Source organism: Lacisediminihabitans changchengi, from assembly GCF_016634425.1.
Classification (GTDB): Bacteria; Actinomycetota; Actinomycetes; order Actinomycetales; family Microbacteriaceae; genus Lacisediminihabitans; species Lacisediminihabitans changchengi.
In genome coordinates, this window is sequence record NZ_JAEPES010000001.1 from 1,086,188 (window position 1) to 1,186,781 (window position 100,594).

At 65.0% G+C, this 100,594-nt stretch carries 99 protein-coding genes, 1 tRNA gene and 2 pseudogenes (1 of these 102 only partly in view); 69 read left to right on the forward strand and 33 right to left on the reverse strand.

The features are described 5' to 3' along the window. The 13 genes and pseudogenes from IV501_RS16540 to IV501_RS05140 form a co-directional block, all read left to right on the forward strand. Positions 1-161, forward strand: the final stretch of a protein-coding gene (locus IV501_RS16540; RefSeq protein ID WP_307812184.1) for a COG4705 family protein. The gene continues 607 nt to the left of window position 1, outside the view; 161 of the gene's 768 nt are visible here — the last part of the coding sequence; the start codon falls outside the window, past its left edge; the stop codon is at positions 159-161. Between the two features lie 332 nt (positions 162-493). Next, positions 494-904: a hypothetical protein gene (locus IV501_RS05085; RefSeq protein ID WP_185204220.1), complete on the forward strand. Its 411-nt coding sequence runs from the start codon at positions 494-496 to the stop codon at positions 902-904. Next, positions 790-1,404: pseudogene (locus tag IV501_RS16715) on the forward strand (ATP-binding cassette domain-containing protein); the annotation flags it as partial. The gene IV501_RS05085 and the pseudogene IV501_RS16715, both read left to right, overlap by 115 nt. Before the next feature lie 251 nt (positions 1,405-1,655). After that, positions 1,656-2,930, forward strand: a complete 1,275-nt coding sequence (locus tag IV501_RS05095; RefSeq protein WP_200555274.1) for a hypothetical protein — start codon at positions 1,656-1,658, stop codon at positions 2,928-2,930. After that, the gene (locus IV501_RS05100) at positions 2,930-3,529 is read left to right on the forward strand and encodes a hypothetical protein (RefSeq protein ID WP_200555275.1); all 600 of its coding nucleotides are present in this window, start codon (positions 2,930-2,932) and stop codon (positions 3,527-3,529) included. The genes IV501_RS05095 and IV501_RS05100 overlap by 1 nt, the downstream gene beginning before the upstream one ends. Positions 3,530-3,822: 293 nt before the next feature. Further along, the gene (locus tag IV501_RS05105; protein WP_200555276.1) at positions 3,823-5,496 is read left to right on the forward strand and encodes a TnsB C-terminal domain-containing protein; all 1,674 of its coding nucleotides are present in this window, start codon (positions 3,823-3,825) and stop codon (positions 5,494-5,496) included. A gap of 1 nt (position 5,497) precedes the next feature. Next, a complete protein-coding gene (locus tag IV501_RS05110) occupies positions 5,498-6,403 on the forward strand; it encodes a TniB family NTP-binding protein (RefSeq protein WP_200555277.1) in 906 nt (301 codons plus the stop codon). Further along, positions 6,400-7,623, forward strand: a complete 1,224-nt coding sequence (locus IV501_RS05115; RefSeq protein ID WP_200555278.1) for a TniQ family protein — start codon at positions 6,400-6,402, stop codon at positions 7,621-7,623. The genes IV501_RS05110 and IV501_RS05115 overlap by 4 nt, the downstream gene beginning before the upstream one ends. Before the next feature lie 90 nt (positions 7,624-7,713). Beyond that, positions 7,714-8,343, forward strand: coding sequence for a recombinase family protein (locus tag IV501_RS05120; RefSeq protein ID WP_200555279.1), 630 nt, complete (start codon positions 7,714-7,716; stop codon positions 8,341-8,343). Between the two features lie 164 nt (positions 8,344-8,507). Next, positions 8,508-9,596, forward strand: a complete 1,089-nt coding sequence (locus IV501_RS05125) for a hypothetical protein (RefSeq protein ID WP_200555280.1) — start codon at positions 8,508-8,510, stop codon at positions 9,594-9,596. Positions 9,597-9,631: 35 nt separating this feature from the next. Continuing rightward, positions 9,632-10,069 (forward strand): hypothetical protein, encoded by a 438-nt coding sequence (locus tag IV501_RS05130; RefSeq protein ID WP_200555281.1) that lies wholly within the window; start codon positions 9,632-9,634, stop codon positions 10,067-10,069. Between the two features lie 321 nt (positions 10,070-10,390). Next, positions 10,391-10,963 carry a recombinase family protein gene (locus IV501_RS05135; RefSeq protein ID WP_200555282.1) on the forward strand — a complete coding sequence of 191 codons (573 nt, stop codon included), beginning with the start codon at positions 10,391-10,393 and terminating at the stop codon, positions 10,961-10,963. A 14-nt stretch (positions 10,964-10,977) separates the two neighbouring features. Beyond that, positions 10,978-13,935, forward strand: a complete 2,958-nt coding sequence (locus IV501_RS05140; protein ID WP_200555283.1) for a Tn3 family transposase — start codon at positions 10,978-10,980, stop codon at positions 13,933-13,935. A 247-nt stretch (positions 13,936-14,182) separates the two neighbouring features. On the opposite strand, the gene IV501_RS05145 is transcribed toward IV501_RS05140, so the two are convergent. The 10 genes from IV501_RS05145 to IV501_RS05190 all read right to left on the reverse strand — a co-directional run bounded on the left by IV501_RS05145 (position 14,183) and on the right by IV501_RS05190 (position 24,920). Beyond that, positions 14,183-14,965, reverse strand: a complete 783-nt coding sequence (locus IV501_RS05145; protein ID WP_200555284.1) for a polyprenol monophosphomannose synthase — start codon at positions 14,963-14,965, stop codon at positions 14,183-14,185. A 53-nt stretch (positions 14,966-15,018) separates the two neighbouring features. Next, entirely contained in the window at positions 15,019-15,666 is a 648-nt protein-coding gene (locus IV501_RS05150; protein WP_200555285.1) for a class F sortase, read from the reverse strand. Continuing rightward, positions 15,639-16,793 carry a glycosyl hydrolase family 8 gene (locus IV501_RS05155; protein ID WP_200555286.1) on the reverse strand — a complete coding sequence of 385 codons (1,155 nt, stop codon included), beginning with the start codon at positions 16,791-16,793 and terminating at the stop codon, positions 15,639-15,641. Before IV501_RS05155 ends, IV501_RS05150 begins: the two co-directional genes overlap by 28 nt. Next, on the reverse strand, positions 16,790-17,626 hold the full coding sequence (locus IV501_RS05160; RefSeq protein ID WP_200555287.1) for a DUF4397 domain-containing protein: 837 nt from the start codon (positions 17,624-17,626) through the stop codon (positions 16,790-16,792). Before IV501_RS05160 ends, IV501_RS05155 begins: the two co-directional genes overlap by 4 nt. Before the next feature lie 49 nt (positions 17,627-17,675). Continuing rightward, positions 17,676-19,628, reverse strand: a complete 1,953-nt coding sequence (locus IV501_RS05165; RefSeq protein ID WP_200555288.1) for an ArnT family glycosyltransferase — start codon at positions 19,626-19,628, stop codon at positions 17,676-17,678. Next, positions 19,625-21,004, reverse strand: coding sequence for a glycosyltransferase family 2 protein (locus IV501_RS05170; protein WP_307812185.1), 1,380 nt, complete (start codon positions 21,002-21,004; stop codon positions 19,625-19,627). The genes IV501_RS05165 and IV501_RS05170 overlap by 4 nt, the downstream gene beginning before the upstream one ends. 61 nt (positions 21,005-21,065) lie before the next feature. Further along, on the reverse strand, positions 21,066-21,509 hold the full coding sequence (locus IV501_RS05175; protein ID WP_234698123.1) for a GtrA family protein: 444 nt from the start codon (positions 21,507-21,509) through the stop codon (positions 21,066-21,068). Between the two features lie 1,325 nt (positions 21,510-22,834). Further along, on the reverse strand, positions 22,835-24,115 hold the full coding sequence (locus tag IV501_RS05180; RefSeq protein WP_200555290.1) for an RNA polymerase sigma factor: 1,281 nt from the start codon (positions 24,113-24,115) through the stop codon (positions 22,835-22,837). Between the two features lie 32 nt (positions 24,116-24,147). Continuing rightward, complete coding sequence (locus IV501_RS05185) at positions 24,148-24,504, reverse strand: YciI family protein (protein ID WP_200555291.1); 357 nt, start codon at positions 24,502-24,504, stop codon at positions 24,148-24,150. A gap of 331 nt (positions 24,505-24,835) precedes the next feature. Further along, a tRNA-Leu gene (locus IV501_RS05190) sits at positions 24,836-24,920 on the reverse strand. Positions 24,921-25,043: 123 nt separating this feature from the next. Between IV501_RS05190 and IV501_RS05195 the strand changes: the two genes are divergently transcribed. From IV501_RS05195 to mshC, 7 genes are all read left to right on the forward strand, one after another. Beyond that, complete coding sequence (locus IV501_RS05195) at positions 25,044-26,009, forward strand: nucleoside hydrolase (protein ID WP_200555292.1); 966 nt, start codon at positions 25,044-25,046, stop codon at positions 26,007-26,009. A gap of 46 nt (positions 26,010-26,055) precedes the next feature. Next, positions 26,056-27,369, forward strand: a complete 1,314-nt coding sequence (locus IV501_RS05200) for a M20/M25/M40 family metallo-hydrolase (RefSeq protein WP_200555293.1) — start codon at positions 26,056-26,058, stop codon at positions 27,367-27,369. Positions 27,370-27,382: 13 nt separating this feature from the next. Next, the gene (locus tag IV501_RS05205) at positions 27,383-28,216 is read left to right on the forward strand and encodes an undecaprenyl-diphosphate phosphatase (RefSeq protein ID WP_200555294.1); all 834 of its coding nucleotides are present in this window, start codon (positions 27,383-27,385) and stop codon (positions 28,214-28,216) included. Positions 28,217-28,293: 77 nt separating this feature from the next. Then, a complete protein-coding gene (locus IV501_RS05210; RefSeq protein ID WP_200555295.1) occupies positions 28,294-29,016 on the forward strand; it encodes a GAF and ANTAR domain-containing protein in 723 nt (240 codons plus the stop codon). Positions 29,017-29,025: 9 nt separating this feature from the next. After that, positions 29,026-29,739 (forward strand): GAF and ANTAR domain-containing protein, encoded by a 714-nt coding sequence (locus tag IV501_RS05215; RefSeq protein WP_200555296.1) that lies wholly within the window; start codon positions 29,026-29,028, stop codon positions 29,737-29,739. 107 nt (positions 29,740-29,846) lie between these two features. Further along, positions 29,847-30,032: a hypothetical protein gene (locus IV501_RS05220; protein ID WP_200555297.1), complete on the forward strand. Its 186-nt coding sequence runs from the start codon at positions 29,847-29,849 to the stop codon at positions 30,030-30,032. Between the two features lie 58 nt (positions 30,033-30,090). Next, positions 30,091-31,317, forward strand: coding sequence for a cysteine--1-D-myo-inosityl 2-amino-2-deoxy-alpha-D-glucopyranoside ligase (gene mshC / locus IV501_RS05225; protein ID WP_200555298.1), 1,227 nt, complete (start codon positions 30,091-30,093; stop codon positions 31,315-31,317). 162 nt (positions 31,318-31,479) lie between these two features. Here mshC and IV501_RS05230 read toward each other — a convergent pair whose 3' ends face one another. Beyond that, on the reverse strand, positions 31,480-32,457 hold the full coding sequence (locus IV501_RS05230) for a PAC2 family protein (RefSeq protein ID WP_200555463.1): 978 nt from the start codon (positions 32,455-32,457) through the stop codon (positions 31,480-31,482). Positions 32,458-32,553: 96 nt separating this feature from the next. Between IV501_RS05230 and IV501_RS05235 the strand changes: the two genes are divergently transcribed. The 10 genes from IV501_RS05235 to lnt all read left to right on the forward strand — a co-directional run bounded on the left by IV501_RS05235 (position 32,554) and on the right by lnt (position 43,138). Next, entirely contained in the window at positions 32,554-33,288 is a 735-nt protein-coding gene (locus IV501_RS05235) for an HAD family hydrolase (RefSeq protein ID WP_307812186.1), read from the forward strand. Further along, a complete protein-coding gene (locus IV501_RS05240; protein ID WP_200555299.1) occupies positions 33,285-34,295 on the forward strand; it encodes a tRNA (adenine-N1)-methyltransferase in 1,011 nt (336 codons plus the stop codon). The genes IV501_RS05235 and IV501_RS05240 overlap by 4 nt, the downstream gene beginning before the upstream one ends. Before the next feature lie 60 nt (positions 34,296-34,355). Next, entirely contained in the window at positions 34,356-35,333 is a 978-nt protein-coding gene (locus IV501_RS05245) for an FKBP-type peptidyl-prolyl cis-trans isomerase (RefSeq protein ID WP_200555300.1), read from the forward strand. Between the two features lie 138 nt (positions 35,334-35,471). After that, positions 35,472-36,488, forward strand: coding sequence for a helix-turn-helix transcriptional regulator (locus IV501_RS05250; protein ID WP_200555301.1), 1,017 nt, complete (start codon positions 35,472-35,474; stop codon positions 36,486-36,488). After that, the gene (locus tag IV501_RS05255) at positions 36,481-37,467 is read left to right on the forward strand and encodes a helix-turn-helix transcriptional regulator (protein ID WP_200555302.1); all 987 of its coding nucleotides are present in this window, start codon (positions 36,481-36,483) and stop codon (positions 37,465-37,467) included. The genes IV501_RS05250 and IV501_RS05255 overlap by 8 nt, the downstream gene beginning before the upstream one ends. Beyond that, positions 37,464-37,865, forward strand: a complete 402-nt coding sequence (locus tag IV501_RS05260; protein ID WP_200555303.1) for a hypothetical protein — start codon at positions 37,464-37,466, stop codon at positions 37,863-37,865. Before IV501_RS05255 ends, IV501_RS05260 begins: the two co-directional genes overlap by 4 nt. 120 nt (positions 37,866-37,985) lie before the next feature. Next, complete coding sequence (gene tatA, locus IV501_RS05265) at positions 37,986-38,228, forward strand: twin-arginine translocase TatA/TatE family subunit (RefSeq protein WP_200555304.1); 243 nt, start codon at positions 37,986-37,988, stop codon at positions 38,226-38,228. A 100-nt stretch (positions 38,229-38,328) separates the two neighbouring features. Further along, on the forward strand, positions 38,329-39,090 hold the full coding sequence (gene tatC / locus IV501_RS05270) for a twin-arginine translocase subunit TatC (protein ID WP_200555465.1): 762 nt from the start codon (positions 38,329-38,331) through the stop codon (positions 39,088-39,090). Further along, positions 39,087-41,531 (forward strand): DEAD/DEAH box helicase, encoded by a 2,445-nt coding sequence (locus IV501_RS05275; protein WP_200555305.1) that lies wholly within the window; start codon positions 39,087-39,089, stop codon positions 41,529-41,531. The genes tatC and IV501_RS05275 overlap by 4 nt, the downstream gene beginning before the upstream one ends. Positions 41,532-41,566: 35 nt before the next feature. Then, a complete protein-coding gene (gene lnt / locus IV501_RS05280) occupies positions 41,567-43,138 on the forward strand; it encodes an apolipoprotein N-acyltransferase (RefSeq protein ID WP_307812188.1) in 1,572 nt (523 codons plus the stop codon). A 164-nt stretch (positions 43,139-43,302) separates the two neighbouring features. Here the strand turns inward: lnt and IV501_RS05285 are convergent, their stop codons facing one another. The 4 genes from IV501_RS05285 to IV501_RS05300 all read right to left on the reverse strand — a co-directional run bounded on the left by IV501_RS05285 (position 43,303) and on the right by IV501_RS05300 (position 46,050). Further along, the gene (locus tag IV501_RS05285) at positions 43,303-43,668 is read right to left on the reverse strand and encodes an RNA polymerase-binding protein RbpA (RefSeq protein WP_200555306.1); all 366 of its coding nucleotides are present in this window, start codon (positions 43,666-43,668) and stop codon (positions 43,303-43,305) included. Between the two features lie 183 nt (positions 43,669-43,851). Then, complete coding sequence (locus IV501_RS05290; protein WP_307812189.1) at positions 43,852-44,655, reverse strand: glycerophosphodiester phosphodiesterase family protein; 804 nt, start codon at positions 44,653-44,655, stop codon at positions 43,852-43,854. A gap of 4 nt (positions 44,656-44,659) precedes the next feature. Further along, on the reverse strand, positions 44,660-45,577 hold the full coding sequence (locus IV501_RS05295) for an SPFH domain-containing protein (protein WP_200555307.1): 918 nt from the start codon (positions 45,575-45,577) through the stop codon (positions 44,660-44,662). Next, on the reverse strand, positions 45,574-46,050 hold the full coding sequence (locus tag IV501_RS05300; RefSeq protein WP_200555308.1) for an NfeD family protein: 477 nt from the start codon (positions 46,048-46,050) through the stop codon (positions 45,574-45,576). Before IV501_RS05300 ends, IV501_RS05295 begins: the two co-directional genes overlap by 4 nt. A 174-nt stretch (positions 46,051-46,224) precedes the next feature. On the opposite strand from IV501_RS05300, the gene IV501_RS05305 reads away from it, so the two are divergent. Genes IV501_RS05305 through IV501_RS05320 form a run of 4 tightly spaced genes read left to right on the forward strand, consistent with a single transcriptional unit; the run spans position 46,225 to position 49,991 of the window. Next, on the forward strand, positions 46,225-47,004 hold the full coding sequence (locus IV501_RS05305; protein ID WP_200555309.1) for an SDR family oxidoreductase: 780 nt from the start codon (positions 46,225-46,227) through the stop codon (positions 47,002-47,004). Positions 47,005-47,019: 15 nt separating this feature from the next. Continuing rightward, entirely contained in the window at positions 47,020-49,053 is a 2,034-nt protein-coding gene (locus tag IV501_RS05310) for a S9 family peptidase (protein WP_200555310.1), read from the forward strand. Next, entirely contained in the window at positions 49,050-49,514 is a 465-nt protein-coding gene (locus tag IV501_RS05315; protein WP_200555311.1) for an NUDIX hydrolase, read from the forward strand. Before IV501_RS05310 ends, IV501_RS05315 begins: the two co-directional genes overlap by 4 nt. A 3-nt stretch (positions 49,515-49,517) precedes the next feature. Beyond that, on the forward strand, positions 49,518-49,991 hold the full coding sequence (locus tag IV501_RS05320) for a heme-binding protein (protein WP_234698124.1): 474 nt from the start codon (positions 49,518-49,520) through the stop codon (positions 49,989-49,991). Between the two features lie 14 nt (positions 49,992-50,005). Here the strand turns inward: IV501_RS05320 and IV501_RS05325 are convergent, their stop codons facing one another. Then, positions 50,006-50,143, reverse strand: a complete 138-nt coding sequence (locus IV501_RS05325; protein ID WP_200555312.1) for a hypothetical protein — start codon at positions 50,141-50,143, stop codon at positions 50,006-50,008. Between the two features lie 33 nt (positions 50,144-50,176). On the opposite strand from IV501_RS05325, the gene kynA reads away from it, so the two are divergent. Genes kynA through IV501_RS05340 form a run of 3 tightly spaced genes read left to right on the forward strand, consistent with a single transcriptional unit; the run spans position 50,177 to position 53,288 of the window. Further along, complete coding sequence (gene kynA, locus IV501_RS05330; protein WP_200555313.1) at positions 50,177-51,031, forward strand: tryptophan 2,3-dioxygenase; 855 nt, start codon at positions 50,177-50,179, stop codon at positions 51,029-51,031. After that, positions 51,028-52,044, forward strand: a complete 1,017-nt coding sequence (locus IV501_RS05335) for an amidohydrolase family protein (RefSeq protein WP_200555314.1) — start codon at positions 51,028-51,030, stop codon at positions 52,042-52,044. Before kynA ends, IV501_RS05335 begins: the two co-directional genes overlap by 4 nt. Next, a complete protein-coding gene (locus tag IV501_RS05340) occupies positions 52,041-53,288 on the forward strand; it encodes a kynureninase (protein WP_200555315.1) in 1,248 nt (415 codons plus the stop codon). The genes IV501_RS05335 and IV501_RS05340 overlap by 4 nt, the downstream gene beginning before the upstream one ends. Positions 53,289-53,357: 69 nt before the next feature. Here the strand turns inward: IV501_RS05340 and ald are convergent, their stop codons facing one another. Continuing rightward, positions 53,358-54,470 carry an alanine dehydrogenase gene (ald, locus tag IV501_RS05345; RefSeq protein WP_200555316.1) on the reverse strand — a complete coding sequence of 371 codons (1,113 nt, stop codon included), beginning with the start codon at positions 54,468-54,470 and terminating at the stop codon, positions 53,358-53,360. A 188-nt stretch (positions 54,471-54,658) separates the two neighbouring features. On the opposite strand from ald, the gene IV501_RS05350 reads away from it, so the two are divergent. From IV501_RS05350 to IV501_RS05395, 10 genes are all read left to right on the forward strand, one after another. Beyond that, positions 54,659-55,126 (forward strand): Lrp/AsnC family transcriptional regulator, encoded by a 468-nt coding sequence (locus IV501_RS05350; protein ID WP_200555317.1) that lies wholly within the window; start codon positions 54,659-54,661, stop codon positions 55,124-55,126. Positions 55,127-55,192: 66 nt separating this feature from the next. Continuing rightward, positions 55,193-55,720 carry a toxin-antitoxin system HicB family antitoxin gene (locus tag IV501_RS05355; protein WP_200555318.1) on the forward strand — a complete coding sequence of 176 codons (528 nt, stop codon included), beginning with the start codon at positions 55,193-55,195 and terminating at the stop codon, positions 55,718-55,720. Further along, a complete protein-coding gene (locus IV501_RS05360; RefSeq protein WP_200555319.1) occupies positions 55,717-56,592 on the forward strand; it encodes a DUF4097 family beta strand repeat-containing protein in 876 nt (291 codons plus the stop codon). The genes IV501_RS05355 and IV501_RS05360 overlap by 4 nt, the downstream gene beginning before the upstream one ends. A gap of 5 nt (positions 56,593-56,597) precedes the next feature. Then, positions 56,598-57,623 carry an ATP-binding cassette domain-containing protein gene (locus IV501_RS05365; RefSeq protein WP_307812190.1) on the forward strand — a complete coding sequence of 342 codons (1,026 nt, stop codon included), beginning with the start codon at positions 56,598-56,600 and terminating at the stop codon, positions 57,621-57,623. After that, a complete protein-coding gene (locus tag IV501_RS05370) occupies positions 57,620-58,462 on the forward strand; it encodes an ABC transporter permease (protein ID WP_200555320.1) in 843 nt (280 codons plus the stop codon). Before IV501_RS05365 ends, IV501_RS05370 begins: the two co-directional genes overlap by 4 nt. Before the next feature lie 47 nt (positions 58,463-58,509). Further along, positions 58,510-60,906: an ATP-binding cassette domain-containing protein gene (locus IV501_RS05375; RefSeq protein ID WP_200555321.1), complete on the forward strand. Its 2,397-nt coding sequence runs from the start codon at positions 58,510-58,512 to the stop codon at positions 60,904-60,906. 122 nt (positions 60,907-61,028) lie between these two features. After that, complete coding sequence (locus tag IV501_RS05380) at positions 61,029-61,742, forward strand: ABC transporter ATP-binding protein (protein WP_200555322.1); 714 nt, start codon at positions 61,029-61,031, stop codon at positions 61,740-61,742. Further along, on the forward strand, positions 61,739-63,028 hold the full coding sequence (locus IV501_RS05385) for an ABC transporter permease (protein WP_200555323.1): 1,290 nt from the start codon (positions 61,739-61,741) through the stop codon (positions 63,026-63,028). Before IV501_RS05380 ends, IV501_RS05385 begins: the two co-directional genes overlap by 4 nt. Positions 63,029-63,047: 19 nt before the next feature. Beyond that, positions 63,048-63,725 carry a TetR/AcrR family transcriptional regulator gene (locus tag IV501_RS05390; protein ID WP_200555324.1) on the forward strand — a complete coding sequence of 226 codons (678 nt, stop codon included), beginning with the start codon at positions 63,048-63,050 and terminating at the stop codon, positions 63,723-63,725. 94 nt (positions 63,726-63,819) lie between these two features. Then, the gene (locus IV501_RS05395) at positions 63,820-64,338 is read left to right on the forward strand and encodes a VOC family protein (protein ID WP_200555325.1); all 519 of its coding nucleotides are present in this window, start codon (positions 63,820-63,822) and stop codon (positions 64,336-64,338) included. A gap of 263 nt (positions 64,339-64,601) precedes the next feature. On the opposite strand, the gene IV501_RS05400 is transcribed toward IV501_RS05395, so the two are convergent. Together IV501_RS05400 and IV501_RS05405 are read right to left on the reverse strand one after the other, a co-directional pair. After that, complete coding sequence (locus tag IV501_RS05400) at positions 64,602-65,252, reverse strand: NAD(P)-dependent oxidoreductase (RefSeq protein ID WP_200555326.1); 651 nt, start codon at positions 65,250-65,252, stop codon at positions 64,602-64,604. Between the two features lie 48 nt (positions 65,253-65,300). Continuing rightward, complete coding sequence (locus IV501_RS05405; protein ID WP_200555327.1) at positions 65,301-66,350, reverse strand: zinc-binding alcohol dehydrogenase family protein; 1,050 nt, start codon at positions 66,348-66,350, stop codon at positions 65,301-65,303. Positions 66,351-66,423: 73 nt separating this feature from the next. Between IV501_RS05405 and IV501_RS05410 the strand changes: the two genes are divergently transcribed. From IV501_RS05410 to IV501_RS05435, 6 genes are all read left to right on the forward strand, one after another. Continuing rightward, positions 66,424-67,008, forward strand: coding sequence for a TetR/AcrR family transcriptional regulator (locus IV501_RS05410; RefSeq protein ID WP_200555328.1), 585 nt, complete (start codon positions 66,424-66,426; stop codon positions 67,006-67,008). A 288-nt stretch (positions 67,009-67,296) separates the two neighbouring features. Next, positions 67,297-67,629 (forward strand): ArsR/SmtB family transcription factor, encoded by a 333-nt coding sequence (locus tag IV501_RS05415; protein ID WP_200555329.1) that lies wholly within the window; start codon positions 67,297-67,299, stop codon positions 67,627-67,629. Next, positions 67,629-68,306 carry a cation diffusion facilitator family transporter gene (locus tag IV501_RS05420; RefSeq protein WP_200555330.1) on the forward strand — a complete coding sequence of 226 codons (678 nt, stop codon included), beginning with the start codon at positions 67,629-67,631 and terminating at the stop codon, positions 68,304-68,306. The genes IV501_RS05415 and IV501_RS05420 overlap by 1 nt, the downstream gene beginning before the upstream one ends. Positions 68,307-69,005: 699 nt before the next feature. After that, the gene (locus IV501_RS05425; protein ID WP_200555331.1) at positions 69,006-69,725 is read left to right on the forward strand and encodes a hypothetical protein; all 720 of its coding nucleotides are present in this window, start codon (positions 69,006-69,008) and stop codon (positions 69,723-69,725) included. A 141-nt stretch (positions 69,726-69,866) separates the two neighbouring features. Beyond that, entirely contained in the window at positions 69,867-70,355 is a 489-nt protein-coding gene (locus IV501_RS05430) for a DUF305 domain-containing protein (RefSeq protein WP_307812191.1), read from the forward strand. Between the two features lie 434 nt (positions 70,356-70,789). Further along, positions 70,790-71,269: a hypothetical protein gene (locus IV501_RS05435; RefSeq protein WP_200555332.1), complete on the forward strand. Its 480-nt coding sequence runs from the start codon at positions 70,790-70,792 to the stop codon at positions 71,267-71,269. A gap of 16 nt (positions 71,270-71,285) precedes the next feature. On the opposite strand, the gene IV501_RS05440 is transcribed toward IV501_RS05435, so the two are convergent. The 3 genes from IV501_RS05440 to IV501_RS05450 form a co-directional block, all read right to left on the reverse strand. Further along, positions 71,286-71,843 carry an SOUL family heme-binding protein gene (locus IV501_RS05440; protein WP_200555333.1) on the reverse strand — a complete coding sequence of 186 codons (558 nt, stop codon included), beginning with the start codon at positions 71,841-71,843 and terminating at the stop codon, positions 71,286-71,288. A 404-nt stretch (positions 71,844-72,247) separates the two neighbouring features. Further along, positions 72,248-72,562 (reverse strand): VOC family protein, encoded by a 315-nt coding sequence (locus IV501_RS05445; protein ID WP_200555334.1) that lies wholly within the window; start codon positions 72,560-72,562, stop codon positions 72,248-72,250. An 825-nt stretch (positions 72,563-73,387) separates the two neighbouring features. Then, positions 73,388-74,521, reverse strand: coding sequence for a glycosyltransferase (locus tag IV501_RS05450; protein WP_200555335.1), 1,134 nt, complete (start codon positions 74,519-74,521; stop codon positions 73,388-73,390). Positions 74,522-74,853: 332 nt separating this feature from the next. On the opposite strand from IV501_RS05450, the gene IV501_RS05455 reads away from it, so the two are divergent. After that, on the forward strand, positions 74,854-75,237 hold the full coding sequence (locus IV501_RS05455; protein WP_200555336.1) for a DUF805 domain-containing protein: 384 nt from the start codon (positions 74,854-74,856) through the stop codon (positions 75,235-75,237). Next, positions 75,237-76,454 (forward strand): Acg family FMN-binding oxidoreductase, encoded by a 1,218-nt coding sequence (locus tag IV501_RS05460; RefSeq protein WP_200555337.1) that lies wholly within the window; start codon positions 75,237-75,239, stop codon positions 76,452-76,454. Before IV501_RS05455 ends, IV501_RS05460 begins: the two co-directional genes overlap by 1 nt. Positions 76,455-76,467: 13 nt before the next feature. Here IV501_RS05460 and IV501_RS05465 read toward each other — a convergent pair whose 3' ends face one another. Continuing rightward, positions 76,468-76,956, reverse strand: a complete 489-nt coding sequence (locus IV501_RS05465; RefSeq protein WP_200555338.1) for a MarR family winged helix-turn-helix transcriptional regulator — start codon at positions 76,954-76,956, stop codon at positions 76,468-76,470. A 133-nt stretch (positions 76,957-77,089) separates the two neighbouring features. Between IV501_RS05465 and IV501_RS05470 the strand changes: the two genes are divergently transcribed. Next, positions 77,090-77,929 (forward strand): bacteriorhodopsin, encoded by an 840-nt coding sequence (locus IV501_RS05470; protein WP_200555339.1) that lies wholly within the window; start codon positions 77,090-77,092, stop codon positions 77,927-77,929. 108 nt (positions 77,930-78,037) lie between these two features. Here IV501_RS05470 and IV501_RS05475 read toward each other — a convergent pair whose 3' ends face one another. Next, positions 78,038-79,759 (reverse strand): hypothetical protein, encoded by a 1,722-nt coding sequence (locus tag IV501_RS05475; RefSeq protein WP_200555340.1) that lies wholly within the window; start codon positions 79,757-79,759, stop codon positions 78,038-78,040. Between the two features lie 334 nt (positions 79,760-80,093). Between IV501_RS05475 and IV501_RS05480 the strand changes: the two genes are divergently transcribed. After that, entirely contained in the window at positions 80,094-81,233 is a 1,140-nt protein-coding gene (locus IV501_RS05480; protein ID WP_200555471.1) for a glycerate kinase, read from the forward strand. Between the two features lie 46 nt (positions 81,234-81,279). On the opposite strand, the gene IV501_RS05485 is transcribed toward IV501_RS05480, so the two are convergent. Then, a complete protein-coding gene (locus IV501_RS05485; RefSeq protein WP_200555341.1) occupies positions 81,280-82,266 on the reverse strand; it encodes a helix-turn-helix transcriptional regulator in 987 nt (328 codons plus the stop codon). Between the two features lie 280 nt (positions 82,267-82,546). On the opposite strand from IV501_RS05485, the gene IV501_RS05490 reads away from it, so the two are divergent. The 4 genes from IV501_RS05490 to IV501_RS05505 all read left to right on the forward strand — a co-directional run bounded on the left by IV501_RS05490 (position 82,547) and on the right by IV501_RS05505 (position 87,461). Continuing rightward, on the forward strand, positions 82,547-85,123 hold the full coding sequence (locus tag IV501_RS05490; RefSeq protein WP_200555342.1) for a X2-like carbohydrate binding domain-containing protein: 2,577 nt from the start codon (positions 82,547-82,549) through the stop codon (positions 85,121-85,123). Positions 85,124-85,280: 157 nt separating this feature from the next. Further along, a complete protein-coding gene (locus IV501_RS05495) occupies positions 85,281-85,706 on the forward strand; it encodes a VOC family protein (protein WP_200555343.1) in 426 nt (141 codons plus the stop codon). Positions 85,707-85,731: 25 nt separating this feature from the next. Continuing rightward, positions 85,732-86,139, forward strand: coding sequence for a YchJ family protein (locus IV501_RS05500; protein WP_307812192.1), 408 nt, complete (start codon positions 85,732-85,734; stop codon positions 86,137-86,139). A gap of 56 nt (positions 86,140-86,195) precedes the next feature. Beyond that, positions 86,196-87,461 carry an alpha-hydroxy-acid oxidizing protein gene (locus IV501_RS05505; protein ID WP_200555345.1) on the forward strand — a complete coding sequence of 422 codons (1,266 nt, stop codon included), beginning with the start codon at positions 86,196-86,198 and terminating at the stop codon, positions 87,459-87,461. Here the strand turns inward: IV501_RS05505 and IV501_RS05510 are convergent. Further along, positions 87,458-87,817, reverse strand: coding sequence for a TraR/DksA family transcriptional regulator (locus tag IV501_RS05510; RefSeq protein WP_200555346.1), 360 nt, complete (start codon positions 87,815-87,817; stop codon positions 87,458-87,460). The two genes, IV501_RS05505 and IV501_RS05510, sit on opposite strands and share 4 nt — an antisense overlap. Before the next feature lie 30 nt (positions 87,818-87,847). Next, entirely contained in the window at positions 87,848-88,900 is a 1,053-nt protein-coding gene (gene trpD / locus IV501_RS05515) for an anthranilate phosphoribosyltransferase (RefSeq protein WP_200555347.1), read from the reverse strand. A 39-nt stretch (positions 88,901-88,939) separates the two neighbouring features. Between trpD and ctaE the strand changes: the two genes are divergently transcribed. The 6 genes from ctaE (at position 88,940) to istB (ending at position 96,144) form a co-directional block, all read left to right on the forward strand. Beyond that, positions 88,940-89,608, forward strand: a complete 669-nt coding sequence (gene ctaE / locus IV501_RS05520) for an aa3-type cytochrome oxidase subunit III (protein ID WP_200555348.1) — start codon at positions 88,940-88,942, stop codon at positions 89,606-89,608. 57 nt (positions 89,609-89,665) lie between these two features. Next, entirely contained in the window at positions 89,666-90,487 is an 822-nt protein-coding gene (qcrC, locus tag IV501_RS05525) for a cytochrome bc1 complex diheme cytochrome c subunit (protein WP_200555349.1), read from the forward strand. A 78-nt stretch (positions 90,488-90,565) separates the two neighbouring features. Beyond that, positions 90,566-91,633 (forward strand): cytochrome bc1 complex Rieske iron-sulfur subunit, encoded by a 1,068-nt coding sequence (qcrA, locus tag IV501_RS05530; protein WP_200555350.1) that lies wholly within the window; start codon positions 90,566-90,568, stop codon positions 91,631-91,633. Next, entirely contained in the window at positions 91,630-93,261 is a 1,632-nt protein-coding gene (gene qcrB, locus IV501_RS05535; RefSeq protein ID WP_200555351.1) for a cytochrome bc1 complex cytochrome b subunit, read from the forward strand. The genes qcrA and qcrB overlap by 4 nt, the downstream gene beginning before the upstream one ends. A 397-nt stretch (positions 93,262-93,658) precedes the next feature. Continuing rightward, the gene (gene istA / locus IV501_RS05540) at positions 93,659-95,335 is read left to right on the forward strand and encodes an IS21 family transposase (RefSeq protein ID WP_200555352.1); all 1,677 of its coding nucleotides are present in this window, start codon (positions 93,659-93,661) and stop codon (positions 95,333-95,335) included. Continuing rightward, positions 95,332-96,144, forward strand: coding sequence for an IS21-like element helper ATPase IstB (gene istB / locus IV501_RS05545; RefSeq protein WP_200555353.1), 813 nt, complete (start codon positions 95,332-95,334; stop codon positions 96,142-96,144). Before istA ends, istB begins: the two co-directional genes overlap by 4 nt. A gap of 19 nt (positions 96,145-96,163) precedes the next feature. Here istB and IV501_RS05550 read toward each other — a convergent pair whose 3' ends face one another. Further along, positions 96,164-96,556: a VOC family protein gene (locus tag IV501_RS05550; RefSeq protein WP_200555354.1), complete on the reverse strand. Its 393-nt coding sequence runs from the start codon at positions 96,554-96,556 to the stop codon at positions 96,164-96,166. 324 nt (positions 96,557-96,880) lie between these two features. Here IV501_RS05550 and IV501_RS05555 point away from each other — a divergent pair, with 324 nt between their 5' ends. Then, on the forward strand, positions 96,881-97,135 hold the full coding sequence (locus tag IV501_RS05555; protein ID WP_200555355.1) for a hypothetical protein: 255 nt from the start codon (positions 96,881-96,883) through the stop codon (positions 97,133-97,135). Positions 97,136-97,692: 557 nt separating this feature from the next. Continuing rightward, the gene (locus tag IV501_RS05560; protein WP_200555356.1) at positions 97,693-98,883 is read left to right on the forward strand and encodes a chymotrypsin family serine protease; all 1,191 of its coding nucleotides are present in this window, start codon (positions 97,693-97,695) and stop codon (positions 98,881-98,883) included. A 63-nt stretch (positions 98,884-98,946) separates the two neighbouring features. Here IV501_RS05560 and IV501_RS05565 read toward each other — a convergent pair whose 3' ends face one another. The 5 genes and pseudogenes from IV501_RS05565 to IV501_RS05580 all read right to left on the reverse strand — a co-directional run bounded on the left by IV501_RS05565 (position 98,947) and on the right by IV501_RS05580 (position 100,403). Then, on the reverse strand, positions 98,947-99,156 hold the full coding sequence (locus IV501_RS05565) for a hypothetical protein (protein ID WP_200555357.1): 210 nt from the start codon (positions 99,154-99,156) through the stop codon (positions 98,947-98,949). Positions 99,157-99,196: 40 nt separating this feature from the next. After that, positions 99,197-99,723: pseudogene (locus tag IV501_RS16105) on the reverse strand (transposase); the annotation flags it as partial. Further along, positions 99,651-99,821 (reverse strand): hypothetical protein, encoded by a 171-nt coding sequence (locus IV501_RS16660; protein ID WP_372430740.1) that lies wholly within the window; start codon positions 99,819-99,821, stop codon positions 99,651-99,653. The pseudogene IV501_RS16105 and the gene IV501_RS16660, both read right to left, overlap by 73 nt. A gap of 83 nt (positions 99,822-99,904) precedes the next feature. Further along, the gene (locus IV501_RS05575) at positions 99,905-100,042 is read right to left on the reverse strand and encodes a hypothetical protein (RefSeq protein WP_200555359.1); all 138 of its coding nucleotides are present in this window, start codon (positions 100,040-100,042) and stop codon (positions 99,905-99,907) included. An 88-nt stretch (positions 100,043-100,130) separates the two neighbouring features. Beyond that, on the reverse strand, positions 100,131-100,403 hold the full coding sequence (locus IV501_RS05580) for a hypothetical protein (RefSeq protein WP_200555360.1): 273 nt from the start codon (positions 100,401-100,403) through the stop codon (positions 100,131-100,133). Between the last annotated feature and the right edge of the window lie 191 nt (positions 100,404-100,594).

The window sequence follows — 100,594 nt, forward strand, 5'->3', positions numbered from 1 at the left end:
ACTGGGCAGGGGTGTCGCACGTACGGGGCGGACTGGCGCTCGGCACGGGTCCGGTCAGCGCGGTTCTGGCGGGGGTGATCGTGGTGCTCGTCACGGCCATGACGATCCGGCGGCGGTCATCCGTTTCGTCCGCTGGTCGGCTGACCGCGACAGGGGACTAGGGTCCGCTCCCGGCTGCGGTAGCGGTAGCTCGTGAATTCGGAGAAAATCCGACGCTAAGGATTTGTGGTGTCGAGTAACGATCGTTTGAGGACGGGTCGACAGGTTTATCGGAATTGCTGTTCACAAGATGCTTAAACTACTGTCCAATAGTTCGCCCGAAATCAGCTTTGCCCAAACCTTCTACTATCGACAGGGCTTTTAACACCGTTTTCGGCAGAGGCGCGCTGATCCAGGTTTTTCATAGGTCCCCACAAGAGCGGACTGCGATGATTCGTCATACCCGCAATGATGTGAGTGTGAGAATTTCTCTCACTAAGACAAGGGGTGTCAGATGTTGAAAAGGAAGTTAGCGACGGTGCTAATCACCGCCACACTTGCGCTTGGAGGCGTCGTCGGAGGCGCCAGCGCTGCGTTCGCCGGCCAGCCCGATGGCTGCGATGTGTATCCGGGTGTCCCGCACCTGTCGGGCGTGAACATCACCGGGTCCGGTTCGGGATCGTGCCTTACGGCGAAGACCTTCGCGTTCGTGTACGAGGTCCACAAGAGCTTCGGTGTCACGAACCCGACGGTTCTGCGTTCGCAGACCGCTTCGAAGACCGCCACGAGTTGGTCAACGTCCGCGACGGGATGCGACACGCAGCCGGGTTACGCGTCGCAGAAGTTCTTCGGCCAGGCGCAGTTCTACGGCCAGGAATACAAGACCACCGGCAACTCAGGCAACCTGAGCTCCTGCCACACTTGATCCAACACGTATCGGCGACAGATTTCTCGGTGGCCTATCGGGGAAAGAAGACCCCAGCCATCGACAACCTTTCCGTTGGGTTCGGCGACGGAGTGACCTCCGTTGTCGGGCCCAACGGGTCCGGCAAGTCCACTCTCTTCAGGTCGCTCGTGACCTTGCAACGTCGCTACGCCGGCCAACTGTCGGTGCTGGGTCACGACCTCCACGACACGTCCAGCCTCCTGGAAGTGCGACGCCGCATCGGGTACCTCCCGCAGGATTTTGACTTCACACCGTCGTTCACCGTTCACGAGTTCGTGTCGTACGTCGCCTGGCTCAAACGCGTCTCAAATCCGGCTAACGCGATCAACGAAGCCATCGCAGCCGTCGGCCTGACAGAACAACGCGACGTTCGCCTGGGTCGCCTATCTGGCGGAATGCGCCGCCGCGCTGGCATCGCACAAGCGATCGTCAACAGCCCCGAGCTGCTACTTCTCGATGAACCAACAGCCGGCCTAGACCCCGAGCAGCGGATCAACTTTCGCCAGCTCATTCGCGATCTGGGAACAGTTCGTGGCGTCATCACCAGCACTCATCTCATCGAAGATGTCCGCGCAGCTTCAAACCACGTCATCGTGCTCAGCCTTGGCCGACTGGCCTTCAATGGATCCGTCGATGACCTCGAGCTCCGGGCCCGCGAAGGAAGCGTCGGAGACACCCCCTTGGAGCGCGCTTACACCGAGGTCTTGAAAAACGGGTCCGGGGCCGACCTGTGATTTCGCTCCACCTACGCCGCTCTCTGTTTGTCATCGGCGCGCCGGTCCTGGCGATCCTCGGATCGCTGGTCGCGATTTATGGTTCCTTCCCTCGACTCGGCTACTGGCCCGATGCAGCAGGAGCATTGTTCGCCTCGGCGAGTATCCTTTCCCCCTTTGTCGCGGGCGCTTCAGCGTGGGACGGATTACGGGAGCGCCGGCATCGCGGTGCCCCACTGCTCATGACCGCCGCGAGACACTGGTCTGATGTCTTTCGACCTCAGATGATCGCCGATCTACTGTGGGCGGTCGCAATCTTCGTGGTTGTGCTCGTGGCGGAGTCCATTCGCACAGTCTTGGCTGGTGGCGCAGGAGCCCCGACGCCCGTCCTCTGGCTCGTTGCATTAGCCGTTGTTGCGGGCTTTTCCGCCCTTGGCTCAGTTCTTGCCGCCGTGATCCGTCACTGGGTGGCAGTGCCGATCGCTGCAACCCTCGGCGTGGTCGCCTACGCGCTGAGCGCCGTTCGCGTAGACCAATTCTTCTTGCCGGGCCTGAATCCTCTGGACGGCTACGTCTCGATCGACTACAACCTGCCGAACACCGCGATGTTTCTCGGTCAGGCTCTCGTGGCGATTGCTGCGCCAGCTCTTCTTGTCACAGGCATCACCCTCGCATCTCGTGCAAACCGTCTTTTTGCCACATGCGGAGCAGCGCTGAGTGTGGCCGTCTTAGCGCTCGGACTCGGCATCGTGGCCGGACAGGAAGCTCGCTACAGCGTGCAAGAGCCAATGAGCCAAGCCGGCGAAATCACAATAACCGGTGGAAAGCCTCTCCTTACCGTGAAGATACTTCCCCAGTACAAAACCATCAGCCAAGACCTGCTCAGGCGATGGAGCCGCCTGGCGGCGATCACCAGCAAAAGCCCCCTGGCGTTCGATCACCTCGAACAAGTTCCCGACAACCATGGTGACGCCGTGCCGAGATTCGGCCGCCTTTACCTCAACCCGTCCTCGACAGACCCCGCGGAAGATTCAATTCAAAGCGCGCTAACCGACATCGACATCTGTTCCACCAAAAGCGACGCCACCCAGCAAGGGATCAGCAACGATATCGCGGTCAACTTCTGGCTGCAGGACGTCCGTAGCCAACAAGGGACAACCATCGGCATCGCCCAAACTAGGGACAACATCAACTACCTCTTCAACTTGTCGCCCGCCGAGGGCCGTGAGTGGTTCGCAAAACACGCGCGCGAGTATACGAGCTGCACTCTCTCCAACACAGACTTCCAGTAGTGCTGAGCTATCTACGGAGCCGTACCTTCGGGTGGACAATCCTCGCCGTCGTGATCATCGACTTACTTCTTGGCGCATTTGCGACTCCGGCGATCGTGATCACCCACGGAAACGACGTCTCGGAAATTCCTTTACTGGTCATCTTCCAGTTCCTGCCCGTGGCCTTCTGCCTCTACGGCCTGGGCACAAGCGGAGCAGGCATCGAGGCCACATCTGCGCGCCGAATCTGGACACTGCGATGCATCACCGCATTGACGTTGAGCGCACTCATGATCGGCCTAAGCGCGCTCGAGTCACTCCGGATAGGCGCCCCGGGGTCACTGGGCATCTTCGCCCCGGTCCGTGCAGAGATTGGCCTCATCGGCGTAGGTCTTCTGTCAACGATGATCCTCGATCGACGGATCGCCGGCATCGTGCCAATCGTCTTCGTGCTTCTGCCGGTCGTCGTATTTCCGCGACCGGATCTTGGCGGACAATTTTGGGGCTTCGTAATGTTCGACACCAACTCAGCCGCATCCTGGACCGTGGCGATCGCACTCTGGTTCATGGGGATGGTGGGCTACACCGCTTTCTTCCGGGAGGCGCGGCTGGCGATATAGCGCTGACCTTCGGCTGGGCTATGACTCGCGCGGGGGGTCGGACTGAGGAGCACTTCAATCTGGACGTTCGTGCCGCTCTCGTCGTCCGTCTGCCACATGCGGATGCGCAGGTGGCCGGAAACGATCGTTCGCGAGACAGTTTCGGACTGCTTCGCTGTCGATGTCTGGGAATTCGAGCACGGGATCTTGCGTGGTCCCGGGGCTTGTGCGCGATTTGATGGACATCTAGATGTTCGTGATTGTGTGCACTATCTTCGACTTCGAACCAGGGTTTCTTCGCGGTGAGGTCGGAGATGGATGAGTCGGAGCAGTTCGAGGTCGAACGCGGAGTCCTGACGTCATCCGCCGCGTCGTGGAGTGTCGCGGTTCATCGGGCCGGGGTGATCAGCGAGCTGGCGTGTCATGAGAACGCTGGTGCTGACCGGGTGGACGAAGCGGCTGCTGCTCTGGGGCTGTCTCGCCGATACGTTTACGAGTTCCTGCGTCGATGGCGTGCAGGCGACGGCGTCGCCTCGGATTTGTTGCCTGGTCGTCGTGGTGCTCCCGCCGGCGGCCGGCACCTGCCGGCAGCCGTGGAGGACATCCTCAGTGAGGCAATTCGGACGCATTACCTGACCAGGCAGAGGCGCAGCGTGGCGGCGGTGTACCGGGAGGTTGCCCGGTTGTGCCGTCTCCGGGGTCTTCCGGTCCCGTCGCGCGGGAGCCTTGTGCGGCGGATCGGCCAGATCGATCCGGTGAAGCAGGTCGACCGACGGGACGGCGCCGATGCGGTGCGTGCCCGTCAGAGTGCGGGTGGGGTGGTGCCACCGGTCCGGCATGTACTGGATCAGGTGCAAATCGATCACACTCCGGTGGATGTCATCGTCGTCGACGAACGCCACCGCCTCCCGATCGGCCGCCCGTACGTCACGGTCGGGATCGACGTCTACAGCCGCAGCATTGTCGGGCTGGTGGTGACGTTGGAGGCCCCGTCAGCCCTGTCGGCCGGGTTGTGTCTGTCGAACATGGTTACGGACAAACGGGACTGGTTGGAGCGGCTCGGAGCTGACGTGTCGTGGCCGATGAGCGGGAAACCGGCGGAGCTGTACCTGGATAATGCGGCCGAGTTCCACAGTGAGGCCCTCCGTCGTGGGTGTGAGCAGCACGGCATCCGGCTGCGGTACCGGCCGCCGGGGCAGCCGCACTACGGCGGCATCGTGGAGCGGGTCATCGGCACGATGATGAAAACGGTCCACGAACTCCCCGGGACGACGTTCTCCAACCCGCAAGAGCGGGGCAGGTACGACTCCGAGAAGACGGCAGCGTTGACGCTCAAGGAATTGGAGCGGTGGCTGGTGCTCGCGATCGCGAGCTACCACGGCAGCGTGCACGGGGGAATCGGCCGGACACCCGTGGGCCGGTGGAACGCAGGGCTGGCCGAGATGGCCCCGGTCGTGGTGGTGAACCCGGCCGCGTTCCTGATCGACTTCCTCCCTGTCATCCGCCGGACCCTGACCCGGTCGGGATTCACCATCGACCACGTCCAGTACTTTTCCGATGCCTTGAAGCCGTGGATTGCGAGGCGGGAGAAGTTGGGCCGGTTCGTGATCCGGCGAGATCCCCGGGACATCAGCCGCGTGTGGGTCCTGGACCCGGAGGGAACCGAGTACATGCCGGTCCCGTATCGGCGGTTGTCGCACCCGCCGGTGACCGTTTGGGAGCAGAAGGCCGCTGTAGCTGCGCTCCGGGCGGAAGGGCGGGCGGACGTGGACGAAGAAGCACTTTTCCGTCAGATCGAGCTCATGCGCGACGTCGTGACAGCCGCTGCCCGGACGACGAAACGCGCGCGGCGTGATACCGAGCGGCGCACCACCACGCCTTCGGCGCCCCGCACTTCAACTGCGGCGCTTATCCCACCTATAGAAGTGAACGAGGACCCGAGCTCGCCGGAGGCGGCGGCGCCCTTTGCGGAGATCGAGGAGTGGTGACGTGGATGATGACCTGGTCGACCTGACCCACCTGACCGAGACCGCGCAACGTGTCGCCCGACTACCGGCGGAGGAACGCCTCGCCCATATCCGGTCTGACCGGTGGATCGGCTACACCCGCGCCGTCGACGCTCTGGCCCGCCTGGAAGGGTTGTTCGAGTGGCCGCGGAAACAGCGAATGCCGAACCTGCTGCTGGTGGGGCCGACGAATAACGGCAAGTCGATGATCGTCGAGAAGTTCTACCGAACCCACCTGCCGGTGTCGCTCCCTGACCGAGAGCAGATCCCTGTACTGGTGGTGCAGATGCCCTCCGACCCCACGGTCATTCGTTTCTACGTCTCCCTCCTGGGCACGATGGGTGCACCGCTTCGCCCCCGGCAGCGGCTCGCGGAACTCGAACAAGTCGCCCTGGGGCTTCTGCGAGACGTCGGTGTGAAGGTCCTCGTCATCGACGAACTCCACAACGTCCTTTCCGGGACCGGACCCGTCCGTCGGGAGTTTCTTAACCTGCTCCGGTTCCTGGGCAACGAACTGCGCATTCCCCTTGTTGGTGTGGGGACTCGAGATGCGTATCTCGCTATCCGGTCCGATGACCAACTCGAGAACCGGTTCGAACCCTTCACCCTTCCCCGATGGGAACCGGACACCGAAACCCGCGCCCTCTTGGCAAGCTTCGCGGCGTCTTTCCCGCTCCGGCGCGCGTCGAACATCGCCACGACGGAGATGGCGACATACCTTCTGACTCGCAGCGAGGGCACTATCGGGGAACTGACCAGGCTTCTCACCGACGCCGCGATCGCCGCCGTGGACTCCGGCGAGGAGAGCATCAACACCAAGACCCTGCTCATGGCGGACTACGCCGGCCCCACCGAACGACGGCGACTCTTCGAACGAGAACTCGGATGAAAGCCTTGACCCGGTGGCCGCGGCACCCGGAACCCGACGACGGGGAAGCGCTGTCGTCGTGGCTCACCCGCGTCGCGGCAGCGAACTGTTTGTCCCTGACTGAGCTGCTCGGCAACCTCAGCGACCCCACTTTCCAGACTCTCGGTCGGGAGTCCTCCGACCTGGATCGTGACCCGCCCCAAGAGTTCCTCGCCGAGATCTCGGGGCGCACTGGACGAACCGCCGAGCTGCTGCGTGCGATGACGCTCGCGGGACTTGTTCCGACGGTGATGGACACCCTGAACCCATCGGATGACCCGGAGGTGTTTTCCCGCTACGTCCACCAGCACCAGATCCTCCTCACGCCACGGTCCATCCGGTCCCGGGCGACACCCGGCTGGCAGGCGTGGCTCCCATCGACGCCGCTGCGGCGGGCCTGCCCGGCCTGCGTCGCCGACACCGCCCCCACACCACGGTTGCGACTCCTGGGCCAACTTCCGCTCACCCTGACCTGCCCGGACCATGGCTGCTACCTCGAATCGATCGACGGCGTGTACGAGTCCCGCGTCCTATGGACCGACAGTCAACACGACCCACGGGACGCCCCACCTGCCATGAAAGCCATGGACCGGCGAACGCACGACGCCCTGAGGACCGGCGTGGTGACTCTTCCCAGGCGCGAGGTCACTGCTGCGGTCTGGTTCCGGCTGGTGCGGACCCTCCTCGACGAACTCGCCACCTTCCCCACCCACGCAGGCAGGTACAAGGCCACACTCCACGCCATCTGGGACCGCATCGGCGAGCCGCCACGCGCCGGCCAAATGATGTGGTGCACCTACGAAGCCCTCCGTCGCCCGAGGCAGGAAAAATTCCTCGAAGCTGCCGCCGCCGCGATCGACATGATCGAATCGGGAACAATCAAACCCGCCGGCGCGGACGGGCAACTTTTCCTACCACCGCCCCCACCGCCGACCGCTCGTCTTTCAACGACCGGCGGGCGGTGGCGTCGCGGCTTGAGCGAGATGAGTTCTGAAGAGCTGTGGCAAGAGGTACGGAAGAACTTCGTTAGAGCCATCTCCCTGGCCCGAAAAGACCCCGCAGCAGCCGACGAGCTTTTCCGGTTTCTTGCTTGGGGACCAGGAGGCACCGACAAGGCCCGCACGATCCTCGCCGACCTCAACATCACCGTTCCCAGTCCGTCACACAATAACGATTCGGCCCCTTCACGGGTCATAGAATAAGTGAGTGGTTAGGTGACACGCGGACGTGGCTGGCTCCCAGCTGGCCGTCGTGTCACTTATTCGAACGTATAAGTGACTGGAGGCACGGCCATGCTCGTGGGGTACATGCGCGTGTCGAAAGCTGACGGATCACAGAGCACTGATCTGCAAAGGGACTCGCTGCTTGCTGCCGGCGTTCTGCCCGCCCAGCTCTACGAAGAGCATGCCTCCGGGAAGAAGGACGATCGGCCAGAGCTGCTGGCTTGCCTAAAAGGATTGCGTACCGGCGATACCCTGCTCGTATGGAAACTTGACCGCCTCGGCCGAGACCTTCGCCATCTCGTTAACACCGTCCATGACCTGACCGAGGCGGGCATCGGGTTGAGAGTGCTCACTGGCCAAGGCGCTTCGATCGACACCACCACCTCTTCAGGAAAACTGGTCTTCGGCATCTTCGCAGCCCTTGCCGAGTTCGAGCGGGAACTTATTTCCGAACGCACCCTGGCTGGGCTTGCTTCTGCCCGAGCCCGCGGACGCAACGGCGGACGACCATACAAGATGACGCCGGCGAAGCTCCGACTCGCCATCGCCTCGATGGGGAAGAAAGACACCAAAGTCGGCGAACTTTGCAGGGAGCTCGGTATTACCCGGCAAACGCTTTACCGGCACGTTTCCCCGACCGGAACGCTTCGACCAGACGGCGAGAAGCTGATCGAAAAAAATCGAAATACCCATCGCTGACATCAGCGCCCCGTTTGGGGGAGTTGAACCGCTGGCTCATCGCTGTCAAGCTGCAAATTCTTGAGGTGATTGTTTAGCAAGACTCAAATCAAAGCCACTCGTCCCACTGCGCGTGTTGTCATCGTGCCCAATCAGCCTGAACTGGCCAAAACGAAAGCTGCGCAATGTCCAAATTTGGATGGAATCGACGGTCGGCCACGTCGGCCACAGTCACGATCGTTGTAGCCGGCGCCTTGGTTCTCGGTGGAGTGGTACCAGCTCAAGCACTTGATTCTTCCGATATCTCGGACCCAACTGCAACGCTCGCGGTGATTGCGCCAGAACTCCTCGCCGAGACTTCAACCGAGGCGCCCGTCGACATCGAAAAGCCCCTGGGGGATGACGCCGCTATTGTCTCAGTTGGCACGGCAAAGGCGACTGACGAAAGTACTTCGGGAGCATTGGACGGTTCAGGCGGAGGAGTCCGATTCTCCATCGAGTACGCGACTGAAACCGTCTCGGTCGATTCCGGAATCACAGTGGTGGCAAGTCAGTCCGCCGATGTGAACGCATATGTACAGCCCACAGCGTCCGGTGTCCGCGTTCTCACCGCCATTAATAGTGCGACAGCGCCGACGCACTACGATTACCATTTCGACGTCCCTGCGGACACGAAGCTTGTCGAAGGCGCAGGTGTTTCCTATCTTGAAAGCGGCGACCACGTGCTTGGGACGATATCCGAACCGTGGGCAATCGACTCGGCTGGCCGAAAACTTCCGACGTCCTACTCGTGGAACGATGGTGTGTTAACGCAGAACGTAGACCTATCCGCTCCCGATCTCGAATTCCCAGTGCTCGCAGACCCCGCGTGGAGCTACGCCTATACCTATGCGGTGACGAAGACAGCAGCACAGGCAAAGTCATTGCTGAAGAGATGCTTCAACTGCTATTTTCCGGTTGATGGCGCTCCAAGGGGATTTCCAGTTGCTAACCAACTGCTTCCGTTGCACGTAGGTCCTGGCAATTTCGAATGCAGATTCAAGCGAGAGATCACTTCGACGAACTATTTCGGATTTCAGTTCGACGCAACAAAAAACCATGTCGATGGCTATGGTTCCAACGTAGTTTTCGAGTTCAAACTCGTCGGGGGAAACAAGCGCTTAGTGGTTAGTGCCTACATCGTCAACGACTCATGGTGGCTGCACAACGGTGCATACGAGCAGGGCGCGCTCACAAACTGGCGAAACTTTGCCTCCAACATCAGCGCTGGATGAATTGCTAAAACGACTCCAAGTGCGAGGATCGACACGTGGCGGAAAATTTGGATAAGACAGCTCGGCCGGGTTCGACCATCTTCCTCACATCTTTTTGCGCGATAGCCGCAGGTGCGTTGGTCGGTTTGATAGTGGGTGCCACCTTCGCCTATCCGAGTGGATTCGCGCTTTGGCTAGCTGCGATTGGAGCTGGAGTCGGCGCCTTCACAGGAGCGATCTCTTTTTTCGCCGGACTCGTAGCGTTTCAATTGGCCCGTCGTCGAGCGCTCGCTGATCCGGTGCGGCAGATGATCGTCGTTGCTGTTTCCGCCTTGGCTGCCACTCTCACCGTATTGGGCATATGTCTCACCACCCGAGCAATCGACTTCGCTGGTATTTTAGTAATCACGTTCGTCCTTTCGGCAGTGCTAGCACTCATCGGGTACCGATTACTGAAGAATCGTCTCACTGTCGATCAGCTCAAGATCAGATAAGGCGTGGCGGCCCCTTTGCATGATTCCCCCTGAATACGAACCGCGGCGAATCGTGGGGCCGGCTGATAGCTCATCCATTAATTAGCCAGCCCGAGATTGAAAACGAAAGACTCCGCGTCGTTGGAGACCAGGTTCATCGTTCGTATGGAAGTTAAGGGACCGCCAACGGGTGACACTCTGCCACGCGCAGGCATTAGCGGACATCTGTGCACTCAGTCACGGACATCGACAGCGATCCGCGCGTTGGCGCGAGGCGTGATGTAATGCTTGCCGTGTACGCGGCTATGTAGTGCTTTCCCCTGTTTCTGATACAGTCTGGGCATGCGGGTGGGCTACGGGCGGGTATCGACACGAGATCAACACGTTGACGGGCAGCGAGATGCGCTCGACGCGGCAGGCTGCGAGGTGGTTTTCGTGGACTCCGCGTCAGGCAAACTCGCGTCCCGCCCGGGTCTGGAAAAGGCGCTTCTGTCGGCGAACCGAGCTGGTGACCAGTTAGTGGTGACGAAACTCGATCGGCTCGGCCGGTCTCTGGAGAATCTGATCGACCTGTCTAAGCGGCTGCAGGGTGCCGGTGTTGACCTGGTCGTTCTGGATCAGGGCATCGACACGTCGACACCGCTCGGGACGATGTTCTTTCAGATTCTGGGTTCGATCGCGGAGTTCGAGCATGCGTTGATGGCCGAACGCACCCGCGACGGGTTGGCCGCAGCGCGAGCCCGAGGGCGCACGGGTGGGCAGAAACCGAAGTTGGGGGCACGGCAGGTGAAATTGGCCCGACAGATGTACGAGGAGACGGGTCCGGACGGTAAGCGCGCACACACGGTGGCGCAGATCGCCGCGGAATTCAAAGTAAGCCGGCCCACCATCTACCGCTACCTCAGCGCTCAGTAAGACAAGGTCTAACGATGGCGCGCCGCGCACTGCTAACTCCACTCGAGCGCGCCGAGATTCTAGGCCTGCCGGAGGATCCCGACGAGATCGCGGCGCTGTGCAGGATCGATGAGGCGGACATGTCGCTCATCCGGCAACGCCGTGGGGACGCGAACCGGTTGGGGTTCGCTGTTCACCTGTGTCTGCTGCGGGGGCCCGGGATCGCGCTCGGCGCCGACGCTGGCCCACCTGTGGCGGTTCTCGCGCAGTTGGCGTCGAATATCGCGGTGAGCCCAAACCTGTGGAGTGAGTACGGCGCGCGGGAGGAGACCCGGCAAGAACATGCCCGCGAAGCCCGCGCATACCTCGGGCTGACAGCGTTCGGGATGGGTGATTTCCGAAACGTCGTGGAAGAGATTGAATCCGTTGCGCGGCAGACCGACCGAGGCCGGGTCCTCGTCGAGACAGCGATCACATCTCTTCGACGTAACGCGGTCGCGTTGCCGGCCATCGAGGTGATCGAGAAGGCGTGCGCGGAAGGCCTCACTCGGGCGACCCGTCACGTCCACTCCACCTTGAGCGGGCCTTTGGATGACGGACAGCGAGCACGGCTCGATGCGTTGCTGATCCGACGTTCGGACAGCGCTCTCACTCAGATCGGTTGGCTGAAACAGGCTCCAGCCCGCCCTAACGCGCGTTCGATGCTGGAACACGTCGAGCGTCTCACCGCGTGGCGTGCACTAGATCTGCCCTGGCCAGCTGCGCGGCTTGTGCACCGGAACCGGCTGCTGAAGCTTGCCCGCGAGGGCGGGTCGATGACGAGCGCTGATCTGGCGAAGTTCGAACCCCGCCGTCGTTACGCGACGTTGTTCGCGATGGCGGTCGAGGGGGTGGCGACCGTCACCGACGAGATCATCGACCTGCACGACAGGATCATCGGCCGCCTGCTACGGGCAGCGAAAAACCGGCACGATGCGTCCACACTTGCCTCACGCACGAGCGTCACCGCACTGATGCGGACCTATTCGCAGCTCGGCGAAGCGCTGCTGAAAGCCCGGGAGACCGGCGAGGAAGCGTTCTCCGTCATCGAGAAAGTGATCGGGTGGAAGACTCTGGCCGAAAATACCGCAGCCGCGAAGGAACTCGCCAGGCCCGAGGCCGCGGATTCGCTCGCTCTGGTCAGCGCCCAGTTCACCACCGTGCGCCGATACTCGCCCGCATTCCTGGCAGTCCTTGATCTGCACGCCGCCCCAGCAGCAGTCGACCTGCTCGCAGCCGTCGAGATCCTCCGGCAACTCAATACGGCCGGTATCCGGAAGATTCCAGACACCGCACCGAGATCCTTCGTCCGGGCCCGTTGGAAACCCCTGGTCTTCACCGACACCGGTATCGATCGCGGGTTCTACGAATTCTGTGTCCTCACCGAGCTCCGCAACGCGCTGCGCTCCGGAGACATTTGGGTAGGCGGGTCACGACAATTTCGTGACTTCGACGAATACCTCCTCGACCCCCAGGACTACACCACCCTGAAAAGCGCGCAGCAACTACCGATCGTGACCACCGACGGAAACCCCGCCTACCTGACCGCCAGGCTCGAACTCCTCACACAACGCCTCGCCCGCGTCGAACACCTCGCCACTGACGGCAAACTTCCCGGCGTCACGGCCGCAGGTCTGAAAATCACGCCGTTAGACACGATCGTGCCGATTCAAGCGCAACCGCTAATCGACGCGACCAGCGGCATGTTCCCACGAATCCGGATCACGGATCTGCTGATGGAAGTAGACGCCTGGACCGGATTCAGCCGGCACTTCACCAACCTCAAAACCGGGCAACCGTCCAAAGACCAGCAACTGCTGCTGACCGCGATCCTCGCCGACGGCATCAACCTCGGCCTGACAAAAATGTCCGAAGCCTGCCCCGGCGTCAGCTACGCACAGCTCGACCGACACCAAGCCGCCCACATCCGCGAAGAAACATACAGCGCCGCCCTCGCCGAGATCGTCAACACTCAACACCGGCACCCGTTCGCCGCGCACTTCGGCGACGGCACAACCTCATCGTCCGACGGGCAACGCTTCCGCGCCGGCGGCCGAGCAGAATCAACCGGGCACGTGAACCCGAAATACGGCAACGACCCCGGCCGTCTCGTTTACACCCACATCAGCGACCAGTACTCCCCCTTTCACAGCCGCCTCGTCAATGTCGGCGACCGCGACGCGACCTGGGTCCTTGACGGGCTGTTGTATCACGAAAGTGAACTGGAAATCCGGGAGCACTACACCGACACCGCGGGTTTCACCGATCACCTCTTCGCGCTCATGCAACTCCTCGGCTACCGGTTCGCACCCCGTATCCGAAACGTCGGAGAGACCCGCCTCTACACACCCACCCGCACCCACGACCTCACCACCCTGGCACCGCTAATCGGCGGCCCGATCAACACCGCCACGATCGCTCAGCATTGGGACGAGATCCTCCGCCTCGCCACGTCGATCAAAACCGGGACCGTCACCGCGTCCCTGATGATGCGGAAGCTCGGTGCCTACCCCCGCCAAAATGGGCTCGCCACCGCTCTCCGAGAACTCGGCCGAATCGAACGGACCCTCTTCCTCCTCGACTGGCTGGAGAATCCCGAACTACGCCGTACCGTCACCGCAGGCCTGAACAAAGGCGAGGCCAGAAACACTCTCGCCCGGGCCGTTTTCTTCAACAGGCTCGGCGAGATCCGCGACCGCTCATTCGAACAACAGCGCTACCGCGCCTCAGGCCTCAACCTGCTCACCGCTGCGATCGTGCTCTGGAACACCGTCTACCTCGACCGCGCCATAACCACCCTGGACACCACCCAAGCCCCGCCAGCACCAGAGCTGCTGCGCTACCTCTCACCGCTCAGCTGGGAACACATCAACCTCACCGGCAACTACACCTGGCCGCGCACCACCCATAAACCCGGCCGCTACCGGGCACTCCGACACCCCACCAACCCTTAGCGTCGGATATTTCACGAATTCACAAGCCACCCCCGGTAGCGGTAGCGGTAGCGGTAGCGGTAGCGGCAGGGTTTCACGCGCGCGTGTACGGTGACGGCCAGCGGCTCCGAAGGTGCCGAAGAAACCGAAAGCAGGCGCCGATGCCCGGCAACGTCGAGGAGTGTCCGCAGTGCGACGGCGTGATCGAGGCTGTGGATGGAACGCTGACGTGCGCCGGGTGCGGACTCGAGTTTCTCGAGTGACAGTGTCAGGGCAGCACTCGGTGGTACTGCGCACGAACTGAGGTCAAGCGGGAACCTCCAGTGAGAGCGCGCCGCACGGCCCGGGCCCTGCGGCGAAGGCCCCATGCGGTGACGCGAAGAAGCGACTCCCGCACGATGTCGCCGCTCATCTTGGATTCGCCGAATACGCGCTCGGTGAAGGTGATCGGAGTCTCGACCACCCGCAGCCCGTGCTCGAGTGCCCGCCAGAGCAGATCGACCTGAAAGCAATAGCCCTGGCTCGCGACGCCGCCGAGGTCGATCTCGCGCAGCGCTCGAGCGCTGAAGACCCGGAAACCTCCGGTGGCGTCTCGCACGTCGATGCCAAGCGCAGCGCGCGTGTACATGCTCCCGCCGCGGCTCAACAGCTGGCGACTCAGCGGCCAATTCTCGGTGCGCCCACCGGGCACCCAGCGCGAGCCGAGCACGAGGTCGTGATCGGCGAGCAGCTCGATCATCCGCGGAAGATCCTCGGGGTGATGGGAGCCGTCCGCGTCCATCTCGACCAGCGCCCAGTAGCCCGCCTCCAGTCCCCAGGCGAACCCTGCGAGGTACGCCCCGCCCAGGCCGTTCTTCTCGGTGCGGTGGAGTACATGCACCTCCGGATGCCGCGCGGCGAGGTCATCCGCGATCCGCCCGGTGCCGTCGGGGGAGTTGTCGTCGACGACCAGGACGTCGGTGTGCGGCGAGCTGGCCAAGATGCGGCGGATGATCGGCGTAATGTTTTCGCACTCGTTGTAGGTCGGGAGCACGACGAGGGTCTCGAGCATGGCGGTTCCTTTCGGGAGGAGGCGGTCGGGAGGAGGCGGTCAGGACAAGTCAGTCAGGAGGTGAGGCTGGCGTAGACGATGAGGTTGTCGACGTAGTGCCCGCTCGACGGGTTGAAGACCCCGCCGCAGGTGATCAGCCGGAGCTGGGGGGTCGGCACGTTGCCGTAGACCGAGCTGGTCGGGAAGGTGGCCTTGGGCGACTCGATCTTCTGGGTGACGGTGAAGGTCTCTATCGTTCCGTCGGAGAGGGTGACGGTGACCGTGTCGCCCGATTTAAGCGACGACAGTCGGGCGAAGACCGCGGGCGCGGTGGGGGAGTCGATGTGCCCAGCGATGACGGCCGGGCCGACGTTTCCCGGCACGACGCCAGCCGAGTACCAGCCCGCCGAGTCCCAGTCCGCCGGAGCGAGCAGGGCGCCGCTGGCGTCGAGTGAGAGATCTTCGAGGCCGGAGTCGACCCCGATCGCGGGGATGCGCACCCGCGTGGGCACGATGCCGGCGGCCACGGTCGGGGCGACGGATGCGGTCGGGTCTTGCAGGCCGCCGGCAGCGCCCGGGGCCGCGCTGGCGGATGGACGGGGAGCGTCGTGCGGCGAGGCGGCAGCGGAGATCGCCACGCCTCCGACGACGAGAGCCGCCACCGACAGGCCGATGACCACCCAGCGCGCGCGGATCACGAGTCGGCCTTCGCCGGGGCGCATCCGCCGAGCACCGTGCTGCGCAGCATGAATGCACCGAGCACCGACCACGCCGTTCCGTAGTAGGTCGGAGTGCTGCGAGCCAAGCGCGCCGAGGTGGCGAGGTCGGCCGAGGCGCTGTCCCCGGCGGCCGCGGCTGATGCGGCCCGAGACGCGTAGGAGAGCGGATCCTGGTCGGTCGTCTGCGCGGTACCGCCCAGGTCGAGCACCGAGTGCAGGGTGCGCGAACGCTCGAGCGTCGGCAGCAGCTTGGCGGCCAGAGCGACCGTGGCCGGGCTGGTGCAGGTCTCGGCGTAACGCAGTGCGAGCCGCCCGGCGTCGTAGCCGTACACGACGCTGTCGCCACGTCCTGCCGGCCCGGGCATCGCGTCGACGGTGCCGTCGGCGTGCACCTGGGCCCAGTCCGGGGGAAGCGGCGACGCGTCGAGCAGCGTCGTGGTGACCGCGGTGGTGCCGGCCGCCAGCTCCTTCCAGCGCGGGTCTTTCGTCGCCGCGCCGAGCACAGCGAACGCAACCGGCGAGGCGTAGCTCGGGTTGTAGGCATACGGCTCGGACTTCGCCGCCCAGAGCCCCGGCAGCAGGATGCGCCCACTCGCGGTCTCCACCGTGAGGTCATCGGCGATCGCGTCGGCGATGGTCGTGCCGGCCTTCGTCAGGGCGGCGTCATGAAATCGGGTGCCGGCCAGAACCAGCGCACGGGCGGTGTCGAGGTCGGCATCAGAGGCAGGCTCGGTATCGACGACCTTCCCCTTCGACCATTGCCAGGAGAGGAGGTCATCCGCTCGCTGCAGATTCTTCTTCGTCCACGACCAGATCTGGTCGAACTTCTTCTCGTCACCGACGGCCAGTGAGATCAGCAGACCGTAGGCCTGCCCCTCACTGACGGTGTCGTTGCCCTGGTCGCGACGGATCACCCGGCCCCCGTCAGTCCACTGCGCGAGAAACTGCTTCCCGGCGGCCGTCGGAGTCGACGCAGCACGGGGGCTGCCCGACGGACTTATTGACGGGCTGGTTGCCGGAGCGACCGCGGGCGCGGACTGTGAGGGGCGCACGACCGCGACGACCGCGATCACCGCGGTGATAGCCACCGCGGCGATCACGATGACGACGATGGCGCGCATGCGGGTCATCCCGGTGTGCCCCCGAGAGTGGTCTGCGGGTGGGTCGCGAGGTAGCCCCCGCCGGTCTGCACGCCGCCGACGGGATCCTGGCCGACGCTCGCGCTGTCGAGCACCGGCTCGATGGTGAGGCCGCCGTCCGCGGTGTCGAGCACGAACAGGGTGGTCACGCTGCCCTGTGCGAGCGCGACCTGAGCCGAATCGGTCAGGGTCTTCTTCGCGCTCCCGGCGGATTTCGCCGAGAGGTCGAGGGTCCATGGGCCTGCACCGACCTCGGCATAGCCGGTCGCGGTGCCGCGCTTCGCCTTCGATGCGACAGCCACGCCGGTCGAAGTTCTCACGCTGACCGTCTGCGCGAGCGTCGACGCCTGGATCAGGCGGATGCGCGCACCGCCGTTGCTGGGAGCGGTGAGGTCATCGTCGTACACCGAGACGGCGATCTTCTTGTTCGGCCCATAGGCGGCGACCGTGGAGGCGTGTCCGTCGGCGATGGTGACCGCGCTGCTCAGCATCGGTTTGGTCGACGCGGGGGAGCCGGTCGGCACCATGGAGACGGTGTAGGTGCCGTCTGGCATCGGCGTGTACGGCGACACCGCGCCGTACTTCACGTTGTCGAGTTCGTAGAGCGTGGTGCCGCCCTTGAGCGCACTGATACGCACGTCGATGCCCTTGGTGTCGGGGGAGAGATGCGCGAGGCGAATCCAGCCTTCGCCGGCCGGAGCGCTCTGCGCTGACGGGACGGCTGCGCTGGCCGGTGCGGCGGCGAGCAGGGTGCCAGCACCGAGTAGGAGTCCGGTGGCGATACCCAGGGCGATGCGGAGTGGTCTGCGGGTGACGGTTCTCATGGGGTGTCCTTTCGTTCCATTCGGGTGTGGTCGGGTGACACAGCGTGGATCATCGGGATCCGTAGGTGAGGAGCAGGCCGCCGCCCGTGCCGCGGGCCGATTGCGGCACGAACGTTCCGGTGAGCCCGGTGACGAAGCTCTTCGCGGCCGAGGTGAGTCGGCCGTCACTGACTGCGGTGCGGCTGCCGAAGGCGGTGATGAGCACCTGGCGGAGTGGCCCTGTCTCCCCGGCAACGGCCGGGAAGTTCTGCACCGTGATCGAAGAGATGGCGGTGGCAGAACCGAGCGCGAGGGTGATGCGGTCGTCCACGCGACCGGCGGTCAAGAGACGCTTGTTGGCAACGGAGGTGCCGAGGGCGGGGTTCTGTGCCAACTGCGTGCCGGTCTCGGCCCGGCTCTGCTGGGCCGCCGCGGCATCCGTTTTCGCTGCTGCCATGCCCTCCGGCTCGATGCGCCGCACCTGCACGGCCTGTTCGGCCTGTCCGAACGAGGCGACCACGGTCGAGTTGGCGATCGCCTCGGTCACCTCGGCCGACGTCCCGGCGCCGGTGCGCATCGAGTTCGTGGCGACGATGTAGTCCGAGTCTTTCCAGCCCTGCGGGGACTGCGCCTCGACGGCCGGGTCGGTGTCGATCTTGTAGTACCAGACCACGTTGTCGCGGGCCCAGCCAGCACGCTCCAGGTCGACCCACATCGAGTCGTCGACGATCAGGCGCTGGTCGTGAGCGACGTTCGTTTCGACCCACTGCTCGGCCGATCGCATCGGGGAATCGAGGTCGGCGAGGAAGAGTCCGCGCAACTGCACGGTCCATACCGGGACGGCGACGGCCAGGGCGAGAGTGGCGGCAGTTGCCCAGACGATGGCGCGCCAGCGGCCAGCGGCCCGGCGGCGGATTGCGCGGACGGCGGAGTCGGTGACCCCGGCGATGAGCAGCGCGCCGAAGGGCAGCAGCATGATCACGTACGGCACCGGAAGGTAGCCGCCCGGGCGGAACATGAACGCGACCAGGGCGAGCGTCATGACGGCGAACACCCGCAGCCGCCGCGCGAATACTCCCGCGATCGCCGCCAGAATGCCAAACACGATGAACACCGGGTCGAGCTGTGTCCAGATGGCGAAGGTGCGGCTGATCAGGCTGGCCGGGTCGAACACCGAACCGCTGCTCGCGCGGGTTCCGAGCTGGAACGTGACGCCGTCGAACAGGCTCACCCGTCCGGCACCCGGGAGCAGTTCGCCCTTCACCAGCGCAAGCAGCACGTAGCTGAATCCGATCAGCACGAGAACCGTTCCGGCGACGGAGAGGGTGTAGCGGCGGGTCTGCGCACGCGATGATCGCACCATCGCCCAGATGAGGAACGGGAGGGCGAGCAAAAACGTCTCCTTGCTGAGCACGGCGACACTGAAACAGGCGGCGGATGCGGCGAACCCGGCCAGCTGATTGCGCTTGCTCAGAGCGAGCACGAAGGCGGCGATCAGCCAGGGTGTCGCCACGTTGTCGAGGTATACCGAGCGGTGAAACTGCACGGCCAGCGGCGAGACGGCGAAGATGACCCCGGCCGCCGCGGCAGCCGCACGGGTCAGCCCCACCCTCCGCGCGAGTACCCAGAGCAGCACCACGGAGATCAGAGAGAAGACGATGACCGCTTCTCGTCCGGCGAGCACCGCCGTGCTGTACCGAGCGAAGGCCCCGGTGAGCTGGGTGTATCCGGCGATCTGCAGCCAGCCCAGCGGTGGGTGGTCGTACCAATACGTGTAGTGCGCGAGTTCGCCGAAGTGGCTGACGGCGTAGGCCTGCGCCGTGTACGTGCCCTCGTCGTCGATGCGCTGCGGCGAGCCGCCGAAGTTGAGGAAGGTGGCGATTCCGGCCAGAACGAGGGTGGGGGAGAGCCAGAGCAACGTGAGGCGGTGGCGGAGGGCCGCGAGCTTGATTCGAACGGATGCCCGGCTCGCGGCATCCGTCAGCTGGACGACTGTCGACCCGTCGTGGGTGGTGCTGGTCATCGTGCGCTCCCCACGGTCTCGGGTTCACGGTCGGGGATCTGGTGCGGGTCGGCGGACTCCATCGGGCGCAGGTGCACGCCGGCGTGGGCCGTCTTCTCCCAGCCCGTCTCGTTGCGCAGCTGGCGCAGTACCGAGCGGATTGCGGCGATCGCCAGGAACACCTGGAACGGGAAGGTGCCGAGCACCAGACGGACGTAGTCGCGCGCCCGCACCCTGGTCTCGTACAGCCGCCCGAACTCGCCGAGGCCGGCGATCTCCACCGCGACGGTGATCAGTGTCGGCGCCAGGGGGATGAACGTGATCAGGGCGATGACTGTCGGCACCTTCACGAACAGGATCAGCACGAGCGACAGCGGGATCATCAGCCCGGTGATCGCCTGCAGAAACGGCATGGCCAGGATGTAGCGGGCGAATAGCCGCTGGCGCACGGTGGGGAGCTTCTTCCACTCGCCCTTGCCGAGCACCTGCAGAAAGCCCTGGTTCCACCTCGTGCGCTGCTTGAACAGCGACATCAGCGTGCCGGGCGTCTCCTCGCGGGTGACGACCTCGGGGCTGTAGGCGACGACGACCTTCTCGCCCTGGCTCGACAGCCGCACGCCGATCTCGCAGTCTTCGGCGAGGCACTCCGCATCCCAGCCGTCGTTGCGCTCGAGCAGCGCACGCTTGATGAACACGGTATTGCCGCCGAGCGGAATGAAGCGGGCGCCCGCGTGGAAGTGCAGACGGGAGCGGAACCAGAAGTAGTACTCGAGCACGTTGCGCAGCGACCACCAGCTGGACTGGAAGTTCATCAGCTGCACGCCGCCCTGCACGACACCGGCGTCGGTCTCGCTGAACTTGGAGTCGATGAGCTCAAGCAGATGCGGGTGCACCTCGTCCTCGGCGTCGAACACCCCGACGATGTCGCCGGTGGCATAGGCGAGCGCGGTGTTAAGAGCCTTGGGCTTGTTCTTCGGAACGCTCGAGTCGACCACCACGGTGATCAGCTCCGGATGTCGCGCTGCCGCTTCGCGGACGACCCGATCCGTTCCCGGGTCGTCGTCGCCCACGATCGCGATGATCTGCACGTTCGGATGGGTCTGTGCCGCGAGTGTGTCGAGGGTCTGGCCCATTACCTCCTCCTCGTGCCTGCCCGGGACGAGCAGGGTGAACGAGTGTGCCGGGGGGAGCGGGTTGGCAGAGAAGCCCGTCTTGCGCAGGTTGCCGTCTGACTTCCAGGCATGGAGCATCCACCAGAGGGTGGTCAAAGCGATCGCGGTGAGCACGATCGCCAGAAGCACCAGAACGCCGTATCCGACGACCGCGGTCCAGTCGCCCGACATCGTTCCGGTCGAGCCGGTGGGGCTGATCGTTCCGAGGTCACCGCGATTGGGCACGCTGGTGCCGGGATCGCTGGGTGCGGATGGTGCGGATGGTGCGGGGGGCAGTATCGGGTCGTCAGCTAATCTGCTTAACCATTTCGAGGTCATTCGGGTTTCCTCCAGCGGTGGGTGCGAACACGAAGGTGCGGTAGGCGAAGTATCTGAATGAGGTACCGAGCACGAGTCCGACAACGTTGGCGGAGATGTTGTCTGCGACGGCCGAGGTGAGACCGAGCAGAGTATGAGAGACGAACAGGCAGCCGACGGCGATTCCCAGGCCGATCAGGTTGCTGAGGGCGAACAGCGCACCTTCGCGCCAGGCCGGGCGGCCCCGGCGCTTGCGAAAGGTGAGGTATCGATTGCCGAGCCAGGCGACCACCGTGGACACGGCGACCGAAACCGCCTTGGCCAAGAGAACCTGGTCGCCGAGCACCGTCGAGCGCAAAACATTGAAAACGACGAAGTCGACGACGAAGGCAATCACTCCGACGGAACCGAACGAGGCCAGTTCGGGGAGCATCGAGCGGATCCGAGAGTAGGCGCCGACGAAGGTGTCCCCCATTCGGGGGGATTTGGCGAGCGACATGTAACGGGTTACGGAGGCATGCCGATCACGGTTTGGTATTTCGGCGAACTATTCGATCCTTTAACACCGCGTTCACATTCGGCCGAATCGTTAACGCAGAATTATCGCGTGTCCCCTATACGGGGGACAGTCTCGTGTCTATCATCAGGCGGGCGCGGGGAAGCTCCGCGTATCTGCTCGCCCTGATCGACCCGGACGTCGGTGTGCGACGAGCAGGGTCCGCTCGTGGAGAGTCGGCTCGCGTTCTGCCGTTTTTGGGCGGAACGCTTGGGGTGGTGGGCACAATTCTGTGCCTGTGGAGCGTCCTCGCGTTTTACTCTCCAGGCACGCTTCCGCCAGTGCCGCAGCTAGCAGCCTTCACCGGTTCGAGCCTCAGCAGAACGCCCCAGCAGCAAGCCGGGATACCTACGTCTTCGTCGACACCGCAATCCGGGGCAAGAATCGTCGGCCCGCTTGAGGGGGCGGATGTCACGGCGCCCGCGCAACAGCTTTACGCGAACGTTCGTCACATTGCGATTGCGCTTTGTGTGCGAATCAGTTCCTCCAAGCAATTTGCTCAGCAATACCCCGGACGGTTCGCCGGCGTGCCTCTCGCATTGACACTCGGGCCCGATCGTGTCTTAACCGGCGGCGGTGCCACGTACTCGAAACTCCCCGTCGACATGACCTGTGAGGTGTCTGCGACCATCGGAACAGGTTGATCCGTCAGCCAAACGCCATCGTCGTCAGCTCCAATCGGAGTGAGGTGACCCAATTCGACTGAACTCCACCTGCCGTCACGACCGATTCATACTGCCGTTGACGAGTACGTTCCCGCGCTCTCGAATGACTCCAACTCGCGAAAGACCACCCACGCAAAATTCGGAGTTCCGAATACCTCGGAAGGGCCGGAGGTCGGCGGCAGAGACGCCCACGGCCAAGTGATGTAGGACGGAGCGAGTGTCGGCACTACCAGCGCGGCAACCGGGCGCTCCCTGTCGACAAATAGCTCGGCATCTCCTACACGGACAAGGGGGTGCGAATCGAGTAAGTCATCGTCACTTTCGGGGACCATGCCGAATGCATAGGAGAAGGTCCTTCGAATGTAGGTCGTTCATGAGTGTCAGCGGCCGTGGGCGCCGGTTCCGGATCGATACGGCTAGACAACCAAGGGGAGGCGCTCTTGCGCGAGCAATTCGATGCGGGGGAGTACCCGAGCCAGGGGTTCGACGAGGGAGCCCCCGCGGGGCTCGGAGCAGTGACTGCCGAGCCCGCCGTCCTCAGCCGGGCGCGGGCTCGGCGCCGGCGTCGCGACTGACCTCGGCCAGCCGCTGCTCCAGGAACGCGCGCTCCGCGGCATTCGCCGTGAGCTCCATCGCGCGCCGATACGACTGAGCCGCGCCGTCGGCATCGCCGAGGCGGCGCAGCAGGTCGGCGCGCGTGGCCGGAAGATAGGGATAGTCGGCGAGTCGGGGATCGGTGGCCAGCTCGTCGAGGAGCGGCAGGGCGGCGGCCGGACCGTCGGCGAACGCCACGGCGGCAGCCCGATTGAGCGCGACCACCGGGGTGTTCCACACCGCCAGCAGCCGGTCGTAAAGGTGCACTACGCGCGGCCAGTTGGTCTGCTCCAGGGACGGCGCCATCGCGTGCACACCGGCGATCGCCGCCTGCAGGGTGAACCGCCCCGGTGGGCCGGACGCCAACGCCCCGGCTGTCACCGTGAGCCCCTCCAGAATCGCGCGTTGATCCCAGCGCGTTCGGTCCTGGTCAGCGAGCAGGAGCAGCCGGCCCTGTTCGTCGGTGCGGGTGGCCCGGCGCGCGTCGGTGAGGAGCAGTAGGCCCAGCAGGCCGCGGGTCTCGGCCTGCTCGGGGAGCATTGCGGCGAGGGTGCGCGCAAGGTGCAGGGCCCGGTCGCAGAGCTCCTCACGGACGAGCGCGTCACCCTCGCCGGCCGTGTGGCCGGTGCTGAAGAGCAGGTGGAGGGCGGTGAGGACACTGTCCAGGCGCTCGGGCAGCTCCGCCCGGGCCGGAACCCGGTAGGGGATCCGCGCGTCGGAGATCTTCTTCTTTGCCCGGGTGATCCGTGCCGCCATCGTCGGCTCGGACACCAGGAAGGCCCGGGCGACGTCGGGCGTGGGAACGCCGCAGACCAGGCGCAGGGTGAGAGCAACGCGGGCTTCGGGGGCGAGGGTGGGGTGACAGCAGATGAATACCAGCCGGAGTCGGTCATCCGGCACCGCGGCGTCGGGCCAGTCCAGGGCGGCCGGGTCGTGCGGATCGACGGTCGCCGGCTCCACGAGCAGCGGGAGCTTGCGCCGGAGGGTGACCTCGCGACGTAACCGGTCCAGCGCATGGTTCCGCGCCGCCGTGGTCAGCCACGCGCCGGGCCGCTCCGGGACGCCGTCCCGGGTCCAGGCCCGTAGCGCGCTGACGTACGCCTCCTGCGCGCACTCCTCCGCGACGTCCAGGTCGCCCGCGACGCGCACCGTGGCGGACAGTACGAAGGCCCACTCCGAGCGGTGGGCCTGCGTCAGCGCGGCAGCGACCGCGTCCGCCTGCATTGCGGACGCGGTCGGCTCGTCGCTGGGAGTGATTAGAACGGGTTGGTCGTCGGGTCCACGACCGGGCGAACTTCGACGCCGCCGCCGGGGGCCGGGCACAGTTTGGCGATCTCGATGGCGTGGTCGAGGTCGCGCGCCTCCACGACGTAGTAGCCGCCGAAGGCCTCCTTGGTCTCGACGAACGGGCCGTCAGTCACCGTGCCGCCACCCTTGATCGTGGTGGCCGTCGTCGTGGGCGCGAGCGCCGCCCCGCCGACGAGAGACCCGCCGAGCTCGGAGACCTGCTTGGTGAACGTGTTGTGCGCGTCGATCACCGCACTCCACGTCTCCGGCGATGCGTTCGCGTAGAACGCCGGGTCTTCGTAGATGAGGATTGCGTACTGGGACATGGAGCTGCCTCCTTGCATTAAGTCGCGGGCCAGCCTGTCCGGCTCCGTCACTAATGACGACGAACATCCTGCCGCCGGATCGACAACTACGCCCGGATTTTCTTCAAGATTTTTCCGGCGCCGCCGCCGCATAAGTGCCGGAGACGACATTGCGTGCTGTGCTGCACTCTATCGGCGCACCTGAGGCGCCGTCTCGCGGCGGAGCGACGCGACGGGATACCGCCGCGATCATCCGCCATCCGAACACAAAAAATGGGCCGGACAACCGATTACCGATTGTCGCGACCCATTTCATGAAGTGGACCGGCTGAATTAGCCGAACCACCCTTTGTGCGCGAAGGGGGACTTGAACCCCCACGCCCTATACGGGCACTAGCACCTCAAGCTAGCGCGTCTGCCATTTCCGCCATCCGCGCGCATCTGATGTTCCCTTGCAGAAGCACCGAGGTAAGACATTAGCACGCTCTCGGGAGCGTTTTTTACCCGCGGCACTGTTCATCGTTCGCGACAATGAAGGCTGCCCCGAAAACTGGAGAACCATGCCCGATTCTGCCGCCGCGCTGCCCGTCTACCTCGACTGCGATACCGGCATCGGCGACGCCATGGCGATCGCCTACCTGCTCGCCTCCGAGCACGCTGCCCTCCTCGGCATCGGCACCGTCAGCGGCAATACCTCCGCAGCCGGTGCTGCTCGCAACACGCTCGACCTGCTCGCTCTGGCGGGCCGCGACGACATCCCGGTGGCGGTGGGGGAGCACGACTTCCTCACGCGGGCGTTCCATGGCGGGGCCACGCGGGTGCACGGCGACAACGGCATCGGCGGGGTGGTGTTACCGGAATCTCCACGGCATCCGGTTGCCGAATCCGCACCCGAGATGTTGGTGCGACTGGCTCACGAGAACGCCGGCCAACTGCGGGTGATCGCGATCGGGCCGCTCACCAATCTCGCCATCGCACTGCGCCTCGACCCGACAATCGCCGACCTCGTCGCCGACGTGACGATCATGGGCGGGGCCGCCATGGTGCCCGGCAACGTCACGCCGGTCGCCGAGGCGAACGTCCACAACGATCCGGATGCCGCTGCCGCGGTTCTCGAAGCAGCCTGGCCGGTGACGCTGGTGCCGCTCGACACCACGATGCAGAGCCTGCTCGACACGGACGACCGCGACCGCCTGCTCGCGTCGACCCGTCCGGTCGCCCACGCGATCGGCGAGATGCTCGACACCTACTTCGACTTCTACGTGCAGGTCTTCGGCCGACGCGTGTCGGTGCTGCACGATCCCCTCGCCGCCGCCGTCGCGCTGGGTGACCTCGAGCTCGATTCGGCGCCGATCGTGCACGTCGAGATCGACACGACGAATGGCCCCGGCCGCGGTCAGACCGTCAGTGACCTGCGCGGGCGCTTCCGCGGGCATCCACCGACCGAGCGTGCGCGCACCAGACTCGTGCTGAGTGTCGCCGAGCCCTTCGCCCCGAAGCTGATGGCTGCGCTGCTCACGGCGTGAGTCTGCGTGGCCCAGCACACCGGGGCGTACCGGATAGCGTTGAAGCATGTCTGACGCCACCCAGTACGACGAACTCGACGCCACCGCGCGCATCGCCCGCGACCTGATCCGCTTCGACACCACCAACTACGGCGGCGGCAAATCCAACGGGGAGACGGATGCGGCCGAGTACGTCGCCTCGCACCTGACGCGCATCGGGCTCCAGCCGGAGCTGTTCGAATCCGAGCCCGGCCGGGTGAGCGTCGTGGCACGCGTGGAGGGTGCCGACCGCAGCAAACCTGCCCTGGTCGTGCACGGCCACACCGACGTCGTGCCCGCCCAGCCGGATAACTGGAGCGTCGACCCCTTCGGCGGCGTCATCAAAGACGGGCTGCTCTGGGGCCGCGGTGCCGTCGACATGAAGAACATGGACGCCATGATGCTCACGGCGCTCGACGACATCCTGAGCTCCGGCCGCCAACCCGCCCGGGATTTGGTGGTGGCGTTCTTCGCCGACGAGGAGAACGGCGGCGTCTACGGCTCGCACTACCTGGTGCGCGAACGTCCGGAGCTCTTCGCCGGCGCGACCGAGGCGATCAGCGAAGTGGGCGGATACTCGGTGACCCTCAACGGCAAGCGGGCGTACCTGCTGCAGACCGGCGAGAAGGCGCTCATCTGGATCAAGCTGGTCGCCCGCGGCACGGCCGCCCACGGTTCGCAGATGATGCGCGACAACGCGGTCACCAAACTCGCCGCCGCGGTCGCGACCATCGGCACCCAAGAGTGGCCGATCCGCCTCACCGAGACGACGACCGAGCTGATCACCGAGCTCGCCGGCATCCTGAACATCGACCCTCAGACGGTCGGACCGGATGAGGTGGCCCTCGCCACCGGATCGACCAGTCGATTCATCCAGGCTTCGCTGCGTACCACCACCAACCCGACCGTGCTGACCGCCGGCTACAAGCACAACGTGATCCCCGACACCGCAGAGGCGCTGATCGACATTCGCACCCTGCCTGGTGAAGAGGATGCCGTGCTCGCGCAGGTGCAAGAACTGGTCGGCCCCGACATCGAGATCGTCGTGCTGCACCGCGACATCGGGCTCGAAACCGCCTTCTCGGGGGAGCTCGTCGACGCCATGACGTCGACGCTGCAGGCCCACGACCCGGGCGCTCCCGTGCTGCCGTACCTGCTGTCGGGCGGCACCGACAATAAGGCACTGTCGACCCTGGGCATCAAAGGCTACGGGTTCGCCCCGCTCAAGCTGCCCGCCGACCTCGACTTTCCGGCGATGTTCCATGGCGTTGACGAGCGAGTGCCGCTCGACGCGTTAGTGTTTGGCAGGCACGTTCTGACGGACCTGCTGCTGAATTACTGACAGGTAGGTTCTCGTGGGCTTCATCAACGCCATCATCCTCGGGATCGTTCAGGGGCTGACCGAGTTCCTGCCGATCTCCTCCAGCGCTCACGTGCGAATCGTGGGGGAGTTGTTGGGACTCGGTGCCGACCCGGGGGCGGCATTCACCGCGATCATCCAGCTCGGCACCGAGGCGGCTGTCGTCGTCTACTTCGCGGCTGATATCTGGAAGATCATCTCGCGCTGGTTCCTGGCGCTGTTCGGGCGCATCCCGCGGAATGACCCGAGCGCGAAGATGGGCTGGTTCATCATCTTCGGGTCGATCCCGATCGTCATCCTGGGGCTCCTCTTCCAGAAGACCATCGAGACCACGTTCCGCTCGCTCTGGATCATCGCCGTCACCCTCATCGTCTTCGGCATTCTGCTCGGCATCGCCGACTATGTCGGGGCGAAGAAGCGTCGCCTCAAAGACCTGACCATCCCGCACGCCGCGGTATTCGGGGTTGCTCAGTCGTTCGCCCTCATCCCCGGCGTCTCCCGCTCGGGCGGCACCATCACCGCCGGGTTGTTCCTTGGCTACGAGCGCGCCGCCGCCGCCCGCTACTCATTTCTCCTCGCCATTCCCGCGGTGTTCGGCAGTGGGCTGTACGAGCTGTACAAGACGGTCAAGTCGCCGACCACCGAGTACTTCACCGGTGCCGAGATCGCCGTCGCGACCGTCGTTGCGTTCGTCGTTGGCCTCGTCGTGATCGCGTTCTTCATGAACTACATCTCGAAGCGCTCGTTCCTTCCCTTCGTGATCTACCGCATCCTGCTCGGCATCGCCCTCATCGCGCTGCTCGCCAGCGGAGTCATCGCCGCCAACTGAGGCGTGCACGGGTAGGCTCAGCGAAACGGGTCCGCGACTTCGCAGCGCCGCCGCGCAGCACCGATCACGGAAGTCCGATGAGCGACGACGCCTTCGACACTGCACGGCGCGAACTGCTGCACTCGCGCGACAGCACGGCCGACCTCTGCAGACCGTTCCTCTCCGTTGTTCCCACCACCGGAGTCGCCCTGGCGGTACTGGCTAGTCGGGTGGGCCCGTCCACCATCTGCTCGACGGATGACCTCTCCTCTCGTCTCGACGAGATGCAATTCGACCTCGGCCAGGGGCCGTGTTGGGAATCGATGGCGAACCGCGCTCCGGTTCTGCATCCGGATCTCCGGTCCGAAGCCGACACCCCGTGGCCGGCGTTCGCCGAGGCGGTCAGTCGGGAGCCGATCGCGTCAATCTTCGCGTTCCCGCTTTCTGTCGGGGGTGTGGACATCGGGGCCGTTGATCTGTATTCATCAACAGCACAGCAGCTCAGCGATAACCAGATCACTCGGGTGTCGGTGCTCGCCGAACTCGCTTCGTGGCAGGTGCTGCGCCGTCTGCTCAACGACAGTCACGACGACAGCGAGAGCGGATCCCGCTACTCCCGCCACGAGGTTCACCAGGCGACGGGAATGGTGCTGGTGCAGCTCGACATCGCCGCCGACGACGCGATGCTGCTGCTGCGCGCCCACGCCTTCAGCTCCGCCAAGACAGTAAGAGAGATTGCAAATGATGTGGTCGAGCGACGGCTGGTGTTCTCCACCGATGCCCCCGAAACCCGTGGACGAGACGGTGATGCAGATGCATAGACTGAGCCAATGGTGACCGAATCGCGCGAAGAGCGCTTGGTCGGCGCCTTCGTCAGGCTTGCCGACACCCTGGTGGCCGGGTATGACGTCGTCGACCTGTTGCAGACGTTGATCGAATCCAGCGCGCAACTCCTGGATGCCTCGGCCGCGGGCCTGATGCTGGCCGACGACAAAGGAGAGCTCGCGCTCGTCGCCGCTACCAGCGAGCGGAGCCGGCTGGTCGAGATGATGCAGCTCAGCTCCGGCAACGGTCCGTGTCTGGAGGCATTCGTCTGCGGTGAGGTGGTCGTGGTGAGTGACATCGCCGCGGAGGCGGCGCGCTGGCCCGAATTCGCCGAAGAGGCGCTTGCCCAGGGATTCAGATCGATCCATTGCGTACCGATGAGGCTCCGCGGCTCCATCATCGGAACGGTGAACCTGTTCCGGGCCGCTACGGGAAGCCTCACCGCGGTGGACGCTGCCGCAGCACAGGGGCTCGCCGATGTCGCGACCATCGGCATCCTTCAGGAGCGAGCCATCCGCGAGAGCGAAGTGGCCCGCGAGCAGTTGCAGAACGCGCTTGAGAGTCGTGTCGTCATCGAACAGGCCAAGGGCGTGATCGCTCAGCTGCGCGCCGTGGACATGGACTTAGCGTTCACGTTGCTGCGTGCCCATGCACGGAACACCGGACGGAACCTCCGTGATGTGGCCGCCGACGTGGTGGATCGGTCATTGGCTCTCTGACGACCTGTGTCGAAACATTTCGTTCCGCGCGGTGCATAACGCGAGTAGCGTTCACTGCAGCGCCCCAGACCCCGGTGATCCAAGTATTTCTCCCGAGGGGTTCCGGAATGTCGATCGATGAAGAGCAGACCGGCTTGCCCGATGGCTCGCTCGCGGGGATGTCCATGACCGACGCGCCGATATCGGTGATTATTCAGGCGCTGACGACGTCGGCAAGGTCATATTCGAGCGCCGAGGCCCGGCAGGCAGAAGACGACGCCACCGATTTCGAATGGGACGTGATGCTCGGTTGACCGCACACCGTTGCGGGCGGCGACACTGTCGCCCGTAGACTCTTCCGGTGATCACAGCGTGAAGTCCTGGCACAGACCCGACGTCCCGACGGTGCCCGGCACCGGACCCATCCCGACCGTCTATGACTCCTCGACCGACGAACTGCAGTCGGTCGGAGGCGACGGACCGGCAAGCCTCTACGTCTGCGGCATCACCCCGTACGACGCCACCCACCTGGGTCACGCGGCCACCTACCTGGCCTTCGACACGCTGCAGCGGCTCTGGCTCGACGCCGGCCTCGAGGTGCACTACGTGCAGAACTCGACGGATGTCGACGATCCGCTGCTCGAACGCGCCGCACGTGATGGCGTGGACTGGCGCACCCTCGCCGCCGGGCAGATCGACGTGTTCCGTGGCGACATGGAGAGCCTGCGCATCCTGCCGCCCGAGCGCTACATCGCGGTTACCGAAGTGATCGACGAGATCGCCGCGGGCGTGCACGATCTGCTCGTCAGCGGGGTGGCGTACCCCGTCGACAGCGAGGATGCCGCCCAAGACCTGTATTTCGACAGCGCCGCCGACTCATCGCCCTGGTTCCTCGGGCAGGAGAGTCGCCTCGACCGGGCCAACATGTTGGAGCTCAGCGCCGAGCGCGGCGGCGATCCCGCACGGCCGGGCAAGCGGCATCCGCTCGATCCGCTGCTCTGGCGTTCGGCCCGCGCAGGCGAGCCGTCGTGGGAGACCGTGCTCGGCGCCGGACGCCCGGGCTGGCACATCGAGTGCGCGGTCATCGCGTTGAACCACCTGCCGTCGCCGGTCACCGTCAACGGCGGCGGGTCGGATCTCATCTTCCCCCATCACGAATTCAGCGCCGGCCACGCGGCGGCCCTCACCGGTGAACCGCTGGCCGAGGTATATGCCCACGCCGGCATGGTCGCGTACCAGGGCGAGAAGATGAGCAAGTCGCTCGGCAACCTCGTGCTGGTCTCGGAGTTGGTCCGCGCCGGCACCGACCCGCGTGCGCTCCGTCTGGCTCTGCTCTCCGAGCACTACCGCTCCGACTGGGAGTGGACCACCGAGCATCTCGAGATCGCCACGGCACGCCTCGCCGCGTGGACCAGGTGGGCAGCGGAAGCTGTTGCCGGCGACGGGGGAGTGGCCGAGCTTCGCACTGTGCTCAGCTTCGATCTCGACACCCCCGCCGCGCTGAAGCTCATCGATGCCCGCATCGATGCAGCACTGCCCGCCTCCACCGACCTGGTCGCCGCCATCGACGCCCTCCTCGGCATCGCCCTCGCCGGTTGAGTAGCGCACGCCGTCTACGGCGTTCGCGTATCGAAACCCCACACTGCGCTCCGCTGGTTGAGTAGCGCACGCCGTCCACGGCGTTCGCGTATCGAAACCCCGCGCCAGGTTTCAACACGCGTCCTCGTCTCTCGGGCGCTACTCAACCAACGGTGCAGCGACCTACTCCTTCGGCCGCCAGTCATCCGAACCGGGAGGACCCGTCGGGCCACCCTGGTCTTTGCCGCCGGCCTTGCCGTCTCTCCGGCGCAGGTAGCGCTCGAACTCCTGAGCGATCGCCTCGCCGCTCGCCTCGGGGGAATCCACCGTGTCGCGCGCTTGCTCGAGCTGCGAGATGTAGCTCGCCATGTCGTCGTCGTCGGCGGCGAGTGCGTCGATGCCGCTCTCCCAGGCTGCCGACTCCTCCACGAGATCGCCGCGGGGGATGACCACGTCGATGATCTCCTCGAGCTTGTCGATGATCGCGAGCGTCGCTTTGGGCGATGGCGCGTTGTGAACGTAGTGGGGAACGGATGCCCAGATCGAGACCGTAGGAATCCCCGCCTTCTCGGCAGCGTCGCCCAGCACGCTGAGGATGCCGACCGGACCCTCGTAGGTCGACCGCTCCACACTCAACTCGGCCCGGAGATCCGCGTTCTCGCTGCCGACGAACACACTGATCGGTCGGGTATGTGGCACGTCGGCGAGCATCGCCCCGAGCATCACGATTCCGGTGATACCGGTCTCGGTGATCGTCTCCATCAGTTCGGCGGTGAAGCTGCGCCAGTTGCGCGACGGCTCGGTGCCCAGCAGCAGGTAGATGTTGGAGGAGTTGTCGCCGATCCCGTCGAGCTCGTCGCCCTCGTCCTGGCCCTCTAAAGCCTCGGCCGCCGCACGGTCCTGCTGAACCTTGAGCGCCGTGGGTCCGTACACGGTCACGTTCGGCCAGGTCAGCTGCTTATGTCCGTCGTCATCGATGGACACCATGGGTCGATTGAATTGGAAATCGAAGTAGCGTTCCGCGTCGATCTCGGAGATGGGGTAGACGTCGAGCTGCTCTTTGAGCGAGCGCACGGCACCGCTTGCCGCCTCTCCGGCATCATTCCAGCCTTCGAAGGCCACCACCAGCAGTCGGCCGCTCAGCATTCCCGAGCCGCGCATCCCTGAGTCAGTCACATGTTCTCCCTGCCCGGTGCCGACGGCGGCCCGTTGCCATTCGTCAAGGATAGAACCCCGTCCCGTCTAAACTCGGATTCCGTGAATGATCTGCTGCCCGCCGCCGTGCTCTGGGACATGGACGGCACTCTCGTCGACACCGAGCCGTTCTGGCTCGCCGCCGAGGAGGAGCTTGTCAGTTCTTTTGGTGGAACCTGGACGCACGACGACGGGCTCGCCCTGGTCGGCTCCGGTCTCGACCATTCGGCGGCCGTTCTCCGGGGGCGCGGAGTAGATCTTCCCGAGATGGAGATCATCGACTGGCTGACCGATCGCGTGCAGTCACGCATCGAGAGCTCGGTGACATGGCGCCCCGGCGCCCTCGAGCTCCTGCGCTCGGTGCGTGAGGCCGGCATCCCGACTGCTCTGGTCACGATGTCGATCAGCCGCATGGCTCGACATGTCGCCTCCCTGCTGCCCTTCGACGGTTTCGATCTCGTGCTCGCCGGAGACGAGGTCGCCCACAGCAAGCCCCACCCGGAGCCATACCTTCACGCCGCACGGGTGCTCGGGGTTTCTGCGCTCGACTGTGTCGCCATCGAGGATTCGGTCACCGGCCTCGCCGCTGCCGTTGCCTCGGGTGCGGTCTCGGTTGGCGTGCCCCTTCATTCCCCGCTGACCGAGGGGCTCGGCTACACGATCTGGCCGACCCTCGCCGGTAAGACCGTCGCCGACCTCGGAGACCTCTTCAGGTCGTCCCGAGACGGCGCAGCGAAATCTGACGCAATGAAATCCGACGCCGAGAATTCCGGCGCCGAGAAAGCAGGTGCGGCATGACCGCAGAACGCCGCCAAAGCGGTCCATTCCGTGCGGGCGACCGCGTGCAGCTCACCGGCCCCAAGGGTCGCCTCAATACCATCACCCTCGAGGTGGGCGCGGTCTTCCACACCCACCGCGGAATGGTCCAGCACGACGATCTGATCGGCCTGCAGGATGCCTCCGTGGTGACGGCGACAAACGGCGACGAGTACCTCGCCCTCCGCCCGCTTCTCGGCGACTTCGTCATGTCGATGCCGCGGGGCGCGGCGATCGTCTACCCGAAGGATGCGGCGCAGATCCTGAGCCTGGGCGACATCTTCCCGGGTGCCACCGTGGTGGAGGCCGGAGTCGGGTCGGGCGCATTGAGCCTCTGGCTGCTTCGCGGCATCGGTCCGAGCGGCCGACTCGCCTCGTTTGAACGTCGAGACGAGTTCGCCACCGTGGCCAAGGCCAACGTGACCACCTTCCTCGGGGCTGAGCCCGAGAACTGGAGCGTCACCGTCGGAGACCTCGCCGATGCCCTGCCGTCCACGGTCGAACCGGGAACTGTCGACCGTGTCGTGCTCGACATGCTCGCCCCGTGGGAGAACCTCGACGTCGTCGCCGACGCGCTCACCCCCGGCGGCGTTCTGCTCTGTTACATCGCCACCGTCACGCAGCTCTCCCGCGTTGCCGAGGCCATCCGTTCGACCGGCCTGTTCACCGACCCGGATTCCTCCGAGACCATGGTGCGCGGCTGGCACGTCGAGGGGCTCGCCGTGCGGCCAGACCATCGCATGGTTGCGCACACCGGGTTCCTTTTGACCGCCCGCCGGCTCGCGCCAGACACCGTTGTGCCGCAGCTGAAGCGCCGACCATCGAAGACCGACTTCAGTGACGAGGATGTCGAGGCCTGGACGCCGGGCGCGCTCGGTGACCGCACCGCAACCGACAAGCGCCTCCGCCGCACCGCGCGTGCAGCGCAGCACGCCGCCGAGCAGGCCATTGCCGCCGAGGCCGCCGCGAAAGACGAGCCTCCGGCATAACCCTAGAATTACCTAGTTGCATCGATCGGCATCACCCCTGCACAACCGAAATGAGGATTCGTGCGCAAGACAACGGCACTCCTAGCTGCCTTCGCCATTCTCGCGGGCCTGACCGCCTGCACGGGAACCTCCACGTTGGTGAAGGACGGTTCCGTCGCCGGCTGCACGCCGAGCGCAGCGCCGTCCGGTGCAGCGTCCGAATCGGTGAAGGCCAGCGGCGTTCTGAAGAAGGCGCCGAAGGTGAGCTTCCCGACGCCGTTGCACGTCACGAAGACGCAGACCTCCGTGCTCGTCTCGGGCAAGGGCAAGCCGATGACCGCGGGGGAGTCCGCGTTCTACGACCTCACCATCCTCAACGGCCGCACCGGCAAGGTCGTCGCCAAGGGCAACTACGACACCGTGGGTGACGGCTTCTCGACCATTGCAAAGGGCGCGGCATTCGATGCCGTGACCAAGGGTCTCGAGTGCGCGCAGGGCAACTCCCGCATTGCGATCGTCGCCACCTCCAAAGACGGTCACGACGACAAGCCGTACCAGGGCATCCGCAAGTCCGACTCCCTGGTCTTCGTGCTCGATGTCACCAAGAGCTTCCCCGCTCAGGCCACAGGGTTCAACCGCCTCCCGCTGAACGGCCTGCCCTCGGTCGTCACCACCAAGACCGGCCAGCCCGGCATTCAGCTCCCCGCGGGCAAGGAGCCCACCACCTACACCAAAGAACTGCTGCGGCAGGGAACCGGCCCGAAGACCAAGAAAGACAGCTTCATCGTCGCGAAGTACACGGCGATCAGTTGGAAAGACCAGACGGTCTTCGATTCGAGCTGGACCATCGGTGAGGGCCAGGCCAAGGTGATCGGCCTCGGTAACGCCGGCGTCGTCGCCGGCCTTCGCGCCGGGCTGATCGGCCAGAAGGTCGGGTCTCGCGTACTCCTGGTCGTTCCGCCGAAGCTCGCCGTCAGCGACGGCAGCGACCAGACGGTCACCGTTCCCACCGGCACAACGCTGGTGTACGTCGTCGACATCCTCGGCATCGCGCAGTAGAGCTCGACCCCGAAACGGGCGATCTTCCCGTAGCGTTGCGCGGGTAGTCTGTCGACAGCAGTTGTCGACAGCAATGTGCGACACAGCTCTGTTCACCGACACAGGCCGAGTGTCTCCCTTCTAACCAGGATCTCTCTCGTGTCAGCTTCAGCACCCACCGCGAAGGTTCCCGTCGAGGAACGTCTGTTCAGCCTTGTGCTGGCCCTGCTCGCCACCGAGACCGGCCTCACCAAGCACGAGATCCTGTCAACAGTGCAGGGTTATCGCCAGCGCTATCGCCGATCGGGCGACAACGCCAACCTCGAGCGCCAGTTCGAACGCGACAAAGACGACATCCGCGACCTGGGTGTGCCGCTCGAAACGATCGACAGCCCCGGACAACCCGGCAACAATCAGAACCTGCGCTATCGAATCCCGCGCGGCGACTACGAGCTGCCCGCGGACATCCGTTTCTCCGCGGAGGAGACCGCGCTGCTCGGCCTTGCCGCAATGGTCTGGCGCGAGGGCTCGCTGTCGGCGGAGTCGCGTCGCGCCATCGTCAAGCTGCGCGGCCTCGGGCTGGTCTCCGACGAGCCGGTTCTCGCCTACGCTCCACGACTGCGGGTGCGGGATGCCGCGTTCGAGCCGCTGCGGGCGGCCCTAGAGCGCAATTCCATCGTCCGTTTCGCCTACCTCAAGCCCGGAGAGGCCGAGGCCCGCGTGCGCGAGGTCGCTCCGCTCGCGCTGGTTCAGCACCAGGGTCGCTGGCATCTTCATGCGCTCGAGCCGCAGACCGAGACCACCAAGACGTTTCTGCTGCGTCGCATCGTGAGTGCGGTCACGCTCACCTCCACTACCTTCGCCGCGCCCGTCGGTGATCAGACCGCTCGCGCCCTCGCCGAGCTCGAGCAGGTCTGGCAATCGCATACCGCCGATGTGGAGGTGGTTGCGGGATCCGACGCAGACACTCGCCTGCGCAAGCGTCGCGGCACGGAGCGGCTCCCCGACGGCACCCTGCGGCTTCACTACTCCGACGCGAATATCTTCGCCGACGAGCTCGCGGGCTACGGTCCGGAAGCCGTCGTGCTCAGTCCGCCGGTGTTGCGCGCCGCGGTGCGCGCCCGCCTGCTCGATACGGCGAACACTCACGCCGATCAGGAGGCATCCCATGGCTGATCGAGCCGTTCCCCTGCAGGCGCAAGACAAGCTCGCCTTCCTGCTGTCGCTCGTGCCCTTCCTCATGGAGCACGAACGAATCAGCGTTCAGGAGACGGCCAACCACTTCGGCGTGACGCCGATGGCGGTGCGGGAGGCGGTCGAGCTGATCGCCGTCTCCGGAATCCCGGGGGAGACCGGCCAGTATCAGCACGGTGACCTGTTCGACCTGGCCTGGGACGACTTCGAGGAGAACGACCAGATCGTTCTCACCAACCTGGTCGCAATCGACGACGCACCGCGCTTCTCGGGGCGCGAGGCCGCCGCTCTGATTGCCGGGCTCCAGTACCTCTCCGCCCTGCCGGAGAACGCCGACCGCTCTGCCATCGCCTCGCTGATGACCAAGCTGTCCCACGGCGCCTCCGCGCTGCCCAGCCAGGTCGCCGTGGAAGGCTCGGAGTCTGACGCGACGCTCGCGCTCATCCGCGAATCCGTCGCAGCCGGCGTTCAGATCGAATTCGACTACCTCAATTCGCGCGGCGAGCACGAGCGTCGCCGGGTCGATCCGCTGCGGATCGAATCGGTCGATGCGGACTGGTATCTGCGCGGGTGGTGTCACCTGCGTACCGCCGTGCGCACCTTCCGCATCGACCGCATCAGCGATCCCCTCGTCACAGCCGAGCCGATCACCTTCCATGCCGGCGAGGTCGCACTTCCCGACACGCTCTTCGAGGGAACGGCGGATGACCTCCCCGTCACCATCGAGATCCTTCCGTCTGCTCTGCCGCTCGTTGCCGACTACATCCCCGATGGCACCCCCACGGTGGAGGTCGACGGGCGACTGCGTGCGAACATCCTGGTCTCGCACTATCACGGGCTGAAGCGGCTCATCGCGGGTCTTCCCGGCATGGTCACGGTTATCGCCCCGGGGGAGGCGCGGTCCGTCGTCGCCGACTGGGCCGCGGCCGGCGCGGCTCGCTACACGGACGACCCCGCATGATCGCGTGGTGGGTGTGGCTGCTGATCTGGGTGGGGTTGAGCCTGGCGCTCGTCGCGATGCTCGTTCTGCTGGGCGTTCTGCTGTTCCGCAAGCTGATGGTGCTGTTCTCCGCTCTCGAGAAGCTCTCGGGCACGCTCGAGATCCTCGATCGCGTCTCGGACCTCGCCGACGACCAGCGCGGACAGGTCGAACAGTTGGCGATCCTCGCGGGGGAGGACGCGACGCGCGCACGTCGAGACCGGGTGCGCGAGGCTGCCCACGCGCGCAGAGATGCCCGGCATGAGACACGCATCGCGCGCGGTAAATCGTTGCTCGCGGTCGATGCGAGCGCGCAGGAGTGGTTTATCCCCACGTCATCAGAACGTCTCCGAAAGCCTCGCCGCGCGAACCGACGGTGAACGGTCTATGGACCTGCCAGCCAAAACACGGGGAGCGCGGTAAACTCTAGGGGTTCGCTTGTTTTCACTGCACCAGCAGTTCGCCGGTTCATTCGGTTCACGATCTAGGGATGGCACACAATGTTGAGTGGATTCACCGGTTGGCATGCCCTGATCCTTCTGGTCATCATCGTGCTGATCTTCGGTGCGGCGAAGCTTCCCGCCCTGGCCAAGAGCGTCGGGCAGTCGATGAAGATCTTCAAGAACGAGATCAAGTCGGAGGACAAGCCCGCCGACAGTACCGCCACCCCCGGCGTGCAGCTGAACGAGACGTCCCCCGAGGTCAAGTCGCAGACGACGGACTCCTCGAAGACGAACTCCTAAGTCTTCCCCGTCGAAACGTCTGTGTTGGTCTGATATCGAGCCGGTCAGAACGTCTGTGGCGAGCACACGCGCGCAGCGAGGCAAAAACAGCGAAGGCCGGATGTCGCTCGGCCAGCACCTGCTCGAACTGCGCAAGCGCCTATTCATCTCTGCCATCGCTGTGGTGGTCCTCTCCATCGCCGGCTGGTTCGTGCAGGACTACGTCCTGCAGGCGATCCGCGAACCCATTGCGATCCTCGCCGGCCACGATCGGTCCGCGAGTCTGAACTTCACCAACATCAGTGAAGCATTCGATGTACGGCTGCAGATCACGGTCACGATCGGTGTGGTTGCGGCCAGCCCGGTCTGGCTGTACCAGATCCTCGCCTTCCTCGTCCCCGGGCTGACCTCCAAAGAGAAGCGCTACACCTTCGGATTCTTGTTCAGTGCCATTCCCCTTTTCCTGATCGGATGCGCCGCCGGCTGGTTCGTCTTCCCGCACATCGTCTCGGTACTCGGCTCGTTTGTACCCAAACAGGACTCCAGCCTGATCGGCGCGAAGGACTACCTCGGCTTCGTCCTCAAACTGGTGCTGGCCGTCGGGGTCGCATTCGTGTTGCCGGTGTTTCTCGTGCTTCTCAACTTCATCGGTCTGATCTCCGGCATCAGCATCATTCGCAGCTGGCGATGGGCCATCCTGTTGATCTTCGTCTTCTGCGCCCTGGCCACACCCTCCGCCGACATCTCTTCAATGTTCCTCCTGGCAGCGCCGATGATTGTGCTCTACTTGGCGGCTGCCGCGATCTCGATCCTTCATGACCGCAGCGTCGCCAAACGGGCGGACAAGCTGCTCGACGACCTCGGCGATACGGCGAAAGCGTGACCACTGAGTTGACACCGTCGGAGCGCTACGCCCTGTCGAAGACCCGTCAGGGCTCACCGAAACTGGAGCGGTTCCGCGCCGGACTTTCGTTCGACCTCGACCCCTTCCAGCTGCAGTCCTGCGTCTCACTCGAGAACGGCGACAGCGTGCTGGTCGCGGCGCCCACCGGCGCGGGCAAAACGATCGTCGCCGAGTTCGCTGTGTTCTTGGCGATGCAGCAGAGCCATGCCAAGGTCTTCTACACGGCACCGATGAAGGCTCTGAGCAACCAGAAGTTTCAGGAATTCGTCGCCGAGTACGGGTCAGACAACGTCGGCCTGCTCACCGGCGACACCAACATCAATTCGGGCGCGCGCATCGTGGTCATGACCACCGAGGTTTTGCGCAACATGCTCTACGCCGACTCCGATCTGCTGCGCGATCTCTCCTTCGTGATCATGGACGAGGTGCATTACCTCGCTGATCGCTTCCGCGGGGCGGTGTGGGAGGAGGTCATCATCCACCTTCCCCAGCAGGTGCGTCTGGTCTCCCTGAGCGCCACGGTCTCCAACGCCGAGGAATTCGGCGACTGGCTGCAGGCGGTGCGGGGCGAGACCGCCGTGATCGTCTCCGAGGAGCGTCCGGTGCCGCTCGACCAGCACATCCTGGTGCGCTCGAAGATGCTCGACCTCTTCGACTCGTCTGGCCTCGCGGCGACCAACCGGGTGAACCCCGAGTTGGTGCAACTCGTCCGCTCCGGCGGCGGGCGCAACGCGCCGGCGAATGTGCGGCAGCGGCGTGGGCGCTACCAGGGCGGGGGCGGCGGCCATCGTGGAGCCGAGGGGCGCATGGACCGCGCCGATATCGTCAAGCTCCTGGGCGAGCGCAACTTGCTGCCCGCCATCTTCTTCATCTTCAGCCGCGTCGGCTGCGACCAGGCGGTCAAACAGGTGTTGCGCGCCGGCGTTCGGCTGACCACCGCCGAGGAGCGCGACGAGATCCGTGAGATCGTCGAGGAGCGCTGCCGCACCATTCTCGACGAAGACCTCGCCGTGCTCGGCTACTGGGAATGGCTCGAGGGCCTCCAGCGCGGGGTCGCAGCCCACCACGCTGGCATGCTTCCCGCCTTCAAGGAGGTGGTCGAAGAGCTGTTCCAGAAGAAACTGGTCAAGGCCGTCTTCGCCACGGAGACGCTGGCGCTCGGCATCAACATGCCCGCTCGCACCGTCGTGCTCGAGAAGCTCGAGAAGTTCAACGGCGAAGCTCGCGTGCCAATCACCCCGGGGGAGTACACGCAGCTCACCGGTCGGGCCGGGCGGCGGGGCATCGACGTCGAGGGCCACTCGGTGATCCAGTGGCAAGACGGCCTCGACCCGCAGGCGGTCGCCTCGCTCGCCTCCCGCCGCACCTACCCGCTCAACTCGAGCTTCACCCCCACGTACAACATGGCCGTGAACCTGATCGAGCAGTTCTCCCGGGAACGCGCCCGCGACATCCTCGAGTCGTCGTTCGCGCAGTTCCAGGCCGACCGTGCCGTCGTCGACATCGCCCGCAAGGTGCGGAGCCAAGAAGAGTCGCTGGCCGGCTACGAGAGCTCGATGACCTGCCACCTCGGTGACTTCCGTGAGTACTCGAACATTCGTCGCGAGCTCACCGACCTCGAGCGCAAGGGTGCATCGCGCGCCGACACGCAGAGTCGCGCCGAGCGAGACAAGCGGCAGAATCAGCTCACCGTGCTGCGCAAGAGGCTGAAGCAGCATCCCAGTCACTCCTGCCCCGACCGCGAAAACCACGCGCGCTGGGCGGAGCGCTGGTGGCGGCTGAAGAAGCAGACGGATGATCTGAGCCGTCAGATCCGCACCAGAACGGGTGCCGTCGCGCGCATCTTCGACCGTGTCACCGATGTTCTGCTGGAGCTCGGCTATCTGGTGCGCGACGACCATGGCACCGTGACGGCCTCGGTGCACGGTCGTACGCTGCGGCGCATCTACGGCGAACGCGACCTCTTGGTGGCGGAGTGCCTGCGCCGCGGTGTCTGGAACGACCTCGACCCCGCGGGTCTCGCCGCGATGGCTGCGTCTCTGGTCTACGAGCCGCGCCGTGACGAGGGACAACTCTCCGATCGATACCTGCCCAAGGGTGCGTTCCGGCCGGCGCTGGAGAAGACCACCGACCTCTGGGCCACGCTTGACGATCTGGAGCGGGCGCACAAGCTGCCCGGCAGCAATCCGATCTCGACCGGGCTCGCGCTGGCCATGAACCGCTGGGCGCAGGGCACAAGTCTCGACCAGGTGCTGCAGGATGCCGAACTCGCCGCCGGGGACTTCGTGCGGATGACGAAGCAGACCATCGATCTGCTCGACCAGCTCTCCGTCGTGGCGGAGGGTAATGTCGGCCGCACCGCCCGCAAGGCCCTGGACGCGATCCGTCGCGGAATCGTGGCGTACTCCTCCGTCGCCTAACCCTTTCATCCAGCATCCGACCGTAGGCTTATCCGGTGCACCCAACCCGGCAACCCGCGAACCTGGGGATCGCCGTTCTCGCCGCGGGCATTGCCGGAATGGTCACGGCGGGCGCCTTCCCTGACCGCGGATGGTGGCCGCTCGCCTTCTTCGGCCCGGCGCTGATGATGTGGGCGCTGATCGGTCGCCGCTTCTGGAGTTCCCTGGTCGTCGGGCTCGTCGGGGGATTCGCCTTCTTCGGCACTCACATCTTCTGGCTCACGGTCTACCTGGGCCCGGTGCCATGGCTCGCCCTCGCCGGTCTCGAGGCGATCTTCTACGCCATCGGTGCCACGCTGATCGCTCTAGCCTGGCGCTTCGTGCCGCGGCTCTGGCCCGGTGTCGGCGGTCGGCTCCTCGCGCTGCCGGCGGTCATCGCGGGGCTCTGGACCCTCCGCGAGGCCGTCTTCGCCGTCTGGCCCTACGGCGGATTCGCCTGGGGTCGCCTCGCCTTGTCTCAGTCGGACGGGCCGTTCGCCCCGCTGGTGGCCTGGGTCGGCGTCTCCGGACTCAGCTTCCTGATCGCCTTCCTGGCTGCGGTCATCCTGCAGGCGGTGCGCGAGACATCCGTTCGCTGGACGCTGCGGGGAGTCATCGCCGCGGCGACCGCCTTCGTGCTTCTCGCCTTCCCCGCCTGGCCCGACCTCTCCGACGGGTCCATCCGCGTTGCAGCCGTACAGGGAAACTCCGATTCAGGACTGTTCGCCCGCATCGAGCCGGGCGACGCCCTGAACGACCACCTCGAGGCGTCCCTCCCGCTGATCGGCAAGAAAGTGGATGTCGTGGTCTGGCCCGAGAACGCCTCCGACGTCGATCCACTCACCAACGAGTACGCCGCGCAGCAGCTCGACTATGTGACGCAGGCGATCGGAGCACCGCTGGTCACCGGCACGATCACCAGCGGCACGCGGGGGCGCACCTGGAACAGCGTGCTGCTCTGGAAGAACGGGGGAGCGGTCGACCAGTACGACAAGATCCACCCGGTGCCGTTTGCCGAGTACCTGCCCGATCGCAAATTCTGGACGCCGTTCGCCCCAGACCTGTTCGCCCTGGTGCCGCGTGATTATTCCTTTGGCACCCGCAACAACGTCTTCTCGATCAAGAATGCGGTGGCCGGAATTGCGATCTGCTTCGACATCGTCGATGACGCCCTGATCAAAAAGATGGTCGACAGCGGCGCGGAGTTCATCCTCGCTCCGACCAACAATGCCGATTTCGGGCACAGCGACGAGAGTCAGCAGCAGGTCGCGATCGCCAAGATGAGGGCGATTGAGACGGGCCGGAGCGTCGTCAACGACTCCACGGTCGGGGTGAGCGCGATGTTCGGTCCGACGGGCAAGAAGCTGGAGTCGATCACGCCGTTCACCGCGGGGACAATGGTGCACGACATCCCGCTCACGACGGTGAAGACGCCGGCCATGGTGATCGGCCGACAGCTGGAATGGCTGGCCGGCGGGTTCGGGCTGGCTGGACTCGCTCTCGGGCTCCTCCTGCGTCGTCGCCGCCCGCGCATCCGCCCCGCCCGCCGCCCCTCCTCCTCGGCCTCCTCTCGCGCCTCCTCCCACTGAGTTGCATGTTTTGGCTGTTCTCACGCGCTGAGAACAGCCAAAACATGCAACTCACGAGGGGGAGCGCGGGTTAACGACGAATCGGGACCCTCCGAAGAGGATCCCGATGAAGCGCGGTGCGATCGGACCTGTGAGATCAGACCTATGCGATCAGTCCTGAGTGATCAGGCGCCGATCTTGTGCTGTCCCTTGCGTGCCCGGAGGTAGTCGAGCCGCTCCTGAAGGAGTTCTTCGAGCTCAGCCCGGGTGCGACGCTCCAGCAGCATGTCCCAGTGGGTACGCGCGACCTTGGTGTCGGACTCTTCGGGCTCGACCTGCTTGCCATCAAGGCCGATGAGCCGACCTTCGTGACCGCTCTTGGGGGATTCCCACACCGTGGGAACCTCGGCGTCGGCGGCGAACGTGACCTCGAAGGTCGTACCGTCTGCTGCCTGGTATGTGCTTATCTTTCGCGGGGAGAAGGTAACGCCTTCTTCACTCTGAAGACTCTGGGATCCGAGCCTCATTCCGCGCAAACTGCGATCCGCCATTGTGTGGTCCTCTCTCGCGATGCCTACACAGTTATAAACCCCGAAGCTGGGCAAATCCTTTCGCGCCGCGACCGTTCCCAGACAGTTCCCAGCCAGTATGCGAGAAGAAGTCCACGGCGTCGATGGGTGCGGCGGGGTCAGGACGACGATTTCGGGGTCGGCGAGGCCCGCTGTCGACGCCGCTCAGCGAGAGTGCGGGAAGCTTTCCCGCAGCACGGCCAGGGCGATGTCCGCCCGGTCGGTGAAGATGCCGTCGACACCGCGACCGTACAACTTGCGCATCGAGGGAGCGTCGTTGACCGTCCAGACGTGAATCTCGAGACCGGCGCTGTGGAATGTGCGCACCGTGCGAGCGGTCACCGTGCGGAATCCGGCGATCCGCTCCGGGATCTGCACCGCATCCACGTTGCGCATCAGCCAGCGGGCGAGGGGAGCGATAGCCAGACGCGCCGCGATCAGTGCCGTGACGAAGGCGGGCGCAGAGGCGGATGTCGCGATCCCCGGCATCCGGTCGGTTGCGGCACGACGGCGCTTGTCGTTGAACGAGGTGATGAGCACTCGCGCGACGGCACCCGCCGCGATGATGTCGTGAGACGCGGGCTCCGCGGCAGCCATGGACTTGATGTCGATGTTGAACCGCGCCGTGGGAAAAGCGGCGAGCAACTCGGCCAGCGTCGAGATCGTCTGCCCCTTGCCGAGGTCGATCTCCCGCAGCTCAGCCAGCGTCAGCTGCTCCACGCGCACCGACCGCTTCGCCGTGCGCTTGAGGTCGGCGTCGTGAACGATAACCGCGACGCCGTCCTTCGAGGCGTGCACGTCGGTCTCGAGGTGCGTGACTCCCAGCGCGATCGCTTGCTCGAACGCCAGCATCGTGTTTTCGGGTGCGTCGAGTTGCAAACCGCGGTGGGCGAGTACGCGTGGGGGAGCAGGGGTGAAGTAGGTGGTCGCAGCAGAGGGACGGCCGTCATCCGGCCGTACGTCATCCACGCCCCTACTTCGTCGGGGGGTTTCCACCCAAATTTCCGAGGAAGCCCGAACTGATGTTCTTCACGGCCTCGGTGAGCTCGGACGGAATGATCCAGAGCTTATTTGCATCGCCATCGGCAATCTTGGGCAGCATCTGCAGGTATTGGTAAGCGAGCAGCTTCGGATCGGGGTCACCGTCGTGGATGGCAGTGAACACGGTCTTGATCGCTTCGGCCTCACCGTTTGCCCGCAGCACCTGTGCTTTGGCGGCACCCTCTGCCTCGAGGATGGCGGCCTGTCGCGAGCCCTCGGCTTGAAGGATGGCGGCCTGCTTTGTTCCCTCGGCGGTCAGGATCTGCGCACGGCGGTCTCGCTCGGCACGCATCTGCTTTTCCATCGAGTCCTGGATGGAGAGGGGCGGATCGATCGCCTTGAGCTCGACCCGGCCGACGCGGATGCCCCACTTGCCGGTGGCCTCGTCGAGCACGATGCGCAGTTGCCCATTGATGTTGTCGCGGGAGGTCAGCGCCTCTTCGAGGTTCAGGCCACCGACGACGTTACGCAGGGTCGTGGTGGTGAGCTGCTCGACAGCCCCGAGGTAGTTGGCGATCTCGTAGGTCGCGGCCCGGGCATCCGTCACCTGAAAGTAGACGACGGTATCGATCGAGACGACCAGGTTGTCTTCGGTGATCACCGGCTGCGGGGGAAAAGACACGACCTGCTCACGCATATCGATGAGCGGACGTACCCGGTCGATGAACGGCACCAGCACGTTGAGCCCCGGCATGAGGGTCTTGTGGTATTTGCCGAGGCGCTCGACGACTCCGGCGCGCGCCTGGGGGATGATGCGGATGGATCGGAACAGGATCACCAGCACGAAGATGATCACCACGATGATCACGATCACGAGCACGATCTGGCCGAACAGTTCGGCAGTGGTCACGATGGGTTCCTTTCAGCAGGGATGACCACGGCGGTCGCCCCTTCGATTGCCGTCACGACGACGCGGTCTCCCGCGCCGATTACCTCGACGTCGGTGAGGCCCGAGAGCTTCGCGGTCCAGGTCTCGCCGTTGGCGAGCTTGACGTGGCCCTGGCCGGCCACGAAGTCGGTTGTCACGGTTCCGGCGAGGCCGAGAAGCGCCGCCACATTGCTCGGGGTAGCGTCACCGCCCTTCGACAGGGCACGTTTGAGCGCCGGCCGGACGACAAAGATGAGGATCAAGGAGACGACTCCGGCGACGATCACCTGCGCCCACCACGGGATGCCGAACAGACCGGCGATGAGGCCCGCGAAACTGCCGACCGCGATCATGAGGAAGGTGAAGTCGACAGTGGCGACCTCGATGATCACGAAGATGAGGATGAGCGCCAGCCAGAAGATCCACGAATACGTGGTTAGAAATTCAGCGGCCATTCAGCTGCCCCCTCGCGCATCGTGTCTTCCGAAGCTATCACCACCGGCCGCGCGCCGGGGGGAAGCACGGGCATTGCAAAGCATTGGTCACGCTCGTCCCTTGGTATTGTCGGGAATCGGGCCGCTTGGTCCGTTCCTGTCTGTTCGCAGGCTCGTCTTCCCAGGAGTTCTCTCGTGACCAACCCCCTCGCCCCCGGTTCCCTCGACGGACTGCGCGCCCTCGTTACCGGCTCCTCCCGTGGCATCGGCGCCGACACCGTCACCTACCTCGCCGAGGCGGGGGCGAGCGTCGTCGTCAACTACCGCAATAAAGAGGCGCGCGCGAACAAACTCGTGGAGAAGTTGGTTGCCACCGGCGCCTCCGCGATCGCCATTGGCGCCGACCTCACCGACGAGGCCTCGGTCGCAGCGATGTTCGACACCATCCAGACTGACCTCGGCGGGCTCGACATCCTCGTCCTCAACGCCTCGGGAGGCATGGAGTCCGGCATGGAAGCCGACTATGCCACCAAGCTCAACCGCGACGCCCAGCTGCGCGTGCTGAACGCTGCACTGCCCCTGCTGCAGCCGGGCTCGCGCGTGGTGTTCGTCACCAGCCACCAGGCGCACTTCATCCACACCACCCCGACCATGCCCGAATACCTGCCGGTGGCCCTGAGCAAGCGTGCCGGCGAGGATGCGCTGCGCGGCCTGATCCCGACCCTGACCGAGGCGGGCATCGGCTTCGTCGTCGTTTCCGGCGACATGATCGAGGGCACCATCACGGCCACTCTGCTCGAGCGGGCGAACCCGGGCGCGATCAGTGCCAGAAAGGACGCGGCGGGCAAGCTCTATAACGTGGCGGAGTTCGCCGCCGAGGTGGCGCGGGCTGCTGTCGATCCGATTCCTGACGACAACACGCGGCTGGTCGGCGACACCAGCGACTTCGCGCCGACCGACGACGCTGCCGAGTAGCGGGCGAGCAACCCCGTGAAGGCGAGCGACCTCTCCCTGCTGACCAGCCTGTCCCGGCCTGCCCTGCACCCGGACGGCACGAGAGCCGTCGTCGCAGTGAGCCACCCCGATTTGGCGGCCGACCGCACGGTCGGGCAGCTCTGGTCCGTCGCGGTGCCGGGCGGCGCACGCCGTCGCATCACCCGGGGGGTGGCCGATGGATCGCCTGCCTTCTCGCCCGACGGCGCACTTCTCGCTTTCACCCGCGCCGATTCAGACGGCCGCGGCCAGGTGTTCGTCACCGAGACCGACGGCGGCGAGCCGATCCAGGTAACGGATGCCCCGCTCGGCATAGACGACTACGTCTGGTCGCCAGACTCCCGCAGCCTCGCCTTCACCGCGCGCGTTCCCGAACCGGGACGCTACGGCTCGGTTGCCGACCTCGGACCGAATGCCGAGGCCCCGCGCCGCATCACGACGCTGAAGTACACGGCGAACGGCCTGGGCTACATCACCGACCGTCGGTCGCACGTGTTCCTGGTCGAGGTACCCAGCCCGGGGGAGGAGCCGCGTTACCGCACCGCCCCGAGCGTGGGAGACGAGCATCCGGATGCCCCCGCCGCCGCCCCGGTGGCCCGCCAGCTCACTACCGGTGATGCCGATGACAGCGCCCCGCGATTCTCGCCCGACGGGCTGCGCATCGCCTTCGTCTCGGCACGACGCGCACCCGACGCGACGCTGGCGAACGAGATCTATGTCGTGGCCGTCGCGGAGGAAAGCACGCCCGAACTGCTCAGTGCACCCGAGCCACTCAGTCCAGCAGACGCCCAGTTCGGCATCGACGACCTCGGCTGGGCCGCCGACGGGCATCTCTTGTTCACCGGCATCGAGCTCGGCCCGCACGGCACCGACTTCATCGGTCGCTCGGGCGGCCTGTTCCACCTCGACCCGAGCACCTCCGCCGTCACAAGGCTCACCGATACCGCCTACGACGTCGGTGGAGAACTGACGGTCGTCGGCGACGCTGCGCTCGTCGGCAACGTGAGCCGCGGTCGCGTCACCCTGCTGCGCGTGACGCACGGGTCCGACCTGGCCGGCACCCAGATCGAGGTGGTGGCCGGCGGCGATGTCGAGATCTCCGGCGTCTCGGCGGTGGAGGGCACCATCGTGGTCGCCTACGCTGCTCCGGAGACCACAGGTGAGCTCGGACTTGTGCTCGATGGCTCGGTGGTCGCGCTCACCGACTTCTCCGCGCCACTTCGCGAGGCGGGCATCATCCCGGCTCCCGAGTTCAGCGTCGAGTCGCGCGACGGCCACCCCGTGCACGGCTGGGTGCTCACCCCGGCCGGGGCGGGCCCGCACCCCGTGCTGCTCGTCATCCATGGCGGACCCTTCGCCCAGTACACGGTGAGCCTGTTCGACGAGGCCCAGGTCTACGCCGACGCCGGGTACGCGGTGGTCATGTGCAATCCGCGCGGCAGCGCGGGGTATGGCGAAGAGCACGGCCGCGCCGTGCGTCACGCCATGGGCACGGTCGACCTCACCGATGTGCTCGACTTCTTGGACGGCGCCATCTCCGCCAACCCGACCTTCGACGCCGGCCGGGTCGGCATCATGGGCGGGTCGTACGGCGGATATCTCACCGCCTGGACCATCGCTCACGATCACCGTTTCGCGGGCGCTATCGTGGAGCGCGGGTTTCTCGACCCCGAGGGTTTTGTCGGGACCTCCGACATCGGATCGTTCTTCGGCGACGAATACGTGGGAACGGATGCCGCCGCGATCGCGAAGCAAAGCCCGCAGGCGGTCGTCGGGCAGGTACGCACCCCCACCTTCGTGATCCACTCGGCCGACGATCTGCGCTGCCCGCTGCCTCAGGGCGAGCGATACTACGCGGCACTCAAGCGCCGCGGGGTAGAGACCGAGCTGCTGATCTTCCCCGGCGAGAACCACGAACTGAGCAGGAGCGGCCGGCCGCGGCATCGCCTGCAGCGGTTCGAGGCGATCCTCGACTGGTGGGCTCGCTCCCTGCCAGTTACTGCACCTACCGACAACAGCGGAACCCGATGACCGGCGGGCTGCGGCTGACCTCGAGGATTCTGCTGTTCGACCGGGACGACCGCATCCTGCTGTTTCTCACGAAGGCCCCAGACACGAGTGGCGCCGCGCGCTGGCTCACGCCCGGCGGGGGAGTGGACCCGGGCGAGAACCACGATCAGGCCGCCGTGCGCGAGCTGTTCGAGGAGACCGGCCTCAAGGTCGACGACCTCGGCACGCCGGTGTGGGAGCACGACTTCGACGTGATGTGGGATGCGGCCGACCATTCGACCGGCCATGCCGTGTTCTACCGCCACATCGTCGACGCGTTCGAGCCGAGCGACGCCCACTGGACCGACGACGAGAAGGTCGACGTACTCGCCCACCGATGGTGGACGGCCGACGACCTGATCGGCACCGACGAACCATACGAACCCGCGGAACTGCCAGAGTTGGTTCTGCGCAATCTGCCACACGCCCCAGCTCAGGAGTAAGACATGCCCATCTTCGAAGAACTTCCCGTCTTTACGATCGCCGACCTCGAGGAGCTCACCGGTCTCGACACCGACGTCTTCGACAACGACCACGGCGTGCTTCTCGGGGTGATCGCCGTCGGGGTGATTCAGGACTGGAATCTCAACCTCGCCGTGCAGATCGTGCTGGGCGACGAGCTGGTGTTCCGCGCCAACCTCGGCACCACCGGCTCCGGCAACGACCCCTGGCTGGCGGGCAAGGCCGCCGTGGCGACCGCCTTCAATGAGCCGTCACTGCTGGTGAAGCGACGCCAGGAGGAAGCGGGAACGACGCTCGAAGAACAGGGCTACGACTTCGAGACGTACCGCGCACACGGCGGATCGATCCCCATTCGCATCGACGGTCTCGCGGTCGGCACGATCACCATGTCGGGAGAGCCTGACGTTGTCGACCACGCCGCCAGCGCCGAGGCCGTGCGCCGCTACCTCGCGCGCTGAGCTCGCGCGCTGGGCTAGCTCTGGAACAGGCCGGGGATGAGCGTCGGAGAGAACGTGACGCCGATGCCGATCAGAGCCACCACCACGACCACGACGGCCATGAAGGCCAGCAACAGGATGCCCAGATACTTGATGATGCCGAAGAACGTCATGACATCAGTATTCCGTGATTCGAGAGGTATCGCATGACCGACCCCGGCAACACCCGTCCGCTCGAAGACGGAATCGTGACCGACTTCTCGAAGAAGATGAACTACGGCGGCTATCTGGCGCTCGACGAGCTGCTCAGTCTGCAACGGCCGGTCAGTGTGCCGGAGCACCACGACGAGCTGCTGTTCATCATCCAGCACCAGACCAGCGAGCTCTGGATCAAGCTGATGCTGCACGAGCTGCGGTCTGCGCGGCAGGCCTTCCGCGACGACGACATCGGCACGGCACTCAAGCGCATCGCGCGGGTCAAACACATTCAGGAGACGCTGACCAAGCAGTGGTCGGTGCTCGCCACGTTGACGCCAACCGAGTACTCGGAGTTCCGTGACTTCCTGGCGAACTCGTCGGGGTTCCAGTCCTTCCAGTACCGCGCGCTGGAGTTCATTCTGGGCAACAAGAACGCGAAGATCCTCAGCGTGTTCGCCAGCGACCCGGTTTCGCAGGGGATCCTGCAGGAGTTGCTGGACGAGCCGACACTGTACGACGAGTTCCTGCGCTACCTCGCGCGTCTTGGATTCGCCATCCCGCAGGAGGTGCTCGACCGCGACCTGACGAAGGCCTGGACCTTCACCGCCGAACTGGTGCCCGTCTTCCGCGAGATCTACGAGTCGGCCGGCGACAACTGGCGGCTGTACGAGGCCTGCGAGGAACTCGTCGACCTCGAAGACAACTTCCAGTTCTGGCGTTTCCGGCACCTGCGCACCGTGCGCCGCACCATCGGCTTCAAGACCGGTACCGGCGGCTCGAGCGGTGTCGACTTCCTGCAGCGCGCCCTCGACCTCACCTTCTTTCCCGAGCTGTACGCGGTACGCACGGAGATCGGCACGTGAGACTGATCTCGGCGCTCGACTCCTGGGACGGCCGCGGCTTCACCGGCCCCGCGCTGTTCGCGATCGACGGCGAGCGGCTCACGCTCGTCGACACCGAGCCGACGGATGACGACGGCGCAGCCCACGTCGGTGGCACAGTGCACATCAACGGCACCCTGCTCCCCGGCTTCACCGACTCTCACGTCCACCTCGGCCTGGTGGACCCGACCGGACTCGTTCCGGGCGGAATCGCTCGGGTCGTCGACCTGGGATCCGACCCGCGGCTCGTCGCGCGGTGGGCTGCCTCCGACGTCGTCGACGTGGAGTTCGCCGGCGCGTTCCTGACCGCGGCAGGCGGATACCCGGTTGGACGCGACTGGGCTGCGGCAGAGTCGATCCGCGAGGTGATGTCGGCGCGGGAGAGTGCGGCGGCGGTCGACGAGATGGCGGTGGCGGGGGCATCCGTCATCAAGGTCGCAGTGAATAGCAGCGGACCCGTCTGGGACGATCGGATGCTCGCCACCGTCGTCCGTCAGGCGCACGACGCCGGGCTGCCGATCGTCGCCCACGCGGAGGGACCCGGTCAGGCGATGCGGGCGATCCGGGCCGGGGCCGATCGACTCGCCCATACCCCGTTCAGCGAACTGATCTCGGACGACGACGTGAGCGAAGCCACCGAGACCTGCACCTGGATCAGCACGCTCGACATCCACGGCTGGGGCAACCCGACGGCCGAGTATGCGATCGCGCTCGACAACCTCAGCCGCTTCGCCGCGGCGGGTGGACCGGTACTGTATGGCACGGATCTCGGCAATGGTCCACTGCCGGTCGGCATCAACACGCGCGAGCTGGATGCACTGGTGGCGGCGGGGCTCAGCGCCGACGCTGTCGTCGCCGCGATCGCGCCGGGGCCGCTGCAGGGTCGGGTTTCGGTCATCCGCGGCCCGGTCAATCGCGACCGCACCGTGCTCGCCGACTGGCTGAGCACCGCTACCGTCCACTCTGTGCGCGACCTCGAGGAGACCTTCGCATGACCATCAGCATCAGCAGCAGCAAGCATGACAGCGCAGCTCTCGACGCCGCCGACCCGCTCGCCGCCTACGTTGACCTGTTCGTGCCGGGGGAGCACGTCGTCTCCTACCTCGACGGCAACTCGCTCGGGCGCCCGCTGCTCGCCACCCGAGCACGCTTCGACGACTTCATCGTGGGTGACTGGGGCAACCGCCTCATCCGCTCGTGGGATGAACAATGGATGTCCCTGCCGCTCGACCTGGGGGACCGGATCGCCGCGATCACCCTCGGCGCTGCCGCCGGCCAGACCGTCGTCGCCGACTCCACCACGGTGATGCTGTACAAGTTCGTCCGTGCCGCGGTGGACGCACGGCTCGCCTCGTCCGATGCCTCGCGATCCGAGATCGTGGTCGACGTCGCCAATTTTCCGACCGACCGCTATCTGGTCGAGGGCATCGCCGCCGAGCGGGGGTTGACCCTGCGCTGGATCGAGGTCGACCCCGATCGCGGAGTCACCGTGGAACAGGTCACCGACGTGGTGGGCGACCGCACCGCCCTCGTGCTGCTCAGCCATGTCGACTACCGCTCCGGCTACGTCGCCGACATACCGGCGATCACCGCGGTCGCTCACGAGGCCGGGGCACTCGTGCTCTGGGATCTGTGCCATTCGGCCGGCGTCATCCCGATGCAGCTCGACGAGTGGGGAGTCGACCTCGCGGTCGGCTGCAGCTACAAATACCTCAACGGCGGCCCCGGCGCACCGGCCTTCGGCTACGTCGCGGCACGCCTGCAGGGCGAACTCGTGCAGCCGATCCAGGGCTGGATGGGCGCCGCCGACGTCTTCGCGATGGGCCCCGGCTACCGTCCGGCGGAGGGAATGCGCCGTTTCATCAGCGGCACGCCGCCGGTGGTCGGGATGCTCGCCATGCAAGACATGCTGGATGCGATCGAGAGCGCCGGAATCGAGGCGATCCGGGCCAAGTCACTCGCCCTCACGAGTCACGCCTTCGACCTGGTCGAGGAGCTGCTCTCGGAGTTCGGCGTCGGTGTCGTGACGCCGCGCGAGGAGGCCCGTCGGGGCAGTCACGTGACCATCACCCATCCCGAATTCCGGGCCGTGACCCAGACCCTGTGGGCGCAGGATGTCATTCCCGACTTCCGCAACCCCGACGGCATCCGTCTCGGCCTGTCGCCGCTCAGCACCTCGTTCGCCGAACTGCGGGTCGGCGTCGAGGCGATCAGGACAGCGCTGCTCGCGCTGCGCTGAACTGGGCCGCTCGACCCTGATCCCCTCGACCCTGAGCCTCCCAACCCTGAGCCCCTAGATGCTGCTCGGCTAGACCAGAAGCGCGTCGACCTCGGCGAACGCCACCTCGGGAAAGACCTCGGCCGTTCCGGGGTGGGTCAGCGCGCCGGCGACGGTCGAGACCGACTTCGCCAGCGCCGGGTCGCGCCGGGCTGCTTCGCGCCAGCCGAGCGTGGCGACCTGCACGATGTAGGGGAGGGTCGCGTTGGTCAGCGCCGACGTCGAAGTGGACGCGACTCCACCGGGCATGTTCGCCACGCAGTAGAAGATCGACTTCTCGACCAGGTAGGTCGGGTCGTCGTGAGTGGTCGGGCGGGAGTCTTCGAAGCATCCGCCCTGGTCGATCGCGATGTCGACCAGCACCGAGCCCGGCTTCATCCGAGACACGAGGTCGTGTGAGACGAGGGTCGGTGCCTTCTTGCCCGGGAGGAGCACGGCGCCGATGACGAGGTCGGCCTCGAGCACGCTCTTCTCGATTTCGTAGCGGTTGGAGACGACGGTCTTGGCGCGCCCGCCGAAGACCTCGTCGATGTGACGGAGCCGCGGGATCGACAGATCGAGGATGGTGACGTCAGCGCCGACGGCGAGGGCCTGGCCCAGGGCGTTCTGCCCGGCCATGCCGGCACCGATGATGGTGACCTTGGCGGGACGCACGCCGGGCACGCCGCCGAGTAGCACGCCCCGTCCGCCCTGGCTGCCCATCAGGTGGTAGCCGCCGACGAGCACCGAGAGACGCCCGGCGACCTCACTCATCGGAGCGAGGAGGGGCAGAGATCCGTCGGCGAGCTGCACGGTCTCATAGGCGAGGGAGGTGGTGCCCGAGTCGACGAGTGCGCGCACGAGAGCTTCGTCGGCCGCGATGTGGAGGTAGGTGAACAGCAGAAGATCGCTGCGCAGGAAACGGTACTCGGAGGCGACCGGCTCCTTGACCTTGACCACCATCTCGGCCGCCCAGGCGCCGTCGACGTCGACGATGGTCCCACCCGCCGCGGCGTACTCCGCATCCGGGATAGCTGCGCCGAGCCCGGCTCCCGCCTGCACGAGAACGCTGTGGCCGCGGCCGACCAGTTCGAAGACACCGGACGGGGTGAGTCCTACCCGGTCCTCGTGGTTCTTTACTTCCTTTGGAACTCCGATGATCACTGTGATCCCCTGCCGTCGATGTACCGAACCGCGTGCCAGCACACGGCTATCATGTACAGGATTTGTTTCGATGGCATGAAATCGGAATGACATTCGGCAAATCGCCGAATTTTACATTTTTATTCGACGACAGGCGCGTCGAGGAGCTAGCCGGACGCACAGTATTCGCGGCGGGCGAAGGGACGACCATGGACGACATCGACGAGAAGATCGTCTGGGAGCTCTCCCGCAACGCACGCATCTCCAATAAAGACCTCGCCGAACGCGTCGGTCTCGCGCCGTCGACGTGTCTGGGTCGGGTGCGAGCGCTCGAGGAGAGCGGCACCATCCGCTCGTACCATGCTCACCCGGATTGGGCGGCGATGGGACTCAGCGTCGAGGCCATCGTCACCGTGCGACTGCGCGCCCAGGCCCGCGGTCACGTCGACACCTATGCCCAACGCGTGATCACGCTGCCCAATGTGCTCAATGTCTTCTTCCTCGGGGGCGCGGACGACTTCCTCATCCACGTCGCGTGCAGCGATAGTCGTGAGCTGCGGGATTTCGTGGCGCAGCAGCTGAGCATGGACCCGGCGGTCGCCTCGACGCAGACGAACATCGTCTTCGACCATCTCGTGGGGCTCGAACATATGAACAAGACCGCCGCGAAGGACTGACGCACGACACCACGTCGTCGCATAGTGACACTTGCGTGACACCACTTGTGGTGTCACTATGGTGTCATGAACCTTCTTCCCTACATCGAGCGGCTGCATGAGCAGTTGCTCGTCGCCGCGGATGCCGGCGGTGACGACGCGCGCGCGCTTGCCGAGCGGATGACCGCGCCGCTCGAATCCGCCGCCCGGCTGATGCTGCTCGACGCGCTTTCTGGCGCCGCCGCCGAGATCACGGTCGAGCTCGCGCCGGGTTCGGTCGACGTGCGCCTTCGCGGGGTCGATCCCGAGTTCGTCGTGTCGACCCCGACCGCCCCGGAGCCGTCCGCTCTGCAGCCGTCCGCCCTGCAATCTCCGACGGGCGCCGTCATCGACACCGTCGGCTCGGTCGAGGTCGAGGAGGGGAGCACCTCCCGCACGACGCTGCGCCTGCCCGATCACCTCAAATCCCGCGCCGAAGCAGCCGCCGCCCGCGAGGGGCTCTCCGTCAATACCTGGCTCGTGCGCGCCGTCTCCGCCGCGCTGGACGGGCCAGACCGACGCCCGTCGCGCCCCGCGGCCGGCGAACAGAACTTCACCGGATGGACGCGCTCATGACCCCCGCACCGGCCCACACTTTCACCGCTGTCGGGCCCGTCTCGGCCAGGATCGACATCGGCGCCCGCGCCGACATCTGGGTCGCCGCGACCAGCCGTTCCGAGGTCACCGTCGACGTCACGCCCCGCGACCCGTCCAGGGCGCTGGATGTCCGCGCGGCCGAGACGACCGCCGTCACCTTCGAGCACGGACGCCTCGCCGTCACGCTCAAGCACTGGCGCCGCGAAAGCCTGTTCAGCGACGGCGGTGCCGTGGTTGTGGCCGTCGAGGTGCCGATCGGCACCACCCTCGACCTTTATTCCGGGATGGGCAACCTGACCGCGGACGGCGAGTTCGGCGATGCCACGCTGGCCACCGGAATGGGCGAGGTCCACCTCGGCACCAGCGCGGGAATCCGCATCAAGAGCGGGGCGGGCGACATCAGCGTCGACCGCGCCACCGGGCCGGTAGACCTCGCGACCGGGAGCGGCACGATTTCGGCGGGCGAGCTCGAGGGAACCGGCCGCATCAAGAACGGCAACGGCGAGACCACGGTCGGCACGATCGTGGGAACACTGGAGATCAAGGCCTCTAACGGCAACATCGTCGTCGCCCACCTCGATGGCGAGGTGAGCGCACGTTCGGCGAATGGCTCGATCCGCGTGATGGAGGCGGCCCGGGGGTCGCTCAACGCAACCACCACGACCGGCTCGATCCGGGTGGGGGTGCGCCCGGGCACCGCGGCCTGGCTCGATCTGGCCTCCAAGCAGGGGCAGGTTCGCAATCAGCTGGCCGCCGCAGACGCCCCAGCCGACACGTCAGACAGCGTCCGGATCACAGCGCGGAGCGGCTACGGCGACGTGCTGCTGCAGCGCTCTACCGAGGAGGGATAGTAACCGTGCACACCACACCCAGCTCCGCCATTCACGCAACCGGTCTTCGCAAGGCCTACGGCAAGAAATCCGTGTTGGAGGGCGTGGACATCGACGTTCCCTACGGCACGGTGTTCGCCCTGCTGGGGCCGAACGGGTCGGGCAAGACGACCGTCGTACACATCCTCTCGACGCTGATCTCCGCGGATGCCGGCCATGCATCGGTCGACGGCAACGACCTGCGTCGCAACGCCGATGGCGTGCGCTCGGCGATCGGACTCACCGGGCAGTTCGCCGCGGTGGACGGACTGCTCACGGGCGAAGAGAACCTCATGCTGATGGCACGCCTTCGCCATCTGTCGACCCGTGAGGCGAAGCGCCGGGTCGCGGAACTTCTCGACCAGTTCGAGCTGACCGAGGCCGCGAAGAAACCACTCTCGACCTACTCGGGCGGGATGCGGCGGCGCATCGACCTGGCCATGACACTGATCGGCGACCCGCGCATCATCTTCCTCGACGAGCCGACGACGGGACTCGACCCGCGCAGCCGGCACGCGATGTGGACGATCATCCGCGGACTGGTCGCGCGCGGAGTCACCGTGTTCCTCACCACCCAGTACCTCGAGGAGGCGGACCAACTCGCGGACCGGATCGCCGTGCTCGATGGTGGCCGAATCGTCGCCGAAGGCACTGCGGCCGAACTCAAAAAGCTGGTTCCCGGCGGTCGCATCCGGCTGGAGTTCGCGGATGCCACAACGCTCGCCTCCGCCGAGACTCTGCTGCCGGAGGCTCGGCGCCCCGAGGAATCGGACGCGCTCGAGCTGCCGAGCGACGGCGGAATCGATTCGATCCGCACCGTTCTCGACCGCCTAGACGCCGGGGCAATCGAACCGACCGCACTCAGCATCCACACCCCGGACCTCGACGACGTGTTCTTCGCGCTGACAGGCGCTCCGGCCACTGGCACCACCAACAGCGCAGCCACCACCACCAACAGCGCAGCCACCACCGACAGCGCAGACAACACCGACCTGGAAGGGACAGCCCGATGACCACCATCAGTTCGCTCTCTCGCACCCCATCCGTTCGCTCCCACGTCGCCGCCGATTCGGTGACGATGCTCCGGCGCAATCTTCTGCACATGGTGCGGTACCCCGCGCTCAGCATGTTCACGGTGCTCGGGCCCGTCGTCATCCTGCTGCTCTTCGTCTTCGTCTTCGGCGGAGCGCTGGGTGCCGCGGTGCCGGGCCTGTCCACTGCAGCAGGCGCGGCGGCGAGCGACCGCGGTGCATATCTCGCCTATGTGGTCCCTGGCATCCTGGTGATCACCATCGCCGGGGGAGCGGGCGGCACCGCCACGACGGTCGCGATGGATATGCGGGAGGGTGTCGTCGCCCGGTTCCGCACGATGTCGATCTCGCGGGCCGCCGTGCTCACCGGGCATGTGCTGGGCAATCTCCTCCAGGGGCTGATTGCGGTGGCATTGGTCTTCGGCGTCTCGCTGCTGATCGGTTTTCGCCCGACCTCCGGACCGCTGCAGTGGCTCGCGCTGTTCGGCGTCGTGGCGCTCGTGCAATTCGCCGTCGTCTGGCTCGCCGTCGCCATGGGGATGGCCGCGACCTCCGTCGAATCGGCGAGCAATCTGCCGCTCATCCTGGTGATCCTGCCGCTCGTCGGGAGCGGTTTCGTGCCCACCTCGACGATGCCTGCGGCCCTGCAGGCATTTGCGCAATATCAGCCGTTTACCCCGTTCACGGAGACGATTCGCGGCCTGCTTCTCGCCACCCCGATCGGCACGGCTGGCTGGCTGACGCTCGCCTGGAGCCTTGCTATCGCGTTGGCTGGCTATGTCTGGGCGCTCGCCCTGTATAACCGTCGCTCGGTTCGCTAACGCGCTTCGCTGACTGGCTTCGCGGACGCCCCTAGGCTGACTGCACTATGACCTCACACAACGTGACTGCGAACCACGCCGCCGACAGCCACGACCTGATCCGGGTGCAGGGTGCTCGCGAAAACAACCTGAAGGACGTCAGCGTCGAACTGCCGAAACGCCGGCTGACGGTCTTCACCGGCGTCTCCGGCTCCGGCAAGAGTTCCCTGGTCTTCGGCACGATCGCCGCCGAGTCGCAGCGCATGATCAACGAGACCTACAGCTCGTTCGTTCAAGGGTTCATGCCGTCGCAACCGCGGCCGGATGTCGACATCCTCGAAGGACTCACGACGGCGATCATCGTCGACCAGGAACGGATGGGGACGAACTCGCGCTCCACCGTGGGGACTGCCACCGACGCGAACGCCATGCTGCGCATCCTATTCAGCCGCCTCGGTCAGCCCTACATCGGGTCGCCGCAGGCGTTCTCGTTCAACGTCGCTTCCATCTCCGGGGCGGGCGCGGTCACCATCGAACGCGGGGAAGCGACCACCAAGGAACGCCGAAGTTTCAGCATCACCGGCGGTATGTGTCCGCGCTGCGAGGGAATGGGCACGGTCAACGACATCGACCTCAGCCAGCTCTTCGATGACAGCAAGTCGCTGGCCGAGGGGGCACTCACCATTCCGGGATACACGGCGGACGGGTGGGGCGTGCGCATTTTCACGGGCTCCGGCTTTCTCGACGCCGACAAGCCGATTCGCGACTTCACGGAGCGCGAGCGTCACGACTTCCTCTACAAGGAGCCGGTAAAGGTCAAGGTCGGCGACATCAACATGACGTACGAGGGACTGGTTCCCAAGGTGCAGAAGTCGTTCCTCTCGAAGGACCGTGAGGCCATGCAGCCACACATCCGCGCCTTCGTCGACCGGGCGGTCACCTTCACCACCTGCCCGGACTGCGGCGGCACCCGGCTCAACGCGGGCGCACGCTCGTCCCGCATTGCCGGGCTCAACATCGCCGAGGCCTGCGCCATGCAGATCAGCGACCTGGCCGAATGGGTGCGCGGGATCGACGATCCGTCGGTGGCCCCATTGCTCCGTTCACTGCAGGAGACCCTCGACTCCTTCGTGAACATCGGACTCGGCTATCTCTCGCTCGACCGCCCGGCGGGCACGCTGTCCGGCGGCGAGGCGCAACGCACCAAGATGATCCGGCACCTCGGGTCGTCGCTCACCGACGTCACCTACGTGTTCGACGAACCCACCATCGGTCTGCACCCGCACGACATCCAGAGCATGAACGACCTGCTGTTGCGCCTCCGCGACAAGGGCAATACCGTGCTGGTCGTCGAACACAAGCCGGAGACCATCGTGATCGCCGACCATGTCGTCGATCTCGGCCCCCACGCCGGCACCGCCGGCGGCGAGATCGTGTTCGAGGGGAGCGTCGCCGACCTGCGAAAGAGCGACACTCTCACCGGTCGACACCTCGACGACCGCGCGAAGCTCAAGCAGCAGGTACGCGAATCGACCGGCGTGCTCGAGGTGCGCGGCGCCTCGGCGAACAACCTCGACGACGTGGATGTGGATGTCCCGCTCGGCATCCTGGTCGTCATCACGGGTGTCGCCGGGTCGGGCAAGAGCTCGCTGGTGCACGGGTCGATCGCACCGGGGGATGGCGTCGTCGCGATCGACCAGGGTGCGATCCGCGGCTCGAGGCGAAGCAATCCCGCCACATACACCGGGCTGCTCGAACCGATCCGCAAGGCCTTCGCCAAGGCCAACGGCGTGAAGCCGGCGCTGTTCAGCTCGAACTCAGAGGGAGCCTGCCCGAACTGCAATGGCGCGGGCGTGATCTTCACCGACCTCGGTGTGATGGCCAGCGTCTCCACGGTCTGCGAGGTCTGCGAGGGCAAGCGGTTCCAGGCATCCGTTCTCGACTACACGCTCGACGGCAAGAACATCAGCGAGGTGCTGGCGATGCCGGTGGCCGAGGCCGAACTGTTCTTCGGATCCGGTGCGGCGCGCATCCCGGCGGCCCACGCCATCCTGCAGCGGCTGGTCGACGTCGGGCTCGGCTACATCAGTCTCGGGCAACCGCTCACCACCCTCTCGGGCGGCGAGCGGCAGCGGCTCAAGCTGGCGACGCACATGGGGGAGAGCGGTGACCTGTACATCCTCGATGAGCCAACCACCGGGCTGCATCTGGCGGATGTCGAGCAGCTGCTCGGTCTGCTCGACCGACTGGTCGAATCCGGCAAGTCGGTGATCGTGATCGAGCATCATCAGGCGGTCATGGCTCACGCGGACTGGATCATCGACATCGGCCCCGGCGCCGGTCACGACGGAGGCCGGGTCGTGTTCGAGGGCACGCCCGCCGCTCTGATCGCCGATCGCACCACGCTGACGGGGGAGTATCTGGCGGCGTACGTCGGCACGGAGTCTGTGCCCGGCTCCCGCTGACGGAGGAGTGGATTCCAGCTGGCGGGGACTGGACGAGCACGGGTCGAGATCATCCGGATGCCGTAGTCGACTACTCCCTCCGGAGTACTTCAGTGACTGCACAAACTGGTTGACTGTCATGCATGACATCTTCAACGCTTGGCACCGTGCTCGAGACACGGCATCTTTCAAAGTGGTACGGCAAAGGCGACAGTCGTTTTCAGGCTCTCGACGACGTCTCACTGGCTATCGGGCGGGGAGAGTCGCTCGCGATCGTGGGGAAGAGCGGCTCCGGCAAGTCGACGCTCATGCATATCCTCGCGCTACTGGACACGGCCGATGAGGGATCGGTGCTGGTGGATGGGCAGCAGGCCAGCACCCTGTCGACCCGCGCCATCAACAAGCTCCGCAACCGCCGTTTCGGGTTCGTGTTCCAACAGTTCTTCTTGACGCCCGGCTCGTCTGTGCTCGAGAACGTGACTCTGCCCTTGAAAATCGCCGGAGTCCCGGCGAGCGAACGGCGCAGGCGCGGGATGGAGGCTCTGGCCCGGTTCGGTCTGGACGACAAGGCCCGCAACAAGGCCACAGACCTCTCCGGCGGCCAGAAGCAACGCGTGGTCTTGACCCGGGCGCTGGTCGGCCAACCGGATGTCATCTTCGCCGACGAACCGACCGGCAACCTCGACAGCGCGACGGGCGCAATCGTCGAAGACGAGCTGTTCGCCCTCCACCGAGACCACGGCATCACGCTGGTCATCGTGACCCACGATGAGGATCTGGCCGCCCGCTGTGACCGGCAGATCTACGTGCGGGACGGGCGGATCGTCGAATCCGCCGCAGAGGCGGTAACCGCATGAATACCGTCGACCTGATCCGCACCGCCGCCGCCAACACCGTACGCAGCAAACTGCGGACTACGCTCACCGTGCTCGCGCTCTTCGTCGGGGCCTTCACTCTGACCCTGACGACGGCACTCGGAGCCGGAGTCTCTGATTACGTGACTAAGCAGGTCGCCTCGCTCGGTGCGGGAGATGTGTTCCTCATCTCCAAGTCCTCGACTACCGCCGGCACCTCCAGCGGGCCTCAGAAGTACGATCCGGCGACATCCAGCGCGTCGAGCGGCACCGCGAATCCTCTGACCGGGTCGGCGGGAACATTGAGTGCCACAGACATCGACACCCTCAAAGTTATCCCCGGGCTGAAGAGTGTCGACCCGATCGCCCCCGTGTCGATCGACTGGATCTCCGCGCCGTCGAGCGAGAAGTATCAGCTGTCGATCGCCCCGACATCGTCGATCGCGAAATCCGACCTCAAGGCGGGGGAGCAGCTGAGCCCGTCGAGTTCGGAGCGTCAGCTCGTTCTGCCCGATGATTACGTCACAGCGCTTCGCCTCGGCAGCGCCTCGTCTGCGGTCGGAACCGAGGTTACGGTGGGGCTCACCGACGTTCTCGGCACTCGGCACGAAGTGAGCGCAACGGTGGTGGGCATTTCTAACGCGAGCCTGTTCAGCAGCGGTGCCGGAGCAAACGCGGCGCTGGTGAATGAGCTCTCGAAACAGCAGAACGCCGGATCCCAGGCTCCGGCTCGCTATCCGAACGCCGTCGCGCACTTCGACAAGAATGCTTCCGCCGCGACTATCGACGCGCTGAAGAAGAAGGTCGCCGCCCAGGGGATGACGGCGCAAACGATCGCAGACCAGCTCGGGGTCGTTCAAACGATCATCACCGGAATCACGGGCGTGCTGAACGCCTTTGCGATCGTTGCGCTTCTGGCCGCTGCGTTCGGCATCGTCAACACTCTGCTCATGAGCGTGCAGGAACGCACTCGAGAAATCGGGTTAATGAAGGCCATGGGGATGAGCAGCGGGAGAGTGTTCGCCCTCTTCAGCCTCGAGGCGGCGTTCATCGGATTCCTCGGCAGCGCCATCGGGGCGGGCGTGGCGATCCTCGTCGGACTTCCCATCAATGCCGCACTCGGCAGTGGGGCGCTCGCTGGACTCGCCGGTCTCAACCTGCTGCTGTTCCAGCCGGGGTCGATCATCGGCGTGATCCTGCTCATTATTGTCGTAGCATTTCTCGCCGGCACACTGCCTGCCCGGCGAGCGGCCCGCAAGACACCGATCGACGCACTTCGATACGAATAATCAGGAACAGGACGACGTCATGAGACCCACCGCCGATGGTCGCGACACCCGTAATGCCCGGGGTCGCGCCACCGTGCGGTCGATCGAACGCGAGGCGGTGCGGCTGGCCCTCCAACACGGGCCGGCCGCACTGACCGTCGACCACATCTGCGAGGCCGTCGGCATCAGCCAACGCCAATTCTTCAACCACTTCGACACCAAGGACGACGCCCTCCTCGGCTGGGAACTGCCGCACCTCAGCGCAGAACGCCGCCAGGCCTACCTCGATGACCCCGCTGTCGGGGTGCTCACCGGGGCTCTCACCCTGGTAGAACTTCCCACCGAGATCACCGAGGAACAAGAACTCGTGCACGCGCGCCTCCGCGTCATGTCGGCGGCTCCGTGGCTCGCCGCACGACAGACCGCACGCATGCTGCCCATCGCCGGGCAGGTCGCTGCCGTGGTCGAGCTCAAGCTCCGCACGATCGCCGGTGCCGACATCCCGGAAGATCACATCCGTTCGGCCGCGGCCCTCATCACCGCGATGGCGGCAGCGCTCACCCTGCGACCGCCGATGCCTCTGCCCGGCCCGGGCGACACGAATCTGACAGCGACGGCAGATTTACCAGCGATCGCGGCCCCGCCGGGTCTACCGAACCCGGCGGCCACCAGTTCAGAGCTGGAAAATATGCGATGGATCTGGAATCGCCTCCTCTAGCCGCACAAACGCCCCGGCACACTTGTCACACTTGTCATGGGGAAGACGGGTTAGATGTCTAGACATCTAGACACCGCGGTGCAACTATGTAGCTGTGCCATCCCATAAACAACAGTTCAATGTGACGCTTTCACCAGACCTCGTGCGCGCCGTGAAGCATCGTGCGATCGACGAGCAGCACTCGCTATCCGACTGGTTGGAAAAAGCGCTCACCACCTACCTGTCCAAGGAGTCACTCATGACCACGCCACCGGCAGTAACGGTGCAGCCCATGGTGCACGTCAAGAACATGCACGCATCCGTTGCCTTCTACGAGGCGCTCGGCGCGACGATAATCAACGGATCTCGTGACGGAGACTTCGTGCTTCTCGCCATGGGAGAAACTCAGCTTTCACTTCTTGCCCACCCAGCGAATCCCGACCAGGGCGAAGGTGACGTCGAACTCAATTTCGAATCAGCCGATCTTGCACAGCTCGAGGAGGCACTGTCGACACAGGACGTCGACATCGTCTCGTCGGTAACCGACGAAGGCTTCGGGCGCCAACTCCAGCTGCGGGCACCCGGCGGACTACTGATCAAGATCAATGAGCTTGACCCCGAACTCTATGGCTGACCTTCAGCCCTTTTTTCGCGCTGATAATGCACATTATGTCAGCTTGTAATTACTCTATTTGGAAAAAGTGCAATCAGGGTAAAGGCGGATGACACCTCGTCCTCCTCCGCGATTGTCCGTCTGACCAATCGTTTCTCGGACAGAGTGCTGAAATTCTCCGTCGCGGATTGCACTCTCGTTCTCGGGTTCCGCGCGTCCATTCGGCCCATCACGGAGCACGTCGGTTTGCGCGTGGCCGCAGCTCCATTGTGGCGAGCAGGCAATCACGGCTTTCCATACCGGCTCCCGTCGCACGTGTGGATGGCCGTCGCATCCTGGACTGTACGCAGGTTGTATGCGGCGCAGTCTTGGAACGTCGCAATGCTGATCGCGCGCCGCGATCGCTGCAGGACTCCTTTTGACGGACCGTCGGACCCTATCCCGGCGCGATGCACCATCCATTCGATGTCGTTCGCCTCATCGGTGAGATAGCGCATGACGGCCTCATTGTCCCTGTGCTGTCCCTCGAAGCCGCGAGCGACGGTGTGGCGGATGATCCAGAGTACGAGCGGCAGCCGGCGGTGCGGTCTGGCGCTCAGCCCACCGGCCTGATGGAGAAACCGTGAGACGCCGTTGCGCCGCATCGCCGGAACAAGTTTCCGAACGAGGTCGGCGACGATCGTGTGCTCGCGCTGCTCCGCCGCGTTTCCGAGCATCGAGACCACGAAATCTGCTCCGGCAACGAGCGCGTCGAGGTCCGGGATCGAGGTGATGGATCCTTGGATGACGTCGAGATTCGGGTCGGTGATGCCGAATTTCGCGGGGTTGCGTGCCAGGGCGCGCACGCGGAGTCCGTCCTTCAGTGCGAGACGCACGAAGTGCTGTCCCGTCTGGCCGGTGCCGCCAAAGACGAGGACAGTCTTCTGTTGACTCATGGGATGAACCTTCTCTTCTTGTTTAGGTGGGTAAGGGATGAGCCGACGTCAGAGTCGGACGACGAGCTTCGTGGCGGAGATGCCTTCCCTCAGCCGGTCGAGCGCGGCCGGGATGCTCGCGAGCCCATCCCCGACAACGGTCGCGACGGGCTCGGCACGGTACGCGCCACTTGCGAGGGCCGCCGGCAGGAAGTCGCAGTAGATGGCCGGGCCGACCTCGTTGTCTTTCAGGGTGCCACCCCAGATGGTGCTGACGGTGACCCCGCGTCGTCGAGCCAGCCGAGCACGCACGCTCGTGATCGGGCTGGGATTGGTGGTCGAGACGCGTTTGGATCCGGGCAGGCGCGCCGCGATCTCGATGGTCGGCGGCAGGGATCCCGAGCCGATCGCGAGGACGCCCGCGAGCGGCTGGTGACCTATCGCTGCGACGAGTTCATCCACGACGTCCGAGCTCGTGCGGTCGATGACCACAGAGGCTCCGAGCGAACGCAGCCAGTCGAAGTGCTTCGGCGACGATGTCGCAACGACGCGGTAGCCCGCGTTGCGCGCAAGTTGGATGGCGTTGACGCCGACGCTCGTCGACCCGCCCCACACCAGAACTGTCTCGTTCCGGTCGGCGGGGTTCGCTGTCGGGAGTGCGAGCGCAAGCTGATCCTTTTGGAACAGTCCACACGACGCCGTCGACATCGCGAGCGGCAGCACGGCCGCCTGCTTGAACGGGAGCGAGTCGGGGAGCGGGGCGACCATGTGCGCCATCAGCACGACGTAATCCTGGAACGCCCCCTCGGCCGAAGTGTTGCGGGATTTTTCCGTACCCGCAGCGTGCGCCACGACCCGATCGCCGACCTGCAGGCGCGTCACTCCGGCACCGACCTCAACAACCTCGCCCGCGACATCCGATCCGATGACAGCGGGAAAGCTCAGCCACGGCAGCACGAATCGGTAGGCGAAGCCGGGCATGGCGTCGATGAAGTTGACGGCGACGGCCCGCGTTCGCACAACCACCTCGCCCTGCTTCGGGGCCGTGTAGGTCGAAGAGCCGACGGCTAAATCTCCGCCGCGTTTGGGCAGCCACAGTGCCTCATTGATGTAAGTCATGAGCATAGATTAGACGCTGTCTAGAAACTAGTCAATGTCTAGTAAAGTGGTCGGAGTCCGCTATCGTAGAGGCATGTCGGAGCGACCCTTCCATCACGGTAACCTGCGGACGGTCCTGCTCGACCAGGCCGAACTGGCGCTTCGGACCAAAGGCGTCGAGGAGTTATCACTCCGCGAAATCGCGCGCGAGGTCGGCGTCAGTCACGGCGCTCCGCGCAGCCACTTCATCGACCGAAAGGCGTTGCTCGACGCTCTCGCGGAGCGCGGATTTCTCGCGCTCGCGTCCGCCATGCGAGCCGGAGCAGACAGCCGCACCGAGTATGCGGAAAGCCTTCGGGCAGCCGGCCAGGCCTATGTCGACTTCGCTGTCGCCAACGCCGCACTGCTCGACCTGATGTTCGCAGCCAAGATGGACCAGCCGCCCGCAAGCCTGCTTTCCGCCGCCGAGACCCTGTTCTCTACCATCAGCGATGTGATGCAGGCGGGCGTCGAGGCCGGTGTATTTCGCGAGGCTGAGATCGAGCGCCTGACGCTGCTGATGTCAGCGACCATGCAGGGCGTTTCAACCTTTGTCGGCGCCGGTCGCGTGTTACCCGCGGGCGGCGACCAACTCATCGACGACGCGATCGCGCTCTTCCTAGGTCGGCCGATCGAATAGCTTGATCGAGGCGAAGGTCGTCGCCCGAGCAGGGTATTAGCGTCGGCAACGCGAATCGCACACCGTAGCAGGTGGAAGCGTCGACATGAGTCGCATTGGCTCTGTCACTCATTGGCGAACGGGACTCCTCATTCTCCCCATGTCGTGCGGCCATCACTCCACTCAAGCCTCTGGGGCGCAGTTGGCAGTCGTCCGCTGAGCCACGCTTTAGTGGGAAACCGGGTAACGGTCTTCACCAGCAGAAGTTACACGTTGCTCTGAATTCAGCCGTGCGTGTATCGTTTTGGGATGGCTACCGGCGCAACCCTGACCCACACTGCGGCCCTTGCCCGTCTGGGCCACGCGCTTTCAGACCCGACTAGGACGGGCGTCTTGCTGGCATTGCGCGAATCGCCGGCGTTTCCCTCCGACCTGGCTGACGCTCTCGGCGTCTCGCGGCAGGTGATGTCCAACCAGTTGGCATGTCTGCGCGGATGCGGGCTGGTTGAGGCAGTCCCTGAGGGGCGACGCACGTGGTATCGGCTTGCCGACGCCCACCTCACGCCCGCACTCGACGAGCTCCTGCGCGTGGTGCTGTATGTCGAACCGGACTGCTGCGACGACGACGGCTGCACCTGCTGATGAGCACAGCTCTCTCCGAACCACGCCGTGTGGTGCTGCGCCGCCGCATCCGGATTGTCGTTGCGATCACGATCTCCTACAACGTCGTCGAAGCCGTCATTGCGCTCTCCGCCGGCGCGGTCGCCTCGTCCACCGCGCTCGTTGCCTTCGGCCTCGATTCCGTCGTCGAGGTCTTGTCGGCGGCCGCAGTTGCGTGGCAGTTCTCCGCCCAGGACCCCGAAGAACGCGAGAAGGTCACGCTGCGCGTCATCGCGTTCTCGTTCTTCGCGCTAGCCGCCTATGTCCTGGTGGACACCGTGCTCGGGTTGCTGGGTGGACGCGAGGCCGAACACAGCACCATCGGGATTGTGCTCGCTGCGGTGAGCCTGGTCATCATGCCAGTGCTGAGCTCGGTCGAACGCCGCACAGGCCGGGAGCTCGGCTCCCCCACCGCGATCGCCGACTCCAAGCAGACCCTTCTCTGCGCCTACCTTTCCGCCGCGATGCTTCTCGGCCTGGTCCTCAACGCCACACTGGGATGGACTTGGGCCGACTCGATCGCCGCGCTCGTCATCGCCGGATGGGCGATCAAGGAAGGAATTGAAGCGTGGCGCGGACACGCCTGCGCCGTTCCGGTAGCCGCCCTCACCGGCGAGCGGGAGGTCGGGCACGACCACCACCACGACCGTTCGAACTGAACATCAGAGTAAAAACGGATAACGGTCTTCACCAGCACTCGTTATCTGGTTAGCACTGCTGCGCTTCTGGCATGAACAGTTGCGCTCTGCTCATGTGCCCCCTCCACGTCTGCGGGCGCTCCAGATCGAGAAGTGGCAGCAAACGTCGTGTCCGACTCGGTGCGCGCGGCGATCGCGCGCCGAACTACTCGAGCCTGGCAGGCGAGCGAAGAGTTAACACAAATTTGATAAATGAGCGTCTATCGAATAGATAGGATCCGGACTAAGTCGATAATGGCTCAACCGGAAAAGAAAGCAGTCTGATGAAAATCACGAAAGTTGTAGGCGTACTGGCCGTCACAATGGGCCTGGTATTTGGCGGTCTGACGACCCCCGCGTTCGCATCATCCATTCCGTCCCCTACCCCTCCCACCACGCAGTCGTCCGTCGTAACACCTCAGGTGATCACTTGGAGTCCGTATGACTTCTCTGAAGTCACTTCCGCAGGCAAGTGCGCGGCGCGACTGGACCAGCTGAAAGCGGCCTATGCCGGCAGCCCCGAATTGAAGTGGAAATGTCAGAAGTTCACGCGACAGGTGTGCCCTACGCCGTCATACTTTTGGTATGCGATGGTTGGCACGAACGGTGCCCGGGTTGGCCTGACCGCACGATCGGAAACGTGGTCGCTCCCCACCGCTGCTTTCTGCTAGGAGAAGCCCCATGATGCGACCACTTATACCCGGCGACGAAGTGGTCGCATCAGGCATCCTGTTTCAATTCGACGCCACCTACTGGCTTCTACTCAACGATGAGCGCTACCAGTACCCGGTAGTAGGGGCACCCTCTGAATCCGAGACCGTTCAGCTTCAGATTCCGCCAGACTCAGCCAGCGAATGGGTCCGCAACCTCGGCGCGCTGATGACCGTGCGGGGCGTCTGGGACGGGCGGTCTTTAGATGTCCCAACTGGTCCGCTCTCACCGGCGTCGTTCGACTGGGAAACGACCGCTATTGCGTACGAAGAGGCATCCCCCCCCACGACCACGTCACGGCCAGCGCCAAGCTCACCTGCACTCATTCAGGCTGCTCAAGAGCTGTACGCGAGCGGAGATCTATTGGAACTCAGCAGCGAGAGCGAGCAAGCGCTGGTCTACGCGACGTCGACCAACGATCGTGCTGTAGAAATCGCCCTGCGCCCGCATTTTGGCGACCGGCTCCACGTCGTTTCAAGTCGCATGGCGCATGCCGACGTGATGCGACTCCGAGACATCATTTACACCTTGCCGGACGAGCTGCTGTCATCGTTTGGTCAGCAGGCTTCCCCCGCTCACCAGGTGCAGATTGTGGCTACGGTGAAATGGGTTCCTGAATCTCTTGCTGACGCGTTGAGCGCATTTCCGCCCGACTCCTACGAACTCCGCGCGCTACTCACTCCGGCCTAGCAGTTGTTTGATCAGCGTCCGTCATGATCAATTACGGTGGTCGAAGGCTGCTCGGTAGAGCCGGTCGGCTTCGTGATTGAGGCAAGCCTCGCCTTGGCCGGCTGCTCGACAGCCTCGAACTCCGGGTCGGGAATGAGCGGCATGGACCATAGCTCCTCGTCCGCCGCGCCGTCGGACTCCTTCAACGACCAGGACATCACCTTCACCCAGGAGATACTGCCGCACCACAAGCAAGCTGTCGAGATGAGCGACATGCTTATCTCGAAGGGCTCCTCCGTGAATGCCGACGTGATCGCATTTGCCACGAAGATCAAGGCCGAGCAGTCGCCCGAAATCACGACGATGACCGGCTGGTTGAAGTCGTGGAATCAGTCGACCACCTCGATGAGCGGGTCAATGACCGGGATGATGTCCGACGGCGACATGTCCGCCCTCGACAACGCCAACGCCGCTGACGCCGGGAAACTTTTCCTAACCCAGATGATGGAGCACCACACCGGCGCTATCGACATGGCCAAGACCGAGATCAACAAAGGCAAGGACAATGACGCGGTCGCGTTGGCGAAGTCGATCGTCTCGTCGCAGACCGCCGAAATCACCCAGATGAAGGACCTGCTGGCCACTCTCTAGCGAGCAGACCGGAGGGGTCCACCCCAGTGCACCCCTCCCCCCTTCTTCCCTTCGCTCGGATCCTGACGAGTTCCTGCGCGCACCCCCTGATTTCGGAGGTCCCATGCTCGACCCATCGCAGACCCCGCCCCACAGCACCCGACGGGAAGCCCTCGCCGCCGAACGGCGCACCTGCCAGGAAAACCCACCCGATGCTGATGTTCACCTGGGACTGAGCACGAGGAGGACCTCATCGACAGGAAGGTGATAACCAGCTTTCCCAATCGACGTCGCGTTGAGGGCAATCGGCCCGGTCTTCACAGCAAGGAATCACCTCCCCCGCTCTTGCGATAACGCTTCAGCCCTACGCGGCCGCGCATGTCGCTGGCGGTGTCCTATTTGCTGAGCTATAGTCGCGTTAAGGCGCATGAGGCTCACCCACTCGAGGGGATTACATGTTCGCACGAAACATCCGACTTTCCGCCCTCGTTTTATGCGCCCTGGCGCTCAGTGGGTGCGCGACTACTAGCGCGTCCAAGGCCACCGAGCCGTCCAGCCAAGCGAAGCTTGAACTGGCGGTTTCGGAGACGTGTGCAGACAGCTCTGATGCGCACTGTGTTCTCGTCAACGGCGAAGGTGTCGTCATGCCGGTTGCCTTCCAGGACGCGGGCGTTCAGAAGGCCTCCGTCGTCGAAAATCACGGCCAGAGCGAGATAGACGTCACGTTCACCGGCACAGGCGCGGCACTCTTGGAGGCGCTGACCGAACAAGCCGCGAAGTCGGGAAGCACGGCGCGGTTGGTGATGAAGACAGGCGACAAGATCGTCGGTTCAACCCTGGTGTCCGAAACCATCATGAGCCACGAAGTGTCGATAGTCGTGCCGCAAACGGATGATGCCCAGGCTCTGGTGAAGTCCATTCTCGGGCTCATTTAGCGAAGCTCTCCCCCGGTCACGCCGTCTGAGCCACCTGCACCAGAACCTCGTTGTGGCGCAGAAACCAGGGAGTGAAGGGTGGGTCGAATCGGGCGAACCACGGCTCGCCCACCGGGGTAAGCCCGGCATCCGCAAGCGCAACAAGCAGTGCAGACCGATGTTCCTCGTAGGAGCCCTGGCTCCAGCGACCGGTGAACCGGGCTGCTGCAACGAGCCGAGGTGCGACGGTGCGCAAAGCAACCTCGCTTCTGGTGGGGACCGGCGCCGAAGCCTCGGACAGACCTGCGGGCAGCACGAAGGCAACCGTGAACGCGCCGCGCGATTCGGTCTGTACGACGGGGGCGGTCATAGCAATGCGCTGAGAGCTTCCCTGCACAACCGGTGCAGTCATCGCGATTGACCGTCTCGCGGCGTTCTGGCCATTGATGTAGCCAAAGAGGTAACGGAATGCCTGGGTGCCGGCGCTCTCAAAGTCGCCCGACACCTGAGTCTCGGCCACGACGTGCTCCGGGTAGCGCCTCAGTTCAAAGGCGCGCTCGGACCGGACAGTCTCGTAAGGCTGCTGTTCTGTCATGGGGTGACCGAATTCCGTGAGGCTTGAGAGCGGATGGCCCGCTGAGCTTCCGCATCGAAGGAGTGGAGCAACTGTTCGGACTGTAGCCCACCCGTTCATTCTTCGGTGTGACCTTTGGCCCTAGTCGACTCGTCCACATCGAGGCATCCTTTCGCGATGCAGGCCCCAGCGTTGGCCATCGTCGCTGCGTCGGCGGTGGCCATCCTCGGCTCGATTGTTGGGGCGGTGCCCTGGATCGTCATCCTCATCTACTTCTTCGCGCCCGGCTCGACCAGTACCGTCACTCGCATGGCAGGTATTCGCCGGTGCCATCATTCCGGCAATGACCAACTGATGGCAGCTCGTGCGTTGCCGAGCGGTACCGTCATGGCAGGGGCGCTGACGGCTGTCACTCTCGTTCGCGATCAGGCTGGCGGATGCCATCGACGGATCGGCGTAGTGGACTCATACTCCTGAGGTGAGGGGATGGCCACGAGTTCAAACGAACCACCCCACGGCGCGTGGAAGTACCAGTAGTAGTTCTTGTTGCCCGCCTCATCTCGGAGCATGTCCACCGGGCCGTCCAGCATCCGCATTGCCGTGATTGACGCGGCGGGATCGACGCCAAGCGCGCCGTCCAGACCGGTCAGAGGATCCTCGGTCTTGTCGACGAGGTCGTAAATCGTCTCCGCACCGAGCGCAGCGACGAAGAACGCGGTCGCCGCCTCGATATCAGGCACCGTGATGCCGACGTGCTCGATCCCTCGCTATACGGCATCGATGGGTTTATAGCCCTGTACTCCTTGACTTGACGCGAATAGCCCGAGGAGCGTTCGTCCTGGTTGAGGGTCGGGCTCGCGTACGCCGTGATCTGATCCGGGCAGGGCAAAAAAACCCCTGGTCCGAACCAGATCTAGACGCACTCTTGGCGACACGCTGCGTCCATTTCCTTGAGGTCGCATCCAACAGAATGGCCCGGCAGATCCCAGGGAAGCGCCTCGCGAAACGGGGACACCGCGATGGCATCTCCCCTTTACCGCGCTATCGCGATTACAGCGAGTAGCCATTCGCCGAGGAGCGATCGATCAGGGTCGCTCCGAGCCAGTCGTCTCCGCACCGTCAGGCGTGCCTATCTCTGCCGTGAGTTCGGCTCGGTCGTCTGCGGATGCTTCACGATCGCTTTTCGCGTGGGATCGGTCCAGAGCTGCTGCGCGCCGTTCTCCGTGCCCAGGATATTTTGCGCTGGAGTCGAGGAACGCCTGACGGTCGGCTGCTTCGGCCCGCTCATCAGAGACTGTGTCGCGCGCTGTGGCTTCATCGTCACGCCGGTCGGCGTCAGCCAGAATCTTCTTGGTCTTCTCACTCCGGGCACTGCTGCCCTGGCTCTTCGTGTCGGACTCTTCTGGAACCGGCACGCCAGCAGCGCCCTCATCGCGAGGGTCGTCTCCGGAGGGGTTATCCATAGCATCATCTAACACCTCGCCGGGGCGCGTAAGAGTGCCCGAGCCCAGCGATCGGAGGCCGACGTCTCACGCGGAAGGTTGTCGAGTCGAGATCCTGGGTGGTCAGGCAGAGGCCGTCACCTGAGCCACCACCGTAGAAATGACATCCGCAGGCGTGGGCATCGCGGCCATCTCGTCCGCCACGCGTCGCGCTGCCCGAGTGGCGGAATCGTCATCGACGAGTTGATGCAACGCGGCTCCGACTTCGCTGGGCGACGAAACGACGACCGCTGCGCCACTGTTTGCCGCAGCCGCAGCGTTGATGAATTGATCGGCCCCTTGCGGCATGATCACCATCGGGAGTGCCTCGCTAAAGGATGCGAGAACGGTGCCAGCTCCACCCGAGTTCACGACGAGGCTAACCCCGCGAAGTAACTCGCCTAGAGGAACGAACCTCACGAAGGTCACGCCATCTCGGTTCTCGGGCAGCACGTCGTCAGGCTGAATTGCTACCGTCGCGACGATGTCGAAGCGCCCAAGGTCGATGCTCTCGATGATGGCTTCGACCGTTTCCTCACTGGAGAAGACCGTACCGAGTGTGACGAGCACTCTCGTTTTTCCCGGCGTTGCGGGAGGCGCGATGTAGTCGGCCGGGACCGGTCGACTATGGGGGCGCGCTCCGAAGAGCAGATGGTTCGCTGGCGCGACCCAGCCTTGTTGCTGGAGGCTGGGCGGAGTTGGGTCGATGTAATTCGTCGGAAGCGATGGGGTCAACTCTCGACTTGCGTAGCGCTCCGCGACCATGGAGAACATCGGCGCCGTGAACTCAGGTGGCACAGCGGGCCCGAAAGCCAAGACGCTGTAGGGAACACCCAAGGCAGCCGCGACCATCGGTCCGACGAAATCTGTAGCCTCAGCGATGATCACATCCGGCCCCCATCCTCGAGCGGCCGTGATGGCCGCGTCAGCCGTCAGGTCGACTCGCGCACCGGCAAAAAAGGACGCCACCGTTTCGGGCTCAGGATTGCGAGCCGGATCGCTACCGGGGTACCTGCGGGCCACTTCGGCGAACAGCGCATCCGGCATGGGCCCAGCGGCGAGGACGGGCGTGTCTGGAAGATCCAATCGCAAAGCGTCGACCATGCCACCGCTGGTCAGAACCGCGGTATCGTGCCCCGCGGCTCGCGCCGCTGCCGCCAAAGGGGCAAGCGGCAAGAGGTGCCCGAAGGCGGGAACACCGGCAAAGAGAAACTTCATGTTGAGCCCTTAACTTGTGGGATAGAAATCGAGATGGCGTCAGTCCTTCTCTATGGGACGTGAATGGCCAGCTCTCGGCGAAACCCTACGTCCATTCGATCGAGGTCGCAGCCAACAGAATGGCCCTGCAAATCCCAGTCAAGCCCCGCGTAAAAGGGGGACACCGCGACGGCATGCCCCCCTCATGAGCGATCCCCCGCGAAGCCGCTCGGCATCGACGGACGAGACGGATGACCTGCTCCCCCGGTGACATTCGGGACCTATGGCACTACCTCGCGACCACCATCACGCGTCAACTGGGAGTGGTCATCACCCTTAGCAGAAGGCATCCCATGAACATGCTCCACTCGGTCACCGCCGTCCTCCGGAAATATGCTGACTTCTCCGGCACCGCCGGCAGGCCAGAGTTTTGGTGGTTCGCCCTGTTCAGCGTTGTGGCGCACGTGGCACTGAACGCGCTCAACATCTTCACCGATCAGGGCACTGTCTATCTCGGTGCCAGCCTCTCCGGCGCATTCGGAGTGGCCGTACTCATCCCGACGCTTGCCGTGACGGTGCGTCGCCTCCGGGATGCAGGCCGCTCCTGGGCGGAATTGTTCTGGCTGCTGCTGCCGATCGCGGGGCTGATAGTACTCATCGTCCACCTCGCGGAGCCGCATCGCGAGACCGGCCCCATTCCGCCGCAGGTCATCGCACCCAGCCCGGTGGCGACCTGATGACCGACGGCGTCGGTGTGACGAAGCACCGGGCCAGACGCACCGCGTTCATCTTCCTCGGATCTGTCGCGGGCCTTCTCGTGCTGGCCCTCGGAACCATCCTCACGGTGGGGGGAATTTTCGTCCCTGCCGCGTACCTTCAACCGTGGAGTGCGACCTACTATCGCCAGTTCGCGGACCCCCGCATGCAGGTGGTCGCCCAGGCGGTGCTGGCACCCAGCGGCCACAACATGCAGCCGTGGACCGTGCACCTCGACAAGACCGACGCGCGCGTGCTCTACCTCTATACCGACCCGACGCGGCTCACCCCGGCCGTCGACCCGCTAGCCCGCCAAACGCTCGTCTCCCAGGGTACGTTCCTGGCCTACCTTCAGGTCGCCGCTGAACATCTCGGCTACTCGGCGACGTTCGCCCTGTTCCCGAACGGCAGCTACGACGAGAACAATCTGAAGAAGTCGATGAGCGAGCTACCGGTCGCGCGGGTCACCCTGGCGAAGGACTCCGACGCAAAGACCGACGATTACGCCTCGCTGTTCCTCTCGGATACCAACCGCTCCCCCTACACGTCGGCCCCCCTCACCGCGGCGCAGACCAGCGACCTCAGCGATCTCGCCGATGGCTCGGCAGCGACCCTGTCAATCCTGAGCGACAAGCGCGACATGACGACGCTCGGAAACTTCGGTAAGCAAGGAACACTGATCGAGACTCAGTACGAGGCCGCCACCAAGGAGAGCGACGCCGTCTTCCACAGCACCGAGCAGGCGAAGAACACGGCACGTTCGGGCTTCGCCGTCGAAGGACAGGGCACCAGCGGGTTTATGAAGTATTTCCTCCAGGGCCTCATCACTTTGGTTCCTTCAGTCAACGATGATGCGGCGGGTGCGAAGAATGCGATCGCGCTTACCGCCGCCGGAGTCGACCACACCGCGGCATACGGTCTCATCAGCACCCCGGCAAACACCCGCACCGAGCAAGTCGAAGCAGGGATCCTGTACGCACAATTCAGCCTCCGCGCCCGCACCCTCGGGCTCGTCATGCAGCCCCTCAGCCAGGTGCTGCAGGAATACCCGACAATGGCCGCTCCCTACGCCGCCATCCACGCGCAATACGCACCCGACGGCCAGACCATCCAGATGCTCGTGCGCATGGGCACCGCAACGACTCAGTACCCGGAGTCGATGAGACGAGACGCGAGCGCTCTCGTACACAAACCATAAACCTCGGGGGCGCTTACGGAAGGTCGCCGCCCTGGTCGACCAGGCGTCGGGTGAGTGCCTGCAGAACGGAAGCTGCAGCAGACAACTCATCGTCACCGAGCGGCGTACCCGCTGCCGAGAGGCGGGCTTTGAAGTCGTCGTGCATCTCGCGCATGGCGGCATGACCCGCGGGGGTCAGTTCGAGATGGAGACTCCTCCGATCGAGCGGATGCTCCACGCGGGCGACCAGACCGGCGTCGACCAGTCGGGTCGAGAGCCCGGTGATGGCACCCTTTGTCACGGAGAGGTCGACGGCCAGCTGCTTGGGTGTGACCGAGCCGGCTGCGGCGATACGAAATATCGCGCGAAGATCGAAGTCCGAGAGCCCGCGCTCCGCCGCGACACGACGCTGGTTCTGCTCCATCGCGCGCACGAAACGGGCGGCCGTGTCGGGAAAACCCTGCAGAACATGCCGCTCAGGCTGATGGCCGCTGGTCGGTTCGACGTCGATTTTGGGCCTCATCTCGCCGTTCAACACTGTCGAACCATATGTTACCTTGCCAGCTCTATCGTTTAGACAGATTACAGTTTAGTATCTGAACTAAACAACCGAAGCCGATGCATCCCGCATCGACCGGCCGATCTTGGAGGACATTGTGATTCCTGATGCGCTGTCGCACGGGCAATTCGTTACCGTCTACAACTTCCTGTCGTTGGTGATAGCCGCGCAACTGTTCACTGCGGTTTTCCTGGTCATCTCGCTGCCTCGCATCCTGCCCCGCTATCGGAATGCGATCACCGTCGCGATCGTCGTCTGCGGAATCGCCGCGTATCACTACTTCCGCATCTTCGACTCGTTCAGATCGGCGTTCGTGACCAAATCCGTCGGCGGTACGGGCACGTACACCCAGGCGGTCGGAGAGTCATTCAACGAGGGCTACCGGTACGTCGACTGGCTTCTCACGGTCCCGCTGCTCCTGGTCGAGCTCGTGGCCGTTTTGGCGCTTGCCCGCAAGGTGCAGTCACAGCTGCTCTTCCGCCTCGTTCCGGCTGCCGCGCTCATGATCGCCCTGGGCTATCCGGGGGAGATCAGCGGCGACAACACGGTACGAGGGATCTTCGGAATCCTGTCGACCATCCCGTTCCTCTACATCCTGTACATTCTCTTCAGCCAGCTCAGCAAATCGCTCAAGAACCAGCCCATCGAGGTGCGCGGCACCCTGAGCCGACTCCGGTTTCTTCTCCTCCTGAGCTGGGGCGTCTATCCCATCGCCTACCTGCTCCCGCTGCTGAACATCGCCGGCTCCGACGCCTGGGTCTACAAGCAGGTCGGCTACTCGATCGCCGACATCGTGGCGAAAGCCGTGTACGCCCTCATCATCTTCCGCGTGGCGAAGATGAAGTCCTACGCCGACGACCGTGAGTTCGCAGCAATCGAGACGTCCCGGGAGGATGCCGCACCTGCAGCGCGCTCCTCAGCATCGAACACCGTCTAAGGATGGGGGGCCACCGTGTACTCCACGGCGGCCCCGGCTTGTACCGCATGCACTCACCCCGGTCTCCGCAAAGAGGCCGGGGTGCTTCGCTCTTGTCAGAGCCGCCACTCACGAGCTCGGGTGCGGGGTCACCGCCTGCAGCCGAAGCGTCGCCGCCGTGAAGCCACCTGACGGCATCTGAATGCCGGAGAACGGCGACGGAAGCCGCGCCGCGAAATTCGCCAGCGTGTTCGCTACCTCGATCTCGAGGTGATGCACTCCCCCGCGCACAGCCGCTGTCACGTCTAGCGTCGAGCCACCGAAGACGATACCGACCGCGACGTCGTCGACGCGTACCGCCGCCGTGCCGACTAGCCCGGCAAACTCCAGTCGCGCCGACACGAACTGCCCGTCGGGCACACTGACCGAAGCACGGTAGATCATCGCCCCCGAGTAGTCGGCAAGGCCGAGGTCGTTCCACAGTGCGAGATCCAGGATGCCGGCGGCGGTCTGCCAGCGCAGCGGCTCGACCAGCACGGGCTCGCGACCCACGACCGACGGCTCAGAGAGCCGGATCAGCAGCGGGCCGACCGCCCCGGAAAGCGTCACGGTCGACACGACCGCGGCGCGCTCATCGCTCGGCGCCTGCACCGAGCTCGCCGGAAGCGTGACACCGCCCGCCCGGGCCTCAATCACTGGCTCGGTGGCGCGCACCGTGACGCTGGTGGCACCGGGCGGGATGACCGCTCGCACCCAGATCGGCCGCGGGCCGTCATCCGTTCGAGCAGGGCGATACTCGAGAGCCGGCGTCGACCCGAACCACCACGCCAGCCTGCTCTTCGGGCGCTCGGCGGTGAAAACTCCCCCGATCGCCACCGCCGCCCGCGACGGTTGGTCGTCTGCGACCGTCAGTGCGACGACCACACCGCTGCCGCCGGGAGCGAGCGTGATCTGCTCGGTGGAGAGGTTCGGACGCGCATCGCGGAGGTTCCACGGCGCGAAACGATGCACCGGCACAGCCGATCTGCTGCCGACATGATGCCCGGCGATCCAGACCGACAGCCCGATTCGCGCTGAGATCGTCACCGTGCGCTCGGTCGAAGACGCGCCGCCGTCGACCGCGCTCCAGAAAAGATAGACGTCGCCAGGATGAGCCTCCGGATCAACGACGGTCGGGTCGAGGAAGTCGTCGGAGACCGACTTGAGGCCGTGCGGCCCGGTCATCCTGTCGCGCTGCACTGGGTCGTCGACGATGCCAGTCTCGGTCGAGAACCGGTACGGCCGCCACCGCAGGTTCACACCGTCGACGCTGACCACCTCACTGGTATCGAGCCGCGACACGCTCGAAAACTGCGCCGACAGGTGCTCAGCGCGCTCCGCCGGAAGGGGCCCGAGCAGGAAGAAGCGCAGCGAGTCCCGCACCGCGCGGGGCTCCCACGGACCCTCGAGTGTCGCGGCGGTGTCGACATGCCAGGTCTCCACACCGAGAGCGTCACCGCCGAACTCGAAGTCGCCGTGGCGGTTGTCGAGCACTGGCAACAGCTCGGCCTCCCATGGCCCGGCGATCGGAATGTCGAGGGTCGTCGTCTGCGACGATGGGATGTCCGCGGCGGTACCGACTGGCTCGGTGCCCGCCATCCGTACAAAGATCTGGGCCTCGCCTGGGGCGACCTCGACATCGAGGAGAGTTCGGCCGTCGGAGGTGCGGAGGTGGGCTACCGGGCTCGTGCGTCCCGTCTCGGGGTGCCACCGCTCGACGGTTGTGGTGGTGGTGGTGGCGGCAGTGGTGGTGGCGGCAGCATCCGGGGCGGCCCCCTCTGGTCCACGCACCGAGCAGAGCGCACGAGTCATGCTCGTCCCCGTGTTCACCACGACGTAGCAATCGGCATCGCTGACGCTCCCGCCCGTGTCGTGGAGCGCTACCGCTCTGAGCTCGGCAGGGTTAGCGACCTGAGCGCGGTCCGACGGCCGGTCCGGTAAGGATCTCTGACAGAAGCGTTGCGATACGGAAACGGATGTCGTCCCGAATGGGCCGCACCTCCCGGGAAGATCGGGGTCGTCGCTGCCTACCATGGAGAAATCGATCGACCGCCCCGAAAGGACAGCTGGCCATGCCCGAGACGACGAAGTCTGAGAAGGCGATCGCCGCCCTCGCGACGAAGGCGGTGCACTGATCCGCGGCGCGATTCGCCGACGCATCGTCATCGCCCCCGACTCCTTCAAGGGCAGCGCGACCGCGAGCGAGATAGCGGAGGCCATCGCGGCCGGCTGGCACTCCGTGCGCGCCGACGATGACCTGGTCCTGCGACCGATGGCCGACGGGGGCGAGGGCACCATGGCTGCGATCGTTGCCGCGGTAGACGACTCGCGACTAATGCCGATCACGGTCGACGGCCCCGACGATCGCCCCGTCCACACCCACTGGGCACTGCTCCCGGGCGGCATCGGGGTGGTCGAGCTCGCCAACACCAGCGGACTCGGTCTGCTCGATCCACTCCGCCCCTTCCATGCCCACACCCGCGGGTTCGGGCAGGCGATCGCGGCGGCGCTCGAGGCGGGCGTCTCACAGCTGCAGCTCGCCATCGGCGGCAGTTCGTCGTCCGACGGCGGGGTCGGCGCCCTGCGGGCACTCGGCGCACGGTTCGTCGATGCCCACGGCGCCGAGACACCGGACGGGAACGCGGGGCTCGCCACCCTGGCCGCCGTTCAGCTCGACGGGCTCCGCGCCCTGCCCGTCGGCGGAGTGCAGGTTCTCACCGACGTCCGCAGTCCGCTGCTCGGCGAGACGGGTGCGTCGTACGTTTTCGGCGCTCAGAAGGGCGCATCGGCTGACGATCTTCCGCTGCTCGAACGCAACCTCGGCAACCTGCTCAGCGTGATCAGACAGACCAGCATCATCAGCCAGACCAGCACGGATGCCGTGGCCCTGAGCACGCGCGCCGGGGCCGGCGCGGCGGGCGGCACCGGGTTCGGGCTCTCGCTCTGGGGTGCGACAAGCAGCTCGGGAGCGGACTCGGTGGCGCAACTGATCGGGCTGGACGAGGCCATACGCGACACAGATCTCGTCGTCACCGGCGAGGGCCGCTTCGATGAGCAGACCGGGGAAGGCAAGGTCGTCGACCGCGTGCGAGCAACGGCCGACGCGCATGGCGTGCCCACCGCGCTCGTCGCCGGGCTGATCTCCGCGGCCGCTGTCGGGTTCGCCGCGAGCACCTCGTTGACGGCGCTGGCGGGTTCGGGCGCCGCGGCCTACGCCGATCCGCTCACCTGGGCACGGGTCGCCGGGGCCGAACTTGCCAAGCGGTTCGAGCGCGAATTCGACTGAATCGCGGGCACCGGCGCGAGTATCCAGCCAGCACGGTGAGCACGGCCTACTGGCGTCTCGCTGCCGATCGATGCCCCTGCGACGCCGCGCTATACCGGCCCGCAAGCAGTACACAGGCCGCGGACAGTTCCGGCGGACCGATCACTTCGATGTCGGCATCGAACCGTCCGAGAGAGGCAGCCAATGCCACCCACGACCACGACCCCGTATCAAGGCGGCATCGTTCGGGCCCGAGATCTTCGACCGCTCCGTCACCGGCGAAAGCAAGAACCTCCCAGGCCGGCAGACTGAGAATGACCGAACCATTGCACGGCCATGCCGTGCCCTGCACAGACCCGCGAAATCGCGCCGACACCAAATCCTGCACGCTTTCTGCCGGCATGGTACGCGGGACGAATCGCGGTCCCGTGGGGGTGCGCGGAGTCACGCGGTCTATGCGAAAGGTGCGCCAGTCGTCGCGGTCGAGATCCCAGGCGATGAGATACCAGCGCTCCTGTCGCGCGACGAGGTGGTGAGGCTCGACCCTGCGCGGCGCCTTCTCCGCGTCGCCGCCATCCGCGTAGTCGAAGCGGAGCACCTCGCCGGCTCGGATCGCCGCCGAGACGGCGATGAGCACATCCGGACTCGCTTCCTCGACATCCGGCCGGGTGCTGACGGCGGTGAACTGCAACGCGTCGAGACGGTGCCGTAGCCGCTGGGGCATCACCTGGCGCACCGTGGTGAGTGCCCGCATTGCCGCCTCTTCGACCCCGGCACCGGCGACGGTCGCGGCCTGCAGTGCCACTGCCAGAGCGATGACCTGATCGTCGTCGAACAGCAACGGCGGCAGCTCGCTCCCGGCATCGAGCCGGTAGCCGCCATCCGGTCCCTTGATCGCCCGAATGCGATACCCCAGCTCGCGCAGGCGATCGACGTCGCGCCGCACCGTTCGCGGGCTGATCTCGAGACGATCGGCGAGCACAGCTCCCGACCAGTCCCGGCGCGATTGCAACAGGGAGAGCAGGAGTAGAAGCCGCGAAGTGGTCGACGTCACGACATCAGAGTACGGGTAATAGCGGACAGAAACGGCCCTCTACTGCTGTCACGACGGCGACAATCCAGGGCATCAGCACGTGTTCCCCTCCCCCAGCTGAGGCATGTCCCTCTTGTGCTGCACGTCTCGGCGTGATTTATTAACGTCGTCAAGTAATAGCGCGGCGGGCAACTTCGGGGATGTTGTCGCCCTCCGCCGGCGCTCGACACCGTCACCGCTGACGGACCGACACAGCGGCAACGACGCCGTCCGGCGTCGGGCTGCCGGAACAAGGGGAAACATGACACACCGGAAGAAATCTGCGGTCGTGGCGGTAGGAGCAGCCACTGCCATCGCCCTCGCTCTCGGGCTCGCAGGCAACGCCAGCGCCTTCGCGACCACATCGACACCAGTCGCAACATCGACAGCGTCACCGACTCCGACACCGACTCCGACTCCGACCGCAACCGCAACACCGACACCGACACCGACCGCCACGTCCACGAGCAGCCCGGCCCCGACATCCGTCAGCACGGCCGCGCCGGATGACAGCGCGGCGAAGAAGCCGACCCCGAAGCCCCCGAGTAACGAGCTCGCGCTCACGCCGTACATGGGCTGGAGCAGCTACAGCCAGCAGGTCTACACCGGTAACGGCAAGTGGATCACCGCGGCGAACATCATCGCCCAGTCCGACGCGATGCACGCGAAGCTGCAGAAGGCCGGGTACAACTACATCAACGTCGACTCCGGCTGGAACGGTAGCAGTGACGAGTACGGTCGCCCGGTGCCGAGCACGGAGCTCTACCCCGATGGCCTGCAGAAGGTCATCGACCATGTGCACGCGAACGGCCAGAAGTTCGGGCTGTACTTCATCCCCGGCATCTCGCCCTCGCTGTACACCAACCCGGTGCCGATCTTCGGTGCCCCCGGCTGCAACACCCACGACATCGTGAAGCAGCCGATCCAGCAGGCTGACTACTGGGGTATCGGCTACCGCATCGACTTCAGCAACCCATGCGCGCAGAAATACATCGACTCCATCGCCGACCAGCTGAAGTCGTGGGGTGTCAACTTCGTCAAATTCGACAGCGTCACACCGGGGTCCGGCGTCAGCGACCTCTCGCTCGATGCCCGCGATGACGTCGCCGCCTGGTCGAAGGCTCTCAAAGAACGCAACATATGGTTCGAACTCTCCTGGGCTGTCGACATCAATTACGCCGACTACTGGAAGGAGAAAGCCGACGGCTATCGCGTCGAGTGGGACGTCGAGTGCTACTGCGGCAACGAAGCACTCACCCAGTGGGACAACATCGCTCGCCTGTTCCCCCGAGCCGCCGATTGGTGGCGTCACGGCGGACCCGGCGGCTTCACCGACTTCGACTCGCTGGATGTCGGCAACGGCACCATGGACGGCCTCACTCAGGATGAGCGTCGCACCGCCACCACGCTCTGGGCCATCGAGGCCGCGCCGATGTACACCGGTGATGACCTGACCACGCTCGACTCCTTCGGGATCGGTCTGCTCACCAATAAGGAGGTCGTCGCCATCAACCAGGCCGCGACGCCGGCCCAGCCGGTATCCACCGCGACGAAGAAGCAGGTCTGGTACGCGCTCAATGCAGACGGCACGTACACGGTGGCTCTGTTCAACCTCGGGCGAGCGGATGCCGACATCACCGCGAACTGGTCGGATCTGGGTCTCGACGGCGCAGCCAAGGTCCGCGACCTCTGGGCCGGCAAGGACCTCGGGACATTCGCCTCGTCGTACACCGGCCAGACGATCCCGATTCATGGGGTGCGACTGCTCAAGGTCACCCCGACCAAGAAGGCAGCGCTGACCGTCAACGACGACTCGCTGCGGGTCAGCTACGACGGCACTTGGACGCGCAACGACAACAAGGAGGTCGCACCGACCTCGCAGGCGCTCACCGTGAAGGTCGGCGACTCGTCGACGGGCGCGTCGATGTCTGCGGCCACGGCCGGGACATCCGTCGCCGTCAACGATGACAATCCCTCCATCGTCTACTCGGGAGCCTGGGGCCAGAGCACCGGCCGCGGACTCGGCGACTACAACAACGATGTCCACTACACCGAGGCGAACGACGCCTCGTTCCAGTACACGTTCCAGGGCACCGGGATCGATTACGTCACCGAGACCGACTCCTCCGAGGGCGATGTCGACATCTATATCGACGGTTCGTTCCAGAAGACCGTGAGCACGCATCTCGAGCCGGGGCAGCCCCGCGCAGCACAGGTGGTCGCGTTCAGTGCATCCGGCCTGCCGGACGGGAGCCACACCATCCGCGCGGTGAAGAAGTCGGGCGACTACATGCTGCTCGACAAGCTCGACGTCACTCAGGTCAGTCTCCTGAGCGCCACGACCGCCGCCTTCGACACGGCAGCGCCGAAGAATGTCTCCGTGGACGTGACGCGAGATCCGGGAGAGCTGGCCGGGTTGAGCGTGAAGGGCACCGCGCTGAAGAAGGACGCGGATTACACCGTGTCCGGTAGCACGGTCACCATCATGAAGGCGTACCTGGCCACACTTCCCTCGGGTGATGCCGCGATCGATTTCGCGTTCAAGGGCGACCTGCACGGTGATGTGCACTCCACGACCACCAATGGGGATTCCGTGACGTTCGAATTCTCGGGCACGGGCGTCTCGTGGAACGGCCCCACCGCACCAGACCAAGGCGCGGCCGAGGTGCGCATCGACGGCACGCTCGTGAAGACCGTCGACGTGAAGAGCGCGACCCGTCTCACCGGTCAGAAGCTGTTCTCGTCGCGCGACCTGCAGGGCGGCAAGCACAGCGTCACGATCACCAAGAAGTCAGGTGAGGTGCTGCGCCAAGATGCCTTCAGTTACACGATTCGGTAGTCGATTCAGACTCTGACGACTCGCTTCTGACCAAGAGAGCGCCGGGTCCCGCAAGTAGCTCGCGGGACCCGGTCTTTCAGTAGAGGACGGAAGGCGTCCTCTACTGCGGTGAATATCGATGTGTCGGGAACTCCCCGACACGATCACAGGAGCGCACATGTCTGTCACCACTACCCCTCACCTCAACTTCCGCGGCACCGCCAAAGCCGCTCTCGACTTCTACCACTCGGTCTTCGGCGGGCAGCTGATCGCGTTCACCAACGAGCAGGCCTTCAGCGTTGAGCGTCCCGACGAGGCGCAGCAGATCAAGTTCGGCCAGGTGATCGGCGACGACGGCTTCCAGATCATGGCCTACGACGTTCCAGCGAGCCTGTCGTACGACCAGGGCGACAGGTCGTCGTTCGTCTCGGTGCGCGGCGATTCGGTCGACGAGATCACCTCACTCTGGGCGAAGCTCTCCGTGGGATCCACTGTCCTCTCCGACCTCGCGCCATCGGCCTTCTCCCCCGCCTACGGAATGCTCAAGGATGCCTTCGGAGTGGTCTGGGTTCTCGACGTCGCGGTTGCCTACGCCCCCGCGTGAGCCTGGTCGACTTCAGAATGGAGAGGTGCTCCCCTCCCCCTCCTCCCTCTCGGCTACCGCTCGCTGCCCCTGCCTAAGCGGCAACGTGTACGGCGACTGCTGCGGTCCGATCCATCGCGGCGATGCGGTCGCCCCCACCGCCGAGCGGCTGATGCGCTCGCGATTCTCGGCCTTCGCGCTGGGACTGCCGCAGTATCTGCTCGACTCCTGGCATCCGTCGACCCGTCCCGCGACCCTCGACCTCGATGACGGCCTGCGCTGGCAGCTGCTCGAGATCCTTCGCACCGTCAATGGCGGTCCGTTCGATACCGTCGGCACCGTCGAGTTCCGCGCGACCTACCGAGCGGGCGGTGAGCGCGGGGAGCTTCGCGAGACGAGCACGTTCACCCGCGACGGCAAGCGCTGGTTCTACGTCGACGGCGTTATCGACTGACCTGAACTGTCCCGGTCCGGGCACAATGGACCCGTCCTCCGAGGAAGAAGTGTGACGTGGCAATTGGCAGGAACACCCAGTCCGCGATCTTTCGGGACGGTGCAATTGGACGACTCCCGCTCGTGCCGACGGCGTGGGCAGAGCTCGAGGGTCGGGCGCACCAGGCCATGTCCCGCCGGGCTTGGGCCTACGTCGCGGGTTCAGCCGGCAACGAGTCGACCACCGCCGCGAACCGGGCGGCGCTGGATCGCTGGCGGATCGTCCCGCGGGTGCTCAGAGACGTCGAACACCGCGACCTGTCCGTCGAGCTGTTCGGACACCGATACCCATCTCCGATTCTCGCCGCGCCGGTCGGGGTGCTCGGCCTGGTGCGTCCCCACGGCGACCTCGACATCGCCCGTGCGGCCGCAGCGCTCGGAGTGCCATACATCCTCTCCACCCAGGCGTCGGTACCGATGGAGCGGGTAGTCGCCGCGATGGGCCACGCCCCGCACTGGTACCAGTTGTACTGGTCGAGCTCCGACGATCTGGTCGAATCGCTGGTCTCCCGCGCCGAGGCCTCCGGGGCACAGGCCATCGTCGTCACCCTCGACACCCACCTGCTGGGCTGGCGCCCGCGCGATCTCGACCTCGGGTACCTCCCCTTCGCCCACGGCGAGGGCATCGCTCAATACACCAGCGATCCGGTGTTCGCCCGACTGGTCGACGAACGGATGAGTGCCGCTCCCGACTCGCCACGGCCCAGGATCACCCCGCAGACGATCCGCACACTGGTCGACATCACGCGTAATCACCCCGGAGCATTCAGGTCGAACCTGCGCTCGCGGCGGCCGCGGGCATCCGTCGACACCTTCCTCGATGTGTTCTCGCGCTCGAGCCTCACCTGGGAGAACCTGGCGTTCCTGCGCGGGCGCACCAGTCTGCCGATTCTGCTCAAGGGCGTGCAGCATCCGGATGACGCGACGCGCGCCGTCGCGGAGGGCGTCGACGGCATCATCGTCTCCAATCACGCCGGACGGCAGATCGACGACGCGCTCGGGTCGCTCGATGCCCTCCCCGGCATCGTCGAGCGGGTCGACGGGGCGATCCCGGTGCTGTTCGACAGCGGCGTGCGGTCGGGTGCGGATGTCTTCGTGGCCATGGCCCTCGGAGCGACCGCGGTCTGCGTGGGCCGCGCGTACACATACGGTCTCGCCATCGCCGGGCAACGCGGGGCCGCCGAGGTACTGCGCAACCTGATTGCTGAGTTCGACATCACGCTCGGCCTCTCCGGCAACGCGCGGGCGGACTCCATCCCCCGGGATGCGGTGGCCAGGGTCTAACGCTCGAGTTCGCGCGCACACTCGATGCAGTGCACGGCCTCCGGTCGCGCTCGCAGCCGGTCGAGCCCGATCGACAGCCCACAGCGGATGCACGCGCCGTACGTACCCGCCTCCATCCGGTCGAGCGCCTCCTCGATGGCCACGCGTTGCACGGCTGCGGCGCGGGCAAGCCCATCCAGCCGCGACCAGTCGGACGACAGGGTCGAGCCCTCGGGGTCGTGCTCGTCGTCGACCGAATCGGCACGGGCACCGCGCACCTGCGCGAGTTCGACCCCGACCGCCATCGCGCGGTGCTCGGCCGCGAGAAGCCGATCCTCGAGCAGTGTGGCGAGTTCCGCACTCTCCTCGGGTGTCATCGCGCCCCTCTGCTCCTGTCCGCTCCGGGACTACGCGTTGGTCGCGGCCACCCACTGATCGAGCTTCTCGGTCGCCGCGCCGGAGTCGATGACCGACGCAGCGATGGCCAGCTTCTCGCGGAACCGGGTGACGATCGGGATCTGCAACTGCGCCGGGTCTTTCGCCAGGTCGAACGCGACCAGACCAGCCGCTGCGTTCAACAGCACTATGTCCCTGACCGGGCCACGTTCCCCACCGAGCACCGCGCGAGCCACCGCGGCGTTGTGCACGGCATCTCCGCCAAGCAGGTCGGTGATCTTCGCGCGCGGGATGCCGAGCTCCAGCGGATCGAGGTCGTGCTCGGTCACAGAACCGCGGGAGACCTCCCAGATGTGGCTGTGTCCGGTGGTTGTCAGCTCATCCAGTCCATCGTCGCCGCGGAAGACCAGCGCGGTCGCGCCTCGCGTGCGGAATACGCCGACGATCAACGGCACCTTCTCGAGGCTCGCCACACCGACCGCATTGGCCTCGCAGCGGGCAGGATTGCAGAGCGGGCCAAGAAAGTTGAACACGGTCGGAATGCCGAGTTCCTTGCGCACAGCCCCGGCGTGGCCGAATCCGGGGTGGAACATTGCTGCGTAGGCGAACGTGATCCCCGTCTCGGTCAGCACCTCTGCGACGCGCTCGGGCCGAATATCGAGATCAATACCCAACGCGCCGAGAACATCCGACGATCCGGAGGCTGAACTCGCCGCCCGATTACCGTGCTTGATAAGTGGGACTCCGGATGCCGCGGCCACCACGCTCGCCATGGTCGACACGTTCACCGTGCCGAATCTGTCTCCGCCCGTTCCGACGATGTCGAGGGCCATCGGATCGACGCTGAGCGGGAGCGAATACTCGAGAATCGCGTCGCGGAAGCCGACGATCTCGTCGACCGTCTCGCCTTTCGACCGGAGCGCAACCAGAAAACCGGCCAGCTGAGCAGGAGTCGCCTCGCCCGCCATCACTTGCTGCATGGCCCATGATGCTTCACTGATCGACAGGTCCTCGCCCCCTAGGAGCGCGCTGAGCAAAGTGGGCCAAGTGGGGTCAGAAACCATGGTTGCGATCCTACTAATTCGGTCGATCCGGCCGGACCTATGCGAAACAGAGCGAACGAAATCGGCCATAATGGACTTGTGACCAGCACCTCTGTCTCCGCCTCAATAGGGGCCCCTGTCGTCAACCGACCGAGCGTTGTCGCGGTCGGGACCATCGTGTGGCTCGGCAGCGAGGTGATGTTCTTCGCCGGCCTGTTCGCGATCTACTTCACGCTTCGCTCCACGTCCCCGGGATTGTGGAACGCCGAAGCGCCTCACCTCAATGTGCCGTACGCACTTGTGAACACCCTGATCCTGGTGTCGTCGTCGTTCACCGCTCAGTTCGGCGTGTTCGCTGCGGAGCGTCTGCAGAAGAAGCGCACCAGCTGGAACCCGGCTCACTGGGGCATGGTCGAGTGGTTCTTCGTCACGTACGTGCTCGGCGCGATCTTCGTCACCGGCCAGGTCTTCGAGTACGCGAACCTCGTCAGCGAGGGCGTGACGATGCAGTCGAACTCCTACGGTTCCGCGTTCTACCTCACCACCGGTTTCCACGCGCTGCACGTGACCGGCGGCCTCATCGCGATGCTGCTGATCATCGGGCGAGCGTTCGCTGTCAAGAACTTCGGTCACAAAGAAGCGACCTCAACCATCGTCGTGTCGTACTACTGGCACTTCGTCGATGTCGTCTGGATCGGTCTGTTCCTCGTCATCTACATCTTGAAATAGTCGGCACCCTAGATCTATGAATACTCCGGTCTACTAACCCCAAGGACGCAGCACAGCATGGCGAATTCCAGCACAGCGACTCGTCGCAACCGGTCGAAAGGCCGCCGTCACCCGCTCGCTACGGTCGCACTGATCGTTATCGGGCTCGTGTCGACGGGTGGTGCATACGCGCTGTTCACCGGCACGGCCAATGCGGAGACTCAGCAGGCGTCGACGGCGTCCAAGCAGTCAAGCATCGAAGAGGGCAAGAAGCTCTTCGCCTCGAACTGCGCTACCTGCCACGGGCTCAGCGCCCAGGGCGTCACCGGCGTCGGTCCCAGCCTGTACGGCGTCGGCGCGGCAGCGGTCAGCTTCCAGGTCGGCACCGGCCGCATGCCGCTCGCCAATCAGGGCCCGCAGGCCGAGCAAAAGCCGGTGCAGTTCACCGCGGAGCAGACCACGGCTCTTGCCGACTACATCTCTAGCCTCGCGCCCGGCCCCGGCATCCCCTCCTCCAAGTACACCTCGGGCAAGGGCGACGCTTCCACCGGTGCCGAGCTGTTCCGCATCAACTGTGCAATGTGCCACAACGTGGCCGGCGCTGGCGGAGCACTCACCGAAGGCAAGTTCGCTCCCGCCCTCACCGGCGTGACCGGCGAGCACATCTACGAGGCGATGGTCACCGGGCCGCAGAACATGCCGGTGTTCAACGACAAGAACATCACGCCCGCGCAGAAGGCCGACATCATCAGCTACCTCAAGTATCTGGACAAGAACCCGTCGCCCGGCGGCTTCGAGCTCGGAAACCTCGGCCCGGTCGCTGAAGGTCTGTTCATCTGGATCTTCGGCCTCGGCGCGGTAGTCGGCGTCACGATTTGGATCGCCGCCAAGGCGAGCTAGCACCACAGCACCAGCTCTACCCACAACTTCACGCACTCTGCAATGACAGAAGCACCAGCACCAACCGAAGGGAAGCCAATGGCACACGACGACGGCGGCACAACCGCCGCTGCCGGCTCGGACGTCGAGAAGATCGGTCAGTCGACGATCTCGGGTGGCACGGCCGTGATCGCGCCTGACCTCCCGCAGAACCCCGGCCTCCCGCCGCACCGGCTCCGCGTCACCGACCTCGACCCGAAAGCCGCCAAGGTCGCGGAACGCCGCGTGTACACGCTGTTCTATGTGTCGATCGTCGGCAGCATTTTCGCCGTCGCCGCCTACGCCGCTTTCCCGATCAAGCCGGGCGACCCCGGCTCGGTGCGCCTCAACACCGTCTTCCTCGGTATGGGTATCGCGCTTGGGCTGCTCTCGCTCGGTATCGGTGCCATCTACTGGGCCAAGAACCTCATGCGCGGCGACGAGATCAGCGAATCCCGTCACTTCACCAGCGAACGCGTCGCAAGCCGCGAACGCGCCGTCGAGATCTTCAAAGAGGGAAACCAGGAGTCCGGTTTCGGCCGTCGCTCGCTGATTCGCAACAGCCTCATCGGCGCCCTACTCGCCTTCCCGCTTCCCGGAATCGTGCTGTTCCGCGGTCTCGCACCCGATCACAGCCCGGTACCAGCACTCGAGCACACTCTCTGGGCGAAGGGCACGCGTCTGACGCATGACCCCAGCGGCGCCCCGATCAAGGCCTCCGACGTCACTTTGGGATCGGCGTTCCACGTCATCCCCGAGGGACTTCTGGAGAAGGAAGACATGCTGGAGCAGAAAGCCAAAGCGGCCGTGCTCCTCATGCGTCTGAAGCCCGAAGACCTCAACGTGTCTAAGGGTCGCGAGAATTGGAACTACGACGGAATCGTCGCCTATTCGAAGATCTGCACGCACGTCGGGTGCCCGGTGGCGCTCTACGAGCAGCAGACCCACCACCTGCTGTGCCCGTGCCACTCGTCCACCTTCGACGTGACCAACGAGTGTGAGGTCATCTTCGGACCGGCCGCACGCCCACTTCCGCAGCTACCGATCACGGTCGACAGCGAGGGTTACCTCGTCGCCCGCAGTGATTTCCACGAGCCCGTCGGCCCGAGTTTCTGGGAGCGTTCATGACCGTCTCAACCGCAACACAGCCGGAAACACCCGTCGCCGCGGCGAATAACCGTGGTGCACGCTTCACGGCAGCCGCCGCGAACTACATCGACGAGCGCACCAGCATCTCCGGTCTGGTCCGCGAAGTAGGCCGCAAGATCTTCCCCGATCACTGGTCGTTCATGCTCGGCGAGGTGGCGCTCTACAGCTTCATCGTCATCCTGCTCTCGGGAACGTTCCTAACGTTCTTCTTCCAGCCGTCGATGGCCGAGGTCGTATACAACGGTTCGTACGTGCCTCTGAAGGGCATCGAGATGTCGGCAGCATATGCGTCATCTCTCAACATCTCCTTCGACATCCGCGGCGGACTGCTGTTCCGCCAGGTGCACCACTGGGCCGCGCTGCTCTTCATCGCGTCCATCGGCCTGCACATGCTGCGCGTGTACTTCACGGGCGCGTTCCGTAAGCCGCGCGAGATCAACTGGGTGATCGGCTTCACGCTGTTCATCCTGGCGATGGCCGAGGGCTTCACCGGCTACTCCCTGCCCGACGACCTGCTTTCCGGTAACGGTCTGCGCATCATCGACGGTCTGATCAAGGGAATCCCGGTCGTTGGCACCTGGATCTCGTACCTGCTGTTCGGCGGCGAGTTCCCGGGAACGAAGCTCGTTGCGCTGTTCTACTCCGTGCACATATTGCTTCTGCCTGCGATTCTCGTGGCGGCGCTCGGCGTGCACATGCTGCTGCTGATCGTCAACAAGCACACCCAGTTCGCCGGCCCCGGTCGCACCGAGCAGAACGTCGTCGGCGTTCCGATCCTCCCGACCTTCGCGGCGAAGGCAGGCGGGTTCTTCTTCGTGGTCTTCGGTGTGATCGTCCTGATTGCCTCGTTCTTCACGATCAACCCGATCTGGACCTACGGGCCATACGACCCCTCCCCCGTGTCTGCTGGTACGCAGCCCGACTGGTACATCGGCTTCGCCGACGGTGCCCTGCGTCTGGTGCCCCCGGGCTGGGAGTTCGTGTGGCTCAACCACACCTGGTCGTTCAACATGATCGTGGTCATCCTCGTGCTGCCGATCTTCCTTGCTGCTGTGGCGTTCTATCCCTTCATCGAGAACTGGATCACCGGCGACAAGCGTGAGCACCACATCGCCGACCGTCCACGCAACGCTCCGGCACGCACTGCCGTCGGTGCTGCTGGTGTGACGTTCTACGCGGTGCTTTGGGCTGCTGCGAGTTCCGACCTGATGGCGACACACTTCAAGATCACTCTTGAGGGCGTCATCCATACCCTGCAGGTTCTGCTCTTCCTCGGTCCGGTGATCGCCTACCAGGTGACCAAGCGGATCTGCCTGGCGCTGCAGAAGAAGGATCGCGAGATTGCGCTCCACGGCTTCGAGTCAGGTCGCATCGTTCGGCTTCCCGGTGGCGAGTACATCGAGGTGCACGAGCAGCTCGACGACTACGAGCGCTGGCGCTTGGTCAGCTTCGACGAGTACACACCGCTGATGGTCCGTCCGGATGCTCACGGTCGAATCTCGCAGGCACAGAAGGTGCGCGCGGGGCTGTCCCGCTGGTTCTTCGAAGACCGCATCGCACCGCCCACCCGCGGTGAAATCGAAGGTGGCGGCCACGGCCACCACTAACGACTGCTGAAACGGATGCCCCGGCTCCCGCGATACGTCGCGAGGAGCCGGGGCATCCGTCGTTAACGACGAAATGTGCGCAGCAGCGCGAACACCATAAAGACCATGCCAACCACGCCGAGGAAGAGCGCTAACGGCTCAGATCTGTGAGAACAGCTACTGGCGCCAGGATCGATTGAGTCCTGCCACCAACCCCCCTGGAACCCGGCGATCATTAGCACGGTGAGCACGCCAACGATCGCCGTGGCGAGAAGTGTCTGTGTCAGCGTTAGTTGGCCCCGGGATGGCGGCCGAAGTCGGCCCCACCTGCAACTCGCCGGGGTCCTTGTGACGGTTTAATCTGGCCCCACCTCACCGTGGTTCCTGTCTGTGTTCGTGACTGACAGGAGGGCCCGGAATGGGGTCGAGAGTGGAGCTGTTCGCAACAATCCGTCGTGACGCCCGTGTCGAGGGGCTCTCCGTCCGAGAGCTTGCTCGCCGGCACGGAGTGCACCGGCGGACGGTGCGTCAAGCGTTGGAGGCAGCGGACCCGCCACCGCGGAAACCGCGGGTGTCGCCGGCGCCGAGGCTGGACCCGTTCAAGACGGCGATCGACGAGATGCTCAAGGTCGATCTTGATGCCCCGAGGAAGCAACGTCACACGACCCGACGGATCTTGGCCCGGCTTGCCGAGGAGCACGGCGCGTCCGAGTTGTCGTATTCGACCGTCCGGGACTACGTCGCGAAACGCCGCCCGGTGATCGATGCCGAAGCAGGCCGGGGCCGGGAGGTGTTCGTCCCGCAGGAGCACGCCCCAGGCGCAGAGGCGGAGGTCGACTTCGGGGAACTCTGGGTAGTGCTGGCCGGCGTGAAAACGAAGTGCCACATGTTCGCGTTCCGCCTCTCGTTCTCCGGGAAAGCGATCCACCGGGTTTATCCGACGCAGGCGCAGGAAGCGTTCCTTGAGGGCCACATCGATGCGTTCGAGGATCTCGGTGGGATCCCGACCCGGCACATCCGTTACGACAACCTCACCGACGCTGTCGCGAAAGTCATCTACGGCACCGGGAGGCAGCGGACGGAGAACCCTCGCTGGGTACTGTTCCGATCTCACTACGGGTTCGATGCGTTCTATTGCCGGCCCGGGATCGAGGGCGCTCACGAGAAGGGCGGCATCGAAGGAGAGGTCGGCCGGTTCCGTCGCACCCATCTGTCTCCGATGCCCGTTGTCGATTCCCTCGCGCAGCTCAACGACAAATGCAGGCAGTGGGATCTCGACGACGAGAACCGGCGGGTGAACGACCGGATCCGCACCGTTGCGCAGGACTTCGCTCTCGAGCGGCCGCTCCTGGCCAAGGTGACGGCGGAACGCTTCGAGCCGGGATTAGCGCTGGCGCCGCGAGTGAACAGGTCAAGCCTTGTCCGGGTCAGGACCGCGAACTACTCCGTTCCTGCTCGGATGATCGGGCGTCCGGTCCGGGTGTCTCTTCGCGCCTCGGAGGTCGTCATTTTTGACGGCCGCACCGAGATTGCGCGCCACTCCCGGGTGGTCGAGATGCATGGGCAGAGCGTGAAACTGGACCACTACCTTGAGGTTCTCCAGCACAAGCCCGGCGCCTTCCCCGGATCAACCGCGTTGGCTCAAGCTCGAGCGTCGGGGGTGTTCACGCCGGCGCATGAGGCATTCTGGGCGGCGGCCCGCAAAACCGACGGCGATGCCGGCGGCACGAAAGCCCTGATTGACGTCCTGCTGCTGCACCGGTCGATGACGGCCGAGGATGTCACCGCGGGGATCACGGCGGCTCACACGGTCGGAGCTGTTACCGCGGACGTTGTCGCTGTCGAGGCGCGTCGCCACGAAGCGCTGGGTGGGTCCAGATTGGGCCGTCCTCTCGTCGAACATGCTCGCGGTCCTGAGCGACGAGTTGTCAGTCTCACTCAGCGCCGCCTCGCCGATCCGGCGGCCGTTATCGCTGGCCTGCCCGCGGACACGAGGCCGCTGCCGTCCGTCGCCGCCTACGACCAGCTGCTGCGCCTGCCCGAGCGAACCGCACCAGTCCCGGAGCCCACCATGAAGAAGGGAACAGCGTCATGACAACCACAACGAGCATCACCACCACCCTCCGGAGACGCAGAGGGCTGACGGAAGAAGCGGCGAACGCCGCGATCGATCAGGCCTGCCGCCGGCTTCGGCTCCCCACCATCCGGGCGGTCGTCGACGAGGCGACCACGGCGGCGCAGAAGGAGCAACTGAGCTACCAAGGGTTCCTGGCCGAGTTGCTGCTGGCGGAGTGCGACGACCGTGACCGCCGCTCCTCCGTCCGCCGCGTCAAAGCCGCCGGGTTCCCTAGGGACAAGTGGCTCGGGGACTTCGACTTCGACGCCAACCCGAACATCAACCCCGCCACCATCAACACCCTCGCCACCGGCGACTGGGTCCGGAAGGGGCGGCCGCTTTGTCTCATCGGTGACTCCGGCACCGGCAAAAGCCACCTCCTTATCGGCCTCGGCACCGCCGCAGCGGAGAAGGGGTTCCGGGTCAAATACACACTCGCCACCAGGCTCGTGAACGAACTCGTCGAGGCGGCCGACGAGAAGAACCTTGCCCGGACCATCGCCCGCTACGGGAGGGTCGACCTGCTGATGATCGACGAACTCGGCTACATGGAACTCGACCGCAGAGGCGCCGAACTCCTCTTCCAGGTCCTGACCGAACGGGAAGAGAACAACTCCATCGCGATCGCTTCTAATGAGTCGTTCTCCGGCTGGACGAAGACGTTCACCGACCCGCGTCTTTGCGCCGCGATCGTGGACCGGCTGACGTTCAACGGCACCATCATCGAAACAGGCACCGACTCCTACCGCCTCGCACACAGCAAACAACAGAGGCAGCATGCCGGATGAGGAGCGGTGTCAGCGCGGCTCACGAAAGGTCGGCGACGATCTCCGTCTTGAACCCCGTCGCGTTTTCGAGCCAACCCGCGTAGTGGTCTTTTCCGCCCGCATGCGGATACCGATCCGAATAGAGGGGCTGCCAGCCATGCGCCGGCGCGTCAGCCATGATCGCGTCGACGGCGGCCTCAGCTGAGGCCTTAAAGGCGAGGTGATTGACACCCACCCGGCGACGATCATGCGTCGACACCGACACATTCGGCGACGTTGTGAGAGTCAGATATGAGCCCCCAGCACTCCAAGACTGGCCCCCGGACCACTCCGCATCCAGAACAAAGTCCAATCGTCCGAGGAGCCAGCCCCACTCGACTCGGGCCTGATCGAAATCCGCGATCCACAACTCCACATGATGAAAACCTGCCATCAAACAAGTCTGTCACCCAGCCTGCCCGCACTCGCCGACGCGACTAGCCGGTCACCACGTGGGGCCAGAGATCTCCGTCACCGTGGGGCCAAGAAACCTTGACATAGTCACTCCATCGTGCATGATCCACTCGCCGCGGTTGGGTGTCGGACTGACCTCGGACAGCGGGGTCCAGTGCTGCACCACTCAGATAACTCTCTCTCGATGGAAGCTACCGGCCCAGCAGAGTTTGAGCGTACCCGCGGCGGCTGACCTCGTGAGAGGCGGCGCAGCAGCGGAGCCGTTATCTGGCGGATGCCAGCAACTCGGCTCAGACTGGGGCGCATGGATTCGCCAAGTCGCTCACGGAGCCGGTGGGACTCCCCCTGGGGCCGGTTCTTCTTCCGCGCCGCAGTGTTCCTGCGCGTGGTCGCTCTTCTGTGCGGCGTCACGATGGGTGGCCTGGTCCTGGCCTACTTGTTACGTAGCGGATGGGCGTCGTTCCTGCTCCCGGCATGCATCGAGGCCGGGGTGATTCTTGCGTTCGGGTTCCTCCTGCAGTTGGTGCCGTTCGCGCGCAACCGGGCGGTTCGGCCTTAACGTTCAGCGCCTGCCAGCTCGGAAGCGTCTGGTTCGCTCACAAGCGACGGAGAAGCACGCCGCAGCAAACAGCCCGGCCGGGACGGCTAAGAACGGGACAACGGCGTGCAAGGCCAGCGTGAGGGAGTTCTGCGTCGGAACAAACGTTGCCGCGAGAGCGAGAATGCAGACGACCAGGTAGACGCCCCATTGGCGGGAGCTGTAGCCGATGACTCGGACCCCGCCGCCGTCGTACCACCACAGTCGCACCGGCTCCGGGATCCTCATGGGTCCTGCCTACTTCGTTTGGCGAACGTAGAGCACTAGTGCCCCAAAGAGCCGACAGCCGTTCCTGCCGATGTGCGTTTGACTCAGCGTTGTGGGGGTTTCCTCATTTTTCACGGGTTCAACAACGAAGGTGAGAAGTGGCAATGAGCAAGCGAAGACGAACACTCGGGGCAGTATGCGCAGCCGGCCTGATCGCGATGGCAGGGATAGCAGGCACCGGAGCCGCCTGGGCTCCACAAGATGCGAGCGCGGCTGCACCGTTACTGGGCAACCCGAACGCACAATTTCCCATGAAGCACACGAACGCTGGGCTGCCGGCCGGTACAGAGCTCCAGAGGGGATTGCCGGAGAACGCAACCAGCATCATCCCCGACCAGGTGAGGCTGGCCGTTGCCGAGCTGAAAGCAAGCTCCCACCGTGCCCAGCTCAACGATTTCCGTTGGGACGCATCCACCCAGACGCTCAACGTCTACGTGAACGGCGACCCCGAGGCGGTGAAGGGTATTCTCGCGAAATCGCTGTCGGCGGACCAAAAGTCTCAAATCGTCTCGGCATCGACGTCCAAGGCTGCCCTGAGCAAACTCATTGAGGGGCTGGCCGATCAGGATGGGACGATGGCGAACGGGCAGCAGCTCGTGACGGCTACTCCCTCATCTGATGGTTCGACCGTGACAATCGCCGTCGACGCGGACGCCTCGACGCTCCGCGACCTATCCGCCCGAAAGTCGCAGGTCGGTGGGGTGCAGCTTCGCTACGAGTCGGCCGGCGCGGTGACTCCGACGCTGCGACAGCGAAACGACGCTCCGGTCTTCACCGGAGGATTGATGACCGGTCAGGGCTACAACTGCACGACCGGATTCCCCGTGATTCGCTCCGACGGCGAGTATGGGAATGTGTCGGCCGACCACTGCGGTCATGCCCTGAACGGCACCTGGTACTGGGGCTACTCCGGGAACGCAGTGCACGTCGGGACGACCAGCGGAACGGCCGGCGGCGGGAGCGACTTCGAGATATTTCGGGGAACTACTGACCCCTCCGGCTACACCCTCGTCGGACCGTACAACGTCAGCAACCAGGTGGCACCGATCGTGGGCTATTACGCCTCGATCGCAGGTGACCAGGTCTGTTACAACGGCTCATATTCGGGAACTGTCTGCGGCAACGATGTCGTCGAGACCAGCGTCTATACCTGCTACGAAGGGCTCCAGTGCTACTGGCTAACGCGGACGCACAACTCGGTGCCGGCGGTTGGAAACGGCGACAGCGGTGGGCCCGTCATGGGCTTCGCCGCTGCGGCTGACGGAAGCACCGAAGCCTATGGAACGGGCATCGTCAGCGGCATCATCGACGGAACCGCTACCTGCACCGGGGAACCTGGCGGGACTGGGGCAAACGATCGTAAGTGCAGCAAGGATGTGCTGTTCGCTCCGATCGAGACGTTCGTCAATAACAACCTCTCGTTCAGTCTGCTCGGCGTGTAGCGACGCAGGAACGAAAAGGGGCTCCAACATCATTGTTGGGGCCCCTTTTTGGTCACTCAGCAGTTAAACCGGCATCGCGCGAGACGACCAAAATATGGTCACGGCGACGAAGAGAACGCCAGCCGCCACGACGAGGATCGCTCCTGCGGTGACGAAGAATCGACGACGAGAGTATCGGCCAAGCGTGGCACGGCTCGGGCTCAGGAGCCCGACGAGGAGTGCCACCACCCCGACGATGACGAGCACCCACGAGGTCGTTTGGGACCAAGACATATCGCTTCTCCTGCTCGTAGCCGATGGCCCATCCTTACATGAAGTTCCGCTCGACGACGTTGCGTCCCTTGTAGTCGACGGCGTCAAAGGCGGGGGGCCTGCCGCCTGCTTGGCCGCGATGTTTTCTGTGGCCGATCTGGTCCGAGGGCTGCGGAATTACGGCCACGATCCCTCGTTCGGACTCGTGCGAACGGATCGCCCGCGACGAATATGCCTTGTCGCCACGCATCCGGTCTGGGCGGGTCCGCGGTCGTCCCGGCCCAGACCGACCTATCTTCAGCTGACCCATCAATGGCAGGAACATCGACGAATCTCCGCCCTGACCGGGCCCGGCGAGCAGCACTAACGGGCGCCCTTGACCATCGACCAGGGCATGAATTTTGGTTGTCAAACCGCCGCGGGAACGACCGATGGCGTGATCAGGTGGCTCTACCCGCAGATTCGTGTAATTCGACAGATCCCCCTGTAGCGCGGGCCGTGCTGATGGGCACGATTCACCGTGGAATCCACCGACACCGCCCAATCGACCGCGCCTTGCTTGTCGGCGATCGTAAGCAGCGTCGCCAGCATTCGATCCCGCACCGATACCGGTAGATGATGCCCTCGATGACCTTCCGATCATCCCTGAACGGCCTCCCCTGACGCCCATCCGACGACGGAATCACCGGCTTCAGAAGAGCCCACTGCTGATCATCCAAAAACGTGAAACGCGACGTGCCTCAATCGTCACCGACAAGCAATCACATCTTTAGGAGACACGCCCTAGGTGATCGGCCGGGATGGTGCTGCGGAGCTGCGCGATCGCCGCGGCACTGTCGCCGGCTTCGATGGTGGCCGTTGTGGCGTGATAGACGCCACGCGGGTGGTGCGCGAGCTCCCAAGTCATACATCCATTATCGGGCAGAGAAAACGCCCCCAGCCGGGAGAGAGGACGGCTAGGGGCGCTGCTTTTGGATGCGTCGGGCGCAAATTATTTAAGGCCAGATGACCCCGTTTTTGCCGTTCTTCTTTAGCCCCCATGACTGGAACTGCTTAAGGTATTCGCTTTGTACTTTGCTGTTCGCAGCTTTTCCATAGAGAGAAACGTGTGCGGCTTGAGCGGCGTTCTTCAAGGGCACGCTCATCACGTTTCGGAGAGCGGCGCCTTGCTGCCGGCCAATGGTTTTGACCACGTGGTTTTTGAACTCCCACCGTTTTTCGAGTGGGCGGTCGATGAGGAGAATCGCGGCCGTTCGTGTTTGATTCATATAGACACGTCATCCAGAACAAAGTCCAATCGTCCGAGGAGTCAGCCCCACTCGACTCGGGCCTGATCGAAATCCGCGATCCACAACTCCACATGATGAAAACCTGCCATCAAACAAGTCTGTCACCCAGCCTGCCCGCACTCGCCGACGCGACTAGCCGGTCACCACGTGGGGCCAGAGATCTCCGTCAC

Excerpts from the sequence above, each read along its gene's own strand:
- IV501_RS05385 (WP_200555323.1), top strand. The coding sequence starts at position 61,739 with ATGAATACCGTCGACCTGATCCGCACCGCCGCCGCCAACACCGTACGC.
- IV501_RS05140 (WP_200555283.1), top strand. The coding sequence starts at position 10,978 with ATGGCGCGCCGCGCACTGCTAACTCCACTCGAGCGCGCCGAGATTCTA.
- IV501_RS05375 (WP_200555321.1), top strand. The coding sequence starts at position 58,510 with ATGACCTCACACAACGTGACTGCGAACCACGCCGCCGACAGCCACGAC.
- IV501_RS05150 (WP_200555285.1), bottom strand. The coding sequence starts at position 15,666 with ATGCGCCCCGGCGAAGGCCGACTCGTGATCCGCGCGCGCTGGGTGGTC.
- IV501_RS05120 (WP_200555279.1), top strand. The coding sequence starts at position 7,714 with ATGCTCGTGGGGTACATGCGCGTGTCGAAAGCTGACGGATCACAGAGC.
- IV501_RS05255 (WP_200555302.1), top strand. The coding sequence starts at position 36,481 with ATGGCTGATCGAGCCGTTCCCCTGCAGGCGCAAGACAAGCTCGCCTTC.
- IV501_RS05355 (WP_200555318.1), top strand. The coding sequence starts at position 55,193 with ATGAACCTTCTTCCCTACATCGAGCGGCTGCATGAGCAGTTGCTCGTC.
- IV501_RS05405 (WP_200555327.1), bottom strand. The coding sequence starts at position 66,350 with ATGACTTACATCAATGAGGCACTGTGGCTGCCCAAACGCGGCGGAGAT.
- IV501_RS05185 (WP_200555291.1), bottom strand. The coding sequence starts at position 24,504 with ATGTCCCAGTACGCAATCCTCATCTACGAAGACCCGGCGTTCTACGCG.
- IV501_RS05340 (WP_200555315.1), top strand. The coding sequence starts at position 52,041 with ATGACCATCAGCATCAGCAGCAGCAAGCATGACAGCGCAGCTCTCGAC.
- tatC (WP_200555465.1), top strand. The coding sequence starts at position 38,329 with ATGTCGCTCGGCCAGCACCTGCTCGAACTGCGCAAGCGCCTATTCATC.
- IV501_RS05145 (WP_200555284.1), bottom strand. The coding sequence starts at position 14,965 with ATGCTCGAGACCCTCGTCGTGCTCCCGACCTACAACGAGTGCGAAAAC.
- IV501_RS05380 (WP_200555322.1), top strand. The coding sequence starts at position 61,029 with ATGACATCTTCAACGCTTGGCACCGTGCTCGAGACACGGCATCTTTCA.
- IV501_RS05550 (WP_200555354.1), bottom strand. The coding sequence starts at position 96,556 with ATGGCAGGTTTTCATCATGTGGAGTTGTGGATCGCGGATTTCGATCAG.
- IV501_RS05315 (WP_200555311.1), top strand. The coding sequence starts at position 49,050 with ATGACCGGCGGGCTGCGGCTGACCTCGAGGATTCTGCTGTTCGACCGG.
- IV501_RS05410 (WP_200555328.1), top strand. The coding sequence starts at position 66,424 with ATGTCGGAGCGACCCTTCCATCACGGTAACCTGCGGACGGTCCTGCTC.
- istB (WP_200555353.1), top strand. The coding sequence starts at position 95,332 with ATGACAACCACAACGAGCATCACCACCACCCTCCGGAGACGCAGAGGG.
- IV501_RS05135 (WP_200555282.1), top strand. The coding sequence starts at position 10,391 with ATGCGGGTGGGCTACGGGCGGGTATCGACACGAGATCAACACGTTGAC.
- IV501_RS05125 (WP_200555280.1), top strand. The coding sequence starts at position 8,508 with ATGTCCAAATTTGGATGGAATCGACGGTCGGCCACGTCGGCCACAGTC.
- qcrC (WP_200555349.1), top strand. The coding sequence starts at position 89,666 with ATGGCGAATTCCAGCACAGCGACTCGTCGCAACCGGTCGAAAGGCCGC.
- IV501_RS05200 (WP_200555293.1), top strand. The coding sequence starts at position 26,056 with ATGTCTGACGCCACCCAGTACGACGAACTCGACGCCACCGCGCGCATC.
- IV501_RS05155 (WP_200555286.1), bottom strand. The coding sequence starts at position 16,793 with ATGACCCGCATGCGCGCCATCGTCGTCATCGTGATCGCCGCGGTGGCT.
- IV501_RS05370 (WP_200555320.1), top strand. The coding sequence starts at position 57,620 with ATGACCACCATCAGTTCGCTCTCTCGCACCCCATCCGTTCGCTCCCAC.
- IV501_RS05240 (WP_200555299.1), top strand. The coding sequence starts at position 33,285 with ATGACCGCAGAACGCCGCCAAAGCGGTCCATTCCGTGCGGGCGACCGC.
- IV501_RS05165 (WP_200555288.1), bottom strand. The coding sequence starts at position 19,628 with ATGACCAGCACCACCCACGACGGGTCGACAGTCGTCCAGCTGACGGAT.
- IV501_RS05160 (WP_200555287.1), bottom strand. The coding sequence starts at position 17,626 with ATGAGAACCGTCACCCGCAGACCACTCCGCATCGCCCTGGGTATCGCC.
- IV501_RS05350 (WP_200555317.1), top strand. The coding sequence starts at position 54,659 with ATGGACGACATCGACGAGAAGATCGTCTGGGAGCTCTCCCGCAACGCA.
- IV501_RS05360 (WP_200555319.1), top strand. The coding sequence starts at position 55,717 with ATGACCCCCGCACCGGCCCACACTTTCACCGCTGTCGGGCCCGTCTCG.
- IV501_RS05195 (WP_200555292.1), top strand. The coding sequence starts at position 25,044 with ATGCCCGATTCTGCCGCCGCGCTGCCCGTCTACCTCGACTGCGATACC.
- IV501_RS05440 (WP_200555333.1), bottom strand. The coding sequence starts at position 71,843 with ATGACAGAACAGCAGCCTTACGAGACTGTCCGGTCCGAGCGCGCCTTT.
- IV501_RS05435 (WP_200555332.1), top strand. The coding sequence starts at position 70,790 with ATGTTCGCACGAAACATCCGACTTTCCGCCCTCGTTTTATGCGCCCTG.
- IV501_RS05180 (WP_200555290.1), bottom strand. The coding sequence starts at position 24,115 with ATGCAGGCGGACGCGGTCGCTGCCGCGCTGACGCAGGCCCACCGCTCG.
- IV501_RS05495 (WP_200555343.1), top strand. The coding sequence starts at position 85,281 with ATGTCTGTCACCACTACCCCTCACCTCAACTTCCGCGGCACCGCCAAA.
- IV501_RS05425 (WP_200555331.1), top strand. The coding sequence starts at position 69,006 with ATGATGCGACCACTTATACCCGGCGACGAAGTGGTCGCATCAGGCATC.
- IV501_RS05105 (WP_200555276.1), top strand. The coding sequence starts at position 3,823 with ATGGATGAGTCGGAGCAGTTCGAGGTCGAACGCGGAGTCCTGACGTCA.
- IV501_RS05175 (WP_234698123.1), bottom strand. The coding sequence starts at position 21,509 with ATGCTCCCCGAACTGGCCTCGTTCGGTTCCGTCGGAGTGATTGCCTTC.
- IV501_RS05285 (WP_200555306.1), bottom strand. The coding sequence starts at position 43,668 with ATGGCGGATCGCAGTTTGCGCGGAATGAGGCTCGGATCCCAGAGTCTT.
- IV501_RS05455 (WP_200555336.1), top strand. The coding sequence starts at position 74,854 with ATGAACATGCTCCACTCGGTCACCGCCGTCCTCCGGAAATATGCTGAC.
- IV501_RS05085 (WP_185204220.1), top strand. The coding sequence starts at position 494 with ATGTTGAAAAGGAAGTTAGCGACGGTGCTAATCACCGCCACACTTGCG.
- ctaE (WP_200555348.1), top strand. The coding sequence starts at position 88,940 with ATGCGAAACAGAGCGAACGAAATCGGCCATAATGGACTTGTGACCAGC.
- istA (WP_200555352.1), top strand. The coding sequence starts at position 93,659 with ATGGGGTCGAGAGTGGAGCTGTTCGCAACAATCCGTCGTGACGCCCGT.
- IV501_RS05400 (WP_200555326.1), bottom strand. The coding sequence starts at position 65,252 with ATGAGTCAACAGAAGACTGTCCTCGTCTTTGGCGGCACCGGCCAGACG.
- IV501_RS05220 (WP_200555297.1), top strand. The coding sequence starts at position 29,847 with ATGTCGATCGATGAAGAGCAGACCGGCTTGCCCGATGGCTCGCTCGCG.
- IV501_RS05215 (WP_200555296.1), top strand. The coding sequence starts at position 29,026 with ATGGTGACCGAATCGCGCGAAGAGCGCTTGGTCGGCGCCTTCGTCAGG.
- IV501_RS05465 (WP_200555338.1), bottom strand. The coding sequence starts at position 76,956 with ATGAGGCCCAAAATCGACGTCGAACCGACCAGCGGCCATCAGCCTGAG.
- IV501_RS05260 (WP_200555303.1), top strand. The coding sequence starts at position 37,464 with ATGATCGCGTGGTGGGTGTGGCTGCTGATCTGGGTGGGGTTGAGCCTG.
- trpD (WP_200555347.1), bottom strand. The coding sequence starts at position 88,900 with ATGGTTTCTGACCCCACTTGGCCCACTTTGCTCAGCGCGCTCCTAGGG.
- IV501_RS05475 (WP_200555340.1), bottom strand. The coding sequence starts at position 79,759 with ATGACTCGTGCGCTCTGCTCGGTGCGTGGACCAGAGGGGGCCGCCCCG.
- IV501_RS05430 (WP_307812191.1), top strand. The coding sequence starts at position 69,867 with ATGGACCATAGCTCCTCGTCCGCCGCGCCGTCGGACTCCTTCAACGAC.
- IV501_RS05415 (WP_200555329.1), top strand. The coding sequence starts at position 67,297 with ATGGCTACCGGCGCAACCCTGACCCACACTGCGGCCCTTGCCCGTCTG.
- IV501_RS05490 (WP_200555342.1), top strand. The coding sequence starts at position 82,547 with ATGACACACCGGAAGAAATCTGCGGTCGTGGCGGTAGGAGCAGCCACT.
- IV501_RS05575 (WP_200555359.1), bottom strand. The coding sequence starts at position 100,042 with ATGACTTGGGAGCTCGCGCACCACCCGCGTGGCGTCTATCACGCCACA.
- IV501_RS05210 (WP_200555295.1), top strand. The coding sequence starts at position 28,294 with ATGAGCGACGACGCCTTCGACACTGCACGGCGCGAACTGCTGCACTCG.
- IV501_RS05580 (WP_200555360.1), bottom strand. The coding sequence starts at position 100,403 with ATGAATCAAACACGAACGGCCGCGATTCTCCTCATCGACCGCCCACTC.
- IV501_RS05300 (WP_200555308.1), bottom strand. The coding sequence starts at position 46,050 with ATGGCCGCTGAATTTCTAACCACGTATTCGTGGATCTTCTGGCTGGCG.
- IV501_RS05450 (WP_200555335.1), bottom strand. The coding sequence starts at position 74,521 with ATGAAGTTTCTCTTTGCCGGTGTTCCCGCCTTCGGGCACCTCTTGCCG.
- qcrA (WP_200555350.1), top strand. The coding sequence starts at position 90,566 with ATGGCACACGACGACGGCGGCACAACCGCCGCTGCCGGCTCGGACGTC.
- IV501_RS05460 (WP_200555337.1), top strand. The coding sequence starts at position 75,237 with ATGACCGACGGCGTCGGTGTGACGAAGCACCGGGCCAGACGCACCGCG.
- IV501_RS05230 (WP_200555463.1), bottom strand. The coding sequence starts at position 32,457 with ATGCGCGGCTCGGGAATGCTGAGCGGCCGACTGCTGGTGGTGGCCTTC.
- IV501_RS05565 (WP_200555357.1), bottom strand. The coding sequence starts at position 99,156 with ATGTCTTGGTCCCAAACGACCTCGTGGGTGCTCGTCATCGTCGGGGTG.
- qcrB (WP_200555351.1), top strand. The coding sequence starts at position 91,630 with ATGACCGTCTCAACCGCAACACAGCCGGAAACACCCGTCGCCGCGGCG.
- IV501_RS05325 (WP_200555312.1), bottom strand. The coding sequence starts at position 50,143 with ATGACGTTCTTCGGCATCATCAAGTATCTGGGCATCCTGTTGCTGGCC.
- tatA (WP_200555304.1), top strand. The coding sequence starts at position 37,986 with ATGTTGAGTGGATTCACCGGTTGGCATGCCCTGATCCTTCTGGTCATC.
- IV501_RS05555 (WP_200555355.1), top strand. The coding sequence starts at position 96,881 with ATGGATTCGCCAAGTCGCTCACGGAGCCGGTGGGACTCCCCCTGGGGC.
- IV501_RS05115 (WP_200555278.1), top strand. The coding sequence starts at position 6,400 with ATGAAAGCCTTGACCCGGTGGCCGCGGCACCCGGAACCCGACGACGGG.
- IV501_RS05560 (WP_200555356.1), top strand. The coding sequence starts at position 97,693 with ATGAAGCACACGAACGCTGGGCTGCCGGCCGGTACAGAGCTCCAGAGG.
- IV501_RS05390 (WP_200555324.1), top strand. The coding sequence starts at position 63,048 with ATGAGACCCACCGCCGATGGTCGCGACACCCGTAATGCCCGGGGTCGC.
- IV501_RS05420 (WP_200555330.1), top strand. The coding sequence starts at position 67,629 with ATGAGCACAGCTCTCTCCGAACCACGCCGTGTGGTGCTGCGCCGCCGC.
- kynA (WP_200555313.1), top strand. The coding sequence starts at position 50,177 with ATGACCGACCCCGGCAACACCCGTCCGCTCGAAGACGGAATCGTGACC.
- IV501_RS05510 (WP_200555346.1), bottom strand. The coding sequence starts at position 87,817 with ATGACACCCGAGGAGAGTGCGGAACTCGCCACACTGCTCGAGGATCGG.
- IV501_RS05320 (WP_234698124.1), top strand. The coding sequence starts at position 49,518 with ATGCCCATCTTCGAAGAACTTCCCGTCTTTACGATCGCCGACCTCGAG.